Source organism: Lacrimispora sphenoides, from assembly GCF_900105215.1.
Classification (GTDB): domain Bacteria; phylum Bacillota; class Clostridia; order Lachnospirales; family Lachnospiraceae; genus Lacrimispora; species Lacrimispora sphenoides_A.
This window is the reverse complement of the sequence record NZ_FOIP01000002.1, coordinates 1,786,843-1,902,185: the sequence shown is the minus strand read 5'-3', so window position 1 is coordinate 1,902,185 and position 115,343 is coordinate 1,786,843. Positions and strand designations below refer to the sequence as shown.

Annotated in this window: 114 protein-coding genes, 5 tRNA genes, 2 pseudogenes and 1 riboswitch (2 of these 122 only partly in view); of the genes and pseudogenes, 90 read left to right on the top strand and 31 right to left on the bottom strand. The window is 42.3% G+C overall.

Going from position 1 to position 115,343, the window contains the following annotated elements; genetic code table 11:
- From xdh to BMW45_RS25565, 6 genes are all read right to left on the bottom strand, one after another.
- Window positions 1-546, bottom strand: partial view of a selenium-dependent xanthine dehydrogenase gene (xdh, locus tag BMW45_RS25590; protein ID WP_092250556.1) — the 5' end (the start) only. Its footprint begins 2,019 nt before the window's first position; only the first 546 of its 2,565 coding nucleotides appear in the window; the start codon lies at window positions 544-546; the stop codon falls past the left edge of the window.
- A gap of 17 nt (window positions 547-563) precedes the next feature.
- Entirely contained in the window at window positions 564-1,382 is an 819-nt protein-coding gene (locus tag BMW45_RS25585) for an FAD binding domain-containing protein (RefSeq protein ID WP_092250552.1), read from the bottom strand.
- Window positions 1,376-1,849, bottom strand: a complete 474-nt coding sequence (locus tag BMW45_RS25580; RefSeq protein ID WP_092250549.1) for a (2Fe-2S)-binding protein — start codon at window positions 1,847-1,849, stop codon at window positions 1,376-1,378. The genes BMW45_RS25585 and BMW45_RS25580 overlap by 7 nt, the downstream gene beginning before the upstream one ends.
- Entirely contained in the window at window positions 1,849-3,975 is a 2,127-nt protein-coding gene (locus BMW45_RS25575) for a xanthine dehydrogenase family protein molybdopterin-binding subunit (protein ID WP_092250546.1), read from the bottom strand. The genes BMW45_RS25580 and BMW45_RS25575 overlap by 1 nt, the downstream gene beginning before the upstream one ends.
- Before the next feature lie 17 nt (window positions 3,976-3,992).
- Window positions 3,993-4,616, bottom strand: coding sequence for a nucleotidyltransferase family protein (locus BMW45_RS25570; protein WP_207649149.1), 624 nt, complete (start codon window positions 4,614-4,616; stop codon window positions 3,993-3,995).
- Window positions 4,617-4,709: 93 nt separating this feature from the next.
- The gene (locus BMW45_RS25565; RefSeq protein ID WP_092250540.1) at window positions 4,710-5,639 is read right to left on the bottom strand and encodes an NTP transferase domain-containing protein; all 930 of its coding nucleotides are present in this window, start codon (window positions 5,637-5,639) and stop codon (window positions 4,710-4,712) included.
- Between the two features lie 236 nt (window positions 5,640-5,875).
- Between BMW45_RS25565 and BMW45_RS25560 the strand changes: the two genes are divergently transcribed.
- From BMW45_RS25560 to BMW45_RS25535, 6 genes are all read left to right on the top strand, one after another.
- Window positions 5,876-7,237 carry an MATE family efflux transporter gene (locus BMW45_RS25560; protein WP_092250537.1) on the top strand — a complete coding sequence of 454 codons (1,362 nt, stop codon included), beginning with the start codon at window positions 5,876-5,878 and terminating at the stop codon, window positions 7,235-7,237.
- Window positions 7,238-7,252: 15 nt separating this feature from the next.
- Window positions 7,253-8,161: an acetamidase/formamidase family protein gene (locus tag BMW45_RS25555; protein ID WP_092250534.1), complete on the top strand. Its 909-nt coding sequence runs from the start codon at window positions 7,253-7,255 to the stop codon at window positions 8,159-8,161.
- Window positions 8,162-8,265: 104 nt separating this feature from the next.
- Window positions 8,266-9,336 (top strand): branched-chain amino acid aminotransferase, encoded by a 1,071-nt coding sequence (locus BMW45_RS25550; RefSeq protein WP_025233449.1) that lies wholly within the window; start codon window positions 8,266-8,268, stop codon window positions 9,334-9,336.
- Between the two features lie 84 nt (window positions 9,337-9,420).
- Window positions 9,421-10,332, top strand: a complete 912-nt coding sequence (locus tag BMW45_RS25545) for an AEC family transporter (RefSeq protein WP_092250531.1) — start codon at window positions 9,421-9,423, stop codon at window positions 10,330-10,332.
- 417 nt (window positions 10,333-10,749) lie between these two features.
- Window positions 10,750-12,711 carry a threonine--tRNA ligase gene (gene thrS / locus BMW45_RS25540; protein WP_092250528.1) on the top strand — a complete coding sequence of 654 codons (1,962 nt, stop codon included), beginning with the start codon at window positions 10,750-10,752 and terminating at the stop codon, window positions 12,709-12,711.
- 117 nt (window positions 12,712-12,828) lie between these two features.
- The gene (locus BMW45_RS25535; protein ID WP_025233446.1) at window positions 12,829-13,143 is read left to right on the top strand and encodes a DUF1540 domain-containing protein; all 315 of its coding nucleotides are present in this window, start codon (window positions 12,829-12,831) and stop codon (window positions 13,141-13,143) included.
- Window positions 13,144-13,209: 66 nt separating this feature from the next.
- On the opposite strand, the gene BMW45_RS25530 is transcribed toward BMW45_RS25535, so the two are convergent.
- The gene (locus BMW45_RS25530) at window positions 13,210-13,623 is read right to left on the bottom strand and encodes an EamA family transporter (RefSeq protein WP_092250525.1); all 414 of its coding nucleotides are present in this window, start codon (window positions 13,621-13,623) and stop codon (window positions 13,210-13,212) included.
- Between the two features lie 367 nt (window positions 13,624-13,990).
- Here BMW45_RS25530 and infC point away from each other — a divergent pair, with 367 nt between their 5' ends.
- The 4 genes from infC (at window position 13,991) to BMW45_RS25510 (ending at window position 15,673) form a co-directional block, all read left to right on the top strand.
- On the top strand, window positions 13,991-14,488 hold the full coding sequence (gene infC, locus BMW45_RS25525) for a translation initiation factor IF-3 (protein WP_092250522.1): 498 nt from the start codon (window positions 13,991-13,993) through the stop codon (window positions 14,486-14,488).
- A 23-nt stretch (window positions 14,489-14,511) separates the two neighbouring features.
- The gene (rpmI, locus tag BMW45_RS25520; protein WP_013272956.1) at window positions 14,512-14,709 is read left to right on the top strand and encodes a 50S ribosomal protein L35; all 198 of its coding nucleotides are present in this window, start codon (window positions 14,512-14,514) and stop codon (window positions 14,707-14,709) included.
- Between the two features lie 29 nt (window positions 14,710-14,738).
- Window positions 14,739-15,095 (top strand): 50S ribosomal protein L20, encoded by a 357-nt coding sequence (gene rplT, locus BMW45_RS25515; protein WP_092250519.1) that lies wholly within the window; start codon window positions 14,739-14,741, stop codon window positions 15,093-15,095.
- A 230-nt stretch (window positions 15,096-15,325) separates the two neighbouring features.
- Window positions 15,326-15,673 (top strand): DUF3888 domain-containing protein, encoded by a 348-nt coding sequence (locus BMW45_RS25510; RefSeq protein ID WP_166433474.1) that lies wholly within the window; start codon window positions 15,326-15,328, stop codon window positions 15,671-15,673.
- A 359-nt stretch (window positions 15,674-16,032) separates the two neighbouring features.
- Here the strand turns inward: BMW45_RS25510 and BMW45_RS25505 are convergent, their stop codons facing one another.
- Genes BMW45_RS25505 through BMW45_RS25495 form a run of 3 tightly spaced genes read right to left on the bottom strand, consistent with a single transcriptional unit; the run spans window position 16,033 to window position 17,097 of the window.
- Entirely contained in the window at window positions 16,033-16,317 is a 285-nt protein-coding gene (locus tag BMW45_RS25505; protein ID WP_092250513.1) for an ArsR/SmtB family transcription factor, read from the bottom strand.
- Window positions 16,280-16,894 carry a 4Fe-4S binding protein gene (locus BMW45_RS25500; protein ID WP_092250510.1) on the bottom strand — a complete coding sequence of 205 codons (615 nt, stop codon included), beginning with the start codon at window positions 16,892-16,894 and terminating at the stop codon, window positions 16,280-16,282. Before BMW45_RS25500 ends, BMW45_RS25505 begins: the two co-directional genes overlap by 38 nt.
- Window positions 16,891-17,097: a 4Fe-4S dicluster domain-containing protein gene (locus BMW45_RS25495; protein ID WP_092250507.1), complete on the bottom strand. Its 207-nt coding sequence runs from the start codon at window positions 17,095-17,097 to the stop codon at window positions 16,891-16,893. Before BMW45_RS25495 ends, BMW45_RS25500 begins: the two co-directional genes overlap by 4 nt.
- A gap of 628 nt (window positions 17,098-17,725) precedes the next feature.
- Here BMW45_RS25495 and BMW45_RS25490 point away from each other — a divergent pair.
- The 3 genes from BMW45_RS25490 (at window position 17,726) to BMW45_RS25480 (ending at window position 20,090) form a co-directional block, all read left to right on the top strand.
- Window positions 17,726-18,598, top strand: a complete 873-nt coding sequence (locus tag BMW45_RS25490; protein ID WP_092250504.1) for a substrate-binding domain-containing protein — start codon at window positions 17,726-17,728, stop codon at window positions 18,596-18,598.
- A 752-nt stretch (window positions 18,599-19,350) separates the two neighbouring features.
- Window positions 19,351-19,524, top strand: a complete 174-nt coding sequence (locus BMW45_RS28170; RefSeq protein ID WP_166433473.1) for a hypothetical protein — start codon at window positions 19,351-19,353, stop codon at window positions 19,522-19,524.
- A gap of 347 nt (window positions 19,525-19,871) precedes the next feature.
- Window positions 19,872-20,090 carry a hypothetical protein gene (locus tag BMW45_RS25480; RefSeq protein ID WP_092250498.1) on the top strand — a complete coding sequence of 73 codons (219 nt, stop codon included), beginning with the start codon at window positions 19,872-19,874 and terminating at the stop codon, window positions 20,088-20,090.
- Between the two features lie 493 nt (window positions 20,091-20,583).
- Here BMW45_RS25480 and BMW45_RS25470 read toward each other — a convergent pair.
- Together BMW45_RS25470 and BMW45_RS25465 are read right to left on the bottom strand one after the other, a co-directional pair.
- Window positions 20,584-20,656, bottom strand: a tRNA-Asn gene (locus tag BMW45_RS25470).
- 64 nt (window positions 20,657-20,720) lie between these two features.
- Window positions 20,721-20,804: transfer RNA gene (locus tag BMW45_RS25465), tRNA-Leu, on the bottom strand.
- A gap of 158 nt (window positions 20,805-20,962) precedes the next feature.
- On the opposite strand from BMW45_RS25465, the gene BMW45_RS25460 reads away from it, so the two are divergent.
- Together BMW45_RS25460 and BMW45_RS25455 are read left to right on the top strand one after the other, a co-directional pair.
- Window positions 20,963-21,046 (top strand) — tRNA-Leu (locus BMW45_RS25460).
- 52 nt (window positions 21,047-21,098) lie between these two features.
- Window positions 21,099-21,182: transfer RNA gene (locus tag BMW45_RS25455), tRNA-Leu, on the top strand.
- A gap of 554 nt (window positions 21,183-21,736) precedes the next feature.
- Here BMW45_RS25455 and BMW45_RS25450 read toward each other — a convergent pair.
- Complete coding sequence (locus tag BMW45_RS25450) at window positions 21,737-23,125, bottom strand: sensor histidine kinase (RefSeq protein ID WP_092250495.1); 1,389 nt, start codon at window positions 23,123-23,125, stop codon at window positions 21,737-21,739.
- A gap of 344 nt (window positions 23,126-23,469) precedes the next feature.
- On the opposite strand from BMW45_RS25450, the gene BMW45_RS25445 reads away from it, so the two are divergent.
- Window positions 23,470-23,889 carry an RrF2 family transcriptional regulator gene (locus BMW45_RS25445; RefSeq protein ID WP_092250492.1) on the top strand — a complete coding sequence of 140 codons (420 nt, stop codon included), beginning with the start codon at window positions 23,470-23,472 and terminating at the stop codon, window positions 23,887-23,889.
- A 264-nt stretch (window positions 23,890-24,153) separates the two neighbouring features.
- Here the strand turns inward: BMW45_RS25445 and BMW45_RS25440 are convergent, their stop codons facing one another.
- Window positions 24,154-24,972, bottom strand: coding sequence for a MerR family transcriptional regulator (locus BMW45_RS25440; RefSeq protein WP_092250489.1), 819 nt, complete (start codon window positions 24,970-24,972; stop codon window positions 24,154-24,156).
- A gap of 706 nt (window positions 24,973-25,678) precedes the next feature.
- Between BMW45_RS25440 and BMW45_RS28290 the strand changes: the two genes are divergently transcribed.
- From BMW45_RS28290 to BMW45_RS25395, 9 genes are all read left to right on the top strand, one after another.
- Window positions 25,679-29,554, top strand: coding sequence for a pectate lyase-like adhesive domain-containing protein (locus BMW45_RS28290; RefSeq protein ID WP_092250486.1), 3,876 nt, complete (start codon window positions 25,679-25,681; stop codon window positions 29,552-29,554).
- A gap of 343 nt (window positions 29,555-29,897) precedes the next feature.
- The gene (locus tag BMW45_RS25430; protein WP_092250483.1) at window positions 29,898-31,124 is read left to right on the top strand and encodes a response regulator transcription factor; all 1,227 of its coding nucleotides are present in this window, start codon (window positions 29,898-29,900) and stop codon (window positions 31,122-31,124) included.
- Between the two features lie 94 nt (window positions 31,125-31,218).
- Window positions 31,219-32,277 carry an ABC transporter substrate-binding protein gene (locus BMW45_RS25425; RefSeq protein WP_092250480.1) on the top strand — a complete coding sequence of 353 codons (1,059 nt, stop codon included), beginning with the start codon at window positions 31,219-31,221 and terminating at the stop codon, window positions 32,275-32,277.
- Between the two features lie 98 nt (window positions 32,278-32,375).
- The gene (locus BMW45_RS25420) at window positions 32,376-33,905 is read left to right on the top strand and encodes a sugar ABC transporter ATP-binding protein (RefSeq protein WP_092250478.1); all 1,530 of its coding nucleotides are present in this window, start codon (window positions 32,376-32,378) and stop codon (window positions 33,903-33,905) included.
- Complete coding sequence (locus BMW45_RS25415; RefSeq protein ID WP_092250475.1) at window positions 33,902-34,936, top strand: ABC transporter permease; 1,035 nt, start codon at window positions 33,902-33,904, stop codon at window positions 34,934-34,936. The genes BMW45_RS25420 and BMW45_RS25415 overlap by 4 nt, the downstream gene beginning before the upstream one ends.
- A complete protein-coding gene (locus BMW45_RS25410) occupies window positions 34,936-35,946 on the top strand; it encodes an ABC transporter permease subunit (RefSeq protein ID WP_092250472.1) in 1,011 nt (336 codons plus the stop codon). Before BMW45_RS25415 ends, BMW45_RS25410 begins: the two co-directional genes overlap by 1 nt.
- 86 nt (window positions 35,947-36,032) lie before the next feature.
- Window positions 36,033-37,823, top strand: a complete 1,791-nt coding sequence (locus BMW45_RS25405) for a cache domain-containing sensor histidine kinase (protein ID WP_092250469.1) — start codon at window positions 36,033-36,035, stop codon at window positions 37,821-37,823.
- 1 nt (window position 37,824) lies between these two features.
- On the top strand, window positions 37,825-39,696 hold the full coding sequence (locus BMW45_RS25400) for a substrate-binding domain-containing protein (protein WP_092251189.1): 1,872 nt from the start codon (window positions 37,825-37,827) through the stop codon (window positions 39,694-39,696).
- A gap of 121 nt (window positions 39,697-39,817) precedes the next feature.
- Window positions 39,818-39,901, top strand: a tRNA-Leu gene (locus BMW45_RS25395).
- A 147-nt stretch (window positions 39,902-40,048) separates the two neighbouring features.
- Here the strand turns inward: BMW45_RS25395 and BMW45_RS25390 are convergent.
- Window positions 40,049-41,692, bottom strand: a complete 1,644-nt coding sequence (locus BMW45_RS25390) for a sensor domain-containing diguanylate cyclase (protein WP_092250466.1) — start codon at window positions 41,690-41,692, stop codon at window positions 40,049-40,051.
- Between the two features lie 301 nt (window positions 41,693-41,993).
- On the opposite strand from BMW45_RS25390, the gene BMW45_RS25385 reads away from it, so the two are divergent.
- Genes BMW45_RS25385 through BMW45_RS25360 form a run of 6 tightly spaced genes read left to right on the top strand, consistent with a single transcriptional unit; the run spans window position 41,994 to window position 49,169 of the window.
- Window positions 41,994-42,980: a winged helix-turn-helix transcriptional regulator gene (locus BMW45_RS25385; RefSeq protein WP_092250463.1), complete on the top strand. Its 987-nt coding sequence runs from the start codon at window positions 41,994-41,996 to the stop codon at window positions 42,978-42,980.
- 47 nt (window positions 42,981-43,027) lie between these two features.
- A complete protein-coding gene (locus BMW45_RS25380) occupies window positions 43,028-43,723 on the top strand; it encodes a hypothetical protein (RefSeq protein ID WP_092250460.1) in 696 nt (231 codons plus the stop codon).
- Window positions 43,724-43,755: 32 nt separating this feature from the next.
- Window positions 43,756-45,057: a C4-dicarboxylate ABC transporter gene (locus BMW45_RS25375; RefSeq protein ID WP_092250457.1), complete on the top strand. Its 1,302-nt coding sequence runs from the start codon at window positions 43,756-43,758 to the stop codon at window positions 45,055-45,057.
- Window positions 45,058-45,081: 24 nt separating this feature from the next.
- Entirely contained in the window at window positions 45,082-47,235 is a 2,154-nt protein-coding gene (locus BMW45_RS25370; protein ID WP_092250455.1) for a hydantoinase/oxoprolinase family protein, read from the top strand.
- A gap of 25 nt (window positions 47,236-47,260) precedes the next feature.
- On the top strand, window positions 47,261-47,830 hold the full coding sequence (locus BMW45_RS25365; RefSeq protein ID WP_025233415.1) for a hypothetical protein: 570 nt from the start codon (window positions 47,261-47,263) through the stop codon (window positions 47,828-47,830).
- Entirely contained in the window at window positions 47,808-49,169 is a 1,362-nt protein-coding gene (locus tag BMW45_RS25360; RefSeq protein ID WP_092250452.1) for an FAD-dependent oxidoreductase, read from the top strand. The genes BMW45_RS25365 and BMW45_RS25360 overlap by 23 nt, the downstream gene beginning before the upstream one ends.
- 33 nt (window positions 49,170-49,202) lie before the next feature.
- On the opposite strand, the gene BMW45_RS25355 is transcribed toward BMW45_RS25360, so the two are convergent.
- Both BMW45_RS25355 and BMW45_RS25350 read right to left on the bottom strand, forming a co-directional pair.
- On the bottom strand, window positions 49,203-50,420 hold the full coding sequence (locus BMW45_RS25355) for a 6-phosphofructokinase (protein WP_092250449.1): 1,218 nt from the start codon (window positions 50,418-50,420) through the stop codon (window positions 49,203-49,205).
- Between the two features lie 540 nt (window positions 50,421-50,960).
- A complete protein-coding gene (locus tag BMW45_RS25350; protein ID WP_025233412.1) occupies window positions 50,961-51,299 on the bottom strand; it encodes a winged helix-turn-helix transcriptional regulator in 339 nt (112 codons plus the stop codon).
- Window positions 51,300-51,437: 138 nt separating this feature from the next.
- On the opposite strand from BMW45_RS25350, the gene BMW45_RS25345 reads away from it, so the two are divergent.
- The 6 genes and pseudogenes from BMW45_RS25345 (at window position 51,438) to BMW45_RS29230 (ending at window position 55,697) form a co-directional block, all read left to right on the top strand.
- Window positions 51,438-52,205: an EFR1 family ferrodoxin gene (locus BMW45_RS25345; RefSeq protein WP_092250446.1), complete on the top strand. Its 768-nt coding sequence runs from the start codon at window positions 51,438-51,440 to the stop codon at window positions 52,203-52,205.
- A 281-nt stretch (window positions 52,206-52,486) separates the two neighbouring features.
- Window positions 52,487-53,200, top strand: coding sequence for a hypothetical protein (locus tag BMW45_RS25340; protein WP_092250443.1), 714 nt, complete (start codon window positions 52,487-52,489; stop codon window positions 53,198-53,200).
- 357 nt (window positions 53,201-53,557) lie between these two features.
- On the top strand, window positions 53,558-54,013 hold the full coding sequence (locus BMW45_RS25335) for a hypothetical protein (protein ID WP_025233409.1): 456 nt from the start codon (window positions 53,558-53,560) through the stop codon (window positions 54,011-54,013).
- 106 nt (window positions 54,014-54,119) lie between these two features.
- Window positions 54,120-55,274 (top strand): annotated as a pseudogene (locus tag BMW45_RS25330) (N-acetylmuramoyl-L-alanine amidase family protein); the annotation flags it as partial.
- Window positions 55,275-55,382: 108 nt separating this feature from the next.
- Window positions 55,383-55,577: pseudogene (locus BMW45_RS29235) on the top strand (N-acetylmuramoyl-L-alanine amidase family protein); the annotation flags it as partial.
- Complete coding sequence (locus BMW45_RS29230) at window positions 55,575-55,697, top strand: hypothetical protein (RefSeq protein WP_465220288.1); 123 nt, start codon at window positions 55,575-55,577, stop codon at window positions 55,695-55,697. The pseudogene BMW45_RS29235 and the gene BMW45_RS29230, both read left to right, overlap by 3 nt.
- A gap of 222 nt (window positions 55,698-55,919) precedes the next feature.
- Here BMW45_RS29230 and BMW45_RS25325 read toward each other — a convergent pair whose 3' ends face one another.
- Window positions 55,920-56,135, bottom strand: coding sequence for a hypothetical protein (locus BMW45_RS25325; RefSeq protein WP_025233407.1), 216 nt, complete (start codon window positions 56,133-56,135; stop codon window positions 55,920-55,922).
- A gap of 631 nt (window positions 56,136-56,766) precedes the next feature.
- Here BMW45_RS25325 and BMW45_RS25320 point away from each other — a divergent pair.
- Both BMW45_RS25320 and BMW45_RS25315 read left to right on the top strand, forming a co-directional pair.
- Window positions 56,767-57,009 (top strand): hypothetical protein, encoded by a 243-nt coding sequence (locus tag BMW45_RS25320; protein WP_166433472.1) that lies wholly within the window; start codon window positions 56,767-56,769, stop codon window positions 57,007-57,009.
- 527 nt (window positions 57,010-57,536) lie between these two features.
- Complete coding sequence (locus BMW45_RS25315; RefSeq protein WP_166433471.1) at window positions 57,537-58,190, top strand: DUF4241 domain-containing protein; 654 nt, start codon at window positions 57,537-57,539, stop codon at window positions 58,188-58,190.
- A gap of 254 nt (window positions 58,191-58,444) precedes the next feature.
- On the opposite strand, the gene BMW45_RS25310 is transcribed toward BMW45_RS25315, so the two are convergent.
- Window positions 58,445-58,945: a CarD family transcriptional regulator gene (locus tag BMW45_RS25310; RefSeq protein WP_242883236.1), complete on the bottom strand. Its 501-nt coding sequence runs from the start codon at window positions 58,943-58,945 to the stop codon at window positions 58,445-58,447.
- A 277-nt stretch (window positions 58,946-59,222) separates the two neighbouring features.
- Here BMW45_RS25310 and BMW45_RS25305 point away from each other — a divergent pair, with 277 nt between their 5' ends.
- Entirely contained in the window at window positions 59,223-59,651 is a 429-nt protein-coding gene (locus BMW45_RS25305) for a GNAT family N-acetyltransferase (RefSeq protein ID WP_025233401.1), read from the top strand.
- A gap of 141 nt (window positions 59,652-59,792) precedes the next feature.
- Here the strand turns inward: BMW45_RS25305 and BMW45_RS25300 are convergent, their stop codons facing one another.
- On the bottom strand, window positions 59,793-60,005 hold the full coding sequence (locus BMW45_RS25300) for a hypothetical protein (RefSeq protein ID WP_092250434.1): 213 nt from the start codon (window positions 60,003-60,005) through the stop codon (window positions 59,793-59,795).
- Between the two features lie 159 nt (window positions 60,006-60,164).
- Window positions 60,165-60,641 carry a hypothetical protein gene (locus BMW45_RS25295; RefSeq protein WP_092250431.1) on the bottom strand — a complete coding sequence of 159 codons (477 nt, stop codon included), beginning with the start codon at window positions 60,639-60,641 and terminating at the stop codon, window positions 60,165-60,167.
- Window positions 60,642-60,931: 290 nt separating this feature from the next.
- A riboswitch (cyclic di-AMP (ydaO/yuaA leader) is annotated at window positions 60,932-61,061 on the top strand.
- A 147-nt stretch (window positions 61,062-61,208) separates the two neighbouring features.
- Here BMW45_RS25295 and BMW45_RS25290 point away from each other — a divergent pair.
- The 4 genes from BMW45_RS25290 to BMW45_RS25275 all read left to right on the top strand — a co-directional run bounded on the left by BMW45_RS25290 (window position 61,209) and on the right by BMW45_RS25275 (window position 65,319).
- Window positions 61,209-62,447 carry a cation:proton antiporter gene (locus tag BMW45_RS25290; RefSeq protein WP_092250428.1) on the top strand — a complete coding sequence of 413 codons (1,239 nt, stop codon included), beginning with the start codon at window positions 61,209-61,211 and terminating at the stop codon, window positions 62,445-62,447.
- 35 nt (window positions 62,448-62,482) lie between these two features.
- Window positions 62,483-62,833 (top strand): hypothetical protein, encoded by a 351-nt coding sequence (locus BMW45_RS25285; RefSeq protein WP_092250425.1) that lies wholly within the window; start codon window positions 62,483-62,485, stop codon window positions 62,831-62,833.
- 274 nt (window positions 62,834-63,107) lie between these two features.
- Window positions 63,108-64,502: a L,D-transpeptidase family protein gene (locus BMW45_RS25280; RefSeq protein WP_092250422.1), complete on the top strand. Its 1,395-nt coding sequence runs from the start codon at window positions 63,108-63,110 to the stop codon at window positions 64,500-64,502.
- Between the two features lie 289 nt (window positions 64,503-64,791).
- A complete protein-coding gene (locus tag BMW45_RS25275) occupies window positions 64,792-65,319 on the top strand; it encodes a GNAT family N-acetyltransferase (RefSeq protein WP_092250419.1) in 528 nt (175 codons plus the stop codon).
- Between the two features lie 271 nt (window positions 65,320-65,590).
- On the opposite strand, the gene BMW45_RS27625 is transcribed toward BMW45_RS25275, so the two are convergent.
- The 3 genes from BMW45_RS27625 to BMW45_RS25265 form a co-directional block, all read right to left on the bottom strand.
- Complete coding sequence (locus BMW45_RS27625) at window positions 65,591-65,818, bottom strand: DUF6774 domain-containing protein (protein ID WP_143057083.1); 228 nt, start codon at window positions 65,816-65,818, stop codon at window positions 65,591-65,593.
- A 94-nt stretch (window positions 65,819-65,912) separates the two neighbouring features.
- Window positions 65,913-66,218, bottom strand: a complete 306-nt coding sequence (locus BMW45_RS25270; RefSeq protein ID WP_092250415.1) for an AzlD domain-containing protein — start codon at window positions 66,216-66,218, stop codon at window positions 65,913-65,915.
- Complete coding sequence (locus BMW45_RS25265; RefSeq protein WP_025233392.1) at window positions 66,211-66,933, bottom strand: AzlC family ABC transporter permease; 723 nt, start codon at window positions 66,931-66,933, stop codon at window positions 66,211-66,213. Before BMW45_RS25265 ends, BMW45_RS25270 begins: the two co-directional genes overlap by 8 nt.
- Window positions 66,934-66,986: 53 nt before the next feature.
- Here BMW45_RS25265 and BMW45_RS25260 point away from each other — a divergent pair, with 53 nt between their 5' ends.
- Together BMW45_RS25260 and BMW45_RS25255 are read left to right on the top strand one after the other, a co-directional pair.
- Window positions 66,987-67,946: a LysR family transcriptional regulator gene (locus BMW45_RS25260; protein ID WP_242883234.1), complete on the top strand. Its 960-nt coding sequence runs from the start codon at window positions 66,987-66,989 to the stop codon at window positions 67,944-67,946.
- Between the two features lie 57 nt (window positions 67,947-68,003).
- Window positions 68,004-68,528 (top strand): NUDIX hydrolase, encoded by a 525-nt coding sequence (locus tag BMW45_RS25255; RefSeq protein WP_092251188.1) that lies wholly within the window; start codon window positions 68,004-68,006, stop codon window positions 68,526-68,528.
- On the opposite strand, the gene BMW45_RS25250 is transcribed toward BMW45_RS25255, so the two are convergent.
- Genes BMW45_RS25250 through BMW45_RS25240 form a run of 3 tightly spaced genes read right to left on the bottom strand, consistent with a single transcriptional unit; the run spans window position 68,491 to window position 70,384 of the window.
- Entirely contained in the window at window positions 68,491-69,144 is a 654-nt protein-coding gene (locus BMW45_RS25250; RefSeq protein WP_092250412.1) for an ABC-2 transporter permease, read from the bottom strand. The genes BMW45_RS25255 and BMW45_RS25250 overlap by 38 nt on opposite strands.
- The gene (locus tag BMW45_RS25245) at window positions 69,144-70,004 is read right to left on the bottom strand and encodes an ABC transporter ATP-binding protein (protein WP_092250409.1); all 861 of its coding nucleotides are present in this window, start codon (window positions 70,002-70,004) and stop codon (window positions 69,144-69,146) included. Before BMW45_RS25245 ends, BMW45_RS25250 begins: the two co-directional genes overlap by 1 nt.
- A 2-nt stretch (window positions 70,005-70,006) precedes the next feature.
- Window positions 70,007-70,384 carry a GntR family transcriptional regulator gene (locus BMW45_RS25240; protein WP_054790947.1) on the bottom strand — a complete coding sequence of 126 codons (378 nt, stop codon included), beginning with the start codon at window positions 70,382-70,384 and terminating at the stop codon, window positions 70,007-70,009.
- A 455-nt stretch (window positions 70,385-70,839) separates the two neighbouring features.
- On the opposite strand from BMW45_RS25240, the gene BMW45_RS25230 reads away from it, so the two are divergent.
- The 3 genes from BMW45_RS25230 (at window position 70,840) to BMW45_RS25220 (ending at window position 74,812) form a co-directional block, all read left to right on the top strand.
- Window positions 70,840-72,756: an endonuclease MutS2 gene (locus tag BMW45_RS25230; protein WP_092250403.1), complete on the top strand. Its 1,917-nt coding sequence runs from the start codon at window positions 70,840-70,842 to the stop codon at window positions 72,754-72,756.
- Between the two features lie 276 nt (window positions 72,757-73,032).
- Entirely contained in the window at window positions 73,033-74,304 is a 1,272-nt protein-coding gene (locus BMW45_RS25225; protein ID WP_242883232.1) for an esterase/lipase family protein, read from the top strand.
- 133 nt (window positions 74,305-74,437) lie between these two features.
- The gene (locus BMW45_RS25220) at window positions 74,438-74,812 is read left to right on the top strand and encodes a ribosomal maturation YjgA family protein (protein WP_330390891.1); all 375 of its coding nucleotides are present in this window, start codon (window positions 74,438-74,440) and stop codon (window positions 74,810-74,812) included.
- Between the two features lie 16 nt (window positions 74,813-74,828).
- On the opposite strand, the gene BMW45_RS25215 is transcribed toward BMW45_RS25220, so the two are convergent.
- A complete protein-coding gene (locus BMW45_RS25215) occupies window positions 74,829-75,374 on the bottom strand; it encodes a ferritin-like domain-containing protein (RefSeq protein WP_092250400.1) in 546 nt (181 codons plus the stop codon).
- Between the two features lie 94 nt (window positions 75,375-75,468).
- Between BMW45_RS25215 and BMW45_RS25210 the strand changes: the two genes are divergently transcribed.
- The 9 genes from BMW45_RS25210 (at window position 75,469) to BMW45_RS25170 (ending at window position 82,592) form a co-directional block, all read left to right on the top strand.
- Window positions 75,469-76,047 carry an NUDIX hydrolase gene (locus BMW45_RS25210; RefSeq protein WP_092250397.1) on the top strand — a complete coding sequence of 193 codons (579 nt, stop codon included), beginning with the start codon at window positions 75,469-75,471 and terminating at the stop codon, window positions 76,045-76,047.
- A gap of 113 nt (window positions 76,048-76,160) precedes the next feature.
- On the top strand, window positions 76,161-76,496 hold the full coding sequence (locus BMW45_RS25205; RefSeq protein WP_013271785.1) for a cyclic-di-AMP receptor: 336 nt from the start codon (window positions 76,161-76,163) through the stop codon (window positions 76,494-76,496).
- An 88-nt stretch (window positions 76,497-76,584) separates the two neighbouring features.
- Complete coding sequence (locus BMW45_RS25200; protein WP_330390925.1) at window positions 76,585-77,004, top strand: cytidine deaminase; 420 nt, start codon at window positions 76,585-76,587, stop codon at window positions 77,002-77,004.
- A 61-nt stretch (window positions 77,005-77,065) separates the two neighbouring features.
- Window positions 77,066-78,394: a pyrimidine-nucleoside phosphorylase gene (locus tag BMW45_RS25195; RefSeq protein ID WP_092250395.1), complete on the top strand. Its 1,329-nt coding sequence runs from the start codon at window positions 77,066-77,068 to the stop codon at window positions 78,392-78,394.
- A 17-nt stretch (window positions 78,395-78,411) separates the two neighbouring features.
- On the top strand, window positions 78,412-79,062 hold the full coding sequence (gene deoC, locus BMW45_RS25190; protein WP_025233379.1) for a deoxyribose-phosphate aldolase: 651 nt from the start codon (window positions 78,412-78,414) through the stop codon (window positions 79,060-79,062).
- A 255-nt stretch (window positions 79,063-79,317) separates the two neighbouring features.
- Window positions 79,318-79,824: a CarD family transcriptional regulator gene (locus BMW45_RS25185; RefSeq protein ID WP_092250392.1), complete on the top strand. Its 507-nt coding sequence runs from the start codon at window positions 79,318-79,320 to the stop codon at window positions 79,822-79,824.
- A gap of 127 nt (window positions 79,825-79,951) precedes the next feature.
- On the top strand, window positions 79,952-80,767 hold the full coding sequence (locus tag BMW45_RS25180; RefSeq protein ID WP_092250389.1) for an alpha/beta fold hydrolase: 816 nt from the start codon (window positions 79,952-79,954) through the stop codon (window positions 80,765-80,767).
- A gap of 323 nt (window positions 80,768-81,090) precedes the next feature.
- Window positions 81,091-81,912 carry a phosphorylase family protein gene (locus BMW45_RS25175; RefSeq protein WP_242883229.1) on the top strand — a complete coding sequence of 274 codons (822 nt, stop codon included), beginning with the start codon at window positions 81,091-81,093 and terminating at the stop codon, window positions 81,910-81,912.
- A gap of 113 nt (window positions 81,913-82,025) precedes the next feature.
- Window positions 82,026-82,592 carry a thymidine kinase gene (locus tag BMW45_RS25170; RefSeq protein WP_092250386.1) on the top strand — a complete coding sequence of 189 codons (567 nt, stop codon included), beginning with the start codon at window positions 82,026-82,028 and terminating at the stop codon, window positions 82,590-82,592.
- 6 nt (window positions 82,593-82,598) lie between these two features.
- Here BMW45_RS25170 and BMW45_RS28160 read toward each other — a convergent pair whose 3' ends face one another.
- Window positions 82,599-82,736, bottom strand: coding sequence for a hypothetical protein (locus tag BMW45_RS28160; protein WP_166433470.1), 138 nt, complete (start codon window positions 82,734-82,736; stop codon window positions 82,599-82,601).
- 190 nt (window positions 82,737-82,926) lie between these two features.
- Between BMW45_RS28160 and BMW45_RS25165 the strand changes: the two genes are divergently transcribed.
- The 10 genes from BMW45_RS25165 (at window position 82,927) to mscL (ending at window position 91,898) form a co-directional block, all read left to right on the top strand.
- Complete coding sequence (locus BMW45_RS25165; RefSeq protein ID WP_092250383.1) at window positions 82,927-84,420, top strand: PTS transporter subunit EIIC; 1,494 nt, start codon at window positions 82,927-82,929, stop codon at window positions 84,418-84,420.
- A gap of 15 nt (window positions 84,421-84,435) precedes the next feature.
- The gene (locus BMW45_RS25160) at window positions 84,436-85,083 is read left to right on the top strand and encodes an N-acetylmannosamine-6-phosphate 2-epimerase (RefSeq protein ID WP_092250380.1); all 648 of its coding nucleotides are present in this window, start codon (window positions 84,436-84,438) and stop codon (window positions 85,081-85,083) included.
- 128 nt (window positions 85,084-85,211) lie between these two features.
- A complete protein-coding gene (locus tag BMW45_RS25155) occupies window positions 85,212-86,024 on the top strand; it encodes a MurR/RpiR family transcriptional regulator (protein ID WP_092250377.1) in 813 nt (270 codons plus the stop codon).
- 170 nt (window positions 86,025-86,194) lie between these two features.
- Entirely contained in the window at window positions 86,195-87,115 is a 921-nt protein-coding gene (locus BMW45_RS25150) for a YIEGIA family protein (RefSeq protein ID WP_025233371.1), read from the top strand.
- Window positions 87,102-87,293 (top strand): capping complex subunit for YIEGIA, encoded by a 192-nt coding sequence (locus BMW45_RS25145; RefSeq protein WP_025233370.1) that lies wholly within the window; start codon window positions 87,102-87,104, stop codon window positions 87,291-87,293. The genes BMW45_RS25150 and BMW45_RS25145 overlap by 14 nt, the downstream gene beginning before the upstream one ends.
- 20 nt (window positions 87,294-87,313) lie before the next feature.
- Window positions 87,314-89,638, top strand: a complete 2,325-nt coding sequence (locus BMW45_RS25140; RefSeq protein WP_092250375.1) for a xanthine dehydrogenase family protein molybdopterin-binding subunit — start codon at window positions 87,314-87,316, stop codon at window positions 89,636-89,638.
- Window positions 89,635-90,465 (top strand): FAD binding domain-containing protein, encoded by an 831-nt coding sequence (locus tag BMW45_RS25135; protein WP_092250372.1) that lies wholly within the window; start codon window positions 89,635-89,637, stop codon window positions 90,463-90,465. Before BMW45_RS25140 ends, BMW45_RS25135 begins: the two co-directional genes overlap by 4 nt.
- 24 nt (window positions 90,466-90,489) lie before the next feature.
- Window positions 90,490-90,960, top strand: coding sequence for a (2Fe-2S)-binding protein (locus tag BMW45_RS25130; protein WP_092250369.1), 471 nt, complete (start codon window positions 90,490-90,492; stop codon window positions 90,958-90,960).
- Between the two features lie 79 nt (window positions 90,961-91,039).
- Window positions 91,040-91,243: a hypothetical protein gene (locus BMW45_RS25125; RefSeq protein WP_092250366.1), complete on the top strand. Its 204-nt coding sequence runs from the start codon at window positions 91,040-91,042 to the stop codon at window positions 91,241-91,243.
- 160 nt (window positions 91,244-91,403) lie between these two features.
- Entirely contained in the window at window positions 91,404-91,898 is a 495-nt protein-coding gene (gene mscL, locus BMW45_RS25120) for a large conductance mechanosensitive channel protein MscL (protein ID WP_092250363.1), read from the top strand.
- Between the two features lie 33 nt (window positions 91,899-91,931).
- Here mscL and BMW45_RS25115 read toward each other — a convergent pair whose 3' ends face one another.
- Complete coding sequence (locus BMW45_RS25115) at window positions 91,932-93,608, bottom strand: S8 family peptidase (RefSeq protein WP_092250360.1); 1,677 nt, start codon at window positions 93,606-93,608, stop codon at window positions 91,932-91,934.
- 181 nt (window positions 93,609-93,789) lie between these two features.
- Here BMW45_RS25115 and BMW45_RS25110 point away from each other — a divergent pair, with 181 nt between their 5' ends.
- From BMW45_RS25110 to hslO, 19 genes are all read left to right on the top strand, one after another.
- Window positions 93,790-95,463: a S8 family peptidase gene (locus BMW45_RS25110; RefSeq protein WP_092250357.1), complete on the top strand. Its 1,674-nt coding sequence runs from the start codon at window positions 93,790-93,792 to the stop codon at window positions 95,461-95,463.
- Between the two features lie 140 nt (window positions 95,464-95,603).
- A complete protein-coding gene (locus BMW45_RS25105) occupies window positions 95,604-96,128 on the top strand; it encodes a hypothetical protein (protein ID WP_143057082.1) in 525 nt (174 codons plus the stop codon).
- Between the two features lie 449 nt (window positions 96,129-96,577).
- Window positions 96,578-96,832, top strand: a complete 255-nt coding sequence (locus BMW45_RS25100; protein WP_092250351.1) for a helix-turn-helix transcriptional regulator — start codon at window positions 96,578-96,580, stop codon at window positions 96,830-96,832.
- The gene (def, locus tag BMW45_RS25095) at window positions 96,813-97,271 is read left to right on the top strand and encodes a peptide deformylase (protein ID WP_092250348.1); all 459 of its coding nucleotides are present in this window, start codon (window positions 96,813-96,815) and stop codon (window positions 97,269-97,271) included. The genes BMW45_RS25100 and def overlap by 20 nt, the downstream gene beginning before the upstream one ends.
- A gap of 247 nt (window positions 97,272-97,518) precedes the next feature.
- On the top strand, window positions 97,519-97,992 hold the full coding sequence (locus BMW45_RS25090) for an acyl-CoA thioesterase (RefSeq protein WP_092250345.1): 474 nt from the start codon (window positions 97,519-97,521) through the stop codon (window positions 97,990-97,992).
- Window positions 97,993-98,119: 127 nt separating this feature from the next.
- Entirely contained in the window at window positions 98,120-98,605 is a 486-nt protein-coding gene (locus tag BMW45_RS25085) for a GNAT family N-acetyltransferase (protein WP_092250342.1), read from the top strand.
- A 39-nt stretch (window positions 98,606-98,644) separates the two neighbouring features.
- On the top strand, window positions 98,645-98,902 hold the full coding sequence (locus BMW45_RS25080) for a hypothetical protein (protein WP_092250339.1): 258 nt from the start codon (window positions 98,645-98,647) through the stop codon (window positions 98,900-98,902).
- Window positions 98,903-99,664: 762 nt separating this feature from the next.
- On the top strand, window positions 99,665-99,919 hold the full coding sequence (locus tag BMW45_RS25075) for a hypothetical protein (protein WP_025233354.1): 255 nt from the start codon (window positions 99,665-99,667) through the stop codon (window positions 99,917-99,919).
- Between the two features lie 191 nt (window positions 99,920-100,110).
- Window positions 100,111-101,787, top strand: a complete 1,677-nt coding sequence (locus BMW45_RS25070) for a peptide ABC transporter substrate-binding protein (RefSeq protein ID WP_092250336.1) — start codon at window positions 100,111-100,113, stop codon at window positions 101,785-101,787.
- A 135-nt stretch (window positions 101,788-101,922) separates the two neighbouring features.
- Window positions 101,923-102,861 (top strand): ABC transporter permease, encoded by a 939-nt coding sequence (locus BMW45_RS25065; RefSeq protein ID WP_092250333.1) that lies wholly within the window; start codon window positions 101,923-101,925, stop codon window positions 102,859-102,861.
- A gap of 2 nt (window positions 102,862-102,863) precedes the next feature.
- Window positions 102,864-103,769: an ABC transporter permease gene (locus BMW45_RS25060; RefSeq protein ID WP_092250330.1), complete on the top strand. Its 906-nt coding sequence runs from the start codon at window positions 102,864-102,866 to the stop codon at window positions 103,767-103,769.
- Between the two features lie 10 nt (window positions 103,770-103,779).
- Window positions 103,780-104,769 (top strand): ABC transporter ATP-binding protein, encoded by a 990-nt coding sequence (locus BMW45_RS25055; RefSeq protein WP_092250327.1) that lies wholly within the window; start codon window positions 103,780-103,782, stop codon window positions 104,767-104,769.
- Between the two features lie 9 nt (window positions 104,770-104,778).
- Window positions 104,779-105,750 (top strand): ABC transporter ATP-binding protein, encoded by a 972-nt coding sequence (locus tag BMW45_RS25050; protein ID WP_092250324.1) that lies wholly within the window; start codon window positions 104,779-104,781, stop codon window positions 105,748-105,750.
- A gap of 38 nt (window positions 105,751-105,788) precedes the next feature.
- Window positions 105,789-106,556: a copper homeostasis protein CutC gene (locus BMW45_RS25045; RefSeq protein WP_092250321.1), complete on the top strand. Its 768-nt coding sequence runs from the start codon at window positions 105,789-105,791 to the stop codon at window positions 106,554-106,556.
- Window positions 106,535-107,296 (top strand): DeoR/GlpR family DNA-binding transcription regulator, encoded by a 762-nt coding sequence (locus BMW45_RS25040; RefSeq protein WP_092250318.1) that lies wholly within the window; start codon window positions 106,535-106,537, stop codon window positions 107,294-107,296. Before BMW45_RS25045 ends, BMW45_RS25040 begins: the two co-directional genes overlap by 22 nt.
- Window positions 107,297-107,357: 61 nt before the next feature.
- Window positions 107,358-109,937, top strand: coding sequence for a transglutaminase-like domain-containing protein (locus BMW45_RS25035; protein ID WP_092250314.1), 2,580 nt, complete (start codon window positions 107,358-107,360; stop codon window positions 109,935-109,937).
- 227 nt (window positions 109,938-110,164) lie between these two features.
- On the top strand, window positions 110,165-110,674 hold the full coding sequence (locus BMW45_RS25030) for an SEC-C metal-binding domain-containing protein (protein WP_092250311.1): 510 nt from the start codon (window positions 110,165-110,167) through the stop codon (window positions 110,672-110,674).
- A gap of 126 nt (window positions 110,675-110,800) precedes the next feature.
- Window positions 110,801-111,559 (top strand): class I SAM-dependent DNA methyltransferase, encoded by a 759-nt coding sequence (locus BMW45_RS25025; RefSeq protein WP_092250308.1) that lies wholly within the window; start codon window positions 110,801-110,803, stop codon window positions 111,557-111,559.
- A gap of 1 nt (window position 111,560) precedes the next feature.
- Window positions 111,561-112,436 (top strand): Hsp33 family molecular chaperone HslO, encoded by an 876-nt coding sequence (gene hslO / locus BMW45_RS25020; protein WP_092250305.1) that lies wholly within the window; start codon window positions 111,561-111,563, stop codon window positions 112,434-112,436.
- Window positions 112,437-112,543: 107 nt separating this feature from the next.
- Here hslO and BMW45_RS25015 read toward each other — a convergent pair whose 3' ends face one another.
- The gene (locus BMW45_RS25015) at window positions 112,544-112,741 is read right to left on the bottom strand and encodes a cold-shock protein (protein WP_092250302.1); all 198 of its coding nucleotides are present in this window, start codon (window positions 112,739-112,741) and stop codon (window positions 112,544-112,546) included.
- A gap of 214 nt (window positions 112,742-112,955) precedes the next feature.
- Here BMW45_RS25015 and BMW45_RS25010 point away from each other — a divergent pair, with 214 nt between their 5' ends.
- The 3 genes from BMW45_RS25010 to BMW45_RS25000 all read left to right on the top strand — a co-directional run.
- Window positions 112,956-113,501 (top strand): DUF5662 family protein, encoded by a 546-nt coding sequence (locus BMW45_RS25010; protein ID WP_092250300.1) that lies wholly within the window; start codon window positions 112,956-112,958, stop codon window positions 113,499-113,501.
- A gap of 90 nt (window positions 113,502-113,591) precedes the next feature.
- Window positions 113,592-113,924: a DUF1801 domain-containing protein gene (locus BMW45_RS25005; protein WP_092250298.1), complete on the top strand. Its 333-nt coding sequence runs from the start codon at window positions 113,592-113,594 to the stop codon at window positions 113,922-113,924.
- A 280-nt stretch (window positions 113,925-114,204) separates the two neighbouring features.
- On the top strand, window positions 114,205-115,343 hold the 5' portion of the coding sequence (locus BMW45_RS25000; RefSeq protein WP_166433469.1) for a PQQ-dependent sugar dehydrogenase. 172 nt of this gene lie beyond the right edge of the window; 1,139 of the gene's 1,311 nt are visible here — the first part of the coding sequence; it begins with the start codon at window positions 114,205-114,207; its stop codon lies off the right edge, out of view.

Genomic DNA, 115,343 nt, shown 5'->3' with positions numbered 1-115,343 from the left:
AAAGATTCCTGTTCCGTTTACTTTCTCTGCAGCATCAATACGCTTAAAGTGCTCATTCATGTGCAGGGCAGTAGGAGATTGTGGGATCTCCAGGTTTTCTCTGAAAAAGTCAGCCGCCAGAAGAATGGCATCTTCAATCTTTTTATAGCCGGTACAGCGGCATAAATTGCCCTTAATTGCCTTTTTAACTTCCACTCTTGTAGGGGTGAGATTCGTATCCAGAAGACTTTTGGCAGAAATGACCATGCCGGGAATACAGAAGCCGCATTGAACAGCCCCGGCCTCTGCAAAGCAGTGTTCATATACCTTCATTTCTTCCGGGGCGATTCCTTCCACGGTAAGAATATTTTTCCCCTCCAGCGTGCTGATTTTAGGGACACAGGCCTTTACTTTTTTTCCGTCAATAAGAACCGTACAGGTTCCGCAGGCTCCTTCGCTGCAGCCCTCCTTTGTAGCTGTCAGATGAAGATCATCACGTAAGAAACGCAGCAGTTTTTTATCGTGGGGCGTTTCGTAGTCCTGCCCATTGATGTGCAATATGTACATGTGTAAACTCCTTCCGGCTAAATGCCTTTTTCTTCTAAGAAATCTTTAAGCAGATTCATACAGACTGCTTTTCGGTATTCAGCAGATACCCGGCCTCTGGTCAATACCAGGCGCTCCCCGTAAGCAGACAGCAGCTCTTCTTTTAATTCGCTGGCCTCTTCGAGGGTTTTTCCAGATAGTTTGGCTTCTAAATCCTGAAAACGGAGAACCGTATCGGACACAGCCCCAAATGCGGCGGCCATCCCTTGGATCCGTCCATTTTCTACAGTCAGAAGACCTGCGAATGAAACACGGGAAATGGCAAGAGCGTTTCGTCCGCCGACTTTTTTATAATAATAGTTATCCAGGCCCCGTTTTGGGAGGAGTATCTCTACAATCAGTTCCTCTGGCTTCAAGTCCAGTTTTTTTCTTCCCAGATAAAAGTCTTCCATGTTTACGGTCCGCTGACCGTGGACAGAGGCTAGACGTATTTTTGCGCCGCAGACAAAAAGAATCAGCACGGAATCGGCCTTGGCAGATCCGTTTCCGATATTGCCGCCAAAGGTTCCCGTGTTCCGGATTGCAGGTGCAGCAATTTGTGCAACAGCCTCTTTCATAAGCGGGTGAATCAGGTCGGATTCCAGCGCCTCTGTAAAGGTAACGCAAGAACCGATGGAAATATAATCCCCTTCCTCCCGGATATGCCTTAATTCATCCAATCCGTTTAAGAAAAGATAGGAGACTTCTTTTCTGTTTTCCACCATAAGGTCTGTGCCGCCTGCATAGGGAACGGCATCGGTAGTTTTCTTTATCTCCAATGCTTCCTGTAAGGAAGCCGGTCTGTATCCATTTACCATAATCCATTTCCCTCCTTTGCGGCGATATGAATTGCATTTACAATGGCGTTGTATCCGGTGCAGCGGCATAAGTTGCCGGATAGTCCTTCCCTTATCTGACTGTCTGTGGGATTGGGGATCTTGCTCAAAAGAGCTTCGGTTGCCATTACCATTCCCGGAATACAAAAACCGCACTGAACCGCCGACGTAGCAGAAAAGGCTTTATTTAATACGGTAAACCGTTCTGTTTCCCGAAATCCTTCCAGAGTGACAATGCTGGCACCTTCTGCAGCTCCCATAGCAACACAGCAGGAGTTTACCAGAATTCCGTTCATCAGGACGGAACAGGCGCCGCATTCTCCTTCTTTGCATCCGCATTTAACACTGGTCATACGGAAGGCATCTCTTAAAACATCCAGAAGACGGTCTGCCGCGCTTCCGTCATAAGCAGTTTCCTCTCCATTTAACAGAAAATTGATTGCTTCCATTATAACCCCTCCTTCATAATCACTTTCATGGTATCCTCTGCTGTAAATGGGGCGTGATTCAGCTTGATTCCAAGCCCCAGGGCCTGTTCCACAGCTTCCACATAAGCGGCAGGAATCCCTACCAGAGGCAGTTCTCCGGCTCCTTTGGCCCCATAAGGTCCGTCAGGGTATTTTTCCACATGCAGCATACATGTTAAGTTCGTCACATCGGCAGAAGTGGGTATTAAATAGTCAGAGAAGGAATTGTTTCGGATTCTTCCTTTCTGGTCGTAATCCATATATTCGGTGGAAGCATAGCCGATCCCCTGAAGGAATCCGCCTTCCATCTGTCCCATGACAATGTTGTAGTCAATGGGAGTGCCTACGTCAAAATTGCCGTAAGCTCCAAGGATTTTCGCCAGCCCTGTGTAGGTATCCACCTCTACTTCCGCGGCGTTGACACCCCAGGCATAGGTAGGATAAGCATCACCCTGGAATTTATCCAGGTAGAAGGGAATGACAAAATCAGGTTCTTTAAACCGTTCTTCCACCAATTGATCTTCTCCGTCCTTCCATTGTGAGCGCAGCTTAATGGCACAGCGGCGGAGGAGTTCCCCCACTACCATAAGGGAACGGGAGGCAACGGTAGGGCCGGAGTCCGGAACCCGGGCCGTATCCGGATGATCGTAATAAACCATATCAAGAGGAAGGTTTAGTTCCCTGGCAACGATTTTAGGAAACGTGGTACGCAGCCCCTGACCGATTTCTCCGTTGGAAGCCAGGATCTCCACCGTGCCGTCAGGATATTTGTGAAGTCTGCATACGGCTTTGATAATGTCCCGTTCCCCGGAGCCGGTAAACCCGGCCCCGTGAAAATGCATGGAAATTCCGATTCCCCTGCGGTATCGTCCGGTCTGAGGCTTTGCGTATTCCCGGCGCTTTCTGCGGTAATCACATGCCTGGTCGATTTCTTCGATCATGGAAGGAATGGGTACAGGAAAATGGTATTTTCCAGAAGTGGAAGTGGAATCCCCTTGTTTTACAATGTGTTTTTCCTTAAATTCCAGACTATCGATTCCAAGATCCATTGCAATGTGGTCCATCATCATTTCAACTGCAAAAAATGTCTGAGGGGCGCCGAACCCCCGGTAGGCTCCTGTGGGAGTGGTATTAGTTTTTAAGGCTCTTCCTCTTACGTGGAGATTCTCAATGTTATAGATTCCGTTTGAGCAGATAATGCCCCGTTGAAGAACCACGGCAGACAGGGTGGTGTAAGCGCCGCTGTTGAATTTTACATCTATGTCCATGGCGGTTACTTTGCCATCCCTGACGGCAACTTTATATCTGCAGAGGGAGGGGTGGCGTTTGGAGGTAAACTCTAAATCTTCACGGCGGTCAAAGATGCAGCGGACGGGAGCGCCGGCCTTTTTGGCAGCAACAGCCACCTGACAACCCAGGATTGACGGAAATGCCTCTTTTCCGCCGAAGCCTCCTCCGGTCACATCCTGTTTGATATGTACCTGATCCGGTCCGCAGCCAAGAGCCCGCATAACGGCTCCGTGTACGTAATAGGCGCATTGGAGAGAGCCGTGGATGAACATTTTTCCATTATTTTCAGGTTCCGCCATCATTCCCTGGGTTTCCAGATAGGTCTGGTCCTGATAACCGGTGGCAAATTCTTCTTCATAGATCTTATCAGCTTCAGCAAAGGCCTTCTCCATATTCCCTTTGCCATATTCGTAGTCAAAGAATACGGTATCCGCATTGCCAAGGTCCAGAACAGGTTCCAGTTCTTCATAGGAAACCTGGATCTCAGTCAGAATACGGTCTACCACCGCTTCTTCCGGACCCACTACCATTCCAATGGGCTCTCCGATGTATTCTACCGTTTCCCGGGCATAAACAGGCGTATCATCCATGACGATGTTTACATGATTGTCACCGGGAACATCAAACTTATCAACGTAAAAATAGCCGTCAGGAAGCGGTGGGATGTTCACGGCGGAAAGCTTTGCACGGGCTAGCTTGGAACGAAGCATTTTACCTACCAGAACCCCGTCATTTTCATAATCGCCTACATAAACAGAGCGGCCCGCCATCTTTGCCTCATGGTCTTTTTTAACTACTGGCTGACTGATGTTTTCCATTGTTTCATTACCTCCTTTTATATTTTGGCCGGACAAAACCGGCTGATGCAGATTTCATAATCTTCCATGGTATCCAGATCCATCCATACGCCGTCATCATCTACTGGTACGTGGATGATGGAATTCTCCTGCTGCTTCCATAATTGCCGCAGACCGCCTTCTCCTTCAAATTTCAGTATGATGTCACGGAATCTGTAATCAATCAGGGGAGGGTGCTTTCGGTATCCTCCCAAAGTGGGAAAGAGGACAGAGGGCCGGTCATCTGGCCGGGCTTTTAAAAGTTTAAGGAATGTGTTTTTTTTAACAACCGGCATATCACCTGGAAGCAGGAAAAATGCTTTGCAATGGGGCATGGAGCGAACGCCATATTTTATGGAAGTCAGCATATCGGTAGTTTCATAGTGAGGATTGCTGGCGTAAATGATTTCTTTTCCATAATGAAGGCGAAGAATTGATTCAATCTCATTCCCCCGGTAACCCAGAACGATTACGATCTGTTTCACTCCAGCTGACAGCATGCTGTCGATGGTGCTTTCAATCAGGGTTTTTCCCTGAAACGGCATCAGTGGCTTAAAATCCCCCATGCGGCTGGACAATCCTGCGGCCAGTATGAGGCCGCAGACAGAACTGGCTCCAAGCAAAAAAATCCCCCCTTTCATAACAACACTATATTTATAATGTCATTATAAAAGGGAGGTATGTATGTTTCAAATTCTTCCTGGGAAGCACTCGCTTTACCGGAACAATCCACTGTCACGGAAGAGAGAAGAAAACTCTTTTTGTGTAAACTGAAATATACTATCCTCCAGCTTCTGCCATGTCTTTAAGAACTGGATGCCCTGAGGAGTCAGGGTGGTGTTTCCGCCACGTTTGCCTCCGTGTCTCCGCTCTGCAATGGGATATCCCGTTTCCTCTTCCAGTTTATTTAACATATCCCATGCTTTCCCGTAGGATAAAGCCATGCGGTCACAGGCACTGCGGACGGAATGGGTGTCAAGGATCAGATACAGCAGAAGTTTGATTCTTGTATTAAAGAAAACGGATTCTTTTTGGAGGTTTAACTGAACGGTTGGATGGAGAAGCGCCCGGTTGTGCTCCGCCAGGTAATCCTCCAATTGACGGCAGTCCCGTACACTGATAAAGATTCCGGGGTCATCAACCGGTAGAAAGATGCGGCGGTCGGACATAGAAGATATGGCTGCCTTTAAACCTCCGTTTCCAGAGTAAGCAATGATTTCAGGAACAATTGTTTCTGAAAGAATAATGGGATGTCCGCCTTTGCCTTTGCAGGAAGGCGTTACAACATCCCCGTTGGCGGCCAGCAGGCTATTTAAAGTGGCCGGAGTGAACATGGGAACATTAACCGGTGTAAAAACCATCCGGTCACATTTCCCCAGTAAATATTTAAGTCCTATTTTTACGGAGTCAATAAGCTCTGGCTGCTCGCAGTTCTCATTGCGGATAAAGATCACACCATAGCTGGATAACTGGTATTTTACTTCATCCTCCTCTGCTCCGGTTACGACTACAATGGGAAAAATGCCAGCCTGTTGAAAGGATATAACAATACGTTTTATTATGGGGATTGTCCCGATCTGCAATAATGGTTCCGCATCTTTTTTGCTGGCGGCTGCAATCACCCCGCCAATTCGGCTGATTTTCATATTGGGTCCTCCTCCTTAAATATATATCTGTTTCAATCATAGCATGAAGCCGGTAGCCGGGCAAGTTCTTGTAACAAGGATCTTGACAGAATTGTTATGGAAGATAAGCCTTATTGAAGCATAGGAAACTCTGTTAATATGGTATTTATTGCCGTTACAGGATTTTATGGGGAAAAACTGGATGCAAAATCAGAAAGATAATGTTATGATAAAACAGGTAAGGAGATAATGCTGAAATGACAGATACAAAGAATGATTTTTCAAAAGGAAACGTGGTGGAAAATATATTAAAGCTGGCCGTCCCCATGACATTGGCTCAGCTGATCAATGTGCTTTACAACATCGTTGACAGAATTTACATAGGAAGGCTTCCGGAAAATGCGACCATGGCATTAACAGGACTTGGACTGTGCCTTCCCATTATTTCCATAGTCATAGCCTTTGCCAATTTATTCGGCATGGGCGGTGCGCCTTTGTGCTCCATTGAGAGGGGGCGGGGTAATGATAAAGAAGCGGAAAAGATCATGGGTAATTCCTTTGTCCTTCTGGTGGCTTTTGGCCTGGGGCTTACCGTTTTGGGTCTGATTTTAAAAAAGCCCATGCTATATTTGTTTGGTGCCAGCGATTTAACTTATCCGTATGCGGATCAATACATCAGCATTTACCTGCTTGGCAATGTTTTCGTTATGATTGGCCTTGGGATGAACAGTTTTATCAACTCTCAGGGATTTGGAACGATGGGAATGGTAACGGTTCTTTTGGGAGCGGTTGCCAATATTATTTTAGACCCCATATTTATTTTTGGTCTGGACATGGGGGTAAGAGGCGCGGCCCTTGCGACCATATTGTCTCAGTTTCTTTCTGCTCTCTGGATAGTTAAATTCCTGACAGGAAAGAAAGCGATTTTAAAGCTTAAGACCTCCTGCTTTCGTTTGAGAAAACACAGGGTGAAAAATATCATTGCCCTTGGAATGTCAGGCTTTACCATGTCCATTACCAACAGCCTGGTGCAGATCATGTATAATGCTTCCTTACAGCGCTATGGCGGCGATTTGTATGTGGGAGTTATGACCGTCATCAATTCGGTCCGGGAGGTAATCTCCATGCCTGTAAGCGGAATTACCAATGGTGCGCAGCCGGTCATGGGCTTTAATTACGGAGCAAAAAAATATGACCGAGTAAAACGGGCAATTATTTTTACATCAGTAGTATCCATTGCATATACCACAGTCATGTGGGGGCTGGTCCATGGCTTTACGGAGTTTTTTATCCGGATTTTCAATCAGGAAGAAGCACTGTTAAAGGCAGGTGTTCCGGCGATGCGGATCTATTACTTCGGCTTCTTTTTCATGTCCCTGCAGTTTGCCGGCCAATCTGTGTTTGTAGCCCTGGGAAAAGCAAAAAAAGCGGTATTTTTCTCCATCTTCCGCAAGGTGGTGATCGTGATTCCTCTGATTCTCATCCTTCCGGGTTTGCTTGGAAACGGATCGGCAGGAGTCTTTATGGCGGAGCCGGTTTCCAATCTCATCGGAGGAGGAGCCTGCTTTATAACCATGCTGGTGACCATATGGCCGGAGCTTAGTGAAAAAAGAAAATAGTAAAAGGAGTAAAGTATGAAAACCATAACCAGGGATTATATTACAAATGTTCTTGCAAAGGAGAATCCGCCCTGCGGCAGGATCAAGGCAGGAGAAATCGTGGCCTTTGAGACCTACGACTGTTTTACAAACCAGTTTCTTCCGGAAGAGGCGACCTTTGAAAATGTGATAAGAAAGCCAGGGAATCCGGCTACAGGGCCTCTCTATATTGAGGGAGCGATGCCGGGAGATATGCTTAAGATCGATATTCTGGATATTGAAATGGGCCCTGTGGGTATTGTCATGCTAGGGCCTGGCAGCGGAAGCGAAAAGGAGGAATTTCCCCGGAAAGTATTAAGGCGGGTGCCCGTAAAGGGAGGATATGCCTATTTCAATGAACGGGTCAAAATCCCGGTAAAACCCATGATCGGCGTCATCGGAGTGGCACCGGCAGGCGAGGGAGTATCCACCATCACCCCCATGGACCATGGCGGAAATATGGATTGCACTCAGATCAAAAAGGGAGCATCCTTATATCTGCCTGTATTTGTGGAGGGAGCTCTTTTGTCCATGGGAGATTTTCATGCTATCATGGGAGACGGCGAAGTGGAGGACTGCGGTCTGGAAATACAAGGACGGGCTACCGTCCGGGTGAGCGTAGTGAGAAATAAAAACTGCGTTTCCTATCCAATGATTGAAACAGAGGATAAGCTTATCACCCTTGCATCCAGGGAACAGGTGGAGGAGGCCTGGCGGGCGGCTTCCAGACAGCTGTATGAGTTTATGAAGGAAAAGGTTGGGATGGATTATGAAGAAGCCGGCATGCTGCTTACCATGACCGGGGACCTTGTCATCTGCCAGACAGTAAACCCGATGAAGACGGTGAGAATGGAACTTCCCCGTCATATAACTCAAAGTTATGGTTTTGATTCCATTTCGGTTTAGTAAATAAGGCCTTAGATTCTTGACAGCCAACCCTTTTTGGAAGATAATGATAGATAAATTACAATAACTGACAGATATGCCGGTAAGGGAAAGGAAGAGTATCAATGCAGACAATCAGAATCGAAAAAACAACTTGCCCGAAAGAAAAACCAGGCAATGATAACCCGTTGACATTTGGAACCATATTTACGGATCATATGTTTGAGGTGGACTATGAAGAGGGAAAGGGCTGGTATGATCCCAGGATTGTGCCTTATCATAAGCTGGAGCTGGACCCTTCTTCCATGGTATTCCATTACGGACAGGAGATGTTCGAGGGCTTAAAGGCATACAAGACAGAAGACGGCAGGGTCTTGCTGTTCCGTCCTGATAAGAATATCGAGCGTGCCAACAGAAGCAACCGAAGGCTTTGCATACCGGAGATTCCGGAAGATCTGTTTTTAGAAGGATTAAAAACAGTTGTAAACGTGGATCAGGACTGGATTCCTACAAAACCGGGAACCTCCCTTTATATCAGGCCCTTTGTAATTGCTACCGATCCATTCTTGGGGGTCAGGCCTTCCAACACCTATAAGTTCATGATCATCTTATCGCCTGTTGGAGCTTATTATGCCAGTGGCCTTGATCCGGTCAAGATATGGATCGAGGATGAATATGTGAGAGCGGTAAAGGGCGGCATCGGTGAAGCTAAGACAGGGGGGAATTACGTTGCTTCCCTGGCTTCTCAGGTAAAGGCTCATGATGAGGGCTATTCCCAGGTGTTATGGCTTGACGGCGTTCACCGGAAATACATCGAAGAAGTAGGTGCCATGAACATCTTCTTTAAGATCAACGGCGTGGTCATCACCCCGGAGCTAAACGGAAGCATTCTCCCGGGCGTTACCAGGGATTCCGTCATTGCCCTGTGTAAAAAATGGGGAGTGGCTGTTGAAGAACGGAAGGTTTCGGTTGACGAGGTGGTTGCGGCGGCAAGATCCGGCGCAATGGAAGAATGCTTTGGTACAGGAACGGCAGCCGTTATATCCCCAGTTGGTGAGCTTCGGTTTGAGGAAGAGAGAATGTCTGTGGGAGGCGGTAAGATCGGAGAATTGACCCAGAAACTTTATGATGCCATTACCGGCATCCAGCTGGGCATGATTGAAGGGCCAGAGGGCTGGTCCGTGGAAGTAAAATAAATCATACAGAATTTATCCGGCGGAGCTGATCCTATAGCGCCGCCGGAAGTTTTGAGGAATACAGAAAGATTAAGGGAGCCGGATATGACAGCGGTACTGATAAAGGCAGTTTCATTTGTATCAATTATTATTATGGGATACCTGCTCAAACGTGCAGGTTTTTTTCAGGCAAAGGATTTTTACCTGATTTCCAGGGTCGTGATTAAGATTACCCTTCCTGCAGCCATTGTTTCCAATTTCAGCAGGATCACCATGGATTACTCCATTCTTTTTGTATGTGTAATCGGATTTTTGTGCAATTGTGTGACGGTTGCCGCCGGGTATGTGATGTATGCCCGAAGAACAAAGGACACAAGGGCTTTTGCAATGATCAACATGTCTGGATATAATGTTGGAAATTTTACCATGCCCTTTGTACAGAGCTTTTTGAGTCCGGTTGGATTTGCAGCCACAAGCCTGTTTGATGCCGGGAATGCTGTTATGTGTACCGGAATGACTTACACCCTGGCCAGTATGGTGATCGGAGAGGAGGAAAAGCCTTCCTTAAAAAAGGCTGTGCTTAATCTTTTTTCCTCGGCTCCTTTTGATGCGTATGTCATAATGACTGCTTTAAGCATACTTAATATAAAGCTGCCTTCTGTTTTGGTCACCATTGCGGATACCGCAGGGGGAGCCAATGCGTTTCTCGCACTTTTAATGCTTGGCATTGGTTTTGAGATCCGTATGGAAAAGGAAAAGATGAGCCACATTTTCAGGATATTAGGAGTAAGGTATATTATTGCGGTTTTAATGGCAGTTGGGTTTTATTTTCTGGCACCTTTTGGACTTGATGTACGCCGGGCACTGGTGATCGTGTCTCTTGGCCCTGTGTCATCAGTGGCGCCTGCTTTTACCGGTGCTTTAAACGGAGATATCGAGACAGCAAGCGCAATCAATTCCCTGTCAATTGTCATCAGCATAGCTGCAATTACGGCAGCTTTGATCATTCTTTTATAAGAAAATTTTTTATGACGCTTGACAAACGGCACAACCGTGTTATAATCTAAAGCTATAAAGCAATATAGAAAAAGCATTGACAAGACCAGTATCATATCAGGAAAGGCCAGAGAGAGGCGCGTTTGGTGAAAGCGTCTTACGGGAATGATATGAGAAGACCAGCTTGGAGCGTCCCGTAATGGGGAACGGTGATTCCGTTATCATCATATGAAGTGGTTTGAACGTTTAATTTGTTCACTCAAGTAAGGGTGGAACCGCGATTTCTTTGAATAGAGTCGTCCCTTTCTGTATGGAAGCATACAGAAAGGGGCTTTTTTTAGTTTCACAAGCGATTCACCGAACGGATATGCTTACTCGCTAATCCACTTTTGATAAACAAAACATTTAACAATAAAATGTAAAGGAGATTGATGGCAAATGAAGATTACGTTAAAAGACGGCTCAGTCAAGGAATATGAACATGCAATGTCAGTGATTGACATCGCTTCCGATATAAGCGAAGGCCTGGCTAGAAATGCCTGCGCTGGTGAGGTGGATGGAAAGGTTGTGGATTTGAGGACCGAGGTTGATGGGGACTGCAGTTTAAGCATTCTTACGGTCAGCGATTCTGCAGGTCTTTCTGCTTACCGTCATACAGCAAGCCATATCCTGGCACAGGCTGTTAAAAGGCTGTATCCCCAGGCAAAGCTTGCAATCGGACCGTCCATTGAAAATGGATTCTATTATGATTTTGATATCCCTTCTTTTTCAAGAGAAGATCTTGACAAAATCGAAGGTGAGATGAAGAAAATCATAAAGGAAGGTGCAAAAATCGAGCGTTTTACCCTTCCAAGAGAAGAAGCTGTTAAATTTATGGAGGAAAAGGGCGAACCTTATAAGGTAGAACTGATTCAGGACCTTCCTGAGGATTCGGAAATTTCCTTCTATCGTCAGGGAGAGTTTACGGACCTTTGCGCAGGACCCCACCTTATGAGCACCAAATCCATTAAGGCATTTAAGCTCACTTCTTCCTCTGGAGCATACTGGAGAGGCAGCGAGAAAAACGCTATGCTGACTCGTGTATACGGCACTGCTTTTGCTAAGAAGGAAGAGTTAAATGAATACCTGGAATATCTGGCAAACATTAAGAACCGGGATCATAACAAGCTGGGCCGTGACATGGAGATTTTCGCAACGGTTGATGTAATCGGTCAGGGACTTCCTCTATTAATGCCCAAGGGTGCAAAGATTGTCCAGACCTTACAGAGATGGATCGAGGATGAGGAAGAGAAGCGGGGTTATATGAGAACAAAAACCCCTCTCATGGCAAAGAAGGATTTATATATCATTTCCGACCACTGGGATCACTATAAGGAAGGAATGTTTGTACTGGGAAATGAGGAAACAGATGATGAGGTATTTGCTCTTCGCCCAATGACCTGCCCATTCCAATACTATGTTTACAAACAGAGCCAGAAATCTTACCGTGATCTGCCTTGCAGATACGGCGAAACCTCTACTCTGTTCCGCAACGAGGATTCCGGCGAGATGCACGGTCTGACCCGGGTACGCCAGTTTACTATTTCTGAAGGTCACTTAATCGTACGTCCTGATCAGATTGAAGAGGAATTTAAGGGCTGTGTGGATCTGGCAAAATACTGTCTCACAACACTTGGCCTGGAAGGCGATGTAACGTATCAAATGTCCAAATGGGATCCAAATAATGCGGATCATTATATGGGCACACCGGAGATGTGGGATGAAGTGGAAGGCATGATGCGCAAGATCCTTGACCACATCGGAATCGAATATACGGAAGCTGCCGGAGAAGCGGCGTTCTACGGACCTAAGCTGGATATTCAGGCAAAGAACGTATATGGTAAGGAAGATACCATGATTACCATTCAGCTGGATATGTTTTTAGCAGACCGCTTTGATATGAGCTTCGTGGATAAGGATGGAACAAAGAAACGTCCTTATATCATCCACAGAACTTCCATGGGCTGCTATGAAAGAACCCTGGCCTGGCTGATTGAAAAATATGAGGGAGCATTCCCGACATGGTTATGTCCTGAGCAGGTTCGCGTTCTTCCGATCTCTGAAAAATACCATGATTACGCAGAAAAAGTTGCGGCTCAGTTAAAGGATAACGGCGTTCTGGCAACGGTTGATGAGCGTGCGGAAAAGATCGGATACAAGATCCGTGAGGCGCGTCTGTCAAAGCTTCCATATATGCTGGTGGTAGGTCAGAAAGAGGAGGAAGAAGGTGTCGTATCTGTCCGCAGCCGTTTTAACGGCGATGAGGGACAGCGTCCGCTTTCCGATTTCATTGATGATATCTGCCGCGAGATCCGTACAAAGGAAATCAAAAAGGTAAATATAACAGAAGAAGCAAAATAAAATCTATCATGGCTTAAGGAAAAGAAGGAAAATATTCGTGAGAATATTTTCCTTCCGCTGCGTGCATAATAATCCTGAAACATTATCTTAGGTAAGAATGCCAGGAGGAAATAGGCCATGACAAAATTAGATTGTAATGTAACAAGCTGTCTTCATAATTCAGATAATTATTGCTGTAAGTCCGCCATTATCGTAGAAGGATCCCAGGCAAAGGACAGCTATGATACCTGCTGTGGAAGCTTTGATGAGAATAAGGACGGTTCTTTCCATAACTTATTCAAGACTCCGGAAAGCCGTCTGGAAGTGGACTGCGAAGCTGTCAACTGCGTTTACAATGAAGGCCGCCACTGTTCTGCGGAGCATATTGGAATCGCAGGGGACGGTGCGAATGCAGCAGAGCATACCGAATGCTCCACCTTTAAAACCAGATAAGCATTTAAAAAACAAGATGCGCCGGGAGGAAGTTCCTGACGCATCTTATTTAAATAGTCGATCGGATCATAAGATCATAACAAAGGTTCCTGCCGTAATCAGAAGGATGCCTATGAGCTTTTTTATAGTAAATTGTTCATGGAGAATAAGAAATGCCAGGATCACAGTGAGAACGATGCTTAGCTTATCTACGGGAACTACCTTGGAAGCTTCTCCAATTTGAAGGGCCTTGTAATAGCAAATCCAGGAGAGGCCGGTAGCAATGCCGGACAGGATGAGAAAGATCCAGCTTTTCCTGCTGATTTCAGAGAGACCGGTCTGGGCACCTGTGAGAAAAACGATTAACCAGGCCAAAAGTACCACAACAACTGTCCGGATGGCCGTAGCCAGATTGGAATTGACTCCTTCGATTCCCATTTTAGCCAAAATAGAAGTGAATGCGGCAAAAACGGAGGAAAGAAGAGCGAAAGCAAACCACATAAAAAGCGCCTCCTGATTCGTTTATTTTATTGCATACTACCATTGTAGCTCTCCCGATAGAAAGTTGCAAGATAAACCTAAAAAGGAAAAAAAGGACAGTGTTTTAAAAAATATGTTGACAGAAAGATAAATATATAGTAATATTATGAGAGTTGTGAAAACAGCAAACAGGAAAGTAGGTATCCGCCTCACCACGGCACGAGTAAGTGTCCCTGGTTCATAGCCTTTTGTACATAGGTTTACTGTGTAGAGACTTTGGTGGTGGATAGCGTTTGTCTATCTACTTTTTTTTATGCCTATGGGCAAGCAATGTGGATTCCAGCCAACACACACTATATAATGGAGGTGCACGACAATTAGCGATTTAATGATTAATGAACAGATCAGAGATAAGGAAGTTCTGTTGATTGGTGAAAACGGAGAAAAATTGGGAATCATGTCTACCAGGGATGCTTTGCAGATGGCAAAGGAATCAGAACTGGATTTGGTTAAGATTGCTCCGACTGCAAAACCACCGGTTTGTAAGATTATCGATTATGGTAAATATCGTTATGAACTGGCAAGGAAAGAAAAAGAAGCTAAAAAGAAACAGAAGGTAATCGAAGTAAAGGAAGTTCGTTTATCTCCTAACATTGACACCAACGATTTAAACACGAAGATGAGCGCCGCAAGGAAGTTCCTCGAAAAGGGAGATAAAGTTAAGGTAACCTTACGTTTCAGAGGTCGTGAGATGGCGCATATGTCAAAGTCAAGATATATTCTGGATGACTTCGCTGAGAAGTTAGCAGATATCGCTGTTATTGACAAGCCACCTAAGGTGGAAGGAAGAAGCATGATTATATTTTTGAATGCAAAACGCCAGTAGAACTTATCAAGGAGGAAAATACAATGCCTAAATTAAAAACCAGTAAATCAGCTGCTAAACGCTTTAAAGTTACAGGAACGGGAAAGCTTGTAAGAAATAAAGCTTACAAATCTCACATCTTAACTAAGAAATCAACTAAGAGAAAAAGAAATCTTAGAAAAGATATCGTTACCGATGCAACAAATGCAAAAGTAATGAAGAAGATTTTACCATATTTATAGGATCTTAAGTTAAGAAGGAGGAAAAACCGATGGCAAGAATTAAAGGCGGTATGAACGCTAAGAAAAAACATAACAGAGTGTTAAAGATGGCTAAAGGCTATAGAGGCGCTCGTTCCAAACAGTATAGAGTAGCAAAGCAGTCAGTTATGAGAGCATTAACAAGCTCCTATGCAGGCAGAAAAGAGAGAAAGAGACAGTTCAGACAATTATGGATTGCTCGTATCAATGCTGCAGCACGTATTAACGGTGTATCTTACAGCGTATTTATGCACGGCTTAAAGTTAGCTGGAGTTGATTTAAATAGAAAAGTTCTGGCTGACATGGCAATAAATGATGCAGAAGGCTTCGCAAAATTAGCAGAACTGGCTAAGTCCAAAGTGGCTTAATCGCATATTCAAACCTCGGAAACCTCGTGTTTACGGGGTTTTTTTTGATGCAGCAAGAGCCTGAAAACGAGTAAATTTTGATTCGTAATATACGCGCAATATACGTATGATATACGCGCAATATACAAGCGCATTTAGAACTTAGCAAAAAATATTTTTTCGTAATGTAATAAAAACAAATTATACTAATATATACTATTAATTCTAATTATAATGAGGAACATTTTAAATTGAATAACCTATCAAGAAACAATTTAAAAGATGAACTAATTTTATCCTTATTAAATCCTTGTATAACCTCTGCGATTAACAAATATTATCGTCAGTATTTTAATTCTGAGTTAGAGGTCTACAATTATGAAAATGAAATTCTTGATATCACAAGTTCAAATTACCTGACTGTAAGAATTGGTGTGTTTCCTCAAATAGGCGCTCATAATCCTGTTGGATATGATAGACTCACCTATACTGTTGATGCAAATGGCACCGTCACATTGCAAAATTATGAGCATCTAGCATCTTATGAAATACCACCTCATTTAAAAGACAGTATTACTAAACCGCTACCTAGAAATTGAACGCCATACTTTGTTATTTGTAATTAAATGATCATTTTCCATATGAAAGAATCCAAAGTCCTATGGTTACGGAGATAGATTCTTGATTATAGACAGCTACCCTAATAGAATTTGTGTTAATTGCTGTGACAACCGGAGCAAATATCTTTGGTGTGTTTTCTGCATAGGGAGTGACCCGAAATATTTCAGCAGACCAGGTAGGTTAAACCAGAGGAAATTTCTGAAAAGCAAGAAAGAGGCATTGAAGCCTCTTCCTGTTAATTGCATAAATTCGACACCTAAATGCAAAAGCCGGCCAATGTCGGAAACGCTTGATTGTAAACCAGCAGAACGGCTTTTATTATTGGGATTACTTTTTTTTATTCACTGCAATAATGCTCTTTAATTGAGCCAATCAGGGCTATTACGCGCTGGTCCTGAATTCTGTAAACAACATTCATACCAAATTTTTCGGAAGCCAGTATCCCAGATGTTTTCAATTGGTTTAGATGTTGTGAGAGCGCAGAGGCTGTGATGTTTGGAGTAAATTTATGGATTTCTCCTACCGTAAGTGGCCCCTGTATCAGCGCACACAGGATCAGCAGACGATGTTCATTAGCCAGTATTTTAAGCAGCTCCGCTATCTTTTTCGCTTGTTCTTCCACAGTCGGAACACTCCTTTCTTCGTTTAAGTTGGCAAATCCCCTGTGTCATTGTCCCCATAGGACAGTATACACACCAGGATCGTGGACGAAACAGAACCATGGTAGCAAGGCCCAGTACAGTGGAGGTCAGCATCACCCCGAAAAAACCAAAAGCATACTGCGCGATCCAGGGGGCTACCATACTGACCTCGGCCCATTTCCATGGCAGCTTAAACATCCATAGGAGAGTTACTGTTTCCCGCAGCGGAGCACCGCTAAAGACCTTAAAGGTATTAATCAGCATCAGGCTGAACATGGTCATAAAAAAGGCGAGAAATCCGTACCGGAACCAACGGCTCCGCAGAAATTTGGGCGGCTGCGCGTTACGGGAAAGCTTCAGCCTGCTTCCAAGTAAACCAAGCAGCTGGCCGCGCCCGCAATACCGGTTGCAATACGTTTTGTTACCGCCCATGAAGGCAATTATCAGCGGGATCACAAAAAACAGCATTCCCAGCCATGCAAAAAGGATATTAAACAGGCCAAGCACCAAATAAAGCAGCTCGGTGACCCAGAGAAAATCATACCATTTCTTTTTCATACCATAATCCTCCGGTCCGCAATAGTAATAACGGCAGCAGGGCATATCCTGGAGCATTTTCCGCACCCGATACATTTTTCACTGTCAATCAGGGCGATAACCCCCGAATCAATGCTGATGGCTTCTTTGGGGCAGGTTACCACACAGCATCCGCAGGCTACACATTCCCTGCCGACGAGGGCAATCTTAATTGGTTTGTTCATGGATACCTCCGTAAATAAGTATTTAAGATATTACTAATATACTTTATTATTTTATGTTTGTCAAGTTGACACTCATTTTAATTTGAAACAGTAAGTAGGGGGTGGATCAGAAGGGGGATCCTGGCGAAAGGCTGACATGATGGAACCGACGGAAAAGGGCGATTATCTGCTCGGACTGTACAAGGAAAAATATTGTCATGGCTAAACGATATCTATGTCAACTACACAAGCGTCCTCTCTATCATGATAGCTGGCGGAGCAAACTTTCGTTTTCAAGAACAGTAAAAATTCTTTTACTATAAGGATGCGAATCACTTAGAAGCATATGTAAGGCACTGAATAATGGGGCGCTCCTATTCTCATTATTCAATTTAATGAAGTAATATTACGAAATCCCCTCGCATATAATTGAATAACCGTGTATTCTTCCAAATCTGTAAGTTATGCCGGTTATATGAGTATTAAAGTGCCTTCTGCTATAGATTCGAATGTTAATAACAGTATATAATCTTTATGCAAGTCGGTGATATATCAGAACACTTGTTGTAAAGCCTGAATTTCAGCACCAGGTGTGAATGTAATTGAACCAATACTAAAATTGATTATTAATATAGGAGATGTTGTAGAAATGAACCATATAGTAAATGGGAATTATAAAATTTATTTAATAACCATGGATAAAAGTGATCAATTTTGGAAGGTTATGGATAATGGTGCTAGAGAAATGGCTTCTATGTTAGGTGTTACATATGAATGGGACGCCCCCTTAACGAGAGATGTAAATAAACAAATTCAAATATTTAATAATGCCGTAGTAGCGGGAGCAGATGCAATAATGTTAGCGGCGAGTGATCCTTTAAAGATTTCAAGAGCAGTTGAAGAAGCGAAAGCAAAGGGTGTAAAAATCATTTATGTTGATGCACCAGCGTTTGAAGAAGCAGTCATAACCTTAGCTACAGATAATTATACAGCTGGTAAGATAGCTGGAGAAAATATGTTTTACGAATTAGAGGAGATTGGTGTCACATATGGTTCAATAGGAATCATTGGGGTAACTCCTGAAAACAGAACGACTGTAAATCGGGAAATGGGATTTCGCGATTATTTTAAATTGTTTGTCAGATATCAAATATTAGAAACAATATACACGAATGGTGACCCAGAGTTAGCAAAACAAGCAACGGAAAAATATATAAGAGACAATCCCAATCTTGTTGGTGTTTTTTCAACGAATGAAGGATCTACGTTAGGGCTGGGGTACGCTTTGAGAGAAAATGATAAAAATATTATCGGTATTGGATTTGATATCACAGAGATAATTCAGGAAATGATAAGAGATAATACTATAAAAGCTACATTGGTACAAAATCCATTTACAATGGGCTATTTGGGTATGGCTCAGGCAATTGCTGCATTAAGGGGATTTGATACAGGTCCACAATTTATTAATACGGGAGTAACTGTAGTTAATATATATACACCAAGTCGAATATTCTCATAATTAACTATATTTGAGAAATAAGGGATAAAATGACACCTGTAGAAAGAAAATATTATGAGAGACGAAATGTTAAAAAGAAATGGGCGCAGCGGTACCGGATTTGAGACTTGGTACTCAGCCAGTTGATGCTGTTTTATCCAGAACGATTAAATGAATATCTATAAAAGAAAACCGGTCAGACAGTTTATCACAACTGTCTGACCGGCCCATTTATTTCCTTATTTCGTCGGTAATTATAATATGCCCGATTTTTTCCTAATAATTCTAGAGGTCGGGTGTGGGCAGAGCCCAAAAAAAAAGCTACAGGTAACGAATATTTGTAAAGGAACAGCCCGTAAAACCTGGTTGATCTGCAATGAGGTAATATCAACCCTTGAAAATCTTTTGTTCACAAAGCAAGAGGGTGGATCCAGCCACTTTCAGATGGGTGGGGGGGTGTATGCTCAAGCCGTCATATTCGATTGGTTAGAACATGCGCTTTGCGGCAAGCCGGTGGATACGCATATTGATCCACAAATAACGAAGCAGATTACGAATATTCGATTGACTACTTAAAACGACACTTATCCACAATAATGTGGAAACAATTGTGGATTGTGTGTTAATGTCTGAAAATACGACATAAATATGCAAATTATTACAGGACTGAGACCTGTGGTTATACACAAATTTAGCGTTAACACATCTTGTCTATGTGTCCCATATAATATATTGTAACACAGCAATATGGGAGTATAGGTATATGAGTAGTTTTGATTGTAAATGTAGATGTATTAAGAAATAAAAACGTGAACGTAAATGCGAATGCAAACGTGAATGTGAATGCGATTGCAAACGTGAGCTTGAAAGCGAATGGAAACGTGACTGTGATCGTGATTGTGACCGCGATCATGAATGTGATCATGACGAATGGAACAGACAAGTAATTAAAGAAGTTTACTGGAGGTTTTAATAGACGGATGCAGAAAATGCAGCCGGCGAGATAGAGATCGCGAAGATTTTGAAGTATATGAAAAATATGAAAAATATAGAATATGAAGAAAATGAGGAAAATGAAGAATAGTAATTGATAAAGGCGGGGCTCTCGGTATTCCGGGCTCACAAAAGTAAATATAGAATCATCAATTAATCATTTCTTTCCCATTATAAATTGGGTTAGAACAAATACATATAAATATCATAATTGAGTGAATGCCGTTGTCAAAGTCATCTTTTGCAGCATTCACATCTTTTCTAATGGGCCCATATAATAAAATATAAAATAATAAAAGAGGTGCAAATATGGGCTGTTTTTGGGGCGGCTGTAATAATAACTGCAGGCGTAGTTGCAACAATAACTGCGGATGTGAAAATAGATGTTGTTGCGAAACTGAGAGAGATGAATGTGAAAAGGAAAGAAGAGAAGCTTACTGCGCAGGTTTTCGGGATGGCTGCAACAGCGCTTCCCGCTGGCGCGGTGATGATGACTGTTAATGAAATGAATGTAGAGTAAGAAAAGTGCTCCAAGAGGCTGAGGGTTTCTGATTTGGAATGTGGCGCTGCAATAGGCGTTTGTATGCCATCTTTTAGGACGGTTATGTACACTTAGTAATATGATTGCCTACAGGTGAAAAGCAAATAGTATAAAATCTTAACGATAAATTAGCCCCGAGATTTTGTCTTTGGGGCTATTGTGTTGGGGAAAAGCTAAAATATTTTTTTCGTTATCGCTCAGTGTTGGTATTGGATTTACCTTAATACCGGAAATTTTTCATATATTCCCGGAAATCATTCAGGATGTATTTGCGGAAAAATGTGTAGCCGTGGTATTTGTATTGGCCCTTGTATTAAATCTCATACTACCGGAAAAAATGGAAATTGAAAAGCCGACAGAAGTGGTGGAGTAGAGCGTATATATAAATGGATAACGAAAAAGCGCAGACAAAGATGCCTGCGCTTTTTCGTTTTATAATCACATGTGCCCTATATTTTCTGGCAATAAAAAACTCCCCGAGTAGGACTTGAACCTACGACCCAACGGTTAACAGCCGTTTGCTCTACCGACTGAGCTATCGAGGAATACATGATTTATTATACCCGAAAAGGGAAATATGTCAATAGGAAAAATATAAATAATAAAAAGTGCGGGAGATGGGACTTGAACCCACACGAGCATACACCCACAAGATCCTTAGTCTTGCCTGTCTGCCAATTCCAGCACTCCCGCACAACGAACATAATCTTAGCACTTAAAAGTGAAATTGTCAATATTTTTTGAAAAATATATACAAAAAAAATATTTGAAAAATTTGGAGAAATGTTGTTGACATATAAGAGCATGTATACTATAATAGCTATTGTTGTTACGACAGATAACAACGAAATGCAGAAGTGGCGGAATTGGCAGACGCGCACGGTTCAGGTCCGTGTGGTAGCAATACCTTGAGGGTTCAAGTCCCTTCTTCTGCATGAAACTATGCAGATTGTCATAGCTGTGTGGTTTTCAATATTTATATGACATGCGGGAGTGCTGGAATTGGCAGACAGGCAAGACTAAGGATCTTGTGGTTGTATGATCGTGTGGGTTCAAGTCCCATCTCCCGCATTATAATTTAAACCTGATTAGAATGTCCTGTGGAGAAAACCGCAGGACATTATTTTTTTGGATTCACTGGTATTTATTTACCCGTCAAAAAATGATCATAAAATAGCGCTTAAAAGCAGCACCTTAAAAAAATAAATAATAAAATTTTAAGTCGAGGATTTAATGATAATCCCTGGCTTTTTTCGTTAAAGATTTATTAAAAAACCCCATTTTACAGTAAAACACAAAATTCGATACATATAAATCGCATTTAGGGAGTTAGGAAATAATATGGATTAAATTTGGTGTATGATAATTAATACAATTGTTAGATATTAATTCTGGTGATTTGTCCGGTTGGTAAATGGATAAATAACTTGTCCGAATTCATCATTGCATCGCTTTCCCCAATTGAGCTTGTTCAACTGCCTAAAATTTGGCTTTCTGAATGAGCTCTTTTTTTATTGAACCACGAGATGTGGACTCTAAGTATTCAAACGGCTCATATGAACTGGTAGTTTGTAACAGCAGCATTTGAGAGAATGGTTCTGGCACAATTTTCTGGCGATCATGTTTTACGCAGGGGAAGACGGGCAGATATAGGGTTCCTTTTTATTCCATCGTTGTATGTTAATAGGCAGTAATAGCGTTGTCCTAAATATCATTTTCTTCTGATCTACATCTATAACCATTATACCACCTAATTTTGTTGCCGTTTCATCAATGATTGATAAACCTAGTCCATGAAAATCCCGATTAGGCTTTGTTGATTCAGGGATTCCATTACGGATGAGTACTTTACCATGAAATGAGTTTGCTGTTTCGATTTTCAGCCAGCCATTGTAGGAAACATATCTGCTTGTGATGGCAATAAATCTATCAGAATCAGAGGTGACTTTTGCACAAGCCTCTGCTGCATTATTGAACAAATTTGTAAACATACGGACAATATCGGTTTCAGAAATATTATGACCGATGGGAAGATAGACATTGGCTGAAAATTGGGTGGATTGCTCCTCGCATCGATCTGCGGTATCCTGCAGGAGAGCATCAAGGAGGATATTATTTGAATAGGAATGTTGAACCGGAACTTGCTTATGATTTATCTCGTGAATGGTATCGAGCAAGCTTATCGCTTTCTGATATTCACCGATGGATAACAGAGATTTTACAGAGGTTATCATATAATTGTAATCCTGTTTGAAAGCCCGAAAGCTCTCGGTATATTTCTGACACGCTTTATAATGCCGCAATTGTCTCTCGAGCTGCTGTTGCTGTAATTCTGTATGTAATTCATATTTCAAAAGGGAACTGGTTCTGATTCCCCGGTTGACGATCAATCCCTGTGCAGCAAAACAGATGATACAGGAGATGATGCAGGCCATGTTATACCAGGGCAAATCCGCCCCATAATACCGCCCCAAGTTGATAAACAACAGATATCCCAGAAGGCAAACTTGAAAAACAGCCACAAAACGGATCTGTTCATTGCTGCGGTAGAACGTTTGAACCTTCGCTTTTGGAGCGATGAAATGGCGAAAAAGCATATTGTAAACGAGTATCACGCATAAGGAGAGAATCCATGCAATGGAGTAATAAAACTTGTCTTGCCTTACCCACTGCACATTACGGTTCAGTATCAGAGCGAAGACTGGCAATACAATTCCTCTTCCCCAGTATAAAACTGCGACAAAATAGCCGCTCTCAAAAAGAAGCTGCATCGGATTCATTTGATACAATACCTTTAATTCCAGCAGAACGATCATTAAGAGAGCCAAAGCTCCATAATGTGAGGATATGGCCAATCCCCAAGCAGCACTGAAGCTGCAATTGATGACTACAGAAACCAGAAAGAATATCAAGTGATTTCGCTTCACCAAAAAATTCCTTCTATGATAAAGAAGAAAAGATACACTGTAAACGGTAAAAAGGCATACTGCGACAAGCCGAAATAAAAATGACATCGGTTACCTCCTTTCATAAGAAAAACCTCTGTTCGGTGGAAGAAATTAGTCCAACAAGTAGCATTTGCTCCAATTCGTATTATATAAATGAAGCAAAAGATTAAATATAAAATAACATTTTTAGCTCAAAATAGCATTTATTATGCTCTTAATTCCTTTTTTGTTGTTCTCAATTACCGGTCGATGGTGGGAAGGATATATCAATGGTTTTTATTTTATAACTGTTAAATTCAATACATAAAAACTAAAATTGAGTACATATATTTCCAGAAAAACCAAGTTTCAAATTATACTCGCAAAGTAAAGTATTGATATTACGAAATTTCGATTTTGGAGTAAATACGATGAGATTCCAGATTACTACGGACTATGCGATTCGGATCATCCTTTATATGGCTCAGCAGGGTGTTCAAGTGACAACAGCGAAAGAGGTAGCAGCGCAATTAGGTATGACCTATAGCTATTTCAATAAGATTGCCTCAAAAATCAAGCGGTTAGGGTTCATAGAGTCTGTACAAGGCCCAAAGGGAGGATACCGTTTGGCAAAAGATGCTGCAGAGATAACATTATACGATATTGTTGAGGCGATGGAGGGAAGTATATGCATCAATCGATGTCTGGAAGAGGATGGATACTGCAGCAGAAATGCTACACCGTCATGTCTGGTGCACCGAATTTTTGAATCTATCCAGTATAAAACGATTGAAATGTTAAGTGGAACTCGAATTTGCGATCTTATATATGAAAATGTGAACGAATCATAACATTGAGGAGGTCGACTCATCAGATTTCCTTAAGCAAGAAAAATCGATTTACTGTTTTTCTATAGGAAGAGCTAAGACTTGAATTAGGCCCAGATTGTGCCTGCATGAGATATAAGATAGCGGTGTACTGCCATGGAAAGGAGATTGGAAACTTTTCCCGGTACACAACGAACAGAACGTAGAAAAAATGAAAATGTAAGCCTTCGTGTTTACGCAGTAAAAAACCGTATGCAAATCGCAAACGGTTTTTTGCTGCTGTAATCATTATTTCTTTTTAACAGGATAGCAAACCTCGGTTACTAACTCATCAGGGTTCTGAGTTTGAGCAGGGCTGACATGATAGATGCAGAACATAGCTCCATTAAATTCATAACCATTGTCATTTACCCAATTTGCCACCGCATGGTTTACTGCGCTGAGCTGCTCGTAGCTGCCCTTATAGGTTGCTGAAGCAATCTCCACCGCAGGCATGGCTTTAAACACAACGTGTTCAGTATCTTGATAACACCCTTTTACCGTGATTTGAATTTCTACATCCACGTCGCGATCCTTATATCCCTCGTCATGGAAGATTGCAAGGCTGCAGCAATTGTCAGCTTGCTGAAGCTGCAGTAGAGCTGTTTCTGTCATCATAAGGTTCCACAGGATGCCTTCCTGATCGTAGGCGGGTATCACCTTTCGTACACTGGCAACATTGCGCTCCGGTAGTTTTTTTAATGTAACATTGTAATTCATAGCGGTTTCATCCTTTCTCAGCCGTTTGATGGCTGTGTCAAGGAGCAGTAAACGGCGGCCTGTTTCTTCGGCTTCCGCCTGAACCTCAGCCTGCTTCACTGCCAGAAAATCAGCTAATGCCTGGGGATTATCGTAGTTCTTCAGGATTTCCCCAATTGGAACAAGGCCAAACCCCATATCCTTGAGGGCTATGATCCTGCCAGCAATCGGCAGTTGATCCTCCCCATAGTAACGATAGCCGGTAAAACTATCCGTGGTTTTAGGCACTAACAGGCCGATCTCATCGTAATGCCGAAGCATACGTATACTAATCCTTGATAATTTTGAAAAATCACCTATTTTCAGCATTTTTATTTCCTCACATATATGTGTTTTTTTGAGCTCAACTTCAGTATAGAGTATACCACAATGTAAGAGTCAATGGGGATTTTAGATTATTTACAATCGGTTGATTTTTTTTGTACCTGTATGAGAAGGAATAGTACTTTCTTCCATTGGTGGGAAATTTAATACACCAAAACCCTAATTCACTACATGGGTTTAATAAATGCAGTTTTTTATACTATACTTCCGAGGTAAAGTTTAATTAAATTAATACTTTTTGGAAAGGAGGCTTCGGAAAAATTTCTTATAACAATAAATTATGCAATTCAGATTATTATTTTGCAGCTTAACGGGGCGCTTATACAGCAGATGAAGAAGAAGTAATGAAATTAAGCAGGGTTTGCGGCTTCTATAATAAAGATGATGCAGCAAAAAAGGCGGTATCTTAAAGACTGCGCAGAGTTCCGTGAGTGAATACATTTTGATAAAAAACGCCTATTATATTTTGTTATATTACGGATGTTATGGGGGCGTTATATGTACCTGTTATAACTTTAAAGATGAATCTTACAGTAGGGATGTTATCCCTAAATAGAAAGCTTTAAAGATTAATAATTATGAAAAGAGTTAGGACCTTCATCTTTCGCCGGAAAAGCGGTTGGGACTAATAAGAACGGGATGCCCTTCAAATCCAGTAATAAAAGGGGATCAAAAAATAGGAGGAAAACATATGCAAACAATGAAACACCGTAAAAGCAGCAAAATAATCAGCTTGCTTTTGGTGATGGTTTTGCTCTGTGCGATGTTCCCGATAAGGATATTTGCAGAGGAGACTGGGGAGGTTACGGTAAGCACTGCCAAAGACTTTATTCAGGCAGTTAACAGTAATAATGCCTGGAAAATTACGCTTGCCGATGATGTTGTTATAGAGTATGGAATGACAAATTCGCAGGGTAATTGGAACAGTAATTATCAAAGTACGGCTCAGCCGGGTTTTTCTGGACAACCGCAAGGGATTTTGGTTGGAAATAAAGCAAATGCCGGTGGTAACGGCAGCTTCGTAATCGATGGCCAGAACCAATATAAGATTATATTTAAGTGGCCCCATACGATTGTCGAAAATGGCAATTTTTATTTTCCTAACGCGAGCAAGGTAAATTCATTTACGATGAAAGATATTACTTGGTACGGCAGTAGTGAGGTTGGCTGTTATTTTCCGGCCGGTAATGTCATGAATGATGTGCAGATTACCTTTGATCATGTTACTTACAAAGGACCGGGTATGGGCGATATTGCTATATATCCGGTTTATAAACCGCAGGTATTATTTAGAGACTGCGACATAACGATGAGTTACCGCAATGGATCAGGAGGTAGCGGAGTAGATTCAGATGGATATGGAGGAAGTTTGCCGTCATCTGGCTCTGCGTCTTATGGAGCTTTGTGGCAGGATACCCACGCTTCTGAAACCATTGCCGCAAATTTTATCACATTTGAAGGTAATAATACCATCGCCAAACAGGACTCTCCGGCAGACGGCGGGGGTGTTCTCGGTGATATTGATCCGATCTTCTATATTTACTGGTATGGGGACAGCTACGTGAAGGTAGCAGACGGCGCTTCTCTTATCATTAAGGATGAGGCGGGAAAAACAAAGCAATCTACATATACAACCGGTTTAATTGGTACCTATACATCCGCCTACTCCACTCCATTTATCGTTGGAGAAAATGCTGTGTTTGAATATCACCATGTAGGCGGCGGCAATGGATTTATTACCGATTACTATAAGCTTGGCAGCCTTATTATTGGGGATCAGGCAAGTGTTGTCTTCGATATCAAAGCTGATAAAAAGTTTAATACAAATGATGTAAGCAATCTTCCTGCCTATTTTACGGCGGACTCAATTCGTGTCGGTGAAGGGGCAAAGTGGACATATGTTGTGGATTATGCTGATTCAGCTGCCAATGCCAACAACTCGATGGTCAGTGCAAACACTATCAGCATTGCAGATGGTGCCGAAGTAAACCTTATTGCCAAGAATAATTCGCAAGCAGAATCCCTGATTACCTTGCGGGACAGCAGCCCCAGCATTTCATTTACAAATCCCCAAAATGTTGTATTGTTCAATAGCAAGAGCGACACAAACTCTTATGTAATCAAGAGCTCCAGCAATGCTAGTTTGAACATAAAAACAAATGGGATTCGTTCCTGGGTGTCTTTACCTGAAAATAATGTATCTATAACAGGGAATATCAACCCAGGAAATCAGGTGGCCCTTGAAAACAACTACGTAACCTCCCCGGATGCCCCTTACCAGTGGGTGTTGGATGGAGCACAATACTCAGCAACTCTAAGATCTGGAGCAAATGCTGAAATTATAAACTATTCTCAGGGTCATGGTGATGTTTTCAATCTGTCAGGTACTAATGCATTAAAAAACATTAATGTATTGGAACTACGGGCAAAAGCTGCTTTGACAAGTGGCAGCGTTTTATACGAAATTTGGGATGGTACATCTGTCAGCAGCATCCCGGCCGAAATTGGCGGACCATTTCCTGTTTCAGGTCCGAAGAACAATGATTACAACTATTCAATTGCTAAGGAAATACAATTAGGAAGCGGAGAAGATCATTATATCTTTGACAGGGAATATACACTGAATCAGTTACCGGTTAATGCAGCAATTTCTGATTGGACACTGACAATGAGCGATACTGAGAATGGTTTGGGAACGCACACGCTCTATTATGCTGTTGACAACCGAGGAGCGATTCCGGGAACTGATCCGGATGGGATCCCTGACTATCAGCAGCCTTATTCAACGGTAAAGGTATTCTATAGTCTTTATGACGGCACCGTTGGGGATCCTCAGCCTGTCAGTGAGCGAGAGAATATAGAAATAGCTACCTTATATGAAAAAGTCGGTTCGGCAGGCATTTATATTGCACCTAAAACCCAGACATATCATGCAGAAAACTACGTGTTTGACGATATTTTGACCAATGATGAATGGGATAATAAAGGCGGTCTTTCGTCCTATCAGTTGGAAGGCAGGGAAATTTCCTTTACCTATCCTGAGGACATAGAGGAAGATCCCATACCAGATGGGAAATTAGTACTCGTTTATTCGTTGGATATAAAAGATAAAAACGATATTAACGGCAATGGCAATGAAGATGAGCCGAATGGTATACCCGATTGGCAGGAAACTGAAACCGAAGGAGGCAATGAAACCGGTGGGGAACCTGAAACTGGCGGAGGAACGGAAACCGGAGGCGGAAGTGAAACCGGAGGAGGAAACGAAACTGGCGGAGGAAGTGAAACCGGTGGAGGAAGCGAAACTGGTGGAGGAAACGAAACCGGCGGAGGAAGCGAAACCGGCGGAGGAAGTGAAACCGGCGGAGGAAGTGAAACCGGCGGAGGAAACGAAACCGGAGGAGGAAACGAAACTGGCGGAGGAAACGAAACTGGCGGAGGAAGTGAAACTGGCGGAGGAAGTGAAACCGGAGGAGGAAACGAAACTGGCGGAGGAAGTGAAACCGGTGGAGGAAACGAAACTGGTGGAGGAAGTGAAACCGGTGGAGGAAACGAAACTGGTGGAGGAAGTGAAACTGGCGGAGGAAACGAAACTGGTGGAGGAAGTGAAACCGGTGGAGGAAGTGAAACCGGTGGAGGAAACGAAACTGGTGGAGGAAGTGAAACTGGCGGAGGAAACGAAACTGGTGGAGGTAGTGAAACCGGCGGAGGAAGCGAAACCGGCGGAGGAAACGAAACTGGTGGAGGAAGTGAAACTGGTGGAGGAAGTGAAACTGGCGGAGGAAGCGAAACCGGAGGAGGAAACGAAACCGGCGGAGGAAGTGAAACTGGCGGAGGAAACGAAATTGGCGGAGGAAGTGAAACCGGCGGAGGAAACGAAACTGGTGGAGGTAGTGAAACTGGCGGAGGAAACGAAACGGGTGGAGGAAGTGAAACCGGTGGAGGAAACGAAACTGGCGGAGGAAGTGAAACCGGTGGAGGAAACGAAACCGGCGGAGGAAGCGAAACCGGCGGAGGAAGCGAAACCGGCGGAGGAAGCGAAACCGGCGGAGAAAACGAAACTGGTGGAGGTAGTGAAACTGGTGGAGAAAACGAAACTGGCGGAGGAAGTGAAATCGGTGGAGGAAACGAAACTGGTGGAGGAAGTGAAACCGGAGGCGGAAGTGAAACCAGCGGCGGAAGTAGCGGCGGAAGTGGAAGCGGTGGCAATTCCAGCGGATCCGGCGGAAGTAGCGGAGGAGGAAGTAGTAGCGGGAGTGGAAGTAGCAGCAGTTCCCGAGGACCTGTAGGAAGCAGTAACAATACCGGTGGACCTGGTGTTATATCTGGGAACAGTGTCAACGAAGAGACCATCGAGGAAATTGTTGTAGATGACCAGTCAATACCGAAAGGAAACAGTGAAACAAACGAAGTAAACGAAATAGGTGAAATAAACGAAATAGGTGAAATAGACGGTTTACCGAAAACAGGCGACACCAGTGTATCCTGGAACGTTTATCTGTTATTATCCTTGGTATCATTCTTTGCGTTTGTTTTATGTCAATTAGGCATTAAAAAAATAAAATAAAAATGAAAAGGCGGTAAGGGACTCGATAATAATATTCCTTATCGCCTTTTCCATTCGCCCCTTGGTTTATGAAAGGGGCCTTATATATCATTGGATCATATTAAGTTATCCGAGCCGGGGTACTGGTATTAAGACCCCGGCTTATGGTGTTAAAAACCAAAAGAAGGATTAAGGGAAAATGTATGATAGGGAAGTCTTCCTCCCAATGGAAGGCCAGGAAACTGCATAGAAACCATCTTTGGTCATGTATATGAACCTACTATACTCCTTACATATAGAAACACAGTTACAAAGGAAAAAATATGCTATAATAGGATTCAAATAAAATTCAGGAGGAGTACCTATGGGGTATAAAGTACTGGTAGCGGATGATGAGTATATCATTCGCCGGGGGATTATCAGTTTTTTGAGACAATACAGTGATTTTGAGTTGGCAGCAGAAGCAGAGGATGGAGTGATGGCTTTAGAACTGGCAAAAGACATTTCGCCGGATGTTTATTTTGTAGATATTAACATGCCATTTCTTAATGGTCTTCAATTCATTAAAAGCTTAAAAGAAATAAATCCTAGGGCGGTGGCGGTGATCATCACTGGTTATGACCGGTTTGAATATGCCAGAGAAGCGCTGAAGTTGGGGGTCTTTGAGTATCTTCTCAAACCTCTGATGGAAGGGCCTTTTGATGAGATGATGCAGCGGGTCCGGGAGAGATTGCAGAGAGAGGCAAGTGAAGATAAATATCTTGATTGGGCAAAGAGTATGCTGGCACAAAACCGCACTTATCTTGCCTCTAACTTTTTGCAGAGGGCTTTGGAAGGGCATTATACAAGAGAAGAAATCATGGAACGTTCCCAGTATTTAAATCTGCTGCTTCCGGAGCCGTTTACAATTACAGTTGTTTCCCTGGAATATCAGAAGATGGAAGACGTAAAAAGCACCTGGAATGAAGATCTGCTGTTTTTTGTAGCTGAGAATATTGCAAATGAAATGTTTCAGGGGCTTGTGAACCCAAACAGCTGCCAGGACAGGCACGGAAATCTGGTGGTGATCTCAAAAAAGGTGGCCCAGGAAATTGCAGAGGAGCAATCAGAAACCTATTGTAAAATGCTGGAATCCCGTTTGCCGGTACGCAGTGTAGTAATACAGGGGAACGGAGATGATTACGGAGCTTTAGCTGAAACCTATGAAACGGCAGTCAGCCGGTTGAAGGAGCTGGAGACCGGTTCCTCTGTGATTAAGGATGTGAAGTTCTATATCGAGGACAACTTCTCACGGGAGGATTTTTCCTTTCAGGATGCGGCGGATCATGTGAATCTTTCTGTTCCCCATTTAAGCAGGATGTTCCGCAAAGAGATGGGAGTCACCTTTATCGATTATTTAACCAGTGTCAGGATCCGAAAGGCAATAGAACTTTTACATAACGGCGAATTGAAAATTTACGAAATTGCGGAGCTTACCGGGTATGCAAACCAGCATTATTTCAGCAATGTGTTTAAAAAGAACCTAGGGGTCAGCCCTGCGGAATACCGGAGGCTAATTAGAAATGATAACCATGCCTCCACCATGCAATGATTTTATACCTTTTACTCAAATTATTGCAAAGACTTTCCCTCCTCCTTCCGGCATAATAAACGTATCGTTAAAACAAAAAAGGAGGATCATTAAAATGAAAAAAAGAATTTTAAGCGTGTTGCTGTGTGCTTCCATGGCAGCGGTTTCCTTAGCCGCCTGCAGCAGCGGAGCCAGCAGTTCTACCGCAACCACAGCGGCGCCCCAGACTACGGCCGCACAGGTTGAGACCACAGCAAAGGCAGAGGAAACCACGGCCAAAACTCCCGACGCGTCAGGAGAAAAGCTGGTAGTCGGATTTGCCCAGATCGGTCAGGAATCCGGCTGGCGTGACGCAGAAACCCTTTCCATTCAGACCTATGCATCTGAAAACGGGGATAAGGTGGAGCTTCTTTTTGCAGATGCACAGCAGAAGCAGGAAAATCAGATTAAAGCAATCAAGAACTTCATTGAGCAGGGGGTCGATGTCATTGGTCTTGCACCGGTTGTGGAAACCGGATGGGATCAGGTATTTGCTGAGGCGAAAGAAGCGGGGATTCCGATTATTCTTCTGGACAGGAGAGCGGATGTCGGGGAAGATTTATACGCAACCTTTATCGGCTCTGACTTCATTGAAGAAGGCAAGATGGCCGCAAAGGAAATGGCAAAGCTGCTCGGAGAAAATGGAAAAATTGTTGAACTGGAAGGAACGGTAGGCGCTTCCGCAGCAACGGACCGTAAAACCGGATTTGATGATGAGATCAAGGCAAGCTATCCGGGGATTGAGATCGTAGCTTCCCAGACCGGTGATTTCACCAGAGCCCAGGGAAAAGAAGTTATGGAGTCTTTCCTTAAATCCAATAAGGATATCAAGGGCGTTTATGCGCACAATGACGACATGGCCCTTGGAGCAATCGAGGCAATCAAAGAGGCAGGATTAAAGCCGGGCGAAGACATCAAGATCGTTTCCATCGATGGTGTCCGCGGAATCTTTGAAGCAATGGCAGCCGGGGAGGCAAATTGTACCGTAGAATGTAATCCACTGCTTGGGCCGCTTTTATTTGAAACAGCAGCAAAGCTGAAGGCAGGCCAGTCTGTTGATAAATGGGTGAAATCAGTAGATGGCGTATTTACTGCTGATATGGCAGCTAAGGTACTTCCGGACCGCAAATATTAAACCGCGGGGTTGCTGCAAAAGTATATCATTATTTTTGCAGCAACCCTTTTCATATCAGGGGAAATGCCCTCTTAATTGGAAAGCGAGGAGGAAACGCCATGAGTGCTGGGAATCAGCTTTTGACAGCGAGAAATATATCCAAGGCATTTGGGAAAGCAGTTATTGCTTTGGCTGATGTGCAGTTTGATTTAAATCGGGGGGAAATACATGCCTTGCTGGGGGAAAACGGTGCGGGAAAATCAACGCTCATTAAAGTGCTGACCGGAGTGGAAGCAAAGGACCGGGGAGTCATTGAGTTAGACGGGAGACAGATCAATCCGAGATCCACACAGGAAGCGCAAAACGAAGGAATTTCAACGGTATACCAGGAAGTCAATCTTTGCCCCAATCTTTCCGTGGCGGAAAATATTTATATTGGGCGGGAACCGAGAAACCGGTTTGGAACCATCAATTGGAAAAAAATCAATGCCGACGCCAGTGAACTGCTGGATAAATTTGATTTACATATAAATGTTACAAAAAATCTGGATCATTACTCTGTAGCGATCCAGCAGATGGTGGCCATTGCAAGGGCCAGTGATATTGAAGCCAAGGTTCTGATCTTGGATGAACCCACCAGCAGCCTTTCTTCCGCTGAGGTCGATAAGTTGTTTCAAATTATGAGAAAGCTCCGCGAAGAGGGCATGGGAATTGTTTTTGTTACACATTTTCTGGATCAGGTGTATGAAGTCACCGACAGAATCACCGTACTTCGAAACGGAAAATATGTGGGAACCTATCTGACGAAAGAGCTGCCAAGAGTAGAACTGGTGGGAAAAATGATAGGCAAGGACTATGCAGGGCTTAAGGAAGCCATGAATGCAAAACGGCCGGAGGAAGCAGAGGGGCAGGAAAAGGAGACTTTTATTGAACTGGTCAATGTCAGCAGCCCTGGAACGGTTAAGGGGTTTGAGCTTCAAGTAAAAATGGGAGAGGTTCTGGGCTTTTCCGGGCTCTTAGGCTCCGGGCGTTCGGAGACAGCCAAGGTCTTATTCGGAATAGATCCCGTAAGCGAAGGAGAAGTAAAGGTGAAAAATGAGATGGCTCACCTCCATTCTCCCTTAGACGCAATCCGAAACGGAATCGCTTTTTGCCCGGAAAACCGGAAGACAGAGGGAATTATCGGAGAGCTATCCATCTGGGAAAATATCATTCTTGCCCTTCAGGTGAAACGGGGCATCTTCCATAAGATTTCAAGGAAAGAAGCGGAGGAGCTTACGAAGGAATATATTGAAAAGCTTCAGATCAAAACACCGGACGCAGAACAGTTAATTAAGAATTTAAGCGGAGGAAACCAGCAAAAAGTAATTCTTGCCAGATGGCTTGCCACGGATCCGGAATTTCTGATGCTTGATGAACCAACCAGGGGAATCGATATCGGGACCAAGGCGGAGATACAGAAAATAGTTATGGATCTAGCAGGAAGAGGGATGGCGGTGCTCTTCATATCATCGGAGATTGATGAGATGCTCCGCTGCTGCACCAGGATGATTGTGCTCCGTGATATGAAGCAGGTAGGAGAGCTAAACGGAAAAGAAATATCGGAAGAAGCAATTATGCATATTATGGCTGGAGGTGAAGTGTCATGAGAGAAATCTGGAATCGTTTGACAGGAAAACAGTATTTCCGCCCCCTCATCATATTTATGATAATTCTGCTCTTTAACGGTATTGTAAGCAAGGGAGAATTTTTTACACTATCCATAGTGGATGCGCACTTATACGGACGTATTATTGACATTGTAAGAAATGGGAGCAAGCTCATGATACTGGCTGGCGGCATGACTATGATACTGGCAACGGGCGGAACCGATATTTCCGTAGGCTCTATCATGGCGATCAGCGGAGCCATTGCCTGCAGCATTGTCAACGGGAATATTTTTCCGTCATTCCATGGGAATGTTGTCGCGGCGATTATTATCGCGATCCTTGCAGGAACGGTCAGCGGCATCTGGAATGGCTTTTTAGTGGCTAAAATAAAGATTCAGCCAATTGTAGCCACCATGATTTTAATGGTGGCGGGCAGGGGAATCGCACAGCTGATTACCAGGGGAAAGATTGTTACGATTACTTCGGAAGCCTATTATTTTATCAATGGAGGTTATATTCTCGGTATTCCTTTCCCCTTGTTTATTGTGCTTTTTCTAGTGGGTTTTCTGGTACTATTTACAGGAAGAACAGCCTTTGGCCTGTTTTTGGAATCCGTGGGCTGCAATCCGACTGCCTCAAAGTACGTGGGCATTAAGGTTGACCGGATGCTGCTGGCAATCTATACAATTTCGGGAGCCTTTGCTGCGGTGGCCGGTTTAATTGAAAGTGCTGGGATTAAAGGCGCGGACTGCAATAATGCGGGGCTGGGGATTGAAATGGATGCCATTCTTGCCGTAGCAATAGGAGGAACCAACTTAATGGGCGGGCGTTTTTCCATTCCAGCCAGCGTCATAGGAGCATTGATCGTACAAAGCATCACAACAACAGTACTGGCACTGGGAGTTCCGGCGGCTTATATCCGTGTGTTAAAGGCATTGTTGATTATTATCATCTGTCTGTCGCAGTCAAAACAGTTTAAGGATCTGGTCATCAAGCGCAAAATGATAAACAGAAAGGTGGTTGGTAACTGATGGAACAGACGGGAAAAAGTAAAAAGGTTCAGATCAATAATATTTCACTGGTTATCACCGTTGTGCTGTTTGTCCTGATGTTTCTATTTGGTTCTGTAAAGTACAATAACTTTTTATCTTTATCAACCTTTTTAAACCTCTTTAATGACAACGCATACTTAATGATAGCGGCAATCGGAGCTACCTTTGTGCTAATAAGCGGAGGGATCGATATCTCCATTGCCTCTACCATTGCATTTACCGGTGTAGGCTCTGCGTACCTGCTGGAACGGGGAGTTCCGGCATTTCTGGTGATCCTTCTGATGCTTCTTGCGGGAATCATCATAGGCTGTACCCAAGGGGCTTTGATTCATTATTTTAAGCTTCAGCCGTTCATTGTGACTTTGGCAGGCCAGTTTTTAATGCGGGGACTTTGCGTTGTAATCAGTGAACGCTCCATTCCCATCAGTGATCCGTTTTTTAAGACCATGGCTCTTGGTAAGGTGGCGGTTCACCTGGGAGAAGCAAAAGCGTGGAACGGGAAAATTTATTACTATGTATTTATCCTTTTGATTGTTTTTGCGGCTGCGGTCTATACCCTGAGATATACAAAGTTTGGCAGGTGTTTATACGCACTGGGAGGCGGCGAAACGTCCGCAAGCCTCATGGGATTAAATGTTGCAAGAACGAAAATTGCGGCATACGGAATCAGCAGCTTTTGCGCCGCTCTCGGAGGAATCGTGTTCAGTTTTTATACTCTGGCTGGATTCGGGCTCCAAAATCTGGGTCTTGAACTGGATGCACTTTCATCCGCTGTAATCGGCGGTACCCTGCTGACCGGAGGCGTAGGAACTGTAGCGGGTACGGTAGTCGGAGTCATGATAGAGGGGATTATCCAGACAATCGTTACCTATCAGAATTTAAATACCTGGTGGACGAAAGTTACCATTGCGGCGCTTCTTTGTTTCTTTATCGTAATCCAGAGAATCATTGCGATCCGCACAGAAAAATCAAAGGGGAAGAACGAATAATAAAGCATAATGCAGTTGTAAGAGTCTGTTAACTTCGGTATACTGGATGAAGCAGGGGATATGTTATGAAAATAGGAGTGAGAGCAATGAAATATTGGAAGAAAAGATTCATGGATATGAAAATTCGTGATAAAATGATCAATTCTCATATTTTTATTGCGCTCATTCCTTTTTGCTTTGTGGGTTTATTGGGGATTATCAGCTCAACCAGAGAGGCGGAGCGCAATGTGACCCAGCATACGTCCCTGCTGGTCGGTCAGGTCCAGCATACAACGGATATCTACATAAGCAGTATTGAAAAGACTGCGAATATGCTGATCAAGATTATTGAGCCAATGCATCTGAATAAGATCCCATCCGCTGAGGATGACCGCTGGAAAGAGTATGAAGCAGCGCTGAAAAACAGCTTTGAGACAGTGGCGGAAACTCATGATGAAATTGCGGGCATCTTTTTTGCTACGGAGCATGATATGTATGTGGGAACCGGGATGTCCAGAATCTCCCGGGACCCGTTTATCAAGGAAGTCTGGTATGAAAAAGCAGCGGCATCTCCAGGTGAAATGCAGATCATCAGTAATGTTACCGGAAGGAATATTGTTACGGAGGCCGCCTACAGCATTGATGATGTATTTTCGGTAATGAAAGCTGTTATAGACCCGGAGACAGGGGAGAGAGTGGGCGTATTGCTGTTTGATGTAAAGCATGAAATTATTTCCTCCGCCATCCAGGATGCGAACATCGGTGAAAATGGATTTGTATTCGTCCTGGATGAGCAGAATCATTTAGTATATGCGCCTACCAATAAAATTGTCTACCGAATCCGCCCGGAATGGCTTTGGAATGAAGAAGAACCTGTAACCGCGGTTACCAATGGGGAAAAGTATCAGATCAGCTATCAGAAATCCGCCTATACTGGCTGGAAAACTGTCAGTGTCTCATCCTACCGTGAAATCATGGGCGGAATCAATACCATGCTGATTATGTTTGGCTGGGTTTTGGTCTTGACAATTCTAACGGTATTTATTGTAGCGGTAAAAATTTCAGAAACGGTTACAAAACCTATTGTCAGGCTCCGCAACTTAATGAAGGAGACGGAAAAAGGAAATTTATCCGTTCGGTTTGAAGGCAATTATCTGGATGAGGTCAGTGAGCTTGGCCGTCGGTTCAATCAGATGCTTGAGCGAATACAAGAACTGATGGAGGAGGTTTATAAAGAACAGGAAAACAAGCGGAAAGCACAGCTAAAGACAGTTCAGGAACAGTTTAAGCCGCATTTCTTATACAATACTCTGGACACCATAGGCTGGATGGCCAGGGAGCATTCTGCATATGACATTGTTCATCTTGTGGATGCCCTTACCAATGTTTTTCGAATCAGCTTAAGCAAGGGCAAAGACTATATTACCATTGAAGAAGAAATCCGATATATTTCCAATTATCTCTACATACAGAAAATTCGTTACGGGCCTAAGGTACAGTATGAAATTCAGGCAGAAGAAGACTGCATGAAAGTGATTTTACCGAAAATGATCCTGCAGCCGCTGGTGGAGAACTCCATTTACCATGGGGTTAAGATGAAAAACGGAGACGGGCATTTAAAGATCACCGGACGAATGGAAGATGATTGGGTGAGCCTGGAAGTCTGGGATGACGGAAAGGGTATGGAAGAAGAAAAGGTATGGGAATTATCCAGATTGCTAAATGAACCGGGAGAAGCCGGCAGAAACAGAAGCTTTGGTTTGTTTTATATTAAGGAGAGGCTGCGCATCCGGTACGGTGAGCAGTTTCAGGTATTGGTGGAAAGCAAAGAGGGGCAGGGGACGCGTATTGTCATACGGATTCCGAAAGAAGTTCAGAATGATCTTGAAAAAGGATAAAATGGAAAAAAGAACGAAATTACTAATGGTATTACTGGTATCGGTATTTGTCTTTTTGGGATACCGTATATATAACGGGGCAATTACCCAGACGGTTTATAAAAGCGATGTGGAGTATGTGATCGGTGTTTCTCAGGCAAACATGCGGGAAGCATGGCGGGTTGCCCTGATAAATGAGATCCAGGAGGAAGCGGGAAAGTATCCCAATATCAGGATCGTAACGGCAGACGCCACCTCCAGCGTGGAGAAGCAGGAAAAGGATGTTGACAGGCTTCTGGATTTTGGCATTGACCTATTGATCATTTCTCCCTGTGATTCCAGCCGTCTGACAAAGAAAGTCAGAGATGTGTATCTGGAGGGAGTTCCTGTAATTGTCATGGACCGAAGCGTGGAAGGCTTTGATTATAATTTATTTATCGGTCCGGACAATAATTTAATCGGGAAGCAGGGCGGAGAATGTGCGGTCCAGCTGCTTGAAAACGGAAAGGGGAAGATTCTGGAACTTCGTGCAACGGCAGGGTCCCTTCAGAGTGAGGAGCGAAGCGATGGTTTTGATTCTGTGATCAGGGATTATCCTGATATAGAAAAGACTGTCTGTGATTTGAAAAATGATATGAAGGATCCGGCCTATGATGCAGTTTTTGCCATGCGGGAAGAACTAAAAGGTGTTTCCCTGATATTTGCCAACAATGATTCAGTAGCCTTTGGAGCATATGAGGCACTAAAAGACAGGAACCTTGCCGAGAAGATAAAGGTCATCGGGTGCGACGGCTTTACCGGAGAAAACGAAGGGGTAGACCTGGTTAGAAAAGGAAAGCTTGCGGCAACGATTTCCTGCCCTACAGGTGGGAAAGAGGCTGTGCAATATGCCATTAATATTCTTCGGAAGGAGAGCGGTGTTCCCAAGCAGGTTATTTTAAGAAGTCATACGATCTATCCTAAAAATGCCGGTGAGTATCTGGCTGCTCTTGACAGAGAAAGTATCGACGATGGCAGGAGAATTACCGTAGGATATTCCCAGGTGGGGCAGGAGAGCCAGTGGAGGCTTGCCAATACCCGCTCGATTCAGGAAGCAGCCAGGGAGTTTAATATGGAACTTCTTTTTGACAGCGCAGACCAGTCTCAAAACAAGCAGATTGAAGCGATCCGGAGGTTTATTAAGGAGAAGGTAGATGTAATCGTAGTTTCTCCTGTGGTCGAGACTGGATGGGATGCGGTACTGAAAGAGGCAAAGGAAGCCAATATTCCTGTAGTAATGTCCGACCGCAGAATTGAGGCGGGAGATGATTTGACGACCACGTATATTGGCGCTGATTTTTTAGAGGAAGGGCGAAGAGCCATGCGCTGGCTAAAGGAACATGTAAAACCGGAGCATGGGATTGTTCATATTTTAGAGCTTCAGGGAAGTGAAGGGGCGACGCCTACGGAAGAGAGAAAGAAAGGTTTTTTCGAAATATTAGAGGAGAATCCCCAGTATCAGATTGTATATACGGATTATGGTGATTTTACTTTCGAAGGAGGAAAACAGGTTGTCGAGGAATACATAAAAAGTCACACCTGGGATGTGGATATTATCTATTCCCACAACGACGATATGGCCCTTGGAGCGATTAAAGCATTGGAGGCACATGGATTGAAACCGGGGAAGGATATAACGATTGTTTCCGTGGATGCGACGAAAGAGGCGTTTCAGGCAATGATAGACGGCAAGCTGAACTGTGCGGTGGAATGCAGTCCGCTTTTAGGTCCTCCGCTTATGAAGGCGATCCGGGATATGGTTGCAGGAAAGGAAATGCCTCTTCGGATTATAACAGAAGAAAAGGTGTATGATCAGTCGGATGCGGAGACAGTTATCAAAACCAGGGAATATTAAGAACTGCCATTTTCATTGGAATATGCTTTGTGAAAAAGAAAATAAAAAAGTACTTGATTATTTGCTGAAAGTATAGTATTATAATTGTACGAATTGAATTACCAATTCGAACAATTGAAACGCAGAAGTGGCGGAATTGGCAGACGCGCACGGTTCAGGTCCGTGTGGTAGCAATACCTTGAGGGTTCAAGTCCCTTCTTCTGCATAGCTATACTTAATGTCCTGTGGTGTTCACCACAGGACATTTTTTTGCATGATTTCAGGAAAGATTCTTTTGCCTGGTATCAAAAAGTCATTAAATCCAACAGGGTGCTGCTAGATCAATAATTGTGATCTGCAGCACCCTTAACGTTTATAATTTTGCCATGCTCATGCCAGGTTCATAAACCGCATACTGGCTGCGGCCGTGTTTCTTTGCGTGATAAAGAGCAATGTCGGCCTTTTCATATAATTCCTCAAATATAGTTCCATCTTCCGGGTATGCGGCTGTTCCCAGACTTCCGGAAATATGTGCTTCCGGTTCCAGAGCGCTGCCAATGAGACTGCATAAATTTTCGAGACGAGCGTACAAATCCATGCTATAAGCCACATCCTTTAATAATATGATGAACTCATCGCCTCCCAGCCGTCCAAAGATGTCATCACGCCTTAAAGCGGATTTAAGTCTTGAAGCGGCGCGGTGGAGGGCCTTATCCCCGAACTGATGGCCGTAATTATCATTCAGTTGCTTGAAACGGTCAATATCCAGCATAATAAGGATGTGATGCCCCTGGCTGTTTTTTAATGTATTGCGGATTGCATGTATGGCAGTTGCCCTGTTTAGCAAACCGGTAAGGGAATCCTGTTTGGAAAGTTCCTGAAGATTCAGGGCTTCCCGTTTGGATGTATCAATATCCTTAATGAGAATAAATGCCTTAATCGTATCGGTATAAGGATCGGAAACAATCTGCACCATGCCAAGCCCCCAGTAGACGGTGGAATCAGGGCGTATACGCCGGTGTTCCAGCCGTAAGGACCGGTTCCCACGATAGTAGTGGTAGAGCAATTGGTTTTTATTGAAGAATTTTAGAAACATCTCCCGGTCTTCTTCAAAAATGTGATTCTCTGCTATGTAGGTCATAATGCTGGAAAAAGAATTTGAGACATAATCCGGCATGGTCTGAGTCATTTCTCCAATGATTTCTTCAAATAAGTCGAATTTTAAATTATATTCGTAATAGCCGATACAGTCCTTTTTCTGTTCGCGCATGTATTCCATCCACTTTTGATAAGCCAGTTCTTTTTCATATTGATCCGTAATATCCTGGTAGGATATGATTCCCCTGAGAGGTTTTTGCTCCTCAGTACACACCAGTGAGTATTGCGAAGAAAACCAATGATAATCTCCGGAACATATTTTTAAGCGTGTGATGCACTTTCCCTCGGGTATCCCCTTTTCCATGTCATCATAAAATTCCAGAAAGTCGGTGACGCTTTCCTTGTGCACAATGCCGTTTTCGATAAGGAATTCAGGGGAGAGCGGCTTGGTGTAGGGAAAGGGGAAAGTTCTGGAAAATTCTGGCGAGGGGGAAAGGGTTCTGGAAGGGATGTCATAGATGCTTACAAGGCAGCCGGAATGCCGGCTTGCCAGCCGGTATTGTTCTTCACGGATCCGTAAGTGTTCCTGGAATTTTTTCATACATGTGATATCGAAGATTGCACAGTACAATAGTTCCTCCTCAGGGATATAATTCAATTGTAAGGAACACCAGATACAGCTTTTTTGTATTTTTGCTTTGAATTCCAGTTCAAAACTGGCTGCTTCGCCTGTCAGGTGGCTGCGAATTTCCGCAAGCAGCTCCGGATATTCTGATTCACATACCATGTCCTGAAGCGAAGCAGGCTCTTGAAATAATGCTTTAATCGCCTGATTGGAGTAAAGAATGGTAAGATCTTCATAAGTTTTAAGCTTCAGTATGCCGCAAGGAATGCGGTCTAAAAAAGTTTCTCCGTTCATTTTCACTTTCTCCCATAAGTGCTATGAAAATAGAAATAGGCCTTATATAGAATATATGAAGCATGTTGTCAAAAAATGCACAAAAAGATATAAATATAGAAAACATTTTGAAATAGATGAAATTCGGCTGATGGCCACAAAGTATTGTAGGATTTTGACAAATTCGAAAAAATAAAATCGTGCACATTGCTCAAAATAAAAGAGATAGGTAAGATTCCATTGACAATTTGTTACAAATGATATATTTTTAAAACAGAACTTATTTCGGAGACCGAAAAAAGAAGGAAGGCGTTGTACAAATATGAAAAAAAGCGGTTTACAGGACATGAAACGGGAAAATTTGCGATTGATCATGAATGTAATTTTAGAAAAGGAAACGGTTTCCCGTATAGAATTATCCGAGATTATAGGGCTTTCGCCGAGTACGGTTTCATCTCTGACATCGGAATTAATAGAAAAAGGCTGGATCGTGGAAAATGGTGTGACCACATCCACAGGCGGCAGAAAAAGAATCGAATTATCGGTCAATAACAGCAAAGGGTATATCGCAATTTTGGAAATTGGCTGGAGAAGAGCCGTTTTACATTTTCTAGATCTGGCGCTGGAAAAAAAACATAGCGTTCTGATATCCGATTATTACATTACCGGCAATGAACTGCTTGAAAAGGTCGCCCATTGCATAAGGGAGGATGCGGAGAATTTTTGCAATGGGAAACTGGCAGGAATCGGGCTTTTGTTCCAGGAAGATATGAGTCCAAGTGATTTTAATGTTATGTATTCCACCTCATTATCTTCGGCCAGCATATCATTCTGTGAGGCGGTGAAGACCCAGTTTAAAGTGCCTGTCATGGAAGAATATTCTCAGGTTTATTCCTTCCGGCAAATCATGAAAAAAGAAGAGAGCCCGAACAGTGCACACATTGAGATTGGGAAAAAAATCTTTGTTTCCATAACCTCCAATGGAACGTTTCTTGATATGACGGAGGGAAAGAAAGCGGATATGACCCCCTTCGTTGAACATGCCGGTAAAAAAATGACCGCAGACAAACTTTCTGAAGGAATTGTTAATATACTGCAGATGATCTGCTTGATGTTTCCCATCGAAAACGTATATCTGTCAGGCAGACTGGACGAGGGAGACCATCTGGCAGAATGTGTAAGCGGACAGTTAAAGAAGAGTCATTTATTAAAGCACGCTGTTGAAGTCAAGGCAATAAAGCCTGTGATTAACCATATGGAAACAGATTTAGGTAAGAGAGTACTGAAAAAAGTAATTTGTGAAATGTAACCGTCCGGACGGCCGCCGGATGACCGCATTTCAGAAAGGAGAAGTCAATGGATTTTAAAGAATTGGTAAATGAAAACAAATTTACCCTGGTGGTCAGCCTGCCGGAAAATAATCTGGAGCTAGCCAGGGCTGCATTGGAAGGAGGGGCCCAGGCAATTAAAGTTCATGCAAATGTATGGCATCGTGCAAGCAGCCATACATTCGGAACTTATGAGGAGAACCGGCAGTTCCTGAAAGATTTGATTGCACTATGCAAAGATGTTCCGGTCGGACTTGTGCCCGGAGGAGAAGATGCATTTATTACAAGGGAAGAAAGGTTGGAAGTGGAACAAATGGGGCTTCGGTTCTTTTCCTCCTACATCCACCATCTGCCGTGTCATATGATGGAGAGCCGGGTGTTGACAAAAATGGCTGCCATTGATGATACATATGATCAGAATACACTGGAAGCAGTCCGGCAGTCCGGCATTGATATCCTGGAATGCAGCATTCAGCCGGGAGCACGCTACGGGGCACCCCTCAATTACGCAGATATTTTACGGTATTCCCATATATCTGCTAAAGCAGGGAAGCCGACTTTGATCCCTACCCAGAAGAAGATATGCCCGGAGGAAGTAAAGCATCTTTATGAAGCCGGCTGCAAAGCTGTCATGATCGGAGCCATCGTAATGGGAAAGGAACCGGCTGCAGAACAGGTAAAAGAAGTAACCGGACAGTTCCGGAATGCGGTAGATAAATTATAAACACCATCTAGTTGAAAAATGGAGGATTTCGTATGTTACAGGGAACATGTATCATCATTGCTTTTCTTGTTATTGCAGCATTTATGATGGCAAAAAAACTGCCTACTTTGCTGGCTCTGCCTTTTCTGGCTGTTGTCATCTGCGTGATTGCAGGAGTTCCGGCAGTGGGAGTTAATGGAGAAGGGGCTCAGATCGGCTGGCTTTCCACTGTTTTAGAGGCCGGTACTGTCAGAATGGGATCTGCGATTATGGCAGTTATCTTCGGTGCATGGCTGGGACAGTTGATGAATAAGACTGGAGTGACCGAAAATATCATCAAAAAAAGTGCAGAGCTGGGAGGTGACAGGCCGTTAATTGTTACCTTGATCATGGTAACGGCAGTTGCACTTTTGTTCACTACTTTAAATGGATTGGGTTCTGTTATTATGGTGGGAACCATTGTTCTGCCCATATTGATTTCCGTGGGTGTACCGGCCATCAGCGCTGCCAGCATCTTTTTGATGGCATTTGCGGTGGGACTCAGTTTTAATATTGCAAACTGGACATCATTTTCCAGCATATTCGGATTGGAAATTGAGAAAATTAAAGGGTTTGAAGTCTATATGCTGGCTGTAACGCTGATCGCGACTATAATCCTGATTTTTGTGGAGTTCAAAAAGAATGGAGTAAAATTTGCTTTTTCCGCACCTGTTTCAGATCAGATCCAGGCAAAGCAATTAAGAGGAACAGCCGGTGGGCTTGCCATGATCACACCACTTGTTCCCATCATTCTGGTAGCGTTTTTAAAGGTGCCCGTTGTTCCTTCTTTTTTGGCAGGCATATTCTGGATTCTGCTGTTTACATCCAAAAGCTTTTCTAAAGCAATGAATCTGCTTGTAAAAACCTGTTATGACGGAATTACCGATGCAGCGCCTGCAATCATCTTAATGGTGGGCATTGGAATCTTATATCTTGCAGTGACTCACGCCATGGTAAAGGAAGTGCTGAACCCATTTTTACTTGCCGTGATCCCAACTTCAAAAGTCGGATACATAATCTTTTTCTCCATTCTGGCACCATTATCCTTATACAGAGGTCCTATGAATCTGTTTGGACTCGGTTCCGGAATTGCAGCTTTGGTGATCGGTCTTGGGACACTGAATCCGCAGGCTGTTATGGGAGCTTTTCTTTCCGCAGAAAGGATTCAGGGTTGTGGGGATCCTACCAATACACAAAACGTCTGGACAGCCAATTTCGCCGAGGTGGATGTTAATACGATTACCAAAAAGCTATTGCCCTATCTTTGGACGATTTCCGTGATCGGTGTTATAATCTCGGCATTCATATACTTTTAAGCAATCGACAGGAGAATTGAATTTATGAAAGTACGCATCGGGATTGATGTGGGCGGCACCTTTACGGATGCCGCTGCCATTGATAATGAAACTTTTGAATTAATAGGAGTGGTGAAAACTCCTACTACCCACAATTCCAGGCAGGGGGTGGCAGAAGGAATTGTTCAGGCGCTGCAGCGCATTATGGAGGATTGTCATATTAATCCGGATGACGTTGTTTTTATCGCTCACGGTACGACTCAGGCTACCAATGCACTTCTGGAAGGAGATGTGGCTCCGGTTGGAATTGTAACGCTGGGAAGCGGTTTGCAAGGGGCAAAAAGCAGGTCGGATACCAATATCAGCAATATAGAACTGGCAGCCGGTAAATTTTTGGAAAGTCAGAACGAATACGTGGACACTTCGGATAAGGACAGTCTGGGAAGCAGGATCGTGGACGCCATCCGCTCCTTAAGAGAACGAGGTACTTCCAGCATTGTGGCTGCAGAGGCTTTCAGTGTTGATGATCCGTATCATGAGAATCTGGCTCTGGAAAAATGCAAGGAGATGAATATCCCGGGTACGGCTACTAATGAAATATCAAAATTATACGGCCTGAAAATAAGAACCAGGACGGCCGTGGTAAATGCCAGCATTATGCCTAAGATGCTTGAGGCTGCAACCATGACCGAAACGAGCATCATAGAAGCTGGAATCAAAAACCCTCTGATGGTAATGCGCTGTGATGGCGGCGTTATGACAGTAGACGAGGTAAGAAACCGGCCGATTATGACAATACTCTCGGGACCGGCAGCCGGTGTTGCCGGCGCTCTGATGTATGAAAAGCTGACGGATGGTCTATTTTTTGAAGTCGGCGGTACTTCTACGGATATATCCTGCGTAAAGGATGGCAAGGTTATGATCCAATATGCAGAAGTGGGAGGACATAAAACCTATTTAAGCAGTCTTGATGTCAGAACCGTGGGCATTGGCGGGGGAAGCATGGTACAGATAAAGGATGGCAAGGCCGTTAACATGGGGCCGCGAAGTGCTCATATTGCCGGTCTGGATTATGAAGTTTATACTGATGCCGACCTTATTAAAAATCCAAGGCTTATGACGGTCAGCCCCGTACCTTCTGATCCGGAATATGCGGTTATTGAATGTGACAATGGAGTACGGGTGACCCTCACCATGGCGGGAGCTGCTAATATAGCTGGTTACGTAAGGCCGGAAGATTATTCCTATGGGAATGTGGAAGCAGCAAGGAAAGCCTGGAAGCCGTTGGCAGATCAAATGGGCTGTACCGTGGAAGAAGCGGCAGAAAAGGCCATGGCATTCGCAGCAGCCAAAAATGCAAAGGTTGCAGAACAGCTTATTAAGGACTATAAAATGCGTCCGGACCAGACCGTGTTTGTGGGAGGCGGAGGCGGAGCAGCCAGCGTGGTTCCCCATCTTGCAAAGACAATGAAGCATAAATACCGGATCGCAGGCAATGCATCGGTGATTTCCACCATAGGAGTCGCTCTTGCCATGGTACGGGATATGGTGGAGCGGACGGTGTCAAGTCCTTCCCAGGAAGATATCTTAAGCATTCGCAGGGAAGTAGAACAGAAAGCAATCCAGAGCGGCGCTGCGCCGGGGACCATTGAGGTTCATGTAGAAGTGGATACGCAAAAAAACCTTCTAAGGGCAATTGCTGTAGGTGCCACGGAAATGAGAAGTAAGGTCCTGGGCAATACAAAACTGACGGTTGATGAGCTCCTTAAGATTTGCGCCGAAAATATGGATGGGAATCCGGGAGAATTATCCATAACCGCACAAAACGGAGTGATGTATGCCGTGCAGTCCCAGAGACTGGAAAAGAAATTTCTGGGATTGTTGAAAAAGAAAACAACTCCCCTGCGTCTGATTGATGAAGAAGGCGTGATCCGCCTTCAGAAAAGCAATGCTCAGGTTTCAGAGGTGAAAATTGCGGACTGGGAAACAAAAATCGAATGGTATTTGGAAGAGATGACGGTGTTTAATGATGGCGGTGCCAATCTGCCCAATATCTATCTGGTATCAGGGAAAAGGGTCATTGATTTATCCGGACTCCAGAGTAAAGCACAAATTTGTGCACTGGGAAATGCAGAACTGACAGGTTTTGGCAATGATGAAAAAATCCTGATCATTGCAACCGGCCGGACAGAAGGATAAAAGCAGATAAGGTGGTGATTGGATTTTGAATACGGGTTCCATGCCGTTTCCAGGGAAGGAATTGGCACAGGATGAATTAAGCCGTGACAGCTGTTATCATAAAATCCGGTCTGAGGACAGAAAAAGGATTACAGACCGTGCGTGGCAAAAGGGAGAAGCAGCAGCAGAAATGATTTTTGAGCGTTACAATGGGGAAAAAGACTTTTTTAGAATTGTAACAGAAAGCGGCTTAACCTGCGAGAAAGTTGATGCCGATTATGTTGTGGGAAACCAGAGATATTTCAGTGATTATCTGACCGGACAGAAGAGGATCCATCTTTACTTGAAATCTATTTCACTTTGGGCAAAAGAAAACAAAATGGAGATGGCGGAAGCCATGAATCTGATTTTAAGCCATGAATATTATCATTTTCTTGAATGGAGTGAACTGGGATTTACGAGTAAAGAATATCTGGTGCCAATGCTAAGGATTGGCAGTCTGAAAATCGGAAGGACCGGGATCCGGGCGTTATCGGAAATCGGGGCTCATGCCTTTGCCTGCCGCTATGATCAGCTGATAAAGGAGGAGAGATATGAAACAGAACTTAACCTATGATGTGGTCATTATTGGAGGAGGGCCTGCCGGTACCGTAGCTGCAATCGCCAGTGCCAGATCCGGAGCCAGGACTCTCTTGGTAGAGCAGAATGGATATCTGGGCGGTATGCTTACTATGGCCGGAACGGGTCCCCAGATGACATTCCATGCAGGAAGTACGCAAGTCGTGCAGGGAATTGCTGAGGAAATTGTGGCTCGTATGGTAAAAGAAGGCTTTTCTCCAGGCCATATGGAGGATTTTGTGGGGTATGCCAGTTCCGTAACCCCGTTTGATGCAGAAGGTATGAAACTGATTCTTGAGACCATGGTGAAGGAGGCCGGGGCTGATCTGCTCTATCATACCGTCTATACAGGCTGTGAATGGGAGGACCGAAAGATCCGCAAGGTACGTCTGTATGCAAAACAGGGCTTCTTTGACGTATCCGCCTCCGTTTTCATTGATGCATCGGCAGACGCAGACCTGGCCACCCATGCGGGAATCGGAAGTGTTTACGGCAGGGAGGAGGATCATCTGGCTCAGCCCATGACAATGAATGTCAAGGTATGCAATGTGGATCGGGATAAGATGATGGAATACATAAAGAAGAACTCTGATGATATGCTTGAAACCATTCCATTCGAACGTCTGCAGCTGATTCCCAGAAGCGGCATGCAGGGGGCGTATTCTGTTATCAGTAAGGCAAAGGAAAAAGGGGAATTCCCGATTGACAGAGATATGGTGCTTTGCTTTGAAACCAACAATCACGGAGAATACATCCTTAACATGTCCCGGATCATTAAAAAAAGCGCTCTGGATTCATTTGATTTAACAGAAGCGGAGATAGAAGGCAGAAAACAGGCACATGCCATAGTTGCTTTTATGAGAAATTACATTCCTGGATTTGAAAATGCTGTTATCGTAACCACAGGACCGCATATCGGGGTCCGGGAAAGCCGCAAGATAAACGGTGCTTATCGGTTAACTGCATCCGATTTATTACAGAACAAAATGTTTGAAGATGCCATTGCCATGGGCGGATATCCCATCGACATCCATTCCCCTGATGGAGGAACAATGGAACATCATTATTTAAAGAAAGGCAGCTGGTACTCCATTCCATACCGTTGTTTGTATACAAATGAACTGGATAACCTTCTGGTCGCCGGGCGATGCATTAGTGCGACTCATGAAGCCTGTGCAGCGGTCCGCGTAACGCCCATACTGATGGCAATCAGTGAAGGGGCCGGTACTGCGGCAGCGATAGCGGCAAAACAGGGAATTGGTGTTGCCGCTATCGACGTAGCACAGCTTCAGAATCTTTTAAAGGATCATGGCGCTTTTCTTGAGCCGTATGAATGAGCGGATTTTAAAATCCGGAAAAGCATGCCATAATTATCTCCGGTACAGGTACACGGGTCTGCCGCTTTCCATCTTTCTTTGAGGCTCACCCTGGATCAGCGGTATGGCATATTCCAGAAATTCTGGGGAGATATCTGTGCCATTGCCGCAGATCCACTGTACGGGGAACAGCTTTTCCTGATTGCATACTTCGTTGACATCAACGGTGATGCATTCTATGGAATAAGGGGAATTTCCTGTGCGGTGAAAGGCAACCATTCTTCCGGTAATACCTTTTAACGCGGCCTTTACTCCTTCTGAGCCCGCCTGCACGGATTCTTCTATGTCAGTTGCAGAAGCAAGCATGCCGCTGCAGCGCTGGTTAACATTCAGTTCAATGGAACGGACCTTTACACCAAAACGTTCACGTACAAAATTCTCCAGCATTTTACCGCTTCCGGTCAGCATTTTATGACCAAAGGTGTCCAAACGGACTTCATCTGCGTATTCGCAGATAAATTTGCCCTGGGAATCAGAGAGCCCTTCTGAGATGCAGATAATAACGGAATTGTGATTGTTAAGGGCCGCTTTTACATCCGATGCGAACCGTTCAAATTCAAAATCCGTTTCAGGAAGATAGATAAGCAAGGGATTATCGCCATCAAATTTTCTGGCCAACGCACTGGCAGCAGTAAGCCAGCCTGCATGACGGCCCATAAGTTCTATGATGGTGACGGACTTTTGCTGGTAAACAGAAGAGTCCAGAACGATTTCGCGGACGGTATCAGCCACATATTTGGCAGCACTGCCGTAGCCGGGAGTATGATCCGTTAAAATCAAGTCGTTGTCAATGGTTTTGGGAATTCCAATGAAACGGATAGAGCTTCCATGATGGGCGGCGTAGCGGGAAAGCTTACTTACCGTATCCATGGAATCATTACCGCCAATATAGAAGAAATATCCGATATCCATAGCTCGGAATTTCTCAAAAAGAGCCGGATAAAAGGGAGAAGACAGATCATCAGGAAGTTTATAGCGGCAGGAACCTAAATAAGCAGCTGGTGTTAATTTTAAAAGCTCCAGCTCTTCTTCAGTCAGGTCACCTGTTAAATCCATATAATTGCCGGACATGAAGCCTTCTATGCCATTGAGCATTCCGTAGACCCTTCCGATTTCGGCCTGGGCCATTCCTTCTTTGATGATGCCATAAAGGCTTGCGTTAATCACAGCGGTGGGTCCGCCGGATTGTCCTACGATTGCATTTTTCTTCATGTAATAATATCCTCCAAGTTTGCATATGCCATGGGCACCTTCCCTATTCTATAATAGAAAGAGTTTCTTTGCAACTGGGAAATATTTGCCCCATAAAAGGGAGGAGCCGGTGAAATGTGACTTTCACCGGCCAGTTATGAAAAAAAGTTTTAATTTTAACAAGTTTGGAGTTCCTCTTGTTACTATCTTTATTATATAAGACAGATATGAAAAAAGTTTGTAGAAGTTGTAAATAAATTTTGTACGTCTTGTGAAAAAACTGTGAATGAATGGTAGTAGCTTTTTATAAGCGACTGCAACCGAATTATGCAACAATAACCAATTATTAATGAATAATTATGAAATTAGAGTATTAAAAAATCTCACTGGTAGTAGCATACTATACAACAAACTATACTACACAATAAAATTTTCTCTATTTCCGTTCTAAACCATTCAATATCCATGTAAGTATTACTCTATCTGTTAAATCTTTTATGGAATGTCCCCCCCAATTTTTTCCTGACGTATTTATTAATACCATATTCTATTGCTAATAATTTAGTCAACATTTTTTTCAAATTTTACTTGCATTTCTCCCCAATCCTCTAAAGCTTTTAAAACAGGAATAATTTTTTTCCCTTGGTCAGTTAATCCATATTCTACGTGTGGAGGGATCTCGGAGTGTTGTTTTCTCCAAATCATTCCATGACTTTCTAAATCCTGCAAAGAACGGGTGAGCATAATATTTGTAATATCACAAAGCTGTCTCTTTAGCTCATTATATCGAAGATTTCCTTGAGACAAATACCACAAGATGGGGAGCCTCCATTTTCCGCATATAAAATTAAAAGCATTAACCATGTCGCATGAGCCATCGTACCATTCACTTATATTCATTTTAACCACCTCAAAAATATGCTTCCAGGGCACAAAAATGTGCGTACTTGTAAAAATATATCTAGAAAATATAATGATATTAAAGAGCTTCTAAAATATAGTAACACTAAATCTTAAAAAATAAAAGGAGAGTGTAGTATGATATTTTATTTTTCAGGTACAGGGAATAGCTTATGGGTGGCGAAAAAGCTGGCTGAACTTCAAGACGAGCGAATATTATCCATTGCAGAGCTTATGAAAGAAAAACGTGGATCGTTCTCATTCACTCTAAAGCAGGATGAGATGCTTGGATTTGTATTTCCAATCTATGCCTGGGCACCACCTAAAATAGTTTTGGAGTTTATAAATGATTTTGTAATCACTAATAGTAATGATTACTATACTTTTGCAGTCTGTACTTGCGGTGATCATGCAGGGCAAGCCATGAACGTTTTGTCATCACACCTACAAAAACAAAAAATCAAACTGAACAGTGGATTTTCTGTTTTCATGCCCAATAATTATATTATTCATTATGATTTAGATTCAAAAGAGTTGGAAAATAAAAAGCTGGAGCAGGCTAAACAAAGGGTCGACGATATAAGCAATCTTTTAACAAAAAGAACAGAGGATATATTTGACTGCTATAGTGGAAGCTTTCCTTGGTTTAGAACGCAGATATTCAATCCGTATTTCAATAAATTTTGCTTAGGAACGAAGAAATTTCATGTTAAAAATAATTGCATTTCCTGCGGCTTGTGTGAACGGATATGTCCGACTAAAAACATTCAACTAAAAAATAACATTCCCACATGGGGAAAAAATTGCACGAAATGTATGGCGTGTATACATCGCTGTCCTGTCCAAGCCATTCAATATGGAGATAAAACAGAAAAAAGAGGACAGTATTTTAATCCTAATATTTAAATCTATTATAAGTGTCATATTATGAAAATCAAAATTTTTGATGTATCCAATATGGTAGTTCCAGATATGGTAGTGCAATATAGGGGGAAAAGAATGAATCATATATGTAGCTCAACATATCAGGAAACCATGGCCCTTGGGCGGGAGGACATGTGGGTGCAGTGTAGGAAAAATAAGATTTACCTATTGCAAGCTGCTTTTACAGGTCTAACCTTATATATTCACTTTTTTTGCCGATATCAAAAATAGTAATGAAAAGTAACAAGAAAAGGGGATATCTTATGTATATTGGAAAATTGAACGGGCAGATGCCTTCCCAAAGTATCAATGCCATCAACCGTTCCGCCGCTAACCAGACAGAGGTCTTGTTTGGAAAAAAGAAAGACGATGAGAACCGGGATGCCACCGTCATTTCTCCTGCTGGCAAAAACCAGAGTATGCTAGAGCTGCTGATGAAGCAGAAGGAATTCTTACAGGAACAGAAAAAGTCCCTTATGGACTCATCTCAAGAAAACGGAACTGATGTAAAAGCACAGCTGGAAGAATACGAAAAGCGGCTGAAGGAAATCGACAATCAGATTTCTCAACTTCAGGCAAGGCAGGCAGAAGAAACGGAGGATGAGGATTCTGATGGAAGAATCTACGATAAGCCAAAGACAAAGGAAGAAGCCCAGGCAGACCAGCTAAGCGGCATCTCCGCCCTTTCTGCCAACCAAGAGCAGGCGGAAACAGTCCACCAGGAGAAAAAGCATCTGGATGGAACCATCCGGGTCCTGGAGGCTGAAATATCCAGAGGCAATGGCAATATAGAAGCCAAATCTAAAAAGGTGACAGAGCTAAAGGGCCGGTCTCTGGAGCTCGACGATAACACCAGTCAGAAGTTGGAGAATGTTCACAAATCCATTGAAGAGATAAGGAACGAATCTAGCGAGGCTGTTATCGATGACGGCGAAGATATGAATACCGACGAAAGAAATGAGCAAGATAGGCAATAAATAGTACAATCGAAAACACCTTCTGCAATTCATTTTCTAATTGCAGGAGGTGTTTTCGGATTCTTTCTTCAATATAGTTCCTGAATGAGTTTTCAATATATCTATACGAGGAATAGGGATTTATTCATAATCCTATCATTTGCTTTTAATGATATTGGTGATCTCTGCTGGTATAATAATTAGTTATTTTACTATAATTACAGTCTTCTTAAGATTTGAAATTTTTACTGTCAAATATTTACAAATAGTTTACTTGTTTTTACAAATACATAAACTTCATTGACTTAAAATTGCTTCAGATTATATACTTTAACTAAATTTATAATAACCTATGCAATTATAAGGAGGTCAAGATCTATGAAAAAAAAGTATTTAGCGGTTACAACTTTATCTATAGCATTAGCCATAGGAAGTGCTATGTCATCATTTGCTGCAGGATTTGTGAACACCCCGCAGGGGGTAAAGTACCAGTGGGGATCTGGTGATTATTGTACTAACAACTGGGTCAATTACAAAAATCATTGGTTCTTCTTTGGTAATGACCAGCTTATGCGTACCGGATGGATTCAAAGGGATAACACATGGTATTACACAGCTGACACCGGTGAGCTTCAGGGCGGGATAATGAAAATTAATGACAATGTCTACTACTTTGACACCAATACCTTGAAAATGATAACCGGTCCCTACACCTACAATGGTGTCACACATAACTTTACTGAAAATGGAACCACTGACGGTGGCCCATACGTCTACACCGAATGGAACAGTGATGGCACCATCAGGCGTGGCGCAAAATTAGGTGTCCGTTAAGTGGGAGACCGCTTTTGATATTTACCGCAACTGAGGCCAAGAAGTTCGCCCATGGTTTAGATGTAATAATATATTTTATATAATAAGAAAAAGTAGGTGAGTTTTTATGAAGTACTTTAAGAGGTTGGTGGCCTGGGCTTCTGTAATAACAGTACTCTGGATTAGCACCCCACTTGAATCCCTGGCAGCTTCATCGAAAACTATATCATCGGTGACTATTTATGTAGGAATGGAAGATTTGGAAGAAGGAAAGACGTTATCTTCAGAAGTTTCCTTTAAAACAACGGAGAAATCAGGAAATTATGTCTGTAGCAATAATAACAGGTATGAAGTTACGGATTTAAATTGGATAACCTCTGACAATAAGGAAATGATGATTGGTTCAAAGCCGAAGATGAAAGTAACTTTACGGGCTATAAATTCTAATGAATATGCTTTTAAAGGAGGATATAATTCCGGTAATGTGTCAATAAAGGGAGGAGATTATGTAACCTCCAGCCGTTCCAGGGCAGATACCTTATATGTGACATTTACGTTCAATCCTTTAAAAGGAACCTATAATTCACCAGAAAGTGCTTACTGGGGGGATTCAGGAATCGGAGATGCCGAATGGAGCGAAGGGGAATACAGTTCCGGAGCATATGATGTCTATTTATACCGCGGAAATACAATCATAAAAAAGGTTGAGTGTTTGAAAAAAACTTCTTATGATTTTTATCCTTACATGACAAAAGCAGGCAGTTACATTTTTAAAGTCAGAACTACTCCAGGTACGGAAACGGAAAAGAAATATGGAAAGAAAAGTGAATGGACAGAATCTGATGAAGCATATCTTACGGAAGAAAACGTGTCTGATGGAAGTGGACAGAATGGACCCTGGAATTCAAATTGGGAAGTTGGTTGGATTAGGGATGGAAATACCTGGTATTATAAGTACCCTGATGGTACCTATCAAAAATCCTGGCTAAATATAAATAACAAATGGTATATGTTTAACAGCAGTGGGATGATGGTTATTGGATGGAAGCAAAGCAACGATCACTGGTATTATTTTAATAGTAATGGAGCCATGGTGACTGGTTGGATCGTTTCTGGTAATAACTGGTATTATTTAAACCCTTCGCTAAATATAGGAGTGGAAGGTGCTATGCATACTTGCTGGAGACAGATAAATGGAAACTGGTATTATTTCAATGCCAATGGTTCCATGGCATCTGGCTGGGTTATGTCCAATAATAGATGGTACTACCTAAATTCTTCGGTGGCCACTGGTGTAGAAGGAGCCATGGTGTCTGGCTGGATTGTTTCCGGTAATAACTGGTATTATTTGAACCCTTCGTTAGATAAAGGATTGGAGGGTGCCATGCATACTGGCTGGAGACAGATAAATGGAATATGGTATTATTTCAATGCCAATGGTTCGATGGCAACTGGCTGGGTTATGTCCAATAATAGGTGGTACTACCTAAATCCTTCGTCAGCCACTGGTGTAGAAGGAGCCATGGTAACTGGCTGGGTCTTCTATAATAATAAGTGGTATTATACAGATTCTGCCGGAGCCATGCAATCAGGCTGGAGACAGATAAAAGAAAACTGGTATTATTTCAATAGTGATGGGGCCATGGCAGTCAACACAATTATCAACGGATTCTTTATCGATGAAGATGGTACATGGTACAAGTAATTAAAAACAGGAATGATAGGTTTTTCCCAAATCTCCGCCATAACTCATGCTGTTATTAATGATATTAAAGCTGCTGTTAACGATGTATTATGAATAATATTAGTGTTTTATAAGTGATTACTGCTGACTTATGCAAAGATAGTGGAATATAAGAATTAAATAATATAAATGTTCACTTTATATAAAAGAGGTAGAGATACTAATGTCTTTACCTCTAATATTTTATCCATGGACGAGCATTCCGCACTCTTCACAATATAGCCAAGTAGATTTATTACGAACTTTATTAGGTGTTTTAATCCTTTTAGCGTTGGCATTATTATACCCACATACAGGACATATAAATTTGGTTTCGCCATACCAGCCTATTTTTTCTAAAGCATTTAATCCGGTTTCAATAAAAACGAAACATTCATCATTTTTTAATTGTTTTTCCATTGCAATTACTCCTTTGTGTCTTTTCATAATCAGTATAACATATTCAGAAATAAAAATCAAACATATGTTCGAAAAAGTGTTTTGATAGCCCTTGCCGGGGTTCTCTCCGCGCTCACTTCTGTAGCCGGATTACCGCATCCAGTGTTGCGGACCCGCCTTGTGTTGTCAATGACTACGTTTGACAACCGTTTACAGATTTCAATAAGTAGTAATGGATTTTAATAAGTATCAACTTATTTCAGAGTTTCTTTTTTAACCTGTTTAAAATATGACATTCTGTCTTAAATTTCTGATCGACAATTCTGACAATATCATAATTATAAACCCCACTATCTGTTTGAGGTTCGTTTTTTGCTGCCCCCTATGTGATAAATAATTTAATAAAATACGTGAACTATTATTGATTTACTCAATATTATATATTAAAAGTAATATAGTTAAAAATGAATAAGGAGTAATTATTATATGGAATTATATGCATTCGCCTCTGAATTTCCAGAATTATATGCAATGTTAAATGAAACTGTTAGATCCACTATTGTGGCGAACAATATGACCGGAGAAGAGTCTCTCAGGGATTGGGACAATATGATTGATAATTATGTTAGTAATTTCGAGTACGAGGATTATTATGGACAGGAGATGGGAGAGAGTTCATCTCAGCAGATACCTTTTGATGGTTTCGGAGGTAGGGATGGCAGAGACAGAGACAGAGATAGAGACAGAGACAGAGACAGAGAAGACAGAGACAGAGATAGAGACAGAGACAGAGACAGAGATAGAGACAGAGACAGAGACAGAGATAGAGACAGAGATAGAGACAGAGACAGAGATAGAGACCGCCGCCGCCGTCGTTTTCGTGATTTTAATTTAAGAGATATTATCAGACTTTTGTTTTTAAGACAATTGTTCGACCGAGACCGTTTCTAAAATTTAGTTGTAAAACCCCGTATTTTCGCCATGTAGTATAAAACTTTCGTGTCACCGCATGTGGAGTGTATAATAATGATGTCGAATTGTAGCCGGAAGGAGAAATAAGGGAAATTGAACCACAATATATTGTGGTTTTGGAACATAGACAGGGGGAATTTTGAGGCCGAAAAATGCAATTTTCGGCCCATTTTTTTAACTGTTTTCACAGAATGCTTTAGAGATTGTCCGTTTTAAAGCAGGGCAGACTTACGGCGAACCTATCCAATATGTAAGCCGTAAAAAAGATGATACCGTCAACAAAGCTGTTGACGCACTTAATGATTACATGAGAGACGCTCATAAGCAGGCGAGAGATATTGAACTTGGTAACGAAGCGGATTGCGAATATTCGATTGACTATTGAAAGTTCGTAAGCATGATGGTATTCTACTCATGAAAATCATTTATACCATACGAGGAGATAAGAATATGGGAATGGACAAACAAATAAACAAGCTGAAACTGTTGCGGGCAGGAGAAAGCGAAAAGTTTTTTATAAACAGTAAATTTCATGAAAAAATGGAGGAGCAGTCCCTTGGTTTGCTCAATCTCCCCACGGGAAAAATTGTAGCAAATGACCCGTTGTTTATTTATGAAACAGAGTCATTTGAAAAAGCAGTCAAGCCCGGCCAATACCCAGTCATTCTCTATGTGCAGCATATCGAAGATGACCGCCGTGTTGCATTTGCGGAAATACGCTTTACAGAAAATTCCCCTGTTCGTTTTGAACTTGCACTCATAAAAGGGCAAGATGCCGAAAAATTGGGTGAAGATGAATATTACGGTTATGGAGTAGACAGCGGAACAGGTGGCTTTATGGACGAGTTGACTTGCGGAGAGTTTGTGACGCTCGTTGGGACTTTTGATGACGGCATGCTTCCGGAACTGGAAAAAGCGTTGGACGACAGTTATGTATACACCTATTCCACAGCAAATTACAAACTTCCCGGAACAGACAATAATCTGACCGCTTTTTCAAGCGGCTATGGGGATGGCTGTTATGCTTCTTATTGGGGATATGATAAAAATCATGAGCTTTGCTGCCTGATTACGGATTTTGATACCATCGATGACGAGGAATAACAAATAAATTTGAGAGGTGATGATGCGACTGAAAATAAATTAGATAAATTTAATTTACGGTTAAACATAGGTTTAGAAGGTAATCCAGTGATTAATAATTTTACTATAAACTTAGGTTCGTTTTGCGTTAAAAAAATCTTATCTGTGGGGAAAAATAATAATGAAAATAGTGGTAGATTTATATGCGAGTTGAAGTGGTCTTGACATGCTAATAAGGAATGATAATGAAATGCATTTGATAAATGTAAAATGGATTATAATCTCTGCTCATAGATAAACGGAATGACCTCTTCACGCTTGATACTCAATACATAAGCAAACTCCTCACAAAGCGTTTTTTCAGCATCTTTAAGAAAGCTTTCGTCAGAATTCTGTAATTTCCTGTCTTTATTTGTGTTTTTTAGCTCTTGTTTGTGACAGCGCAAAGTTTTTATCATTTTTATAAGTTCGGAGCGATTACCATCTGCAAGAATCTGGCCGTATAATTCTTTACGCTTACGATTATCCTTAATCCAAATGTAATCTTTATCCGACATTTTCTTAACTAGAGTGAAAATTTCATCGGCAGAGAGAATATGGCGAATTTCAGTTTTTCTTCGGTTGCTTATAGCTGAGACGTATACTGTTGAGGCAGTATGGTAGACAGGCTTGAGTACATAGTATGGACGGATTTTTTCATCCATGCACATATCCTGTAATCCGGTAACCTTACAAATACCATGATTTCCGTATATGATGACATCACCTATGTTCATAATATCTCACCTCTTTCTAATAAAATAAAAAAAGCGGTTCACTAAAACTGGACTTCCGTCCCTGTAAAGCAAACCACACGTTAGATATTTATATTATAGCACAATTGTGATGAAATGTATATGGTGATTTTGTCCAAAACTCACGCCTATATCATGGGCTAATCTATTTAGTATTTGACTGATTGTGGTACACTAAAACTTAATATTGATAGTTAGCAAACTTGATGATATTCTACTTATAAGAATTATTTATATTGGGTTTATGGAGGTGACAAATATGTTTATAACTATTTATAATGATTGTGATGAGCAAGAGTTTTTAAATTTAGTTCGTATAAATGGATTGCTTGAGCACAATATGAAAAAAACGAACGGTAAATTAAAAGTACCAAATAAGGAGTTTACAAATATTGCCCGCAATGAAAAGGGAGTTATTATTGGGGGTGTATCGGGATCTACATATCTTTCCTCCTTAGAAATAGAGGTTCTTTGGGTGCAGGAGGCTTATAGGGGACAAAAAATCGCATCGCGTTTATTGGAAGTAATTGAACATCAGGCAAAAGACGCTGGATGCTTGATTGCTCATCTGACAACATATTCTTTTCAAGCTCCACTTTTTTATCAAAAGCAAGGATATGTTATTTGTGGAGAAGTCAACGGTTTTCCCGACGATATCAGACTATATACATTAAAGAAACAGTTATAATTTATAGCAGAGATTATGAGCATAATGTAAAGCAAATAAAATTGAATATGTATAGAAAACTACTAGCTATCAGTATTAATGTTTCCTTGCATATTTTCAACCGAAATCAATCACAAATTGACGTATTGCATCGACGGTAGATCAACTACTTCCGATTATTAAAGCAAGTTTATAAATCATTGTACTTAACAGTTTTTTATCTACTGTCGGAAGTTCAATGATTTTTAATTTATCATCGATTGTTTTCGCAGCACATGGTGGCGGCATACCACGCTCTTGATCGGATATAAATTCACGTTCAGGAAGATCAAATCCACTTTTCATAAAAGCAAGATTATCATTAAGATTATCCATATTGTGTTCTCCTTGTATAAGAATATCATGAATCCATACAATTAATATGACGTAAATGATCATTCCCTTTGTGATGCGTGGGACATTATTAAACCTGTCATCACTCCGAAAAGCAGCATAGATAAAAACATTTCGATAAAATGCGCCCATCTTACCGTATCAGGGAAAAGAAAGTTTGGAATAATGAGTACGATAGCCGTACTTAATAGTGGAAATATAAACAGATTCCCTTGATTTTTCTTTGCTCCACATTTTAACGGCCATTGGGACGGAAGCTAATAGCGGCAAAATGCCTGCCAGCATAATCAGCAGAATATCCCTTTTGGAGTTAACGGTAAACGCTCTCCCAAAGAACAATGTCTCAACCTGAGTCAAAACAGGATGAACCAGGCTAATTACGGTGATTACGCCGAGGGCCAGTTTGACGCCTTTCCACTTAGTATGGGAAACGGTATAGCAGATAGAAGAGCTAAACCACAGGCAGCTAATAGCTACATACAGTAAATACAGAGGCCCCGCCGCCATCCGTGCGCTAGCTTCCTTAAACTCCTGTGAGAATGGCATCATACCATTCACAAGAATAAATACTATTGTATATGTTGCAAAAACAACTAAAGATTTGACTGTGTTTTTCATATGGCTCCCTGATTTGTTCTATTATTAAAATCATCCCTATGGTTTCGACTTTGATCACGGCTTGCTTGCGGCACGGCTGTATTATATTTAGTATAGTTAGTATAGATTGATGTTGATAAAAAGGCAATCAAATATTCAGTTCCACATATAACATTCTGCAGATACTAGTTAAAATGATCGTTTTGACTATTCCACCCAGTCCGAGAGCTGCCAGTCAATCGGATATTCGCACTCCGCTTTCAGCTAGAGGTTAGTCAAATTTGACTATTTCATTTATCCATGTTAAGGTTAATGAAACAACTCCGAATATCTTTCTGATAGTGGGGGAACCAATCTCAGGGGTGAATCTTAGTTTTAAGAGGGGCAACTTGGGAGCCCTAATCCGTCAGCTAATCCCATAGGAGTATACCAAGCGAATGACGAAGCTCAATATGAGTTAGTTTATCCGCTTTTTTGATGTGCAAAAATATACCAACAAGGAGGTCTCACGGTAATAGGGTATTGATATATGCAAAAGGCGTTAAACGTATGTCATAAGGTTTAATATTATGATGTGGAGGAACAAAATTGAATTTTCTATTGAAAATCAGTATTGTAATATTTGTTGGAATTATAGGCGGGAAAGCAGCCAGAGTCTTTAAGCTTCCCAATGTATCCGGTTATCTGGTAGCAGGATTGTTTTTAGGACCCTCTTTTTTAAAATTTATTAGTTCAAGTGATATGGAATCATTTTCTGTAATTAATGAATTGGCCTTGGCAGTGATTGCCTTTAGTATAGGTAATGAATTTGTCATTAAAGATATGCTGAAATTAGGGAAATCCATTGTAATCATTACTATGGCAGAGGTTGTTGGAGCCGTTGTTATTGTTTTTACTGTCATGTACTATTTACTAAATCAGCCTTTTGCCTTTAGCATTGTAATTGCATCGATGTCAGCTGCAACGGCGCCGGCCGCAACTTTATTAGTAATAAGGCAGTATAACGCTCATGGCCCATTAACAAAAACAATATTACCTGTAGTTGCATTAGATGATGTGTTTGGAATAATAGCTTTTGGAATTGCCATGTCTTTAGCAACACTATCGACAGGTCAACAGGATTTTTCCGTAATACAAATGTTTAATGGTCTGATTATTGAGATAGGAGGCTCTATTTTACTTGGTCTGGTTCTAGGGTTTATTCTTACTATTTTTGCGAAGAAATCAAGCGGTCGTGACGAGCTTCAGGCAGCATCGCTCATGGCAATTGGAATCGCAACAGGAATATCCATTAGTTTAGGATTATCACCTTTATTAACGTGTATTATGATGGGAACTACTGTGGTAAATACATTAAAAAAGTCGAAGAGAGTTTTTGACTCGATCAATGATTTTGCATCACCAGTCTATATTTTATTTTTCACATTAGCAGGTGCCAGCCTGGATTTAAGTATTTTAGTCAGCGTAGGAATTGTGGGGGTCGCTTATGTAATTGCAAGGGCCGGTGGAAAAATGCTGGGTGCATGGGTCGGTGCGAAAACTGTGAAAGCCGATCCTAATATTACGAAATACCTCGGTTTGGGATTACTCCCTCAAGGTGGTATATCCATTGGCCTTCTTGTACTGGTGCGTCAGCAATTACCGGAATATGCCGTTGCGATTGGTACCATTATCATGTTTAGCGTATTGATTTATGAAGTAACAGGTCCTGTATTCGCTAAGCTGGCGATACAAAAAGCTGGTGAAATTGATCAATTGGAGAAGAAAGAAGAAAAACATAATCAGAAGAAAAACAATGTTGTTCATGTTTCTCAGTCATATGATTAAAATAAATATAAAATATTAAAATCGGGGGTGGAATTATGTATGTTTTGTTTATTGTTTTAAACACAGTTGACAGTCTGGATGATATTTTATCCGGATTTGTAAGGGAAGGAATTAGTGGTGCGACCATATTGGACAGCCAGGGAATGGGAAGCGCCATTGTGAATAATGAGAATAGAAGCGCCCCACTATTCAGCGCCTTACATATGCTTCTAAGTGATTCGCATCCTTATAGTAAAACAATTTTTACTGTTCTTGAAAACGAAAGTTTAGTAGATAAAGCGGTAGCAGTCGTTCAGGAAGCAGTTGACGGCATATCAGGTATTGGGGGAGGATTTATGTTTACAGTCCCCATCGGTAAAGTCTATCCGATGAATCGAAAAGAATAACCGGATAGTTGTGGGGCTTGTAGGACGACACTTGTTGGAGCGTTTCAGTTCTTTCCGGAATGTACAAGCCATGACTAAAATATCATATTTTACAGGGGTGCTGCAGAGCAAATGGATTGTTCTGCAGCACCCTTTTACGTTACCAATAACCGTCAAGAGGTATATGATATTCACATACGAATATTTAAGCTATAAAATTGGAAATGCATACATATTATAAAGTGAATATTATGCTGAAGTATAGTGCATGTGTATTTTTGATGAGAGGTATAATATGTGGAATGAGAAGATGAAAGCACTATCCAAAAGAGGAATCATAGGAAATACAATCATTGTTATTGCTTCAGTTATACTGATATATTTACTCGTATCATTATATTTTACAAATCATTTTTATATTTCCACAGTAATAAATGGAGTAAATGTTTCGTTAAAAGCGAATGATGATGTGGATCGGATAATGAGGAACTACGTAAAGGACTATAAGCTGCAACTTATAGAAAGAAATGGGGAAATCGAAAACATAACCGGGCAGGAGGTTGGATTGGAATATAGAGGAGAAGATAATATTACAAATCTTCTCCATAAGCAGAACTCTCTAAAATGGATCGTTTCATTATTTAGAGATCAAAAACTATATTCGAAGGATTTATTTACTTATAATAAAAAAGCTCTTGAAAATAAAATAAGTGAATTAAATTGTTTAAATAACAACCTGATAGAACCGCAAAATGTGGGTTTTAAATATACTGACGGTTCCTATGAACTGGTGGAAGAAGTGTATGGTAATAAAATAAGGAAAGATAATTTAGTGAAAGCGATTCAGTTGGGTATTTTGGTGGGAGAGACTAAATTAGATTTAAATGAAAAACTTTGTTATGAAAATCCCCAATATACCTTAACTTCAGACAAAACTCATAAAACCAGAGATATTTTAAATAAGTACGTATCAACCAGTATTACCTTTACATTTGGTACCAAAAAGGAAATACTAGATGGGAACATGATACATAAATGGCTAATTGTAGATGATAATTTGGATGTGGAAATAAACAAGACCTCTGTTGCGAAGTATGTGAAAGAATTGAGCAAAAAATATGACACTGTCGGAATTACAAGAAATTTCCGGTCATCGGTTGGGAAGGTAGTAGAAGTAAAAGGTGGACTTTATGGCTGGAAAATTAATCAGGACGCAGAAACTAAGGAACTGCTGAAAAATATAAGCCATGGGCTGATTCTTACCAAGGAACCTGTTTATACACAAAAAGCTTTGTCCCGAGATGAGAATGAGATAGGCAATACCTACGTAGAAATCAACATAACCAGGCAGCATATATGGTTTTATAAAGATGGGAAGTTAATTATCCATGGCCCAGTGGTAACAGGGAATCCTAACAGAGGATATTCAACTGTGGTTGGAGCCTATATGCTTAACTATAAGCAAAGAGATACTGTCTTAACAGGACCGGGTTATGCGGCGGATGTGAAGTACTGGATGCCTTTTTACGGAAATATAGGAGTTCATGATGCGAGCTGGAGGCGTTCCTTTGGTGGTGAGATATACAAAAGAAATGGTACCCATGGATGTGTAAATGCTCCATTATATTTAGCAAAAACGATTTTTGAACATATAGAAGAAGGGATTCCTATTATCTCTTATGAGGAATAGTAAAATGAAGTCTGATTTGAAACGGAATGTGAGATTTAGTTAAGTAAGGACGCCCTTAACAAGGCGTTCTTCAGGCTACATACAAAGCACATTATAGTTTGTGGCATTTGAGTAATAAGGCAATAATAACGCAGTAATAATGCAATAATAACGCATTGCTATATTTCTATACTAAACTCTGATATAATGAAATAAATAGAATTATACGTGTTTATATTGTACAATAAAACTTAATATTGATAATAAATAAGTTGGCTGATAGTAATTATATAATTGGAGGAAAAATACCGTGGATAAGATTTCTATTAAGCGATTGTCTTTGGATGATGCAGACAGTCTTTTTAAATTTGAAATAGAAAACCGTTCCTATTTTAATACGATTGGTTTGTCTCGAAGTGACTCGTATTATAATCGAGATTCGTTTCAAGAAATAATAGAAAGTTTAGTAGGTGAACAAGAAAAAGATACTCACTATATGTATCTGGTAATGAATACGCAGGGTGAGGTTATTGGCAGAGTTAACCTCACTGATGTTATAAAAGAACCTTTGAATAAAGCAGAATTGGGGTACCGGATCGGTGAAAAACATCAAGGGAAAGGATTTGCAACTGCAGCTGTAAAGCTAGTTATGAAGCAAGCGTACTTGGTGCATAAGCTACATAGAATTGAAGCTGGAACCTCTCCTCAAAATATAGGCTCTCAAATTGTTTTAATTAAAAATGGTTTTCACGTTGTCGGAAAGTATAACCAGTATATTTTGAAAAGTGATGGTTGGGCTGATAGTTTGCTTTTTGAAAAAGTCTTAGACCAAAGTTAAGCAGAAGAAGGAGTATGTTTATGCTATTAGATATTAAAGCATATTGGGGCATTCATGATACGGCCCCCCAATGGCGAATAGACAAAAATATAGGCAAGCCAATTCGATAAATTCCTATTGACCTCATCAAGTAAGGTCGCAAGCTGCGAATATTCGATAGACTTAATCATACAATAAATCGTTAGAGAACGCCCTTAAAAGGACGTTCTTTTTGTATACCGAACGCAGGATTATATAAGGATAGGAAAAATGAAGCTGATGGAAGGATGAGTTAAGTTTTTTCATCTGTATTGTTAGCCTGATCGGAAGAGGTAGTATTAGATGAACTTTTATCGTCTGCAGATGAATTACAGATTGACCGGCGGACAGCGATTGCATTTAATGTATCACTTAACAATAGCGTGTCTGCAGCCAAAAGTGTTAATTCATCATCATTTAAACAATCTGCTATTTGACAGGCCAATGCAGAAATAAATAGTACATCGCAACAATAACTCATATTATCCCTCCGGTTATATATATGAATGAGCCATTGTTTTATACCTTTAATTAAAGAATGGAGGAGTTACAATGGAATTTGTATGGAAAACTACTCACAGGAAGAATTCCATTACATAAACAACTATGCAGGCGGCTAAGGAAACCTGGAACAGGCTTTTTTCCTTATAAGCCAGAATGGCAGCTGCCAAAAGAGCAGCGATACCGGACCATATGCTTTTGGTGGCCGTAAGAATGGCAGGAAAGGTCATTACCGACAATGTCACATAGGGGACATAGTAAAGGAAAGACCGGATGAAGGTTGTCCTTATTTCCTGCCGGATCAGGGTCAGGGGAAGGACGCGGATAAAATAGGTAACAGCGGCCATGACCAATATGTAAAGATAGATTCGGTTATTCATGGGAAACCTCCATAGTGTCCGGTACCGGGAATAAAACAGCAGCAGCTCCCGCGATCAAAACTGTCAGAATGATCAGTCTGAGTCCGGAAGAAACCCTGTGAAGTGCCGGAATTAAGAAAAACAAAAGACTAAAGACCATGGAAACGACGGTTACTCCCGCCAGAATCCGATCTTTCTTTGCAGGGGGGATGATAATTGCCAGAAACATTCCATATAGGGCTACCCCCAAAGCGCTTAAAGCCCTTTCAGGAAGAAGCTGGCCCAAGAACGCTCCTGCTGCGGTTCCCAGGGTCCAGCCAGGAACGGCCAGTAGAAACAGGCCGTAGCAATACCAGGGGTTTAACGGACCCGGCCTGCACACGGAAACGCCGAAGATTTCATCCGTTATCCCGTAGCCAATCAGCAGACGGTGATAAAATGGGGTTGTTTTATCAAGCTTTTGGGATAGGGAGCAGGACATGAGACTATAGCGCAGATTAATGACCAACTGGGCAATGGCCATTTCAGCAAAGGGAGCACCTGCCGTGATGATGCCCAGACCGGCAAATTGTCCTGCTGATGTCAGGCTGGTAAGGGAGATTGCAATGGACTGCCAAGGCGATAGCCCATAATTTATGGCCATAATTCCAAACGTAAAGGAAACGGCAAAGTAACCAAGGCAGATGGGGATTCCATCCTTTATTCCGGATTTTAGCTGTTCTCTTCTGGTATTCATAATATTCCTCCTCATAGTGTGTGACCGTCCTTCTTATGCTATAAAAATATATCATGAACCTTTACATCAGTAAAACAAATGTTTATAATGAAAACATTAGAAAAACTGATGATAAGGAGCTGGTGGATGTGAAGCGGTACCTGGCAGTTATGAAAATTGTGGAAACAGGAGGATTTACCAGGGCCTCCGAAGAACTTGGATATACTCAGTCTGCCGTCAGTCAGATGGTGCAGTCATTAGAGGAGGAACTGGGTACGGTACTGTTTATCCGTTCTAAAAAAGGCGTGGTATTGACACCCGATGGAGCAGAACTATTACCTTACATAAAAAATATATACCATGCTTACAGGGAACTGACAGAGAAGCGAAAAGAAATGGAAGGGATTCAGAATGCCACCATCCGGATCGGCACCTTTGCCAGTGTATCCTGTCATTGGCTGCCGGGATTAATTAAGACGTTTAAGGAGAAATACCCGTTGGTCAGCTTTGAACTCTACCAGGGGGATTATACGGCCATTGAGCAGTTGGTTAAGGATGGAAGCGTGGATTTTGGCCTCATCAATCCCCAGGCAGTGGGAGATCCGGAGCTTAAGACCATTCCGTTAAAGAAAGATCCCATGCTGGCCGTTCTTCCCCTTTCCCATCCCCTGGCAGAACATAAGAAGATCTTATTGGAGGAACTGGCATCAGAACCGTTCATTCTCCTGGAAGAAGGAAGCCTTAGTGAACCTATGGAAAGTTTTCGTGAGCATGGGATCAAGCCCAATATCCAGTATATCGTCCATGATGATTATACGATCATGGCCATGATCGAAAAAGGACTGGGAGTTGGGATTTTATCAGAACTTATATTAAACCGTGCGGATTATAAAAATTTGGTTAGAGTGACGGAACCGCCATTAGCCAGAACCATTGGTGTTGTTTTTAAGGATAAGAAGATACTCCCTGTTGCCAGCAGGCAATTCCTGGAGTATCTCACAGAAGAATATGGAGAACTGGGACCCAGCGTCTAAAAGGGCATGGAAAAGAAGAATAGCTTTAGGAAAAAGCTTAACTATGGAGGAGAAAAAATGAGGCATAAAAATTTAACAACACTTTGTTATATCCAGCAGGAAGAAAGCTATTTAATGCTGCACCGGATTAAAAAGAAGGACGATATGAACCAGGACAAGTGGCTGGGAGTAGGAGGCCATTTGGAGGAAGGGGAGAGTCCGGAGGAATGTCTTTTACGAGAGGTAAAGGAAGAGACCGGATTATCCCTGACTTCCTACTTACTTAGAGCTATTATAACCTTTGTATCAGACACGTATCCGGATGAATACATGTTTTTATACACCGCTGACGGATATGAAGGGAACTTGACCGAGTGTGCGGAAGGAGAACTTAAATGGATCCCCAGGGAAGAAATAGGCGGGCTGTCTCTTTGGGAAGGAGACCGTATTTTCTTTGAACTGTTACTCACGGATATTCCTTTCTTTTCCTTAAAACTTGTGTATACCGGGGATCATCTGTCATACGCTTTGTTAAATGGCAAACCATTGGCACTCCCGCCGGCTATTACAAAAGTTCCTTCTTCGCAAAGAGTGCATAGCTGATCTTATACATCGAAAAGTTCCAGACCAGTGCAAGAAACGGTGAGCAGCACAGAAGGATAAATATAATTTGATCTGTAAATGAAACACCCAGCAAGGTGAATAGCTTATAGATGCCAAAGAAGATGGAAGCAGGAATCAAACAGGAAACGAGCATTAATATGCGGGCCTTTTCTGCGCCGAATTTAAACAGAAGAGGAATTGACATGCTTCCTGCAATTTCTGAAATCACCAGGCTTACAGCACCGGTAAACAGCAGAGAAAGCATGTTATTTACGCTGCTGAAAATACCCTTATGCACTATGGTGCCGCCTATTGCTCCAATTATCAGTCCGGTAACAGCGCCAATGGCTGAGAAGATCAGAAGAACAATAAATTTGCTGATTACGATATCCTTTTTAGTAACCGGCATAACCATCGCGTATTTCAACCATTTGGATTGATCATCAAAGCTGAATGTCGTGATAATCATCATGCTGCATAGAATGCCGCTCATGATAATATAACCCTCTACTCCGGATGAAGGAATAAGAGCGAAAGCTAAAACCAGCAGTATAAAAATCATGGATTTGGCATTGTGTCCGATGTTATATAAATCTTTTAAAATCAAACTTTTCATTATATCTGGTCTCCCTTTACATAGAGAAGAAGGATATCGTCAATAGTGGCATCATCCACCACTGCCGTTTTGTATTTACGGCGGGCCTTTTCCTTGTCTGCCACCAGCACATCCCATTGATAGTCACGTTTCCGGTAAGCAAGGATCTCAGATCGATCGATAGCATCGAACTGATCTGTTTTACATCGGATAATACCATACTGGTAGCGCAATTCATCCTTTTCTTTGCAGAACAGGGCCTTCCCTTTATGAATAAAAGTGATATAATCCGCCACCTTTTCCAGGTCCGTAGAAATGTGGGACGACATAAGAATCGAATGGTTCTCATCCTGTACGAAGTCCAAAAACAAATCCAGCATATCGTCACGCATGACCGGGTCAAGCCCGCCGGTTGCCTCATCCAGAATCAGAAGCTTCGGTTTATGGGAAAGCGCAACAGCAATGCTAAGCTTCATTTTCATTCCCCTGGAAAATGCTTTGATCTCTTTGCGGGGAGGAAGCTGTAATTTTTTCAAATAGTTATCGTAGGCGGTTTCATCCCATTGCTTATAGGCAGAAGCCGATATTCTGCCTATTTTGGCCGGTGTAAGGGTTTCATAGAAATTGATGCCGTCAAACACGACTCCTATGTTTTCTTTGATGTTTCTGGGATCGGAAGAAAGTTCCTGACCCCAAAACTTAACCACCCCTTCGTCCTTTTGGATAAGATCCAGGATTGCATTGATCGTGGTACTTTTACCAGCGCCGTTCTCACCGATCAATCCCATAATAGCACCTTTGGGAATGGAAAATGATACATGATCCAATTTAAAATCAGGATATTGTTTCGTCAGATTTTCAACTTGCAAAATTGGTTCCATTTTTACTCCTCCTCCTGGTAAAACATGGTTAAAATTTCTATCAGTTTGCCCAGTGATATGCCGCTGGTACGGGCAATATCGGCAGCCTCCTGCAGATGTTCCTCAGCTTTTCGCTGTTGTTCTTCCTGAAAGAAATCTTTGTTTTGTGCCGATACAAAACTGCCTCGCCCAACGGTAGTTTCAATGAAGCCGTCCCGTTGTAAATCTTCATAGGCTTTTTGTACGGTAATGACGCTGACATGAATGGATTTAGCCAATGCCCGCATGGATGGAATAGGATCTCCGGTCTGCAGCTCTCCGCTCATAATCAGCGCTTTTATTTGCGAAGTAATCTGTTCATATATGGGCTTATTTGTATTACTGCTGATTATAATCTCCACAGTAGGTCTCCTTAGTGTTGCGTAGTGTACTTATTGAACAAGTACATTATAAGCAATGCATTTCGTCATGTCAATAGGGAAAAGAAAAAAAGATTGACCGGATTTTCTTTCCGTGGTATAGTGATGGAAGTATAAAAGATAGGATGTGTGTGTTTGTTAATTGTATATAATCATGGAGCATAAGGCAGTTTAATATGAAAAACAGGAATCGGATCAGGAAGGCTATAAGTCTTTCCTCTATTTCGTGTACCTGTTTTGCCCATGAGATACAAAGCAGACAGAATAAGGTTAAAAGCCTGTAAGACGTCGGTTTGTGGTCTTACAGGCTTTTTTTGCGCGAACAATGAGCCAAACGAATATACCTGCATATTCATCTGGCGAATGGTTCCGCCTGTCCTTTGCTCCATGAACCTCAGGAAACCAATTGGAAAGACAGAAGGAACGAGGAGAATTACATGAATCACACATTTCAGATTTTAGAATTTAATCTTATATTAGAAAAACTTGAAGAATTTGCACACACGGAAGCAGCGAAAGAGAAAATAAGGAATTTGACCCCATGCCTGAAGGAAGGCGAGGTTAAAAAAAGCCTTCGCGATACGACGGAGGCCAGGACCGTCATTGACCGGATGGGGCTTCCTCCCGCAGTCAGCATGAATGGTCTGAAAGAGATCATGAATACGGCACGGCAGGGCGGCTGCCTGTCCGCGGAAGAACTGGAACAGACAGGGGGAATGCTCACCGCAGTAAATCGGTTTAAGGACTTTTTAAACCGGTGTAAATACCTGGAGCTTGGCCTGCCTTATTATGAGCAGGACTTAAACCCATTGGAGGATCTGGCAAGGGAGATTTATGAAAGCGTCAGAAACGGCAAAGTTGAGGACAGCGCCAGCAAACATTTAAAAAATATCCGCCAGGATGTGGCCAGATTGGAAGAAAAGCTTCGGGCAAAAGCAGAGGCCATTTTAAGAGGGAATAAAAAATATTTTTCCGATTCTTATGTGACCTTAAGAAACGGCAGACTTTGTCTCCCTGTAAAAAAAGATTACAGATCAGGGGTTCCTGGCAGTGTCATTGACCAGTCAGCAACCGGCTCCACTCTTTTTATTGAACCGGCAGCTATTACAGAGCTTAACGGGGAACTGGAGCTTTTAAGGATTGAAGAGGAAAATGAGGCAAGAAGGGTCCTGTATATGCTTACTGCCTCAGTGGAAGAAAATTTAGAGGTACTGGAAGGGGATAAACGCCTTCTTGAGAAACTGGATTTCCTGTTTGCAAAGGGAAGCTTAAGCGCCTCCATGACCGGCACCAGTCCAGGCATTAATACGGATCGGACCATAAAAATCGTAAACGGTCGCCATCCATTCATGAACCCGGAAACCGTGGTGCCTTTAAACTTTGAACTGGGAGAGAAAGAACGGGGAATCGTAATTACAGGGCCCAATACAGGAGGAAAAACCGTATCCATCAAGACGGTGGGGCTGTTCTCCCTTATGGCACAATGCGGCCTTCACCTGCCCTGTGATGAGGCCGATCTTTGTATGAACAGTCAGGTGCTCTGTGATATCGGAGACGGTCAGAACATTACGGAAAACTTATCCACCTTTTCCGCCCATATCACCAATGTAATGATGATCCTAAAAGCAGCAGGTCCGGAGAGCCTGGTCATACTGGATGAGCTGGGATCAGGAACAGACCCGGCGGAAGGAATGGGGATCGCCATTGCCATACTGGAAGAGTTAAGAAGCAACGGATGCCTTTTTCTGGCAACCACCCATTACCCAGAGGTAAAGACATACGCCAAGGAGGCGGAAGGTATCACCAACGCACGAATGGCTTTTGATAAGGAAACCCTTAGGCCGCTTTACCGTATGGAGATCGGGGAGGCCGGGGAAAGCTGCGCTCTTTATATAGCCAAACGGCTGGGAATGCCGGATTCTATGATAAGAAGAGCCAGAAGATACGCTTACGGAGAGCAGGAGGCCTTATGGGAAGAAGAGCCGGGTGCCTTAGAAGAGAGTGCTGGACACTTAAACTTAAATGGGCCTAAAATAGAAAAACTGAAAAAGACGGCGGTGAATAAAAATATTATGGAAAAAAAGTTCACCATCGGAGACAGTGTGTTTGTTTATCCCGATAAGAAAAAGGGAATTGTATGCAGACCCGTAAATGATAAAGGGGTACTGCAGGTTCAGATGCCGGATAAGAAAATCTGGGTCAACCAGAAAAGGGTAAAGCTTCTGGTAGCTGCAGAAGAACTTTACCCGGAGGATTATGATTTTTCCATAATTTTTGATACCGTGGAAAACAGAAAGGCAAGGCATAAGATGGAAAAGGGATATCAGGAGGGGCTGGAAATCAGAACGGAGTGATCCTGAGGCCTTAAAAGGCCGCCGTCATGCCAGGCCAGGATGAGCCGGACGCTAAAAACGTCCGGCTCTTTTTGACATGTTTATATCTGTCCCCAACCTGAAGTACTATGACAGGATTAAGCGGGATAAAAAGAATCTTGTGTTAATTTGACGACATTGCATACGCATGGTAAAATAATGTAATATAGCTGAAGTTTATTGGGGGGATTAAACATAATTATCATAAAACGGTTTATATGTTATTTTCTGCTATTGCTGTTTTTGAACATCATTTTAGTGACATACGTAATTCCCGGCACTGCGGCTGCTGCAGCGGCAGGTATAGCCCTTGCCTTATTTTATATTTATTTCAATATTGCTCCGCGGAGAGATAAATCGCAGCAATACAGGCTTAGGGTACTAATCGGCGGCTATGAGCTGGTGCTTGCGGCTTTTTCCTGCTTTATGCTTGAGGCACTGGCATATCTTTTTGTTTTAGCCAAAGGCACGGAAATTGGAGTTCATATCCTTGTTATAAACATATTTGTATGTGCGGGTCTGATTTTTATTCTGCTGTTCAATGGGATTATACGAATATTCACCTGTTCCGGCCAGTTGGGGATCGTACCAAGGATAAGCTTGCTGCTTTTTTGGTGGATGCCTGTAGTGAATATTGTCATACTAAGGAAGTTCCTTGGTGTATCGGCTTCTGAGTATAGATTTACCGTCGCGAAACATCAACGAAACAGTGACAGGAAAGACGAGGAATTATGCAAAACGAAATACCCTATTCTGATGGTACATGGGATATTTTTCAGGGATTGGAAAAACTTTAATTATTGGGGCCGGATACCGAAGGAGCTTATGGATAATGGAGCTGTAATCTATTACGGAAGCCATCAGTCGTCCGCATCAGTCGAGCAATGTGCGAATGAGCTAAAAGGGTGTATTCTGAATATTGTCCGGGAGACCGGCTGTGAAAAGCTCAATATTATTGCTCATTCCAAGGGAGGACTTGATTCCCGGTATGCGGTAAGCTGTCTCGGAATGGATCAATATATTGCGTCTCTTACGACGATTAACACGCCACACCTGGGATGTAATTACGTACGTAAGTTATTGGAGAAGATTCCGCAAAAGGCGGTTGCGTCCATAGGGAATAAGTACGAATCCATCTATACCAGGCTCGGCGATGACGATCCGGATTTTTTCAATGGCCTGAAAGATTTAACCGATAAGGAATGTGACCGGCTGAACAGAATTATGAAGGATGCCCCCGGTGTTTTATATCAAAGCGTCGGCTCGCGTATCCGTTCCTATTCCGGAGCTATATTTCCGCTTAATGTGGGATACGGTATCATAAAGTTTTTCGGGGGCGGTGAAAACGACGGGCTTGTTTCCGCGAAATCAATGGTATGGGGGGACTTCCTCGGCGTAGTGACTCCTAAAAGCAGGCAGGGAATTTCCCACGGCGACATGATCGACTTAACAAGGAAGAATATCGAAGGCTTTGACGTCTGCGAATTTTATGTCGATCTGGTCAATAAATTAAAAGTAAAGGATCTGTAAAGTGAAAAATACGACCCTTATGAGGCAGGTGAAAATAACCTCCGGCATGAGAAGATCCGTGAATGCCGGAGGTTATCTGGCAGTAAAGCTTTGGGCTATGCTGCCTTAATTCTGATAAAAAAAGGAGTGTATCGTGAGATTCAGATTAAACATGAAGTACCTATGCGCCTTTATCGTAGTCTTCATTATTGAAGTACTAATAGCTGTTTTCGTAAATGATAAATTCATCAGACCATATGTTGGTGACATGTTGGTTGTGGTTCTGATTTACTGCTTTATCAGGTCATTTGTGGCAAAAGAAGTAAAACTGCTCCCATTGTACATATTTGTTTTCGCCGCATTGACGGAGGTGGGGCAGTATTTTCATTTAGCGAAGCTGCTTGGCCTTAGCGATTATAAAATTGCAAGGATCATGATTGGTTCAACCTTTGATCTTAAGGACATTGCCTGCTATTTGGCAGGCTGTATCGGGTTATTCTTGTATGAAATCGTAAAGCGGCGTAAGTAATCATGTGAAATGCTGCCTATGCCTGGAATGGATTGGGGATGGCAAAGTCGTTGTCAAGTTCGGCCAGGATGAGCCGGAAGATCTTTACGTGACAAAGCTCATCTGCAATGATCCTGTTTAAAATTGCCTTGATTCGGCAATCGTCGATCCATTGGGCCTGGAACTGGTATTTCCGGATAGCTTCCAGCTCACTTTCCAGAGCGTTGGCAACCAAGGGGCCGATCCGGGTGGGATAGCGGTTGCAGGCGGGCGTCCAATATCTTAATCGTCCGTTTTGATAGCTCCAAAGCCTGGGGTCGGCGCCCAGCATGATGGACAGTTCGCCAAAGGTATTAAGATGATGCATTTCAACAATGCTGATTTTATGGAAGCATTCTGCTATATCAAAGAAGAAGTTTCTCGTAATCATGCTGTTGTAAATATAAAGGCTGATTGCAGACATTTCGGAATTGCAATCGCCTATGTTGGAAAGCATAGCGGCGGCATACGCTTTATTTTGAGATATGATCTCTATGGGAGGCCAGGGATCTTTGTCGGCAAAAACAAGAGCTGATAAATCCATATAATACCCTCATTTCAATTTATTCTATTAAAAATATATCCGCCAGATGGTAGAGTATGACTTAAAAACACAGGAAGATGGAGGAACGAAGGACATGGACTGCAAAGAGAAATTCAGGAAAACTGTAGAAGACTTTTTACCATATAACGAACAGGAAGAAAGGGATAAGGAGATGCTGCTCCAATATCTCACGTCAGGAGAATCCATATTTTTCCGTGAAAGTTTAGGCGCCCATATATCGGCGTCAGCTTGGGTGGTGAATCAGTCCCGTGATAAGGTTCTTATGGCCTATCATAACATCTATGATTCCTGGGCATGGACCGGAGGCCACGCAGATGGGGAAATGGATCTGCTAAAAGTAGCGGTCCGGGAAGCCATGGAAGAAACCGGGATTAGAACGGTAAGACCGGTCACAGAGGACATCTTTTCCCTTGAGGTGCTGACGGTGGACGGTCATGAGAAGAGGGGAGTTTATGTTTCCTCTCACCTTCACTTAAATGTGACCTATCTTCTGGAAGCGGATGACAGGGAGGTCCTTCATAAGAAAGAGGATGAAAACAGCGCAGTGGGCTGGTTCGGTGTGGAAGAATGCTTAAAGGCAGTAAATGAGCCGTGGATGAGGGAACGAATATACCGAAAGCTGCTTGATAAAATGAGAGATATCAATTTTTAACAAAGAAATGATAATTATTTTCCATTTTACTGTTTTATTTTTCCTGATTATGATTTATAATAGAGGAATCAAATGAATAAAGTTTTGCCAAATAAGACAGCGAGGTGGTAGATATGAAGATTATTTACGCAATCGTCAGCTCAGATGATGGAAACAGGGTGACTGATGTGCTGAATGAACACCAGTTCAGCGTGACAAAACTTGCCACAACAGGTGGTTTCTTAAAGAAAGGAAACTCTACATTAATGATCGGTACGGATGATGGACAGGTAGAGGAAGTCATCACTCTGATTAAAGATACCTGCGGAAAACGCCAAAAAATTACCTGCAATGTTCCGGCGCCAAATATCGCGTCTGTTTCAGCCGGATATATGATGATGCCGATGACAGTGGAACTTGGCGGAGCTACCATATTTGTAACTGACGTAGAACGATTTGAAAAGATTTGATGAACCGGCAAAGGGATTGCAGAGCAATCCCTTTTCGCAACTGCTGGAATGAATAAGCCGGAGAATAATAGGAGGTGTGTCTTTGAAACTGGATGAGAGGACAAAAAACATGCTGGTGGCAGAGGCTTACGAAGCTCAGAAAATGGCTTATGTACCTTATTCTGATTTTTGTGTTGGAGCGGCCCTGCTGGCAAAGAACGGTACGGTCTACCGTGGCTGCAACATTGAAAATGCATCCTTTACGCCCACGAACTGTGCAGAGCGTACTGCATTTTTTAAAGCGGTCTCAGAGGGAGTCGCGGAATTTGATGCCATAGCCATTGTGGGGAATAAAAGGGACGAAAAGGGAGAACTATGTGCTCCCTGCGGGGTTTGCAGGCAGGTAATGGCCGAATTCTGTGATCCTGATGAATTTAAGATTATTCTGGGCGCGGGAGAGGAGTTTTCCGTCTATACCTTAAAAGAACTGCTCCCTTTAGGGTTTACAAAAAAGAATTTGAATTCCTGAATACCCGGAAAAGGAAGGTAAAAAGCGGGACGGATAAGTATAAGGGAGGTTTTTAAGTGTCATGAGAATGTATGATGTAATTGCAAAAAAGCGGAACGGGGAACCTTTGACGGAGGAAGAGATCCGCTTTATGATCAAAGGCTACGTAAAAGGGGATATCCCGGATTATCAGATGTCCGCCATGCTGATGGCCATTTATTTTAAGGGAATGAGCGATGAAGAAACAGCCGTTCTCACGGATGCGGTGGCTCATTCCGGTGATATGGTGGACTTATCGCCCATCCAGGGAGTGAAAGTAGATAAGCACTCCACCGGAGGAGTGGGGGATAAGACGACTCTGGTGGTAGCGCCAATTGTAGCCGCCTGCGGGGTCAAGGTTGCGAAGATGTCAGGCCGCGGTCTGGGTCATACCGGAGGAACCGTTGATAAAATGGAATCCATACCGGGAATGCGTACTGTCCTGACGGAGGAAGAGTTTTTTCAAGTGGTCAATACTGCCGGGCTTTCCGTTATTGGGCAGTCCGGAAATCTGGCTCCAGCGGATAAAAAACTCTATGCTCTTCGGGATGTGACTGCAACCGTGGACAGCATTCCCTTAATTGCCGCTTCCATTATGAGCAAAAAACTGGCAGCAGGTAATGACTGTATTCTTCTGGATGTGAAGACAGGCAGCGGAGCATTTATGAAGACCCTGGAAGACTCCATCACACTGGCGGAGAAGATGGTAGCGATCGGGGAGCACGCAGGAAAGAGAACCATGGCTCTCATAACGAATATGGACATTCCTTTAGGAAGCCTGATCGGCAACAGCCTGGAAGTCATTGAAGCAGTGGAAACTCTTCATGGAAGAGGGCCTGAGGATTTAAGGACAGTTTGCTTAAGCCTGGCTGCCGGTATGCTCTATCTGGCAGGAAAAGGGAGTGTGGAAGAATGCCGGGCTATGGCGGAAGGAGCCATTGCCGACGGAAGTGCTTTGGCACGGCTTATTGCCATGGTGGAAGCTCAGGGAGGAGACTCTTCGGTGATCAGGGACACTTCACTTTTTGCCAGAGCAGCCTTTGAAAGGGAAGTGAAAGCCTTAGAGAACGGCTATATCACCCATATGAATACAGAGCAGTGCGGGATTGCATCTTCGCTTTTAGGAGCCGGCAGAGTTACGAAGGAAAGCGTAATTGATTATACGGCTGGAATCGCCCTTAAGAAAAAGGTAGGCCAGAAGGTGGAAGAGGGAGAGACCATAGCCGTGCTTTATGCCTCAAAGGAAGATCTGTTTGCGGCTTCAGAAGAGGAATTTTTAAAGGCAGTCACCATAAGCAGTCAAAAGCCGGAGGCAGAACCCTTAATTTATGCCAGCGTTACCAAAGAAGGCGTAAAACGCCTGACAGAATAGAAAGGTAGGAAAAAATAATGACAGATTTAGAAATGTTAAGCTACGTAGACCACACACAGTTAAAGGCGTTTGCCACTTGGGAGGACATTGAGGAGCTTTGTAAGGAAGCTGTGGAATATAAAACCGCTTCCGTGTGCATCCCTCCATGCTATATCAGCCGGGTACATGAACAATTTCCAGGCCTTAATATCTGTACCGTAGTCGGATTTCCTCTTGGCTACAGTGTGACAGAATCAAAGGTCCTTGAGACAAAAAAAGCCATTGAAGACGGAGCTTCTGAGGTGGATATGGTAGTAAATATCAGCGATGTGAAAAATGGAGACTACGATAAGGTAGAAAAGGAAATCGCAGAACTGAAAAGAGCAACCGGCGAAAACATCTTAAAGGTCATCATCGAGGCCTGTTATCTTACAGAGGAAGAGAAGATCGCTATGTGCAAGGCAGTTACGGCAGCCGGAGCTGACTATATTAAGACTTCCACCGGATTCGGTACCGGGGGTGCGACTCTTGAAGATATAGAGTTATTTAAAAAGCACATCGGTCCCGATGTAAAGATAAAAGCGGCCGGCGGGGTCAGAACCCTTGAGGATTTAAGGGCTTTCATTGAAGCTGGATGCAGCCGTGTGGGTGCCAGTGCAGCTGTTAAGCTGGCAGCGCAGAAGCAGTAAGTTATTTCAGGATAATAAAATATTCTTTCAACGCTCCAAAAGCAGCACACTTACAAATGTCTGAATTTTGGGGCGTTTTCTAATTATTTTTATACAATTTCCACAAGTAATAGCAAGGTGTTCTCTGGCTAAATTTCACGAAAATATTTAAATAAATAAAAAACACTGACAAAAAATTTTTTAAGTGTTAAACTTAAGATATAGAAATCGTAACTTATGTATCAAAGTGTTGGCATTCAGGCAGGAGGAATAATTATGTTTCAGGTAAATGATCTAGTAGTATTCGGAACCCATGGAATATGCAGGGTAGAGGCGATAGGGAGCCTTAACATGTCCGCAGTGGATGATGACCGCCTTTACTATACGCTGAAACCTCTTTATGAGGCACAGCAATGTGTTGTTTATACGCCCGTAGACAATCTAAAAGCACCCATGAGAGAAGTATCTACCAGAGAAGAGGCCATAGAGCTGATTAATCTGATTCCAGATACTCCAACCACGTGGGTGCTTGACGAAAGGCAGCGAGAAGGAAACTATAAGGATATCATGATGAAAAATGAGTGTTCAGGCTGGCTTCAGATCATCAAGACACTATATTTAAGGAAACAAAAGGGGCTGGTAGAAGGTAAGAAAAATTCGGCAAAGGATGAATTCTATTTTAAGATGGCGGAAGATCTGCTTTACGGTGAACTTGCTGTAGCTTTAGAATTGGAACCGGCCGTAGTGAAAGATATGGTGGTGACAAGGGTGAGTGTTGAGTAAAAAAGGAATGGAATTTAACTGCAATCTCATATATCGTATTCATCTGCTGAAATGCCTTGTTTAGCTGTTATAAATTGCAAAAGCTTATGATCGAAAGACTTATAGGAATGAGAGGTATGAAACAATTATGATATGTAAGATAGATAATCATTCTGTTTACTATGAAGAAATTGGTTCAGGAAAACCAATCCTTTGTATTCATGGGTTTCCAGAAGATCATAGAACAATGCTCGGGTGCGTTGAACCTATCATGGAGTCTTTGGATCATTATCGTAGGATTTATATTGATTTGCCAGGATTTGGAAGTTCAGAGATAAATCCAGGTATAAAAAATGCAGATGATATGTTATCCTTTCTAATTAATTTTATAAAAGAGGTCATTAAAGACGAAAGTTTCTTATTAGTTGGCCAATCTTATGGCGGGTATTTATCATTGGGGCTGATGTCAAAAGCGAATCTAAATATCAGTGGGGTATTCTTATTGTGTCCTTGTGTAATAAGTAAACATGAAAACCGTAATCTTGCGCAAAAAGAAATTCTTGTTATAGAGCAGGATTTAAAACCTGAAGCTAGTGAGAAAGATGAATTTCAGGATTTTATGGATTATGCGGTTGTTGCTACAACTAAAACATGGGAAAGATATAAAAGGGAAATCATGCCTGGTCTAAAAGATGCTGACATAGATTTCGTTAATACATACCAAAAAGATGGATATGGTTTTACTTTTGAAGCATCGCTAAAAGATATAAACTTCAACAAACCTATTGTTGTATTAACAGGAAAACAGGATAATTGTGTTGGTTATGAAGATACATGGGGATTAGTAAAGCATTTACCACGTTTGACCTTCCTGTGTCTTGATAAAGCAGGGCATAATCTGCAAATAGAAAATAAACCATTGTTTGATTTGCATTTTCATGATTGGCTAAATAACTGTAGTTAAGTAGTCTGGGTGCTCTAAACAAACCAGGTTAACTTTGAGCCGGAAAAATGAAATTGGCCGTGTATTCCGGCTCCGCTTCATTTATTTTGGGGAATGCTATAGTTTGATTTGAGTCAAAAAATTGAATATGTATAGGAGACTACTAGCTGTCAGTAATTAAGTTAGTAGTTTTTTTGCAATAATTTAACTTAATCATGCAAGTAGCGAAGCAGATTGCAATCCGATTGACTAATAGTAAAATGGTGCTAAGATATAATTTGTTTTAATTGTATATGTCATAATAATGTGTAAGCCATAAGCACTTATGATTGGAGGGACAGCTGATGAATTACCAGGATTTAATTGTCAGTATGGAGAGATTTGGATCAACCAAACGTGATATTTGTATTCATAGCATTGGGATAGATCCGGATCAAATACATAAGAATGTAATTATCGCTCCTTGGTGGGAACCACCGATCTTTCCGGGTTTTGGAACTTTTGATTATTTAAGTGAATCAGATTATTCTTCAATAAAAGTATGGAATCTCACGGTTGATAGTCTGGAAATCAGTTATATAAAAACGGGAATTGGTGCACCTGTATTGATGGATGCTCTTTTAGCCTTGGGTGTAACCCCATGCAGGCAAATTGTTTTCATAGGGTCCGTTGGTGCTTTGGATGATAGAATCGGGATTGGAGACATTGTAATTCCGGCATATTCCATTTGTGGTGACGGTGCAAGTCGTTACATATCTTCTGATAAACTTGCAGATAGCGATGTATTTGGTGAAAAACAATATCCAGATAAAATGATGTTCGAGCGTTTAATAAAGGCCGCCAGCTTTAGATGTGAAGAAAGTGGTGTAAAGTGGCATATTGGGAATAATTATAGTACGGATACGGTATTTGCCCAGTTTGCTCATATTGATGAAATCATTGGCATGGGCTGCAACGTCATTGAAATGGAAACTGCCGCGGCTTTTAAAGCTGCAGCCTTTGCTGGAATTCCAATGGCTGCACTCTTTAGTGTTTCGGACAATACGGTTGCCAATAAATCTTTAGTCAGCGGCCGTACGTCAGAGGAGATGCAGTATCGGAAAAAAGTACGTCGTGAGCTTTTTCCCAGAATAATTATAGATCTTTTTCAATCAGTGAACTTTTAACTTAAATATTAGATTCGTAGCTTTTGAGTTCCTGTTGCAAAAAGTGTTTCATGATTTTATGTTAAATTATCATGGAACATGGATATATTTTATTTACAGTAAAGGAGAAATAAATGGCTAAATTGTTTTTCAGATATGGTGCGATGGGAAGTTCGAAGACGGCTAATGCACTAATGACAAGATATAACTTTTTAGAAAAGGGAAAAAACGTTTTATTAATAAAACCTGATTTAGAAACCAGGGACGAAAAAACGAAAATCAGATCAAGAATCGGGCTGGAAGCAGATTGCATTTTATGGTCTGAATTCAAATATGACGATTATAATTCAATCAAAGAATTGGATGCAATCATTGTGGATGAGGTACAATTTCTTTCTGAAAATGATATTGAACAACTTTCTAAGATTGTAGATGAATACGATATTTCAGTTTTCTGTTATGGCCTCAGAACGGATTTTACATCCCACCTTTTTCCCGGATCCAAACGTTTGATGGAACTGGCAGATGAAATTGAGGAACTTAAAACAGTCTGCTGGTGCGGGAATAGTGCCAATATGAATGCTAGGATTGATAAAGATGGAAACGTAATCAGAGAAGGACAGCAAATATTAATGGGGGCAAATGATAAATACATTTCATTGTGCCGTAAACACTATAAAGAAGGTAAAATCAGGCAATAGTTTATACTAAATCATATGCTTATTAACAACCGGGGCGATGGCCCCGGTAAATAACACATTTTTCCACTGCTTTATATTCATGGAGCAGTATCCTAAATGGCTATTTCCAGCCAGTTTCCCCACATACCATTGTTCTTGCGACATATCACATAATACCCTTAACTGCTGCAATACCTGTTGAAGCACTCGAATTATTATTTATGTTTGATTAAAATAATTATTATTAAAAAAGGATTGACTAAAATTATTTTATAAAATATAATGAAATTAACCAAAAAGAAATGCATATTGAAACATTACTTGTACAATGTGCGCCCAAGGAGGAGGTATATTTATGTTTAAGCAGCTTCAAAAATTAGGTAAGGCATTTATGTTACCGATTGCCATTCTTCCGGCAGCAGGTCTCCTGTTAGGAATCGGTGGGGCAATGTCCAATCCAAACACGATCGCAGCCTATCCATTTTTGAACATTTTTGCTCTGCAGGCAATATTTACTGTTATGAGCAAGGCGGGAGAAGTGGTGTTTGGAAATCTGTCGTTAATCATGTGTATTGGTCTGGCAGTGGGGCTTGCAAAAAAAGATAAAGGAACGGCGGGTCTGGCAGCTGCGGTTGCGTTTCTTGTTATGAATGCATCGATCGGTGCACTGCTGTCAGTCTTTAAACCGGATGGAAACACAATAGATACCGGAGTCGTAGGCTCTATTGTTATTGGTTGTATGGTTACCTATTTTCATAACCGGTACCGCGATATACAGCTGCCTCCGTTTCTTGGATTTTTCGGAGGATCACGTTTTATACCGATTATATCCTCTTTTGCAGCAATTTTTATCGGCGCAATATTTTTCCTGATTTGGCCTCCTTTTCAGTCATTGTTGATTTCCAGCGGCCAGACCATTGCAAGTATGGGAGTTTTTGGAACTTTCCTGTATGGATTTTTGATGAGGCTTTGCGGAGCAGTGGGCCTGCATCATATGATTTACCCTATGTTCTGGTATACGGAATTAGGCGGAGTTGCTACTGTGGCGGGCCAGGAGATTGCAGGTGCTCAAAAGATATTCTTTGCCCAGCTGGCTGATCCTAATTTTACAGGAATGTATACCGAGGGTACACGGTTCTTTGCAGGCCGTTTTGATACGATGATTTTTGGCTTACCTGCTGCATGCCTTGCAATGTATCACTGTGTTCCACAAAATCGCCGTAAATTAGTATTCGGTTTATTCTTCTCGGCAGCCCTTACATCATTTTTAACCGGTATTACGGAACCCATTGAATTCATGTTTCTGTTTGTAGCTCCTTGGCTGTATGTGATTCACGCATTTTTAGATGGTCTCTCTTTTGCGATTGCCGATCTTTTAAGCGTTCGTATCGGCAACACATTTTCCGGCGGAATCATTGATTTTACCTTATTTGGAGTCCTGCAGGGCAATGCAAGGACTCACTGGATCTATGTGGTAGTGGTGGGAGTATTCTGGGCGGTTCTGTATTATGTTCTGTTCCGTTTCCTGATCACAAAGTTTAACATTCCGACTCCAGGCCGCGAGGTAGGAGAAGAAGATGTGGTAAATGTAGAGACAAAGGGTACAATCGCTGAAACGGCTGTTCGCGTACTAGCAGCTCTGGGCGGTAAGGAAAATATCGAAGATTGTGATGCTTGTATCACCCGTCTGCGTGTAGCGGTAAAGGATATTACCAAGGTTGACAAAGAGGCCATAAAACGGGAAGGCGCAACGGCCGTATTGGAAGTTAAAGGTGGTATTCAGGCAATATTTGGAGCGAAAGCAGATCTGATAAAATCAAAAATAAACGACATAATTGGCGAAGATTAGGGAGATGTAATACTTATGAATAGAGGTTTAATTGTATCCTGTCAGGCGCTTCCGGAGGAACCCCTGCACAGTTCATTTATCATGGGGCGTATGGCTCTGGCAGCAAAAGAAGGAGGCGCAGTCGGTATTCGCGCAAACAGCGTGGAAGATATTGAAGAAATCAAGAAACATGTGGATCTTCCGATTATCGGGATTATCAAAAAGGTATATGAAGAAGGCAAACCTTACATCACACCCACATTAGCAGAAGTAGATGCACTGGTTCGGACCGGTGTTGATGTAGTCGCCGTAGATGCTACCATAAATCAGGATGTGGATTTTTTGTATAAGCTACATGAAAAATATCCTCATCAAAAATTTATGGCTGACATTTCAACGGAAGAAGAGGGGCTGCGTGCTGACGAGATTGGTTTTGATTTTGTGGGTCTGACATTGCTGGGATATACGCCTCAGTCTCAAGGTCTGGATAAATTTCAGGTGCTTCAGTCTTTGATTGCGAAATGTGAACACCCAGTAATTGCAGAAGGAAATTTCAGCACCCCGGAGCAGGCGGCAAAGGCGATTGAATCAGGAGCTTACGCAGTCGTTGTGGGAACTGCAATTACACGCCCCCAATGCATTACACGCGGATTTGCCGAGGCAGTATCAAAGGTTTTTAATTAAAAAGATTCATCCCTTCCTGTTTCCTCTAAAATCTTTTCGTTTTTATTAAAAGGTGATATAATAAGAACACTTTATTAATATGGGTTCAGTTTTTCACAAATTAAAGACGAAAGTATAAGAGGTACAATATGGATATTCTTTCATCAATTCAAAAGAAATATAATACGTTTACTGATAAAGAACGAAGTATCGCTGATTACATTTTGAAGGAAGGCAATAATATTCGGAATATGAATATCTCTGTCCTTGCAGCTACCGTGGGAGTTTCTGACGGTACAATTACCCGTTTCTGCAAAAAGGTAGGTCAAAAGTCTTTTGCAGAACTGAAAATCCAGCTTGGCAGCGCAGGGGCAGGAAATAAGATTGCTCACTCAGACGATCTTGTATCTCAGGTTTATGATTTTTATAAGACCGTAATTGAACATTCCAATCAGATGATAGATAGAAAGGCATTGGAGTACCTGGCAGACCAGATTGCAGCGGCAGGAAATATCTATATATTCGGAGTGGGATCATCGGGACTGACTGCCTGTGAAACCATGCTCCGCCTGTCACGTATGGGATTTCATGTACAGAGTGTAACAGATTCTCACTTGATGGTAATATACAGCTCAATTTTAGGCTCCGGTGATCTGGTAATTGCAATTTCCATATCCGGTGAAACCGCGGAAGTAATCAATGCTGTCAGGGCGGCAAAACAAAATGGAGCAAAGCTCATCGGTCTGACCAGTTTTACCGACAGCACGATCGCACAGTGCGCTGATTTTTGTTTTCCCATAGTAAATCCTTTGTTTGTTGATCAGGAAAGGTTTGTAAACAGTCAGTTATCAACTCTTTATACGATCGATCTTCTTTGTCTGATTCTTCTAAAGGATGAGGCTCGAAAGAAAAAGATGAATATTACGGTAGAAACCATTGTGAAACAGTCTCATTTAAAATAGTCTGCTCATAATAAGCAGCAGATTCTCTCATATGGAAACCAGCGGCGGCTTTGAATTCCCATTTCGAAGCCGCCGCTGGTTTTTTTGCATATTGTAAGACAAAAAGGAGATAATAGACCAAAATAAGGATTGGAGAAATATGGTTTCACGAGTGATACCATGATAAAAATATGGAAAAAACACTGGCATTTCACGATCTTTTCATCATTTTGTGCGGTATAGTAATGGGTACTATTGCACGGGCTATTACACTTCGTATTGATACCCGTCAAAATCCCAGTTATCCTACCGGTGCTTTCATTAACATTGTGATAGGCATTCTGGCTTCATCTCTGGGGGCTGTTGCAATTCCCTCCCTGTTAAATAAAGAATTTACGGCCGTAACTTTTATTGCCTTAGCCATCCAGCATTTCCGGGATGTGAGAAAAACAGAAAAAGAAAGCCTTGAGGATCTGGAAAAAACGGAATATTCAAAAAGAGGGGCTGCCTATATTGATGGCATTGCCAAAACCTATGAATCCAGAAATTATTTATCCCTGCTTACTTCCTTGTTTGTTGTATTGGTTTTAAGTATTGTATCTGTAGACAGTCTGGTCATAAACATGATAGGTGCAGTAGTCAGCGGTTTTGGTATGATTTATTTCCTGACAATAATAACAAAAGGCAAATGCATCGGTGATATCTGCAACATAAGGGAAGGAAAAATAACCATAGACCATTCGGATCTGTTTGTAAATGGCATGTATGTTACCAATGTACTGGGAACTGAGAGAAGCCGGGATTTGTTTTTAAAAGAAGGGATCGGCATTGTTATAGAGCCTAAAAATGATAAATTCAGAATCACGGTTGAGAATTATGGGCAGAGGCAGGCCATGCTTTTTGAGGCTACCCGGACCTTTGGCGTAAAGCGGTACAGTTTTACCCGGAAAAATTATACTAATGGAGCGTTGTTATTGGCTTTTGTTCCAATTATCCGTGATCCTGATGCCATAATAGACGTAATCAAAAAGACGCCTGTACTGGAAAGCAGCAGAAAAATCACTACAATTATGGATATAGATATAGGAGGAAATATCAATGGGGAAGAGTAATCCGGAGATAATGGTTTATATAACAGATAACAAAGAAAGAATCATATCAGGTGATCCTTTGACCCTTTATATCCCGGATTCCAAGGAGCGGGAAATATGTCTGACAGATTTAGGAAAGGCACTTCGGGCGGATGTGGTTCAGCTGAAAAACGGTGATCATGTATTAATCAGCAGGTAGAATTTTGCAGGAGGCAGTCAATGGAAACCCAGCTGGGAAAAGACACAGTAAGGAAAGAGGCACAAGATAAAGTAACAGGCGCAGCCCAATATACAAATGATATAACAGATTCGCCGATGCTCTACGCCAGATTATTAACAAGTGTTCATGCTCATGCCCAGATCATATCCATAGATACCAGGGAAGCTTCTGCTATGCCGGGGGTAAAAGCGGTCATTACTGCAAAAGACCATCAAGTTATCTGCGGATCAATGCTTCAGGACAGACCTCCCTTAGCCAGAGATAAAGTACGTTACTACGGGGAACCGGTTGCCATCGTTGTTGCAGATGATGAAATGCAGGCAAAGGCAGCTGCGAGAAAAATACTTGTAGAATATAAGCCTTTACCGGTTGTGAATTCCATAAAAGAGGCATTCAAAAGGAATCCTGTGATCATACATGAGTCTCTTATGTTATATACAAAAGCCACGGAGGAAGTCTATCCTATAAAGGGAACCAATATCTGCCATCATCAAAAAATCAGAAAAGGCGATATGCAGAAAGGCTGGCTGGATAGCGAAATTGTTGTAGAGGGCAGTTTTTCCCTGCCTCAGTCTGATCACGCCGCCATGGAAACAAGAGCAGTCCACTGCATGTTCATGCCGGATGGCAGTGTAAAGATCAAGACATCATCCCAAGCTCCTTATGAGGTCAAGGAATCAATCTGTAAATATCTTAATATTCCGGAGGGAAAGATAATAGTCCAGGTTCCATTAGTTGGCGGTGCATTTGGAGGAAAGGCATGTATACAGCCAGAGGTGCTTGCAGTGATTGCGGCGATGAATGTTAAAGGAAAATGGATCAACCTGGCAAATACAAGAGAAGAAGATATGGTCACTTCTCCATGCCATTTGGGACTGGAAGGAGCCATAAGGATCGGAGCGAAAAAAAGCGGACAGATCATGGCGGCTGAAATGACATTCCAGATAGATACCGGTGCTTACTCTGACATTTCTCCTAAGATAACGAAAGCAATCGCAGCGGAATGTGCCGGGCCCTACCGGATACCAAATATCCAATGCGATTGCTACAGCGTTTATACAAACCATCCCTATATAACTTCTTTCCGTGGGTTCGGTCATGAGGCATATACCTTTTGTATGGAGAGAATGATGGATAAACTGGCTTACGAAACAGGGCTGGATCCTTTTCAGCTAAGGCTAATAAACCTGGTTCAAGCCGGCGATCTAACTCCCACCCAAGTCAAAGTCACCGCCAGCAATACAGGGAATGCAGCAGAATGCCTTGAGAGGCTAAAAACAGTCATTAACTGGGAGGAAGGTTCCCGCATCGCTGAAGAGAACGGTTTGGTCAGAGCAAAGGGGATCAGCTGCCTGATTAAGACCTCTGATACCCCAACAGATGCAGCCGCAAGTGCTGTTTTAACTTTTAATTCTGACGGAAGCATAAATCTTGATTGCGGGGCTGCGGAGATAGGGCCCGGAATGAAGACAACGGCAGCGCAGATATTGGCGGAAAAAATGAGAATCAGTGTCAATGACGTTTATGTGAAGCTGGATGTAAATACCCAGTCAACCCCGTATTTATGGAAAACCGTTGCCAGTATGACAACTTTTCTGGTGGGACGGGCCGTATTGAATGCGGCAGATGATGCCATATCCCAGCTGATGAGTCTTGCATCCATTGCCCTGCGGTGCCCGTCGGAAGACCTGGACTTTGAGAATAAAATGATATATGTAAAACATGATCCGGAGCTTTATGTCATGTTCGAGGACCTGGTAAAAGGCTACAAATATTCTAATGGCAATTCTCTCAAAGGGCCTGTGATTGGACGGGGCAGCTATATCATGAATCATCTGACGCCCCTTAATGAGGCATCGGGACGGGGAACACCCGGCTGTAGCTGGACGGTAGGAGCCCAGGCCGTTGAAATAGAATATGATACCAGGCTTCACACCTACCGGCTGCTAAAAGCGGTTACTGTGATTGACGCGGGCAAGGTCATAAATCCTAAGACTGCAAGAGGTGTGGTTATGGGCGGTATGTGTATGGGACTGGGACTTGGTACCAGTGAGGATTTTGTCTATAATGAGGAGGGGATTGTAGAAGATACAAGCTTTCGCACCTATAAAATGATCCGATATGGTGAAAATCCGGAATATGTGGTTGATTTTGTAGAAACCCCTCAAATTGATGCGCCCTTTGGGGCCAGAGGTATTGCAGAGCACGGCATTATTGGAATACCTGCCGCATTGGCTAACGCTATATCATTGGCAGCTCATATTGATGTAAACCGGCTTCCTATCACACCTGAATTCATATGGAGGGAAAGGATGAAACTATGATTCCTTTTGATTTTGATTATTATAAACCAGAAAGCATGGATGAAGCATTTAAGTACTATCAAGACTTGCTTCTTAATAATAAAAAACCTCTTTATTATGGGGGAGGAACAGAAATTATCAGTATGGCCAGGGTAGGGGGGATAGAATTTGATTCGGTCATTGATTTAAAGGGAATACCCGAATGCAGCCAGCTTGAGGTGAGCGGCGGGAAATTGAGGATTGGAGCCGCACAAACCCTTACAAACATTGCGGAATACAATGCATATCCCTTATTGTCCAAAACCATAAAAAGAATTGCAGATCATACGATTCAGGGGAAGATCACCATAGGCGGCAATCTTGCCGGCACAATTAAGTACCGTGAGGCAGCCTTACCGTTAATGATAAGTGATTGCACCCTGCAGGTAATGACACGGAGCGGTTTGGCCGAATTGCCTTTTTCAAAGGCATTCAATGGAAAGCTGCAGCTTAGAAAGGGGGAATTTCTGGTATCCATATTGATCGAAGAAAATGATTTGAGTTACCCTTACAATCATGTAAAAAGGACAAAGCAGGAGATAATAGATTATCCATTGATCACCATGGTGGCATCGAAAAACAATAAGGCCATAAAAACGGCGATTACCGGATATGGCGATTATCCAATTATTTTATCCGAAAGGATCATTAATCATAAATTATACAACATGGAACAGAAGATCAAAAAAATTATAAATTTAGCCCATAGTGATTGTAAAGGCGATTTGTCAGGAAGCAGGGAGTATAGAGAATTCGTATTAGAAAACATGCTTCAGGATATGTTTCATAATTTTGAAAAGATCGGCTGATCCTATCAGGAATTGAGGGATTGTATGCATTTATCAGGTAATAGTATTATAGTTCTTAATGTAAATGGTGAAAATAAAGCCGTTATGGTTAAGCCAGCCTATACTCTGCTTCATGTTCTTCGTGAGGAGTTGTCATTAACCGGAGCCAAAAGCGGCTGTGAGAACGGAGATTGCGGCGCCTGCACGGTATTGATTGACGACATGCCGGTCAAATCCTGCCTGATGCTGGCGGTGGAGGCGGTCGGTCATAGGATCACCACCGTGGAAGGGCTTAAGAACGCTCCGATACAAGATGCATTTATTAGAAACTGGGGGTTTCAGTGCGGTTATTGTACTTCCGGGTTCCTGATGGTTTGCCACGCACTGGCCATACACAAGCCAGGTGCGGATGATCAAACCATAGAGGAATGGTTACAATCTAATCTATGCAGATGTACCGGTTATGAGGAAATTGAGAATGCCGTAAAATCAATATTATCAGGGAATTATAATTGAGAGAATCCGAATTTATTCGTATGATTCACATCTTGTCTGGTCGCCCCATACAATATAGTATCATAATGAAATGAGGTATATGATATGGGATGTTCTAATTCTTGGTCTGGTGGCTGCAACTGTAACAATACTTGCAACAACCGGAATAATTGCTGTAATAATAGATGCCGTAACAATTGTAATGTTGATCCTTGTGCTGAAGCAAAAAGGGAAGCATATTGTGAAGGTTTCAAAGATGGCTGCAACGATCCATGCTGCAGGGGCAAAAGATAGGCGAGGCTGATAGCAAGATGAGCGGGTATCCGGTATTCCGGACCCGCTTTTTTATATTCATCCAACCGGTAGTTTTAGTATCATGAATTGCAGAATCTGCTTTTTCATGATATGATAATTCCAAAGTCAACCAATAGGTTTCATAAATCTGTAAGAGAGGATGCATGTCTATGGGAAATAAAAAAGGTATTATAGCTGAGTTTAAAGAATTTGTTTTACGCGGGAATGTGGTTGACCTGGCAGTTGGTGTGATTATCGGTGCTGCTTTTCAGACGATCGTCAATTCCCTGGTAAAGGATATTATATCTCCTTTGATCGGAGTGATTACCGGAGGAGTGGACTTCTCCAATAAATTTGTTCCTCTATATGCTGCTCCGGCTGGTGCGGATGTTTCCACACTTTCAGCTGCACAAGAACTTGGTCCGGTATTTGCTTATGGTTCCTTTATCACGGCAGTAATCAACTTTTTAATTATGGCATCTGTTATTTTCATGATGATAAAAGTGATTAATACTCTACGGGGAAAAAAGCAGCAGGCGGAACCGGCAGCTTCTACGGACAAGGAGTGCCCATATTGCTTTACCCGTATCAATGTTAACGCTACCCGCTGCCCAAATTGTACAAGCGAACTTCCTGTACAGCCTGAAACAGTACAGGAAGATTAAAGGAATAGAAAACCGGGACGCCAGATCTGTAAATTACATGATCGAGGAAAATAGTCCGAATACACGGTTTACATCCAATTGCCCAAACCCCCATATATTGTTGGGATAGCTGTAGGCAGGATTTCGTTGCGCTCCTCTTATTATTATACGGTTGACTTGTTCGCCTGTAATATAAGTAAAGTTACCTTTGTTCTGAGTCCATTCAAAGATGATGGCAGCTGCACCCGCTGCAATGGCTGCTGAAGCGCCGGCGCCTGTTAAGGTCCCGTATTGATTTTCAGAAACCGCACAAGGTATCTGATAGCCTGGAGCTGCAATATCAGGTTTGACATAGCCGCTTCTTGTGAAACCTCTTCCTGATTCATCTAAGATATTAGAGGTTATCTGATTATAGGCGGCAGCGGTTAAGGTACGTTTGGAGTTTCCGGGAGCGGTTATGGTGATATCCGGATCGGAATTTAAAAAAAAGGTCCCATCTGATATCAAGTCTCCGCTGGGGAGCCAGGAATTAATAGTAAAAGGTTCATTTTCTATGTTTTGGACACGGAAGTACCAAATACCGGGAAGGGGATTCTCAAACCGCAATAATATCAGCTGGTCGCCGCTTTCCCTTTCAAAAATCATATTATTCACCCATAAGATGCTCTGGCTGTTCTGGAAAACATACTTATGGCAATCATTGAAGGAAGGATTGATCGACGTGACCTTTTCCCGGTCAGGTGCGGAAATTTCAATAGATAGCCGTCCTGGAATGTGTGCCCAGATTTCCATAGAAAACTGCTTGTCACTTCCTGCAATATTCAACTGGAAATCATTAAAGTGGGGCGCTGATATGGTTCTGTTAAAATAGTGCCTGCCGCTGTTTCCCTGGTTTCCTGCTGATATGCAAACATCCACATCAGGATGTTGAACCAGGCTCTCTAGGTAGGTGCTTAAAACGCCCCTGCCATCGTGGCTTCCTTGGCTGCTGCCTAGAGCGATGCATATTACAAGAGGACGTTTTAAGCGCTGACCTACAGAAATTAAATAGCGTACTCCAAGAACAATATCTGATTCCTGATAACATAGTTTGTCTTCCGGAACAGAATAAATCATTTTAAGATTTGACTTGGCTTCTTTTAATTTCACAACAACCAACTCCGAATTTGGAACAACGCCGCTAAACGTGTTCCTAGTTTCTGGAGAGCCTGCAGCGATACTCGCTATGGCGGTACCGTGGCCAATTGTATCAGTGGAAGGAACAGCGGAAAGTGGGTTTTCATATTGCAATGCATCATTTATGGCAGCTTTGGTATATTCCGTACCGTAAGTAAACCCATTGGGAGGTGGCCCAGCCTGTATGGTCTGATCCCAAATGGAAAGGATCCGTGTTGTTTTATCCTTATTCATGAAAGCAGGATGCCGGTAATCAATTCCGGTGTCTACGATGCCGATAATCACTCCTTGCCCATATAAGGTATAATCATTTATTGGTGTGACGCTTACCACGCCGGGTGTTGGAGGTGCTACTTCTGCAGAAATGGTATAAAGAGTTGGAAAAGCATGGTAAGGATTTTGGCCGAGATCACATGGCTGCATATTATTTTTGGTTATATGCAGCAGGGAAAACCTGTCATTCAGCAATGTAACATCATCACTGACACCATAGGTAGGAACTAATAAATTACTTATAATCAAGTCGTAATAATTATTGTCCAATATTTTCTCCATAATTAAATCTCCCTGATAAGATCTGGTTATAGAACATATAGTATATTTTATGCAGCAATGCTACTGATATGAGCGCTGCCTGCCTGCTGGTGACGCCCCTTATTTTCTTATACTCATAATAGAGGTCCGGTTGCATAAAATATATCATATGTGCCAGTAGTATAGACAGGGAGGCCTGATCATGCAAAAAATATTGGATGATAATTATTATGACTTGATCATCAGTAATATAATGATTCCCACATATGATACCGGAGATAATATAACACCTATGGATTTAAGGCATTCTTTGGCTCATATCCCTGTTGATTCAGCGAATCCCTGCGACTTGGGAGTTTATCCTTATAATGCATTTCCTTCTTTGCTGACCTTAAGCTCCACCGTCAGCCTTGAAAAATCCGGTATCGGAACGGTTCAGAGAAATCCTTATCTGGCTTTATTTGGTCGGGGAGTGATTGTTGCGGTTATAGATACCGGAATTGATTACGGGCATCAGGCGTTTTTATATAATGACGGAACGACCCGTATTCTTTCCATATGGGACCAGACCATTCAGGAGGGCGCACCGCCGGAGGGATTTACATACGGCACCGAATACACCAGGGAGTATATCAATGTTGCACTTAAGTCGGAAAATCCCTTATCCATAGTCCCTTCTGTGGATACCAATGGTCATGGAACTGCTATTGCAAGTGTAATTGCAGGAAAACCAAGCCTGGAGCAGGCGTTCAGCGGAGTTGTACCGGAATCCGACATTCTGGTCGTAAAATTGAAGCAGGCAAAGAGCAATTTGAAAAAAATCTTTTTTGCACCTCCAGATGCTGAATGCTATCAGGAGTCAGATTTAATCATTGGGATCAGTTATGTGACTACCGTTGCTCAAAGACTGAACCGTCCCATTACCATATGCATTGCAATGGGAACAAACCAGTCAAGCCATGACGGACGGGGTGCGACCAGCTTCATTACCAATTATTTGGCGCAGCAGCCGCATATAGGGATAACCATAAGCACCGGTAATGAAGCAAACAAACGCAGACATTACTTTAACAGCACCACAGCAGAACCCTACCAGAATAGTTTTGAATTAAGAGTCGGGGAAAATGACAAATTGTTTGCTATTGAGTTATGGCCGTTTGCTCCGGCCAGGCTGTCAATCGAAATAACCGCTCCAAACAGAGAGACAACGGGGCAGGTTTTTCCGGCCCTGGGAGAATGCAGAAGATTTGCCTTCGTATTTAACCCAAGCGTCATATGGGTGAATAATTATATTTTTGAAGAAGAGACCGGGGACCAGCTCATATTGATGCGTTTTCAGGATCCCCTGCCAGGAATCTGGAACATTCGGGTGGTGAACCTTGATAACGGACCATTTTCATTTCATGCCTGGCTGCCGTCAGGGCAATTAATTTCAGAAGACACCTTTTTTGTTAATTCCAATCCGGATACTACCATAACTTCACCGGCAAATGCAACCAACCCCCTGACAGTCACCGCTTATAATCAGTTTAACGATACCGTACTGCCTGAATCCGGAAGAGGCTATACAAGAACAGGATTTGTTAAACCAGATATTGCAGCACCTGGATTTGAGCTTACCTGTGCAGTTCCGGGAAACCAATATGGCAGCATAACAGGAAGCGGGTCTGCCGCAGCTCAGGCAGCAGGAATTGTCGCCATGGTTTTTGAATGGGCGGTTCCAAGGGGAAACTATACCAATATTACCGGAAACGACGTAAATCGCCTGCTTATACGCGGAGCAAAGCGAACCACCGGGACCACTTATCCCAACAATATCTGGGGATATGGTCAGATCGAGGTCAACACGCTGTTTGAAAGGCTTACAAATATTTAAACGGACAGCAGATCATGGATATTATTGCAGCTCGTTTTTATTTTATGATTGAGGTTATTGAAAACATTCGATATAATAGAAAGGCTGGCTTTCAGGAAAAAGTGTTAAAAAATAATTGGATACAGGAAAGAGGAGAAGGAATGGAAGATACGAAAAGGTGTGGGCTGGAAGCGCTTGAAAAAACGGCTGAAATCAGCGAATTCAAATGGTATATTTTTGATATCATAAATGAAGGGATGGAACAGGACGGAATTGAAAAAAGTAAATTCAGCCTGGATAAGGAGAAGGCAGATGCAGTCTGTTTCACAGTAGGGGATGGAAGTTTTTCAGTTTGCGGCAGAGGCAAAGAAGCAGCCAAACAGCACCATAATATTTATCATGCTGTCTGTGATTTTTTTAATAGAATCTATGAGAATGAGGCAAATGCAGAGAAAGCTGTGACTCGTTTCCTCATAAGAACTCTTGATTTACCGGCCCTGATGAAGAAGCCAAGTCGTTCCATGCTGAGAGACCAGATCAGCAAATGTCAGGAAGAAGTCGATGCCCTGGAAGAAAAGATAAAAAAGAAGCCGGGAAAAAAGGAAGAAACCATGCTTTCCCTTAATAGGGTTTATTTAAAAGGATTAAACGAGAAAATGGAAAGATATTTTGGGGAGATGATATAAGAAAAAAAATCTTTGTTTTATATGAATAAAACATCTGGATCAGGCCATAATAGGATTATACCAAAGATGAGTGAATACTTATCCTCCCCTTTTTAGTGAGAGAAGTCACGTAAACCAACGTTTATATGGCTTCTCTCATTTTTTTGCGTTTATATGGAAAAACGGTTGACCAAACGATTCACTTCAATAATGCTTCGGAATTAAATACCAGATGAGCAATCGGATAATATAACCGGTTGCTTTTTATGCTTAAAACAGACCGGATGGAGTGGAATGCCTCCCCTCTGATAAAGATTGTGTACAAAATCCAAATGATGAAGCGTATGAGTTCGAAAAATGATCAAATAGAAAATTACAATATATGTAAGGTTAAGTTGACAAAAATATTGTATTATGATAATATTTGCATGTAAGGTTAACATTACATACAGGAAGGTGGAGCAAACATAATGAAAAATAAGGTTCGTCAATTACGAGAGGCATTGGGTATGACACAAGAACAATTGGGTGAAAAAGTCGGAACATCAAGGCAGGCCATAAACGCAATTGAAACAGAAAAAAATGAGCCTTCCATATGGCTTGCGTATGATATAGCTCAGGTGTTCAATATGCCCATTGAAAGTGTTTTTATATTTGAAGAAAGTGAACGAAAATCCCGTGCGGAAGTCAGTAGGAGGTTTGCATATGGCTCTAAGAGAAATTAGAATGTTTGATGATCAACTTTTACACAAAGTGAGCAGACATGTCGATAAGGTTGATGATCATACCAGAGAAATTCTAAACGATATGGCAGAGACAATGTATAATACTCAAAATGGAGGTGGATTAGCCGCATGTCAAGTTGGAATATTGCGCCGTTTAGTTGTTATTGATATGGGCCAGGGCTTATTAAAGTTGGTGAACCCTCAAATTGTTGAATCTGAAGGAGAACAACTTGTTGTTGAGGGCTGCTTAAGCTGTCCTGGTATATGGGGCAGAGTGTGGAGACCAAAAAGAGTATTGGTTAAAGCACTTGAAGAAAACGGGGCAGCCATTACTATTGAGGCTTATGACGAACTTGCAAAGTGTCTTTGTCATGAAACTGACCATTTAAATGGAATCTTATTTACGGATAAAATAATTGAGTATGTAGACATCAAATAGAATTCTGACTGGTTTTCAAATTGCGTTGTATAACTGCCTAGTAACATACCAGTTTTCAGAATGCGGTTTAAAAGTCTTCCAATGGCTATTTCAAGGTAAGCCCATTAGTTTTCTTTTCGTAGGCTCTTCGTCTGAGGCAGCATTTATCTTAACTGTTGACATTATAAGATCTCTGGATTTATAGTATTAAAAAGTATATAAGTAATAAACAATAAATTTGATTGAACAGCAGAAGAAGGGAGAACCAATGAAAGAATTAAAAACAGTAGAGGAATCCATGGTAGAACAGGTTCACCTTTTGATGCCTGCCCACATCAATGGAAGTGGTAGACTTTTTGGCGGGCAGCTTCTGGAGTGGATTGACGTCGTAGGCGCGATAACTGCCAAACGCCATGCTGAATGTAACACTACGACAGCTGCAATAGATAATCTTCAATTCAAGGCAGGAGCCTTTATTAATGACACCATTGTGTTGATAGGAAGATTAACCTATGTGGGTAATACTTCAATGGAAGTAAGAGTAGATACCTACTCCGAGGATCTTTCGGGGATACGAAAACCGATTAACCGTGCCTATCTGGTATATGTAGCAATTGATAAAGAGGGAACTCCTGTTAAAGTGCCGGGACTTAAGCTTACGACAGAAGGACAAAGGGCTGAATGGGACAGTGCGGTAAGGCGGAATGATTTACGTAAGTTAAGACGTAAGGAAGGCTTCTAAGATTATTAACCAAGCTTAAGCCTAAATGAAAAACTACGAATTAACAAACGAAACTTAACATTGATATTTATTGAGATTTGCTGTATTCTTCATATATATAAGTGAAAATAGAAAGGGATTTTTAAATATGAAAACAGAAATAACAGTCGCTTATGATAATATTAGAGAAATTAAAGAATTGTTTTTAGAGTATACTCATATGTTGGTTGAAAATGATCCTGATTTTGCTGAATATTTAAAAATCCAAAATTACGATTCAGAACTTGATCATTTGGCGGATAAATACGCACATCCAAATGGTAGATTATATTTAGCAAAAGTAGAAGATGAAGCAGTCGGCTGCATTGGTTTAAGAAAAATTGATGATGATAATTGTGAAATGAAAAGATTGTATGTTAAACCTGCATTCCGAGGACATAAAATTGCAAATAAGCTGGTGGAACTAATTATTAATGATGCGAAAGAAATCGGTTATAAAAGCATTCTGCTGGACACACTTCCCTTTTTGGAGGGAGCAATACGTTTGTATAAAAAACTCGGATTTTATGAAATCGAATCGTATAATAACAGTCCGATGGATAATTTAGTATATCTGAAGTTAGATTTGAATTAATAAATCATCATCACAGAAAAACCAGAGAGGAAGGATGTTATGGAATTTTATTTTAAGCCAAAAGGTGCAAAAACCCATCTTTACCGGGAAAGTGGGTTTATCGATGAGGATTTAGGGGAGCTGACGGAAACATTTTCCGGTAAACTGAAGACCAAAAATATTCTGGGAGAAAACTTTGAGTTGGAAGATATTTCTGGCTTTTTTTCAAAAGGAAACAGGTATTACATCAAAAGTTCGAAAGGATTAAATGGCATTATTGAAAAAAAGGGCTTCGGTGACAGATATATTTTAAAATAACGATGTTTTTATAGATATGCAGTAGATCGGGCATTGGAGAATTATCCAGTGCCCTTCTTAATACTTTTTTGTAATAATTGAATAAGGTTATTGAAGGTGTCAGGCACCCGCACCAAAAAGCGGCTGTCAGGCGGATAATCCTGGAAATAAAAAATAGAACATATGTTTGCATTTGCAGTATATCTGTGTTATAATATGCATAATGATTAAACGAAAAAGTATTCCGTTAATACAGCAAAGAATCTGGACTTACGCCGTCGGGTTAAGCGAAAGCATCAAAAGAAGGCAGCTCATTGCAGCTCATTGCAGTATCAATGACAGGACTTTCTGCAAACGCAGAAATCAAAATAACCCAAAGTGATTCGTAAGGATATCTGCTGTTTCTGAATTTGTTAATTGTCAGATCTGCTGAAAAAACTGTTTTTCTTCATCTTCATGATCAAAGAATTTCTCTACTGAAGCATGCTGCTCACGAAGCATTACCTCCACATGTTGATAATCAGATATTTCTTATAAAATAGTACCCTACGATAAACTGGCATTTACTGATGCAAAAAATATGAAAATATAGAAACTGGAATATGGTTTTTCATTTAACCAATAGAAATAAGACGGCAGACGAAAGGCCCGTTGGCTTAACTAAGAAAACAGATGCCGTATTATTCAATACCAGATAGAGGTACTTTAGAAAATCACAATGATGTGGTTTTAATTTTTAATCACGAAACGAACATTTGTTCTAATATGAAAGGAGACTTGCGTATGATGATCACAAAAAACAACTTAAATGAAATATTATTTGAAAACCAGGATGCAAGGCTGTTAATAGAACGGGTAGTCTCCCTTACGCAAGCGACTCTATATTATTACCATGACGATGAGATTACCGTAGAGAAGGCATTGGAGATATACAACAGAGCAATGAGAGCGGAAGAGGAAGATGCCTTCTCCTGTGTATCATTCCTGGATTTTTCCAGGGAAAAAAGCAAATTGCTGTATTCAGGAAATCCTTGCTGAAATTCTTGCTGAATTGGCTCTTAGGATATGGATTATTTTCTAAGAAAAATTAAAACAATTCAAAACAGGATGAAATAATAAAAAATATTGACATAAATAATAATATTATGTATAATTCAAATAATTTCATAGGCGAAATGCCGATGAATTAAGACGAAACAAGAAAAACAATATCAAAAGGAGAGGGAAAAATGAAAAAAAGAGTATTAGCTTTAGGCACTGTAGCCTGTCTAGCTATTGGAACCCTGACAGGTTGCGGCTTTACCGGGTCAACCAGCAGCCCCACCACCGGAGGATCTACCCAAAGTGTGGAATCAAGTGAAGCCGCTTCTGACAAAAAGGAGGCTCCGGCAGCCGGCGATCAGGTGCTTAGTGTATATGCAAATGCTGAGATCAAAACTCTGGTACAATGGGCGGCTTCTGACAATCAGTCATCAAAGGTGAACAATAACGCATTTGAAGGTCTGCTTCGCCTGGATGAAAATCATGATGCGCAGCCTGCACTTGCGGAAAGCTATGATGTTTCCGATGATAAACTTACATACACCTTTCATTTGAGAGACGATCTGCAATGGAGTGACGGAACTCCTTTGACAGCAAATGATTTTGTATTTGCCTGGTTAAAGCAGATGAGTGCGGAGGCCACCAATGGCTACAGCTTCATTATGACAGACTACATTGTAAACGGCGCTGAGTATAACGAAGGCAAAGCCAGTGCAGAAGATGTGGGAGTAAAGGCCCTTGATGACAAGACCTTCCAGGTGGTTTTAAAAGCACCTACCCCTTATTTCTCCCGGTTAACTGTTCTTTGCCAGTTCTTCCCGTTAAATGAAGCATACGTTACCTCAAAAGGCGACCAGTATGGTTTAAGCGCAGAGAATATGATTTACTGCGGCCCATATGTTATTACCAGCTATGATCCGGCGGTAGGGGCTACCTTGAAAAAGAATGATAAGTACTGGGATGCTGCAAATGTGAAGGTTGAAAATGCTCAGGTAAGGGTAATGAAGGATGCTTCTGCAGCCCTTAATGCTTATCTGGCCGATGAACTGAGCCAGGTGGCTCTTGATTCTGCCAACGTAGCCGCTTATCAGAATAATCCGGAATTCAGTTCTAAGAGCGAGTTCAGAACCGAGTATCTGCAGTTCTCCTTGAGCAATCCGGTTATGGCAAACAAAAATATCCGCAGAGCTGTTTCCATGGCCATTGACCGTGAGACCTTAGTTAAAGCAATTCTTGCCGATGGCTCTGCTCCAAGTGCCGGTCTGATTGCGGAAGGCATGTATGGAAACGAAAGCAAAAGCTTCCGTGATTTAAACGGAAACATTTGCCAATTTGATGCAGAACAGGCTAAGAAATACTGGGAAGAGGGCTGTAAGGAATTGGGACAGACACCAACCCTTACTTTGCTGGTAAGAGATGATTCTGTGACAAAAGCGGTTGCAACCTACATACAGAGCGAATTAAATAAGAATTTAGGCATTGATATCGTAATCGATACCAAGACGGTTCAGGCAAGAAATGAATTAATGGATAACGATAATTACATGTTTGCATCTACTGCATGGGGCGCCGATTATGATGATGCTATGACATACCTTGATTTATGGACCAACGGCACTCCATACCGCGGCTCCTATCAAAATGAACAATATAATAAGCTGATTAACGACGCAAGAGTTGAAACCGATGACGCCAAGCGTCTGGATATGCTGCTGCAGGCGGAGAATCTTCTAATTGATGAGGATGTGATCGTTGCACCTTTGTACCATAGAGGTTCTGCAACCCTTACAAAATCCAATGTGAAAGGATTGATCAATCATCCTTTCGGGCCGGATGTGGAATTTAAATACGCTTATTTTGAGTAAGCCGCAGCGGGCAGTGATATGACCTGACCAACGGAATGCGGAAAATGAGAAGAGCCGTCCTTCCCTTTTCACAATTGGAAAAGGGCGGCTCTTTTTAAAATCTCAGGAGAATATGAATGCAAAGGAGGACACAGCATGATAAAATATATCTGCAAGCGATTGATATATCTGGCGCTGACATTATGGGTCATTGTAACAGCTACTTTTTTTCTGATGAAAAAGCTGCCAGGATCTCCTTTTGATGCGGAGCGCTTTAATATGATGTCTGTTCAGCAGCAGCAGGCCATTTTAGAGCAGTATGGGCTGAATGAGTCTGTGCCCCGGCAATACGTAAAGTATATGGGAAATATCCTGCATGGAGATTTCGGAACATCCTTTACCTATACCGGACAGAAGGTATCTACCGTAATCGGAGGAAGGATCGGCCCCTCCGCTTTAATTGGCCTTCAAGCGGTCCTGATCGGTCTGGCAGTTGGCCTGACATTGGGAATTATCGCGGCGTGGAGACATAACAGCGGGATTGACTATTTTACTATGATCGTAGCTGTCCTTGGAGTTTCTGTACCTAATTTTGTAGCTGCGGCTCTTTTGCAGTATTACGTGGCCTTAAAATGGGGAATTCTGCCCGTTGGTTTTTGGACTGACTGGAAATGTTCGGTACTTCCGTCCATTGCCTTGTCCTTTTCTGCGACTGCCATGATCGCCCGGTTTATCCGGACTGAGATGCTAGAGGTGTTGGAGCAGGATTACATCGTCACTGCCAAAGCCAAGGGACTTAGCCCAATGAAGGTACTCATGCGCCATGCGGTAAGAAATTCGATCATCCCTGTGGTGACGATTCTGGGGCCCATTGTTGTAAATCTGCTGACAGGCTCCCTTGCTGTTGAGAATATTTATACCATCCCTGGAATCGGCAGCTTATTTGTAGACAGTATAAAGGCTAATGACTATTCCACGATCATGGGAATCACGATCTTTTACAGCGCTTTCTATATTTTTGTAGTGCTGATCGTTGATATCGCTTATTCCCTCATTGATCCCAGGATCCGTCTGGCAGCCGGTGAGGAGGGGTAAGCATGGATGAATTATTTGTAAAGGCATATGTGGATGAATCGGAGAAAGAACATATTGCCCGGCCCAATTTAACAGCCCTTCAGGATGGCTGGCTTCGTTTGAAAAAAAATAAGGCGGCAGTTGTTTGCCTGTTTACATTGATTGCAATCGGGCTTCTTGCAATACTGGCACCGGAGTTTTCAAGATATTCTTATAAAGAAACGAATTATGATATCATTTATCAGATTCCTTCCATGAAGCATCTCTTCGGAACGGATCAGTTCGGACGTGACCTTTGGGTCAGGACATGGATGGGTACCCGGATTTCCCTTCTCATTGCCTTTGTGGCAGCTATTTTGGATTTAACATTGGGAGTGACCTATGGAGCGGTTTCTGCTTTGGCCGGCGGGAAAGTGGATGCTGTTATGCAGCGAATCATTGAAGTACTGGTGGGTATTCCCCATCTGATCATCGTCATCCTTTTGATGATGGTTATGCCGGCAGGTATTTGGACTATTGTAGTGGCTCTCTCCATTACCGGCTGGGTGAATATGGCACGACTGGTCCGCGGATCCATATTAAAGCTTAAGAATCAGGAGTTTGTGCTGGCAGCCAGAGTGCTGGGAACCAGTACTACCGGAATCATATGGAAACATCTGATCCCCAATACAGTGGGAGTCATTGTCATCAATGCCATGTTTACCATTCCGTCCGCCATATTTACAGAGGCATTTTTAAGCTTTATCGGCATCGGCATGCAGGAACCAAAAGCATCTTTAGGAGTCTTGATCAACAACGGATACCAGGTGCTTCGCAATTTTCCCCACGTATTGATTTTCCCGGCAATCGTGATCGTCCTGATTATGGTATGCTTCAGCATTCTTGGAGACGGCTTGCGGGATGCTCTGGATCCAAGAATGAGAAAGTAGGTGAGACGTCATGAGCAGATTATTGGAAGTCAATCAGTTGCAGGTACATATAAAGACACAGCATGGCGTAGTCCATGCGGTGCGCGGGATTAGCTTTTATCTGGATGAGCAGGAAACTTTGGCAATCGTGGGAGAATCCGGCTCCGGTAAATCCATTTCCGTGAAAAGCATTATGGGCCTGCTTCCGAAGAATGGAAAGATCGTGGGAGGCAGTGTTCTCCTGGAAGGTAAGGATCTTTCTAAATACAGCGAGCGGCAGATGCAGACGGTACGGGGATCGGATATTTCCATGATATTTCAGGATCCTATGACCTCTTTAAACCCTACTATGACCATAGGAAAGCAGATTGTAGAGGTATTAAAAGAGCATCGGAAGGATATGACTAAAGTTCAGATGAAGAATCGGGCTCTTGAGTTGATTTCTCTGGTTGGAATTTCCAATCCGGAAACAAGGTTTGACCAATACCCTCACCAGCTTTCCGGCGGCATGAGACAAAGAGTCGTGATCGCAGTGGCTTTGGCCTGTGATCCAAAGATTTTGATCGCAGATGAACCGACCACGGCTTTGGACGTAACAATACAGGCACAGATTCTGGATCTGATGAAGGACTTGCAGAAGAAAATTAAAACCTCTATTATTATTATCACCCATAATCTGGGAGTTGTAGCGAATATTGCGGACCGGGTTGCCGTTATGTATGGAGGCCAGCTGGTGGAAAGCGCTGATGTGCGTGAGCTGTTTTACCAGACGGAACATCCTTATACGAAGGGACTTCTTGCTTCCATACCAAAAGCTTCCCATAAAGGGGGAGAGCTGACGGCCATTCATGGGACTCCGCCGGATCTGATGGATCCGCCAAAAGGCTGCCCATTTGCAGCCAGATGCACAAAAACCATGGAGGTCTGCAGACAGTATCCTCCGGAGGATATGCTTTGCGGCGAGAGCCACCATGCGCGCTGCTGGCTTCTTGATGAGCGGGCAAAGGCTTTCAGGGAATAGGAGGAAATCATGATGTCGGCAGAAAAGAAACCATTATTAGAAGTAAAGCATTTGAAAAAATATTTCCAGGTGGGAAAAAATCAGATATTGAAAGCAGTGGACGATGTCAGCCTGGATATATATAAGGGAGAAACCCTTGGTCTGGTGGGAGAAAGCGGCTGCGGGAAGTCTACCTTTGGCCGGACCGTAATCCAGCTGTATGAGCCAACGGATGGCCGGATCGTATATGACGGACAGGTAATTAACAGCAGTTTGGCGTCAGCGGAGCGTCATAGCTTCACAAGAAAGATGCAGATGATTTTTCAGGATCCTTATGCATGCCTTAATCCGCGGATGAAGGTTATAGATATTGTTGCAGAGGGAATTGATGCTCATGGAATCTTAAGCGGGGAGGAACGGAGAAAGAAGGTACTTGAACTTCTGGAAACGGTAGGGCTTTCCGAAGAGCATGCAAACCGTTTCCCTCACGAATTTTCCGGCGGACAGCGTCAGCGGGTGGGGATTGCCCGGGCATTGGCTGTGGATCCGGAGTTTGTGATCTGTGATGAACCTATTTCCGCGCTGGATGTTTCCATTCAAGCACAGGTGATCAATTTACTGAAAGAGCTGCAGGAGAAGAGAGGGCTTACCTATCTGTTCATCGCTCATGATCTTTCTATGGTTAAGCACATCAGTGACCGGATCGGCGTTATGTACCTGGGGGCCATGGTGGAACTGACAGACAGTGAGAGCCTGTTTGAGGCTCCGCTCCATCCCTATACCCAGGCATTGCTTTCCGCAATTCCTATCCCTGATCCTGATGTGGAAAAGAGCCGCAGCCGGATCATGCTGGAGGGAAGCCTGCCAAATCCTGTTAATTTGAAGGAAGGCTGCCGGTTTGCTTCCCGCTGCCCTTACGCAGAGCAGCTGTGCCGGGAAAAAACACCGGAAATGAAAGAAGTCAGGCCAGGGCATTTTGCAGCCTGCCACAAGGCAGTGTAGAATGCCGGCAACAAAATATAGATGGTTAGGAGAAAATAATGAAAGACTATATCTTGGAGGTCTGTGTGGATTCTGTGGAATCCGCTAAAGCAGCGGTACAGGGAGGCGCCGACAGGCTGGAGCTCTGTGCAAATCTGGTGATTGGGGGAACTACCCCTGGCGTTAGTCAGTTTAATCAGATCCGCAAAGCCTGTGATGTTCCAATCAACGTTCTGATACGGCCCCGGTATGGAGATTTTCTGTATACAGATCATGAATTTCAGATGATCTCAGAGGATGCGCAGATGTATCGGAATCTTGGCGCGGATGGGATTGTCGTGGGATTTTTAAAACCGGATGGGGATCTTGACATGGAACGGCTGAAAGTGCTCAGAGAAAAGGCGGGAACGGGAAATATGACCCTGCATAGGGCTTTTGATGTATGCCGGGATCCTTACAGGAGCCTGAAAGAGGCCATTGAGGCAGGGGTGGATACTATACTGACCTCCGGACAGCAGAACACCTGCATGGAAGGTAAAAAGCTTTTAGGGGAGCTGATGGAGCTGGCGGCTGGTCAGATCGACATTTTGGTAGGCAGCGGAGTCAATGTAGATGCCATTGCCTGCCTGATGGATGAGATAGATGCCCGGTGTTTTCACATGTCTGGAAAGACAATCGTTGACAGCGGCATGATCTACCGGAAGGAAAATGTAAATATGGGAATACCGGGAATTGGGGAGTATGATATTTTCCGTACAGAAGAGGAACAGATTCGCCGGGCAAAAAGGCTGATGGAGGAGAAAGAATGTTTACGGAAGAACGTTTAGACAGGATTTTACAACTCCTTCACGATCAGGGTATGGTGAAAGTAAAGGATTTAAGCGCCCTTTTTCAAGTGACAGAAGACTGTATACGCAAGGACTTAAAAAACTTAGAAAATGCAGGAAAGCTGAAACGGACCTATGGCGGAGCCTTATTATCCCAGGATTATCCTCTGAAACGGGATGTGATTGACCGGAGAGATACAAATATTGAAAAAAAGAATTTAATTGCTCAGAAGGCTTTTGAACTGATCAGAAGCAATGAAACCATATTTCTGGATATTTCCACCACGAATATCATGGTGGCGGAACGGCTTGCCAAATCCCACAAACGGTTGACCGTGGTGACGAACATGATCGATATTATGCAGACACTGGCAGTAAATCCGGATATCACCTCCATTGGAACCGGAGGAATCATGTACCGCACGGTAAACGGCTTTATGGGGGCAGCTGCCATTGAGATCATCAAACAGTACAGCTTTGACAGAGCCTTTATCGGGACCTGCGGCCTGGACCTTACGGACAATTCCATTACCACCTTAGGAGTGGAGGATGGCCTGACAAAAAAAGCGGCCATTGCCAGCAGCAGGCACAAATATCTGGTAATGGAAAAGGATAAGTTCTACTTTAATGATTCCTATAAATTTGCTCATTTTGATGACATAGACGGAATCATCACGGACTCCATGCCTGATGAGGCAACAGCCAGAAAGCTTTACTCTGCAGGAGTTACTATTCAGTAACTTCCGCAGGACTGCCCGGGTCAGAAAATAATTAATTGATTTCGCAAAGGAGAATATAGTCATGTTTTCAGAACATTTGCAGAGATATGCCCAGGAAAAATATGAGCTTAGACTTCCCTTTCTTGGAGGTCTTAAGGAAGAAGTTGAAAGGGCAATGGAACGGTGTACTCCCATAGAACAGGTACTCATGAAATTTTTATATGGGACAATGCCCTTACGGGATGCCGGGGAGTATGATTTTGACCTATTTCTTGGATATGTTAGGCATTCCATCATGGTTTATGAACAAATGGAATGGTGCCAGGAAATTCCGGAAGATATGTTCCTCCATCATATTTTATATTACAGGATCAATACGGAGAATATCGAAGACTGCCGAAGATTTTTCTATGACAAATTGATTGACCGGATCAAAGGACTTTCCGTAAGGGAGGCGGTGCTGGAAATCAATTATTGGTGTGCGGAGAATGGAACCTATGAGGCTTCAGACAACAGAACCATATCTCCTGTGACTGTGTATAAATCCGGGAAGGGCAGATGTGGGGAAGAATCCACGTTTGCTGTAACGGCTTTCCGGAGTGTGGGAATTCCTGCCAGACAGGTGTATACCCCCAGATGGGCTCATTGTGATGACAATCATGCATGGGTTGAAGTGTTTGTGGAAGGAAAGTGGCATTTCCTGGGTGCCTGTGAGCCGGAAGAAGTGCTGGATAAGGGGTGGTTTACCAATGCTTCCTCCAGGGCATTGCTGGTACACACCAGAACCTTCTCCGATTATTCCGGTGATTCAGAGATGGAATGTCTGGGGAAGGAAGATTTAATGGTCTATTATAATGGGACAGCAACCTATGCCCTGACCAAATCTTATGAGATCCAGGTGCTTGATGAGGATAAAAACCCAGCAGAGAATGTCCATGTTTCTTTTGAGATTCTTAATATGGCGGAATACTGCAGCGTGGTAAACTTATATACAGATAGGAATGGAAAGGTATCGCTTACCGTTGGTCTTGGAGATGTTCATGTCCGTGCTATGAAGGAAGGGTTATGCTGTGAGGCGTGGATTTCTCCGGAGGATGAAGATGGAACGGTCCTTGTGTTAAAGAAGGAAGCGGAGAAATCCGGAATAAATGCCTGGGTGGATGCGGACGTCAGAGCTCCAAAGGATTACCCCGTAAATCCGGTGAAGCTTACAAAAGAACAAAAGGAAAGAAACAGAAAACGAATCCAAGAGGCTAATCAGATGCGGGAAGGCAGGATCGCAGGGTACTTTAAGGAGGGAGAGGCTTCCTCATATCCTGATGAAACAGAGATCCTCCGGTTGTCTGCCGGTAACTTTGACGAGATTTACAACTTTCTTTCCAAGGATCAAAATCCGGATCGTAAGACCATGCTTAACAGCCTGACTGTAAAAGATTATAAGGATGCACGGGCAGAGATTCTGGAAAGCCATCTTACAGGGGCCGCCCCATATCGTAAGAAGTGGGAGGAGAACGGACATCTGGATATTTATGTAAAATACATTCTTTGTCCAAGAGTTTTGCTGGAAGAAATGACCGATTACAGGGGATTTATTGAGGGATTTTACAATGAGGACGAAAAGGAAGAATTCCGTAAAAATCCTGAAACCATCTGGGAATATGTGAAGCAGCATATCGGTTTTGAATCAAAGCTGGACTACAAGACGATTTGCTCCACTCCGGCAGGAAGCCTTAAGCTTTTACAGAGCAATCTCCTTAGCCAGAAGATATTATTTGTCTCTATCTGCAGGACGTTTGGCATTCCGGCCCGGATCAACCCGGTGAATCTGGAAGCTGAGGTTTATGAGACAGGAAGATTCGTATCAATATCCGGGGCAGATGAGATCGTAAAAGACAGGATCGAAGAGACAGGAAAGCTGGTACTTTATGGGGAAACAGACAATCTGTGGACCTATTACCAGACATGGACCATTGGAAGGCTAAAAGAGGGGCAGTTTGTGTCTCTGGATTATACCGGCCTAAAATTTTCCGGCGGCGTTTTAAAGCTGGACTTAGAGCCTGGTATCTACCGTCTGATCACCTCTGTCCGTCTTCCCAGCGGGAACCAGAACGCCAGCGAGTATGTCTTTGAATTAAAAAAGGATGAAGAAAAGTCTGTGACCATGCGCCTGCGGGCCGGAAGCCTGGATGATATGCTGGTTGATAACATGCTGGATGATTTTGAAGTAACCATAAAAGAGGAAAATGAGAAAGAAAAGACGGTTCCGGCATCAGTGCTTATGGAAGGAAAGAGCAATATTCTTGCCATCCTGTCTGAGGGTCAGGAACCAACCGAACACGTTCTTAACGAAATGCTGGAACAAAAGGAAGCCTTGGAATCCCTTGATACTCAGATCATTTTCCTGCTGCAAAGTGAAACGTCATTACAGAACCGGACCATCAGTAAAGTTCTGGAAGCAATTCCTCAAATAAAGGTGGGTTACATAAGCTTTGACGATACGGTAGAACCACTGGCCAGAAGAATGTATGTGGATCCGGAGAAGCTGCCTCTTTTAATTGTAACGGACCCTGGCTTGAAGGCTGTCTACGGATGCAGCGGCTACAATGTTGGAAGCGTGAATCTAATGATGAAGCTTCTGGGGTTAAGCAGGAATAGGCTTTAAAAGAACATAAGTGTATAGGAAGAGACGCAGAGAATTATAAAATAAGAAAAAACATTTTGCAAAATATATAAAGATGTTATATACTGTTTGTTGGAGTACTACTGGAAGTCAAATACCTCGCAGCAAGCTGGGGGCCATTTGACTCCGTTGGCAGCTGCCAAAGTCAGGCTCGCTTGATCTTGGCTCATTGCCTTCATGAGAATAACAGACAAAAGGATGGTTTGAACATGGCTATTTTAGAAAATTGGAGAAACTTGGCATACGGCGATGGGCTGGATGATAAAGGAAAAGAAGAATTATGGACCGAGTATTTCAAAGTAGAAAAGGGAATCTATGAGCATATTCTTTCCAAACCAGAAGAAGCGGTAGAGGGAACGGTAGAGGATCTGGCAAAGAGATATGGTACAGATGTCCAGACAATGACCGGATTTTTAGATGGAATTAATGAAAGCTTAAAGGGATATGAGAATCCTATTGAGACCATGGACGAGCAGACCGTGGTAAAAATAGAGATCGATCCGGAAAAGCTGTATTATAATATGGTAGAGGCTAAAGCAGAATGGCTGTATAGTCTTCCTGAGTGGGAGGCAATACTGTCAGAAGAAACGAAAAAAGAGCTTTATAAAAAGCAGAAAGCTTCTGGAACCATTGTTAAGGGAGCAAAGGTTGGAAGAAACGATCCATGTCCATGCGGCAGCGGCAAGAAATATAAAAAGTGCTGCGGATCCAACCAGTAATCCAATGCTGCCATGGCAGCAGGATAAAGAGACAGGAAGGCAGGTACCTCTTTATGAGTTACCTGCTTTGTTTTTGGATACCTTAATAATGCCCGAAAAGCATGGACAAGAGAGAGGAAACTGTGAATGGAAGCGTACACTAGCTTTGCAGAGGTCTATGACCGGTTTATGGACAATATTCCGTATAAGGACTGGTGTGAATACGTGACTGGTCTGTTGAATGAATATGGAATCAGGGATGGCTTGATTCTTGACCTGGGATGTGGTACGGGAAGCCTTACGGAGCTTCTTGCAGACCGGGGGTATGATATGATCGGAGTGGACAACTCCGAAGACATGCTGCAGATAGCCATGGAAAAGCGGGAAAAGTCAGAAAAGGACATCCTTTATCTTATGCAGGATATGAGGGAATTTGAGCTTTATGGCACGGTGCGGGCTGTTATAAGCATTTGTGACTGTATGAACTATATTCTGGAATATGAGGATTTGGCGGAAGTTTTCAGGTTGGTAAACAATTATCTGGATCCAGGAGGAATTTTTATATTTGATCTGAACACCATATATAAATATGAAACCCTTATGGGGGACTCTACCATTGCGGAGGACCGGGAGGAATGCAGCTTTATCTGGGATAATTATTATGATAAGGAATCCAGGATCAATGAATATGACCTATCCCTGTTTATCAGGCAGGAGGAAGACTTATACCGGAAATATACGGAAAATCATTATCAAAGAGCATATTCTCTGGAGGAGGTAAAGATGGCGATAAAAGAGGCCGGCATGGATTTTGTGGCAGCTTTTGATGCTTTTACCAAAGCTCCCGTAAAGGATACCAGTGAAAGAATTTATATCATAGCAAGAGAGCGCGGAAAGGAATTATAAAATGGCTGATTATATTGTCAGAGCTACGGCAGGGGATCATCAGATCCGTGCTTTTGCGGCTACTACCAGAGAACTGGTAGAACAGGCAAGACAAGCTCATAATACAAGCCCTATCGCTACGGCTGCCTTAGGCAGGCTTTTAACTGCGGGAAGCATGATGGGCATTATGATGAAGGGGGAAGATGATTTACTGACCCTAAAGATCCAGGGAAGCGGCCCTATGGAAGGTCTTACGGTGACAGCAGATTCAAAAGGAAATGTAAAAGGCTATGTTTACAACCCTGGCGTCATGCTTCCTCCCAACCAGGCAGGAAAGCTGGATGTAGGCGGTGCAGTAGGTGAGGGAGTGTTAAGTGTAATTAAAGATATCGGACTCAAGGAACCTTACGTTGGACAGACCATACTGGTGGGCGGTGAGATTGCAGAAGATCTGACTTATTACTATGCTTCTTCTGAGCAAACACCTTCATCGGTGGCATTGGGCGTCTTAATGAACAGGGACAATACCGTAAAACAGGCCGGCGGCTTTATCATCCAGCTCTTGCCGGGAGCCTCTGAGGAGATCATTGGAGGACTGGAGAAAAAGCTGGGAGAAATTACTTCAATCACAGATCTGTTAGATCAGGGAAATACACCGGAGATGATCCTTGAACATATCCTCGGAGAGTTTGGCCTGGAACTGATGGAGCAGGTTCCTACCCACTTTTATTGCAATTGTGATAAAGCCAGGGTGGAAAAAGCCCTGATCAGCATTGGAAGGAAAGAACTTCAGGAAATGATTGACGAAGGAAAGAGCATTGAGGTGAACTGCCATTTCTGTAATAAAAATTATGAATTTACAGTAGAAGATTTAGAAAGTCTTCGCGATAAGTCATAAGACAAGGACATCAAAAAGAGCCATCCACTGGATGGCTCTAATCGTAATCATGTGAAACAATATAACTTCTTCCTATATTGAAAAAAGGTACACTGATGAGTCAATGATTATAATTTGGTAACGTTTGTAGCCTGTGGTCCTTTAGCTCCGTCTACAACATCGAACTCTACCCCAGCGCCTTCATCTAAGGATTTGAAGCCGTCCATGCTAAGACCTGAGTAGTGAACAAATACATCGTTACCCTGTTCGTCGGAAATAAATCCGTAACCCTTTTGGTTGTTAAACCACTTAACTGTACCTTTCATTATGATACCTCCAAAATGAATAAAAAATTGTACTGTTACAGGATATCTGTAACCTCCCTAAGAATAGCATAAAAAGGGAGAGGTGTCAAACGTTTTCCGTCTTAAAAATCAAGAATTCTTCTTTAAAAAATAAAGGGGAAATAAGTGGCGAAATCCGAGAAATTTGTGGTAAAATGGGAAAAGATTCTTTTGCAAGGATAAAAAGGTGAATGCAATGAAATTTATGAATTTTTGGGGTCATTTATGCACGATCAATATACATAAGATCAGAGTCATGAAAAACTGTTTTCGTGTGGGTCTTGTTAAGCAGGGACTGCTTCATGATTTGTCAAAATACAGTCTGGAAGAGTTTGTTCCAGGCGTTCTTTATTACCAGGGGACAAGAAGCCCCAATGCTGCGGAAAGAGAGGACAAGGGTTTTTCTAGAGCCTGGCTCCATCATAAAGGCCGCAACAAGCATCACTACGAATACTGGATTGACTTTACCACAGATATGTCGGAGGGTCTGGTAGGCCATAAGATGCCACTAAATTATGTCATCGAAATGATGATGGACCGGATTGCAGCATCGAAAACTTATAAGGGCAGGGATTACACCGATGCATCGCCCTGGGAATATTACATGCACGCGAAAAGCTACATGGTCATTGCCCCTGAGACAAGGAATTTGTTGGAGGAGCTTCTTTTGATGTTAAAAAACCAAGGGGAGCAAAGGACATTTTCTTATATCAGACATTTATTGGAAAAAGGAGATTACTAGTTCATATAATATAGGGATTTAAGTGAATCATTCTTATCCTTGAACGAAACGTATTTATAAATACTTATGAAAATGATGGGAGTAGGGTGAATGAATGACGATGTAAAGAATTACATTGACCAATACAGGAAAGAAATAATAGAACTATTTCATATTTTACGAAATTTAATTATTAGCAGCGTCCATGAAAATGTGAAAGAAAAATTATGGGCCAAATTACCAAGTTATTATATTGAGGATAAATTTATAAGGTTAATTCCATTTAAGGATCACATAAACATTGAAGCAAAATCAATATTGCAATATAAAAAGGAATTGAAAGAGTTCCAAATAACACCTAAAGGTATGCTGCAAATATATATCGACCAGGAGATACCAGAATCTCTTTTGCAAGAGATATTTAAAGCATCTTTATTGGAATAAAAATTTTAACGATAGGTATATGGCAAAGATAAAAATGAATATGCAAAAATTACTAACGATCAGTATAAAGCTGATCGTTTGATTTTTCATACTGAAATTTAAATCCAATAGGCTTGGTTGTGAATCTTTTGGAAGGCCGGCAAAATCCGGAAATCCTACCGATGAATATCATGTACAGATCGATCACTTTATATTTATATTTATCATATATTGTAAAGAATAATATAAGCGGAGATTTAAAGTGAATTTCGCTGTAAACAAGCTCTTACAGAGGTCATGCATGCAGCAAGCTCCATATAAACAGAGGGAGCTTGATCCAGATAGAATAAGTGTACCTGTAGGTTATCAAATAGAAGTATTTGCTCAGGGATTAAATGCACCTATTGGTATGGTTTTTACAGAAAAGGGTGATATGTTAATTGCTGACTCCGGAATGGCTACAATGAATCCTAAAGTTATGCGTATTAGCAATGGAAATATAGATGTTGTAGCCGATGGCTTTAATGTCCCCATAACTGGTATCAATTATAAAAATGGATATATATATGTATCGCATAAAGGCGTTGTAACAGTTCTTAGTCCGGATGGTACAAGACAGGATATTATAAGTGGCTTGCCAAGCAATGGAGACTTTAGCAACAACCGTGTCGAATTTGGTATTGATGAGAAAATATATTTTGGACAGGGAACAATAACGAATTCCGGTGTAGTAGGACTGGATAATAGCTGGGTTCTTGAGCATCCTCATTTACATGATTATCCAGGTTCCTATATATTTCTTAACTACACTAATTTTGAAACTAAAAATGTATTGATACCAGCCATGGGGACGGCTGTTACCGGAGCTTTTTCCCCTTTTGGAGTTCCCAATATTCAACAATATCAAGTAAAAGAAGGCAGAACTTTAGCCTCTGGCAGTGTATTAAGGGCAAATATGGATGGATCTGATATAGAACAGGTTGCATGGGGGCTTCGTAATCCGTTCTGTATGAAATTTGATGCCTTGAAACGGCTGATCATATCAAACCAGGGAATGGATCCAAGAGGAAGCAGACCGATTGCCAATGCATTAGATGAATTACATTTGTTAAATATAGGTGCGTGGTATGGCTGGCCAGATTACACAGGAGGAGTTCCTGTAACATTACCCAGGTTTACGCCGATCAGAGGCAGAAAACCAGAACCATTACTTCATACCATTCCATCGGTACCGCCCACACCAATTGCAGTTTTTCCGTCTGGATCCAATATAATGGGATTTGATTTTAACGAGTCATCAGATTTTGGACTGATTGGCGATATTTACATTGCATGTTTCGGTGGAATCCAATACGAAGAGCTTGGCGATATACGTTCAGGTGTAGGACATAGGGTATTGAAAGTTAATGTTGTTAATGGAGAAATAGCGACATTTGCTAT

Bases quoted from the DNA above. Each gene is read 5' to 3' on its own strand.
- BMW45_RS25585 (WP_092250552.1), bottom strand. From the start codon at position 1,382: ATGGTAAATGGATACAGACCGGCTTCCTTACAGGAAGCATTGGAGATA.
- BMW45_RS25580 (WP_092250549.1), bottom strand. From the start codon at position 1,849: ATGGAAGCAATCAATTTTCTGTTAAATGGAGAGGAAACTGCTTATGAC.
- BMW45_RS25575 (WP_092250546.1), bottom strand. From the start codon at position 3,975: ATGGAAAACATCAGTCAGCCAGTAGTTAAAAAAGACCATGAGGCAAAG.
- BMW45_RS25565 (WP_092250540.1), bottom strand. From the start codon at position 5,639: ATGAAAATCAGCCGAATTGGCGGGGTGATTGCAGCCGCCAGCAAAAAA.
- BMW45_RS25560 (WP_092250537.1), top strand. From the start codon at position 5,876: ATGACAGATACAAAGAATGATTTTTCAAAAGGAAACGTGGTGGAAAAT.
- BMW45_RS25555 (WP_092250534.1), top strand. From the start codon at position 7,253: ATGAAAACCATAACCAGGGATTATATTACAAATGTTCTTGCAAAGGAG.
- BMW45_RS25550 (WP_025233449.1), top strand. From the start codon at position 8,266: ATGCAGACAATCAGAATCGAAAAAACAACTTGCCCGAAAGAAAAACCA.
- BMW45_RS25545 (WP_092250531.1), top strand. From the start codon at position 9,421: ATGACAGCGGTACTGATAAAGGCAGTTTCATTTGTATCAATTATTATT.
- thrS (WP_092250528.1), top strand. From the start codon at position 10,750: ATGAAGATTACGTTAAAAGACGGCTCAGTCAAGGAATATGAACATGCA.
- BMW45_RS25535 (WP_025233446.1), top strand. From the start codon at position 12,829: ATGACAAAATTAGATTGTAATGTAACAAGCTGTCTTCATAATTCAGAT.
- BMW45_RS25530 (WP_092250525.1), bottom strand. From the start codon at position 13,623: ATGTGGTTTGCTTTCGCTCTTCTTTCCTCCGTTTTTGCCGCATTCACT.
- infC (WP_092250522.1), top strand. From the start codon at position 13,991: ATGATTAATGAACAGATCAGAGATAAGGAAGTTCTGTTGATTGGTGAA.
- rpmI (WP_013272956.1), top strand. From the start codon at position 14,512: ATGCCTAAATTAAAAACCAGTAAATCAGCTGCTAAACGCTTTAAAGTT.
- rplT (WP_092250519.1), top strand. From the start codon at position 14,739: ATGGCAAGAATTAAAGGCGGTATGAACGCTAAGAAAAAACATAACAGA.
- BMW45_RS25500 (WP_092250510.1), bottom strand. From the start codon at position 16,894: ATGAAAAAGAAATGGTATGATTTTCTCTGGGTCACCGAGCTGCTTTAT.
- BMW45_RS25495 (WP_092250507.1), bottom strand. From the start codon at position 17,097: ATGAACAAACCAATTAAGATTGCCCTCGTCGGCAGGGAATGTGTAGCC.
- BMW45_RS25490 (WP_092250504.1), top strand. From the start codon at position 17,726: ATGAACCATATAGTAAATGGGAATTATAAAATTTATTTAATAACCATG.
- BMW45_RS25450 (WP_092250495.1), bottom strand. From the start codon at position 23,125: ATGTCATTTTTATTTCGGCTTGTCGCAGTATGCCTTTTTACCGTTTAC.
- BMW45_RS25445 (WP_092250492.1), top strand. From the start codon at position 23,470: ATGAGATTCCAGATTACTACGGACTATGCGATTCGGATCATCCTTTAT.
- BMW45_RS25440 (WP_092250489.1), bottom strand. From the start codon at position 24,972: ATGCTGAAAATAGGTGATTTTTCAAAATTATCAAGGATTAGTATACGT.
- BMW45_RS28290 (WP_092250486.1), top strand. From the start codon at position 25,679: ATGCAAACAATGAAACACCGTAAAAGCAGCAAAATAATCAGCTTGCTT.
- BMW45_RS25430 (WP_092250483.1), top strand. From the start codon at position 29,898: ATGGGGTATAAAGTACTGGTAGCGGATGATGAGTATATCATTCGCCGG.
- BMW45_RS25425 (WP_092250480.1), top strand. From the start codon at position 31,219: ATGAAAAAAAGAATTTTAAGCGTGTTGCTGTGTGCTTCCATGGCAGCG.
- BMW45_RS25420 (WP_092250478.1), top strand. From the start codon at position 32,376: ATGAGTGCTGGGAATCAGCTTTTGACAGCGAGAAATATATCCAAGGCA.
- BMW45_RS25415 (WP_092250475.1), top strand. From the start codon at position 33,902: ATGAGAGAAATCTGGAATCGTTTGACAGGAAAACAGTATTTCCGCCCC.
- BMW45_RS25410 (WP_092250472.1), top strand. From the start codon at position 34,936: ATGGAACAGACGGGAAAAAGTAAAAAGGTTCAGATCAATAATATTTCA.
- BMW45_RS25405 (WP_092250469.1), top strand. From the start codon at position 36,033: ATGAAATATTGGAAGAAAAGATTCATGGATATGAAAATTCGTGATAAA.
- BMW45_RS25400 (WP_092251189.1), top strand. From the start codon at position 37,825: ATGGAAAAAAGAACGAAATTACTAATGGTATTACTGGTATCGGTATTT.
- BMW45_RS25390 (WP_092250466.1), bottom strand. From the start codon at position 41,692: ATGAACGGAGAAACTTTTTTAGACCGCATTCCTTGCGGCATACTGAAG.
- BMW45_RS25385 (WP_092250463.1), top strand. From the start codon at position 41,994: ATGAAAAAAAGCGGTTTACAGGACATGAAACGGGAAAATTTGCGATTG.
- BMW45_RS25380 (WP_092250460.1), top strand. From the start codon at position 43,028: ATGGATTTTAAAGAATTGGTAAATGAAAACAAATTTACCCTGGTGGTC.
- BMW45_RS25375 (WP_092250457.1), top strand. From the start codon at position 43,756: ATGTTACAGGGAACATGTATCATCATTGCTTTTCTTGTTATTGCAGCA.
- BMW45_RS25370 (WP_092250455.1), top strand. From the start codon at position 45,082: ATGAAAGTACGCATCGGGATTGATGTGGGCGGCACCTTTACGGATGCC.
- BMW45_RS25360 (WP_092250452.1), top strand. From the start codon at position 47,808: ATGAAACAGAACTTAACCTATGATGTGGTCATTATTGGAGGAGGGCCT.
- BMW45_RS25355 (WP_092250449.1), bottom strand. From the start codon at position 50,420: ATGAAGAAAAATGCAATCGTAGGACAATCCGGCGGACCCACCGCTGTG.
- BMW45_RS25350 (WP_025233412.1), bottom strand. From the start codon at position 51,299: ATGAATATAAGTGAATGGTACGATGGCTCATGCGACATGGTTAATGCT.
- BMW45_RS25345 (WP_092250446.1), top strand. From the start codon at position 51,438: ATGATATTTTATTTTTCAGGTACAGGGAATAGCTTATGGGTGGCGAAA.
- BMW45_RS25340 (WP_092250443.1), top strand. From the start codon at position 52,487: ATGTATATTGGAAAATTGAACGGGCAGATGCCTTCCCAAAGTATCAAT.
- BMW45_RS25335 (WP_025233409.1), top strand. From the start codon at position 53,558: ATGAAAAAAAAGTATTTAGCGGTTACAACTTTATCTATAGCATTAGCC.
- BMW45_RS29230 (WP_465220288.1), top strand. From the start codon at position 55,575: ATGCAATCAGGCTGGAGACAGATAAAAGAAAACTGGTATTATTTCAAT.
- BMW45_RS25325 (WP_025233407.1), bottom strand. From the start codon at position 56,135: ATGGAAAAACAATTAAAAAATGATGAATGTTTCGTTTTTATTGAAACC.
- BMW45_RS25320 (WP_166433472.1), top strand. From the start codon at position 56,767: ATGGACAGGAGATGGGAGAGAGTTCATCTCAGCAGATACCTTTTGATG.
- BMW45_RS25315 (WP_166433471.1), top strand. From the start codon at position 57,537: ATGGGAATGGACAAACAAATAAACAAGCTGAAACTGTTGCGGGCAGGA.
- BMW45_RS25310 (WP_242883236.1), bottom strand. From the start codon at position 58,945: ATGAACATAGGTGATGTCATCATATACGGAAATCATGGTATTTGTAAG.
- BMW45_RS25305 (WP_025233401.1), top strand. From the start codon at position 59,223: ATGTTTATAACTATTTATAATGATTGTGATGAGCAAGAGTTTTTAAAT.
- BMW45_RS25300 (WP_092250434.1), bottom strand. From the start codon at position 60,005: ATGGATAATCTTAATGATAATCTTGCTTTTATGAAAAGTGGATTTGAT.
- BMW45_RS25295 (WP_092250431.1), bottom strand. From the start codon at position 60,641: ATGAAAAACACAGTCAAATCTTTAGTTGTTTTTGCAACATATACAATA.
- BMW45_RS25285 (WP_092250425.1), top strand. From the start codon at position 62,483: ATGTATGTTTTGTTTATTGTTTTAAACACAGTTGACAGTCTGGATGAT.
- BMW45_RS25280 (WP_092250422.1), top strand. From the start codon at position 63,108: ATGTGGAATGAGAAGATGAAAGCACTATCCAAAAGAGGAATCATAGGA.
- BMW45_RS27625 (WP_143057083.1), bottom strand. From the start codon at position 65,818: ATGAGTTATTGTTGCGATGTACTATTTATTTCTGCATTGGCCTGTCAA.
- BMW45_RS25270 (WP_092250415.1), bottom strand. From the start codon at position 66,218: ATGAATAACCGAATCTATCTTTACATATTGGTCATGGCCGCTGTTACC.
- BMW45_RS25265 (WP_025233392.1), bottom strand. From the start codon at position 66,933: ATGAATACCAGAAGAGAACAGCTAAAATCCGGAATAAAGGATGGAATC.
- BMW45_RS25260 (WP_242883234.1), top strand. From the start codon at position 66,987: ATGAACCTTTACATCAGTAAAACAAATGTTTATAATGAAAACATTAGA.
- BMW45_RS25255 (WP_092251188.1), top strand. From the start codon at position 68,004: ATGAGGCATAAAAATTTAACAACACTTTGTTATATCCAGCAGGAAGAA.
- BMW45_RS25250 (WP_092250412.1), bottom strand. From the start codon at position 69,144: ATGAAAAGTTTGATTTTAAAAGATTTATATAACATCGGACACAATGCC.
- BMW45_RS25245 (WP_092250409.1), bottom strand. From the start codon at position 70,004: ATGGAACCAATTTTGCAAGTTGAAAATCTGACGAAACAATATCCTGAT.
- BMW45_RS25230 (WP_092250403.1), top strand. From the start codon at position 70,840: ATGAATCACACATTTCAGATTTTAGAATTTAATCTTATATTAGAAAAA.
- BMW45_RS25215 (WP_092250400.1), bottom strand. From the start codon at position 75,374: ATGGATTTATCAGCTCTTGTTTTTGCCGACAAAGATCCCTGGCCTCCC.
- BMW45_RS25210 (WP_092250397.1), top strand. From the start codon at position 75,469: ATGGACTGCAAAGAGAAATTCAGGAAAACTGTAGAAGACTTTTTACCA.
- BMW45_RS25205 (WP_013271785.1), top strand. From the start codon at position 76,161: ATGAAGATTATTTACGCAATCGTCAGCTCAGATGATGGAAACAGGGTG.
- BMW45_RS25195 (WP_092250395.1), top strand. From the start codon at position 77,066: ATGAGAATGTATGATGTAATTGCAAAAAAGCGGAACGGGGAACCTTTG.
- deoC (WP_025233379.1), top strand. From the start codon at position 78,412: ATGACAGATTTAGAAATGTTAAGCTACGTAGACCACACACAGTTAAAG.
- BMW45_RS25185 (WP_092250392.1), top strand. From the start codon at position 79,318: ATGTTTCAGGTAAATGATCTAGTAGTATTCGGAACCCATGGAATATGC.
- BMW45_RS25180 (WP_092250389.1), top strand. From the start codon at position 79,952: ATGATATGTAAGATAGATAATCATTCTGTTTACTATGAAGAAATTGGT.
- BMW45_RS25175 (WP_242883229.1), top strand. From the start codon at position 81,091: ATGAATTACCAGGATTTAATTGTCAGTATGGAGAGATTTGGATCAACC.
- BMW45_RS25170 (WP_092250386.1), top strand. From the start codon at position 82,026: ATGGCTAAATTGTTTTTCAGATATGGTGCGATGGGAAGTTCGAAGACG.
- BMW45_RS28160 (WP_166433470.1), bottom strand. From the start codon at position 82,736: ATGTCGCAAGAACAATGGTATGTGGGGAAACTGGCTGGAAATAGCCAT.
- BMW45_RS25165 (WP_092250383.1), top strand. From the start codon at position 82,927: ATGTTTAAGCAGCTTCAAAAATTAGGTAAGGCATTTATGTTACCGATT.
- BMW45_RS25160 (WP_092250380.1), top strand. From the start codon at position 84,436: ATGAATAGAGGTTTAATTGTATCCTGTCAGGCGCTTCCGGAGGAACCC.
- BMW45_RS25155 (WP_092250377.1), top strand. From the start codon at position 85,212: ATGGATATTCTTTCATCAATTCAAAAGAAATATAATACGTTTACTGAT.
- BMW45_RS25150 (WP_025233371.1), top strand. From the start codon at position 86,195: ATGGAAAAAACACTGGCATTTCACGATCTTTTCATCATTTTGTGCGGT.
- BMW45_RS25145 (WP_025233370.1), top strand. From the start codon at position 87,102: ATGGGGAAGAGTAATCCGGAGATAATGGTTTATATAACAGATAACAAA.
- BMW45_RS25140 (WP_092250375.1), top strand. From the start codon at position 87,314: ATGGAAACCCAGCTGGGAAAAGACACAGTAAGGAAAGAGGCACAAGAT.
- BMW45_RS25135 (WP_092250372.1), top strand. From the start codon at position 89,635: ATGATTCCTTTTGATTTTGATTATTATAAACCAGAAAGCATGGATGAA.
- BMW45_RS25130 (WP_092250369.1), top strand. From the start codon at position 90,490: ATGCATTTATCAGGTAATAGTATTATAGTTCTTAATGTAAATGGTGAA.
- BMW45_RS25125 (WP_092250366.1), top strand. From the start codon at position 91,040: ATGATATGGGATGTTCTAATTCTTGGTCTGGTGGCTGCAACTGTAACA.
- mscL (WP_092250363.1), top strand. From the start codon at position 91,404: ATGGGAAATAAAAAAGGTATTATAGCTGAGTTTAAAGAATTTGTTTTA.
- BMW45_RS25115 (WP_092250360.1), bottom strand. From the start codon at position 93,608: ATGGAGAAAATATTGGACAATAATTATTACGACTTGATTATAAGTAAT.
- BMW45_RS25110 (WP_092250357.1), top strand. From the start codon at position 93,790: ATGCAAAAAATATTGGATGATAATTATTATGACTTGATCATCAGTAAT.
- BMW45_RS25105 (WP_143057082.1), top strand. From the start codon at position 95,604: ATGGAAGATACGAAAAGGTGTGGGCTGGAAGCGCTTGAAAAAACGGCT.
- BMW45_RS25100 (WP_092250351.1), top strand. From the start codon at position 96,578: ATGAAAAATAAGGTTCGTCAATTACGAGAGGCATTGGGTATGACACAA.
- def (WP_092250348.1), top strand. From the start codon at position 96,813: ATGGCTCTAAGAGAAATTAGAATGTTTGATGATCAACTTTTACACAAA.
- BMW45_RS25090 (WP_092250345.1), top strand. From the start codon at position 97,519: ATGAAAGAATTAAAAACAGTAGAGGAATCCATGGTAGAACAGGTTCAC.
- BMW45_RS25085 (WP_092250342.1), top strand. From the start codon at position 98,120: ATGAAAACAGAAATAACAGTCGCTTATGATAATATTAGAGAAATTAAA.
- BMW45_RS25080 (WP_092250339.1), top strand. From the start codon at position 98,645: ATGGAATTTTATTTTAAGCCAAAAGGTGCAAAAACCCATCTTTACCGG.
- BMW45_RS25075 (WP_025233354.1), top strand. From the start codon at position 99,665: ATGATGATCACAAAAAACAACTTAAATGAAATATTATTTGAAAACCAG.
- BMW45_RS25070 (WP_092250336.1), top strand. From the start codon at position 100,111: ATGAAAAAAAGAGTATTAGCTTTAGGCACTGTAGCCTGTCTAGCTATT.
- BMW45_RS25065 (WP_092250333.1), top strand. From the start codon at position 101,923: ATGATAAAATATATCTGCAAGCGATTGATATATCTGGCGCTGACATTA.
- BMW45_RS25060 (WP_092250330.1), top strand. From the start codon at position 102,864: ATGGATGAATTATTTGTAAAGGCATATGTGGATGAATCGGAGAAAGAA.
- BMW45_RS25055 (WP_092250327.1), top strand. From the start codon at position 103,780: ATGAGCAGATTATTGGAAGTCAATCAGTTGCAGGTACATATAAAGACA.
- BMW45_RS25050 (WP_092250324.1), top strand. From the start codon at position 104,779: ATGATGTCGGCAGAAAAGAAACCATTATTAGAAGTAAAGCATTTGAAA.
- BMW45_RS25045 (WP_092250321.1), top strand. From the start codon at position 105,789: ATGAAAGACTATATCTTGGAGGTCTGTGTGGATTCTGTGGAATCCGCT.
- BMW45_RS25040 (WP_092250318.1), top strand. From the start codon at position 106,535: ATGTTTACGGAAGAACGTTTAGACAGGATTTTACAACTCCTTCACGAT.
- BMW45_RS25035 (WP_092250314.1), top strand. From the start codon at position 107,358: ATGTTTTCAGAACATTTGCAGAGATATGCCCAGGAAAAATATGAGCTT.
- BMW45_RS25030 (WP_092250311.1), top strand. From the start codon at position 110,165: ATGGCTATTTTAGAAAATTGGAGAAACTTGGCATACGGCGATGGGCTG.
- BMW45_RS25025 (WP_092250308.1), top strand. From the start codon at position 110,801: ATGGAAGCGTACACTAGCTTTGCAGAGGTCTATGACCGGTTTATGGAC.
- hslO (WP_092250305.1), top strand. From the start codon at position 111,561: ATGGCTGATTATATTGTCAGAGCTACGGCAGGGGATCATCAGATCCGT.
- BMW45_RS25015 (WP_092250302.1), bottom strand. From the start codon at position 112,741: ATGAAAGGTACAGTTAAGTGGTTTAACAACCAAAAGGGTTACGGATTT.
- BMW45_RS25010 (WP_092250300.1), top strand. From the start codon at position 112,956: ATGAAATTTATGAATTTTTGGGGTCATTTATGCACGATCAATATACAT.
- BMW45_RS25005 (WP_092250298.1), top strand. From the start codon at position 113,592: ATGAATGACGATGTAAAGAATTACATTGACCAATACAGGAAAGAAATA.